The sequence below is a fragment of the Maricaulis sp. MIT060901 genome, from assembly GCF_047123815.1.
GTDB lineage: Bacteria > Pseudomonadota > Alphaproteobacteria > Caulobacterales > Maricaulaceae > Maricaulis.
On sequence record NZ_CP138920.1, the window covers coordinates 2,279,398 to 2,389,741 of the forward strand.

Below are 110,344 nucleotides of genomic sequence, written 5' to 3' on the forward strand. Positions count from 1 at the left end.
ATCAGCCGGGTCTGCCAGCACGGCCGTGACACGCAAGCTGGTCTATGTGGGGCGGCTGTCGGCGGAAAAGGGTGTGGACGTGCTGATTGAGGCCTGGCGCAGGGCCGGGGTCGAGGGCGAGCTCGTCATTGCCGGCGATGGTCCAACCCGTGAGACGCTTCAACAGCAAGCAGCCGACCTGTCCGGTGTGCGTTTCCTGGGCCGCATTCCCAGCCAGGATGCCAGGGCCCTGATGCGTGAGGCGCGCGCCATGGTGATCCCGTCGATCTGGGCCGAACCCTTCCCGCGTACCGGTGTGGAGGCCATGTCAGACGGCACGCCGGTGATCGGGGCATCCACGGGCGGAATTCCCGAACTGTTTCCGGATCGACGCGGCGGCGCGCTCTACGCCGCTACGGATGCTGAGGCGCTGGCAATGGAAATCCGCGAGCTGTTTACGAGCGATGAGAAGGCTGCTCACTGGCGCGCTGACGCCCGTGCCGTGTTCGATGAACATTTCTCGCCGGCCGCAGTTACCCGCCGCACCGAAGAGATCTATGCGGCCGCCATTGCGCGCCGGAAGGCCCGTTCCGCCTAAAGGCGCGCTTCCAGTCCTGCGCTGATAGCGGGCCATTCATCCTTGAGGACAGAGAACCAGACGGTGTCGCGGAAGTCGCCCCGCCAGGTCCTGGTATGGCTGCGAAGCGTGCCTTCATAGGTCGCGCCCATCTTTTTCATCGCATTCTGGGAGTGTTTGTTGAGGCCGTGGGTCTTCAGCTCGACCCGCTGGGCACCACACGCGAAGGCGCGGCCGAGCAGAAGATGTTTGCAGGCCGGATTGATCCGGGTCCCGCGCATCGCCGCCTCATACCAGGTCCAGCCAATCTCCAGGCGTTCATGTTTCGGGCTGATCACCAGGAAGGATGAATGTCCCACATAGCGTTCATCCGCTTTGGACCAGACTGCATGGGAAATCTGATCGCCCTTGTCCTGGCCGGCCAGCATGAGGTCGAACCAGGCGTCAAAGAAGGCACCATCTCCGCGAATGGTTGTCAGCTGCCAGGTCTGCGGATCATTCGCCGGGCCTCGCAGTTGTTCGCGGTGGCGCTCCTCGAGGGGTTCGAGGCGGACAATGTGGTTCTCCAGAGTGATCGGATCGAGGTGCACGCACTAACTCCCTGACAAGGTGAGCACTCCGCGTATCACATAGATCGCGCCGACACCTGTCACGATCCATTTCGTCCAGTTTCTGAACTGCACATCGCTCATCAGGTCCAGCACCCGTGCGCCCAGCGTGGTGCCCAGCATGGACAGCGGGATGGCGATCAGCAGCCAGTGTGTCTGGGGCAGGGCGCCGGCCGCGATGGCGGGCAGGATGTAGTAGCCGATCTTGACGGTATGGGCGATGACCTGGGTGGCGGCCTTGGTGGCAACGATCGCACGCCGGTCGGCTCTCGTTTCGGTGAAGAAGACATCCAGCAAGGGCCCGGAAACACCGGAAATGACGTTGAGCCCGGTCACCACGAAGCCGCACAGCACCGCATGGGCCGGACGTTCGGCATCAAGGTGGACGTATTTGCGCGGTACCCAGATCAGTCCCGGCGTCAGGCCGAGAATGATGAACAGCCAGGCCTTGTCCAGTTCCAGGGTCAGGAAGCGCAGGACGGCCCCCGCCGAGAGCGAGCCTGCGAGATAGATCGCCAGTAGTCGCCACATCACCCATTTGACCAGCAGTACGGCTCGCCAGCCATTGGACACGAACTGGATCACCCCGTGCACCACCATGGCGGCGGAGACGGGCAGTATCAGCGCCAGCACCCCCATCAGGATCAACCCGCCCGCCATGCCAAACACGCCGGAGATAAAGGCGGTAGCAAAGACCGAGATGAGGAGGATCAGGATGGGCATGCTGGAGGCGTAGATCGCGTTGCCCGGTCGAGGCAAGGCTTGCGGAACAAAGAAAGAACAATTATAGGTTGTTCATGCGGCGTTTTCGAAAAGCCATCATCCGCGCGAAGCGGCGCCTGAAAGCGCTGTTGAGTTACAGGTTTCGAGCAAACCTCGCAGTCTGGCGAAGTTGGGAGCAATCATCTCGCGCGGCTGGCCTGGCTCTGGTCGGGCTGTCGATGTATGCAACGGGCGGTAGCGTGAACCCAGCCAGCCTCGCGGTTGGTCTCGCCTTCCTTGTGCTCAATGTTTATATTGCAAGGCGTCTGGGGCAGGCAGAAGAGGAAAGGTCATGACATTATGGAAGTGACACTCTGGCCCGCAGTCGTGCTCCTGGTTGTCGCTTGCGTTGCTGTCGGCATCGCGAGCTGGGCGGAGGACAACCGTCCTGACTGATGCGGTTCCGGAAAAAGCCACGGTGCAGCTGACTCGACGCCTAGCAGTCGCGTGGTTGCGGGGGACGCTAGTGCTCATGGCTATCTACTTGCTCATGGTGCTGGTCGACGAATTCCTCTTTGAGGTGAACATCGCGATTGCCTGGTTCCATGTGCCGGTTCTGACGACCCTTGGCTTCGTCCTACAGCTCTCATTCGTTCTGCTTCTTAATAGGCGCCGCTCCCGGCCCTAGGCCCCCGCATTCTTCGCAAAGCCGAGCGCGGCCTGCGCGAGCGGCGTGACGGCCTTGCCCATTTCCATCGCCTTGGCGTTGGAGGCATTGCCCTGAAGCGCGCGGGCATAGACGCCCTGGACGATCGAGGCGAGCCGGAAAATGTTGTAGGCGAAGTAGAAGTCCAGCTCGGGAATACCGTCGCGCTGGGTCCGCTTGCAGTAGGCCTCGACATAGGTCTGCATGGACGGGATGCCGTGTGCATCCAGGTCGATGCCCAGGAAACCGCCACGCACCTCCGGCGGCATCACCCAGCCCATCAGCTGATAGGTGAAATCGGCCAGCGGATCGCCCAGCGTCGAGAGTTCCCAGTCCAGCACCGCAATCACGCGCGGCTCGGTGGGATGGAAGATCATGTTGTCCAGGCGATAGTCGCCATGGACGACCGAGGTGCGTTCCTGTTCCGGTGCGGCCTGAGGCAGCCAGTCGATCAGCTTGTCCATCTCGGCCACGGTTTCGGTTTCCGCGGCGCGATACTGTTTGGACCAGCGACCAATCTGGCGCTCGAAATAATTGCCCGGCTTGCCGTACTCGCCCAGGCCCGCTGCGGCGTAGTCAATCGAGTGCAGCTGTGCGAGCGTGGCGTTGGACGCGTCATAGATCGCAGCGCGTTCGTCCTTGGGAACGTCGGGCAACAGCCCGTCCCAGAAGATGCGGCCCTCGACGAAATCCATCACGTAGAATTCGGTGCCGATGACATCTCGGTCCATGCACAGGCCGAACATGTGGGGCGCGGGAAAGCCCTGTTCGCCCAGCGCTTTCATCACCTGGTGTTCACGATCAACCGCGTGGGCTGACGGCAACAGCTTGCCCGGCGGCTTGCGGCGCAGGACGTAGGACTTGCCCGGTGTGTCTAGCTTGTAGGTGGGATTGGATTGCCCTCCCTTGAACTGGCTCACGGTGAGCGGACCGGAAAACCCGTCCACATGCGCCTGCATCCATTCGGTCAGCTGGCCTTCGTCAAAAGCCAGCGCATCGGCGACCGCCTTGGTGCCGGAGAAGCTGTCGTTCAGATTGCTCATTGGTTCCTGTGTACCGTTCCACCTTGCATGACAAAATCAACGTCCATCAGTTCGCTGATGTCCTCAAGCGGGTTTCCGTCAACGGCGATGATATCGGCAAACTTGCCGGCCTCGATCGTGCCGATCTGCTCCGCCATTTCGATATGGTCGGCTGCATTTACGGTCGCTGAGACGATGGCTTCCATCTCGGTCATGCCGGCCTCGACCAGTAACTGGAATTCGCGGGCATTGAGGCCGTGGCGGGATACGCCGCTGTCAGTGCCAAACGCGATCATCACACCACCTTCGTGCGCACGTTGCGCCATGGCCAGCATTTGCGGTCCAACCCTGAGTGATTTCTCACGGATCGGCGGGGTCATCCAGTCGGCGGTTTCAGCGATCTCGGAAACGGTCACGCCGGCCAGGATGGTGGGAACCAGATAGGCGCCGTTGCGACGGAAAAGTCGCATGGAATCGCGGTCGAGATAGGTGCCGTGCTCGATCGACGCGCCACCGGCTTCCAGGAAGGAATTGATGCCGCTGACACCGTGGGCATGCGCGGTGACACGGCGTCCCATCATGCGGGCCGCCTCGACAATCGCGACCAGCTCGTCGTCGAAGAATTGCTGTTCTACACCGGCCGCCGTGTTGGACAGGACACCACCGGTTGCGGTGATCTTGATGACGTCAACGCCGGAGCGGACGAGTTCGCGCACGGCTCGGCGACAATCGGCCGGGCCGTTACAGGCGGCGCGGCTGGACAGGAGATCCATTACTTCGGTGGAATAGCCGTTGATATCGCCATGGCCGCCGGTCGGTGTCACCGCCGGGCCGGAGACACGCAGGCGCGGACCGATGACATCGCCATCGCGGATCGCATCACGCAGGGCGATGGAAGCCTCCAGTTGTCCACCCACTTCCTGGGCAGAGGTGAAGCCGGCCATCAGCGTGGTGCGGGCATGGCGCGCCGCGTCCAGGGCATTGTCGGCGCTGGAGAAGGTCACGGTGTTGATGCGGCCATTCGGGCTCAGCTCGCCCTGCAGGTGGACATGACTGTCGATCAGGCCCGGCAGGACAAACTGGTCGGACAGGTCGATGATCTCGGCACCGTCCGGGCTTGCGTAGCCGGCCTGGACACTTTCGATCATGCCGTCGCGAACAAAGATGGATTGTTCACTCAGCGGTGTTTCGCCGGGCACGGCCAGAAGCTGGCCGGCATGGATGACCGTCAGCGGTGCCTCGTTCTGGGCGTGGGCAAAGGACAGGCTGAACGCGGCGGCACCCGCCGCCAGAATAGCTCGGATCATGACTTGCTCCCCTTGTTGCCCAACAAGATGGAGGAGAAAACGCCGCTGTCAAATAGCGCTGTGATTAGTGGCGTTTGAGGGCGCGCCAGGCGATGTCGCGGCGGCAGAAACCCTGCGGCCAGTCCAGCACATCGACAGCAGCATAGGCACGGTCGACGGCATAGTGGAGGTTGTCACCGGTTGTCGTGACATTGAGCACGCGCCCGCCTGCAGCTGTGCGTTCGCCGTCAGCATTGCGTGCAGTGCCGGCCTCGAAGACGGTAACGCCCTGCATCGCATTGGCTTCATCCACGCCCTTGATGACCGTGCCTTTTTTGTAGGAGCCCGGATACCCATTGGCGGCCATGACTACGGTGATGGCCGGGCGGTCAGACCATGCAAGTGGTGGCATGTCTGCCAGCGTGCCTCGGGCGCAGGCGTCGAGATAAGGCACAAGATCGCTGTCGATCCGGCTCATCAGGACCTGGCATTCCGGATCACCGAAACGGATATTGAACTCCACCGTCTTGGGGCCTTCATCCGTGACCATCAGGCCGGCAAAGAGAACGCCCTGGAAAGGTGCGTCTTCGCTGGCCAGGCCCCGGGCGACCGGTTTGATAATGGTGCGCATGGCGGTTTCGATCAGCTCGTCCGTGGCGATCGGGGCCGGGCTGTAGGCGCCCATGCCGCCCGTGTTGAGGCCGGTATCGCCTTCGCCGACACGCTTGTGGTCCTGGGCCGCGCCGCAGAACATCACCGTCTTGCCGTCGCTGAGCGCGAAGATGGAGACTTCCTCGCCCTGCATGAATTCCTCGATCACCAGCGTCTTGGAGGCGTCGCCGAACTTGCCGGAGAGGAATTCATCGATCTCGGCCTCGGCCTCCTCGCGGTCGGTCGGGATGACCACGCCCTTGCCGGCCGCCAGACCGTCAGCCTTGAGCACATAGGGCGGAGTGAACTGATCCAGAAAGGCCTTGGCCTCCGCAGCGTCGGAGAAAATGCCGTAGCGCGCGGTCGGTACGTTGTGGCGGGCATAGAAATCCTTGGCGAAGGCCTTGGAGGTTTCCAGCATGGAGGCCGCCTTGGACGGTCCGAAAACGGCAATGCCGGCGTCGCGCAGCATATCGGCAAGGCCGTCACACAACGGGTTCTCCGGTCCGATGACGACCAGATCGACGGCCTCGGTCTTCGCCAGCTCTGTAAGAGCTGCCAGGTCGGAGACGGGGATGTTATGACAGGTCGCCATTTCTGAAATGGCAGCACTGCCCGGCGCCGCGTGGATCTGTGTGACTGTGGCGCTCTTGGCGATTTTCCAGACCAGGGCGTGTTCACGCCCACCGGAACCGACAACAAGAATCTTCATGGGATGCCTCGCGTGCTTTTTGGCCTGTCACTCTCGGGCCCGTCACTAACTCAAAGCCGGGTCCTTGTTGAGTCTCACTTGCCGTTGCAGATCCGGGCGTTCCAGAATACCAAGATTCCAATGTCTGAACCGAGCCGCAATATCCACGAATTCTCCGTATCCGAACTGGCGGGATCGCTGAAGCGCACCGTCGAGGATGCCTTTGGCCATGTGCGTGTGCGCGGCGAGCTGGGCCGGGTCGTCGTGGCCAAGTCCGGGCATGTCTATTTCGACATCAAGGATGAGCGCGCGGTCATCAATACCATCGCCTGGAAGGGCACGGCGGCGCGCTTCCGTTTCCGCCCCGAAGAGGGCCTGGAAGTGATCATCGAGGGTCGCATGTCGACCTATCCGGGCCGTTCGCAATACCAGCTGATCGTGGAATCGATGGAGCCTGCCGGCGCCGGCGCGCTGATGGCGCTGCTGGAAGAGCGCAAGAAGCAGCTGGCGGCTGAAGGCCTTTTCTCGCCGGATCGCAAGAAGGCCATCCCCTTCCTGCCGCGCACGATCGGCGTGGTGACGTCTCCGACCGGGGCAGTGATCCGCGATATCCTGCATCGACTGGAAGACCGTTTTCCGCGTCATGTCCTGCTCTGGCCGGTGCTGGTGCAGGGCGAGGGGGCTGCGAAACAGGTGTCCGAGGCCATTCGAGGCTTCAACGCCATCGAGCCGGGCGGACCTGTGCCGCGCCCTGATGTTCTCATTGTTGCCCGGGGTGGTGGTTCCATCGAGGACCTGTGGGGGTTCAACGAAGAAGCTGTTGTACGTGCTGCCGCCGACAGCGATATCCCGCTGATCTCGGCCGTGGGCCACGAGACCGATACCACCCTCATTGACTATGCCTCCGACAAGCGCGCGCCGACACCAACGGGGGCTGCCGAGATGGCGGTGCCGGTGCGGGCCGAGCTCAAGGCTCGGTTGGATACGCTCAGTGGTCGCCTGGTTGGTGCGCTCTCTCGCCTGATCGAGCGACGGCGTACTGATCTACGTTCAGCTGCTCGCGCACTGCCCAAACCAAACGCGCTGCTGGAGCTCAAGCGTCAGCGGTTCGACATGGTCGCCGACCAGCTCGACGGCGCGCTGCTCAATGCCACGGCGGAAAAGCGTTCGCGCCTTCTGGTCATCAGCGCGGGGCTGAAGCCCGGCGCCTTGTCACGCGATATCAGCCAGCGCCGGGAACGCATCAATGACCGGGCCCGCCGGCTCGAACCGGCCATGCAGCGGCAATTGCGCGATCAGCGCCAGCGGCTGGACAGCTGGGGTGCACGCCTTAATTCGCTCAGCCACCAGTCAGTGCTCTCGCGCGGCTTTGCGCTGGTCTACAATGCCGATGGGAAGCTGGTGCGCCAGGGAGCGGACCTGAAATCCGGGGAGACGATCGATCTGGAATTCGCCGATGCGCGCCGCCATGCGGTTGTGGATGGCGCGGCCAGTGACACGCCGCCGCCTGCCGCGCCTGCCATCAAAAAGCCGAAACCCAAGCCCAAAAAGGCAAAGCCGACACCGGAAGGCCAGGGCACATTATTCTGATAAGCTCACTCCCGGTTCACTGGGGGCCGTGTTAGAGAGTCGATATGACCGATAATTCCTTTGATGCCGAGTTCCAGGGCGAAGCCGTGCTTGAGTATGGCGACAGCGATTTCATCATCCTCAAGCCGGGTGCGTACGTGAAATGCGCCGTGAGCGGTGACACCATCCCGCTGGGTGAATTGCGCTACTGGAATGTGGACGAGCAGGAAGCCTACAAGGATTCCATTATTGCCACTGCCCGCTGGCGCGAACTGCATGCGGGACCGGGGCAGTGATCGCGCTGGCGCTCTCCCTGGCCCTGTTGGCCCAGGACGCGGATCCGATCGGCGATCTGATCGCGGAGAGTGGTGACAGTTTCGCTGGCGTTTCGGATTTATCGTCTGCCTGTATCGGCGAATTCCGCGAGGGCGGTTTTCTCCTGTGCAATTATGGCCCGATGAGCCGTGTTACGCTGGGGGATGTGAGCGCTGACGCCGATGCAGATGGTTGGGCCGTGATCGCCCTGCCGCGCCAGGCTCCCGAGACGCTGAACTTCCGTGTCGAACTCACGGGGCCGCAGGCACAGGATCCTGTGTTGATCGATGAGCCGCGCACGATTGCCCAGCGCGAATACGATCTTCAGCGCGTAAACGGTGTGCCGCAGTCCACGGTGACGCCGGACCCGTCCACCCTGCCGCGCCGTCAGCGTGAATACGCACAGAAACAGGACGCCTTCAACTCGACCTGGGACGGTCAGGGTTTTCTCGATGGATTCGTGCAACCCGCCGACGGCATCACCACCGGCGTTTATGGCTCTGCCCGCATCTATAATGATGGGTCCGAGCGTGGTGTTCACTGGGGGCTCGACTGGGCCAATGAGACCGGAACCCCGGTTGTTGCACCGGCCAGTGGCCTTGTGACCCTGGCCGAGCCGGACATGTATTACGAAGGTGGTCTGATCTTCATCGATCACGGCCAGGGATTGGTCTCAGCCTTCCTGCACCTCTCCGATGTTGTTGTTGAAGAGGGGCAGTTCGTGGAGCAGGGCCAGCAGATCGGCGCGATCGGTGCGACAGGGCGTTCAACCGGCCCGCACCTGGACTGGCGTGTGAAACTGCGCAACCAGTTCTATGCGGACCCATCGACCCTGCTCGAACTGGACGTGTCCGGCCTGCGCTAGTCATCTGGACTTCAGTCCAAAACTGCCAGATCATCTGCGCATGGATGAACTTGCGCCACCTCGTCTCCTGTCCCAGAGGGCAAAGGCAAATCGCGACCGTATCTATACGGCGGCGATCGAGCTGATCCGCGAGCGCGGCTATGACGAAGTCACCATGACCGATATCGCCAAGGGGGCGGGCGTCGCCCGGGCAAGTGTCTTCAATCACTTCCCGGCGAAGTTGGCTGTTCTCGGCGAGTGGTTCGAGCGTTTTACCCGACAGGTCCTGCGCGAGGCCGGTCAGCAGACCGGTAACAGCGCCTGGGCACGGCTGGTTTTTGTGCTGGAGGCTATGGGGCGCGGTGCGCACGCCAACAAGGACATCATCATCCATGTTGCCTCGCTGGCGATGGGGCATGGCCCGCTGGCCGCGACCGAGGCAGAACTGGATGATGAGCTGCAATTGTTTTTCGCCGACATCATCCGCCACGGCCAGCGCGAGGGCGAGATCGATCCCGGGCTGGATGTGGATTTCCTGGCCGATATGTGGGTGGGTCTTCTGACCGTGACCGCGCATGACTGGGTCAATCGTGGTCAGGTCTCTGATTTGTCTTCGGATCTAAAGTCGCGTTTCCAAACACTTTTTCGTGGAATCGAAAAATAACTGCAGAAATCTGCATCCAAACTTGGACCTGAGTACATCAAAGGGTCAGATCGCAAATTGGACTGGGGTCCATTTTTGCGGTGGCCCGGGTACTGGAAGGAGTTTCGATGTCCCGATTTTTGACCACCAGCGTGCTGGCGCTCGCAATGAGCACTGCCGGTGCGGCTGCAGCGCAGACTGACGACACGCCCTGGCAGGCGGACATGACCGCCTTCCTGGAAGTGCTGCACGCGGAACACGACAATCCCTATTTTCATACGTCGCGCGAAGATTTCGAAGCCGCGGTCGCTGCCTATCGGGCTGAATTGCCGGAAATGAGCCGGGCGGAGCGCGTTACCGGTTTTGCCCGTGTCGTCGCGCTGGTCGGGGATGGCCATACCTGGATGCCGATGTACCGGTTGCCGTTCGATGGCTTGCCGCCGGGACCAGGGTTCTCCTCGTTGCCGGTGCGTTTCGAATTGTTCGATGACGGGCTTTATGTCGCTGGGGCCGGTGAAACACAGAACGCGATGCTCGGTGCACGCGTGACCGCGTTTGGCGATGTTGCTGCCGAGGAAGCGATCGCGCGGGTGATGGAACTTTTGCCCGCCGACGCGACCAATTTCGCCCGCGAGTTTGTCGCTGAATGGCTGATGCAGATCGAAGTGTTACAGGCGCTGGGACTGGCCGATGAGACCGTACAGCTGGAGGTGGCCGACGGCCGCACGGTTTCGCTCGAGGCCCTGCCAGCAGATGCGATCTACAACTGGGTGTTCTCCATGGATGACGGCCCGATGGGGCAGCAGGGCTGGCGCACGGCCAGCGCTGACCAGCCGTACTGGCAGGAGGCTTTCGACGGCGCTTACCGCATCGCGGAGCTGGAAGACGCGACCTATCCCCAGTTCACCGAGATCCGCGACTGGGAGGGGCAGAGTTTTGCAGGGCTCGCCGAGGCGGCTGTCGCCCAGGCCGAGGCCCGTAATGCTCCCGCCCTGATTATTGACCTTCGTCGCTGTCTTGGTGGCGATGGTTCGCGCAATGACGGCTTTATCGATGCCCTGGCTGAAAGCGAGATCCTGAATCGCGACGGCCGGTTGATGGTGCTGACCAGTCGTTCCACCCATTCTGCTGCCGTTATGCTGGTCTCGTCGCTGGAGTAGCGAACGCAAGCGATCTTCATCGGCCAGGGGACAGCGGATCGGCCTAATCACTATGGCGAGACGAATATCTTCGTGACGCCGAATTCCATGCTGCCGATCATTCACGCCAGCGAATACTACCAGACCTCATTTCCGGGCGATGACCGTCGCTTCCGCGCGCCTGATATCGCTATCCCCTACACCTTTGCGGACTACGCCACCGGCTCCGACGCCGTGCTCGACGCCGCCTTCAATACCATCAACGGAGACTGACATGTCCCTCAAGAACATCCTGCTGGGCGCCGCAACCGGTGCCGCCTGTCTGACCGCCTGCGCCCAGGCTGAGAATCCCTGGACCTACGACGCCAGTGATGACCGCATTGGCCGGATCTATTACTACGAGCGCTCCAACACTGATGGCACGCTGGATGAGCGCATCACCATTTTCCGTCGTAGTGCGACCGAGGTTGCGGTGTACAAGGAAAACGGGCTGTGTCGCCGTGCGGCTCTCGTCACCGCGACGCTGGATCTGGACACACTCACCGCTCCGGTAATCACCGGTGGGCAGCTGCAGCCGAATGCCCAGCACTTCGATTTTGCCTTTCTCGAGCGGAACGAGGAAACGGGGCAGGTGGATATGCTGGTGCAATTGCCGGACATGGAGATCCGCAATGAGGCGCAGATCCAACAGCCGAACTGGACGTTGTTCGATTTCGACCTTGCCAGTTTCACCGTCGCAACGCCGCACCTGGATAATCCGCAAGCGGGTTTCGAATTCGGAATGGCCCTGCTTTGGGCCGACCCGTCGGCGCCGGACCCGTTCTACTGGATGGGAGACGTCAGTGCTGAATTCGAGGGTCAGGCCCAGCACCTGGGTGTGACCAGTCTGGAATACCGCCTGACCGGGTCGGCATTTGAGATTGAACTGTCAACAGGCGAAGAGGGGCGTCTCTGGCTCGATGCGGAAGATGGCCATGTGGTCGACGCGGTCATGCCGGTACCCAATCATCCTGGATATACAGACTTCCGCCTGCGTTTGCTCGATATCAGCGATGGTGGCGAAGCCGAGTGGGCGGCTCTTCTTACGGCTCATTTCGAGGGTTGCGAATAATCCCGACCTGGCCGGTCGTCCCTCCCGCACCAGGCCGGCCAGATCAAGCATCCGGGGTCCGCACCCCGGAGGCATTTTTATGTGGCCACAATCTCAGCAACAACCTGTCGATTTGCCGCCCGATCCTGTCACTAGGCTATTGCCTTCGTGGAGAAGGAGGCGCTTTATGGAAAATATTCCTGTTTGCAGAGATTTATCGATGGAATTTCACCGAACAAAGCGCCTTCCTCCCTATGTTTTCGAAGAAGTCAATCGTCTGAAGGCAAAATTGCGGTCAAATGGTGCGGATATCATCGATTTCGGCATGGGAAATCCCGATTTGCCCACGCCACAGCATATTCTCGACAAGCTGAAAGAGACGGCAGAGGCGCCGCGCACCAATCGCTATTCCGCTTCGCGCGGCATTCCCGGCCTGCGCAAGGCGCATTCGCGCTATTATGAACGACGCTTCGGCGTGAAGCTTGATCCGGACACGGAAACGATCGTCACGCTGGGCAGCAAGGAGGGCTTCGCCAATCTGGCGCAGGCCATCACCGCCCCGGGTGACGTTATCCTTGCGCCCAGCCCCTCCTATCCCATCCACACATTCGGTTTTCTGATTGCCGGCGGAACGATCCGTCACGTCGAGGCGCCGAGCCCGGAGGAGTATCTGCGCGGGCTGGAGCATGCGGTGAACCACACCGTGCCCAAGCCGATTGCCGTTGTGATCTGTTATCCCTCCAATCCGACTGCACAGACGGCGAGCCTGGAATTCTACGAGGACGTGGTGGAGTTCGCGCAGAAACACGACCTGCTCATCCTGTCGGATCTGGCCTATTCAGAGATCTATTTCGGTGACGAGCCGAGCCCGTCCATGTTGCAGGTCGAGGGTGCCCGGGAGCGCACGATCGAGTTCACCTCGATGTCCAAGACCTATTCCATGGCCGGTTTCCGGGTCGGTTTTGCAGCGGGTTCGGAACGGCTGGTAGCTGCGCTTGCACGCGTGAAGTCCTATCTCGACTATGGTGCCTATACGCCGGTGCAGGTGGCTGCCTGTGCCGCGCTCGACGGTCCCCAGGATTGTGTCGAAGAGACCTGCGCCATCTACAAACACCGCCGCGATGTTCTGGTGGAGAGTTTTGCCCGCGTGGGCTGGGATATTCCGTCGCCGGAAGCCTCTATGTTTGCCTGGGCGCCATTGCCCAAGGGGTTCGAGGATATGGGCTCACTGGCCTTTTCCAAGGCGCTGATGGAGCATGCCGGGGTCGCCGTGGCGCCGGGCATCGGGTTCGGAGAGCATGGGGAAGGGTATGTGCGCCTGGCGCTGGTCGAGAATGAACAGCGTATTCGACAGGCTGCGCGCGGGGTCGGCGAGTATCTGAAAACCCGCCAACCCCAGCTCAGAGCGGTCTAGATCCTAAAAGTAGCGGATCGCGAAACCGGGGCCGCCACCAAAACCGCCGGACAGGGAGCGGGAACGCTTGCGGCGGCGGTGCATGCGTGACTGCATGACCTTGCGCGCTTCTTCCAGCGTCGGCTTGTCCTCTTCATCGCCACCTTCAGCGAGATCCTCGCGGTGCGCGACAAAGTCGGCATAGGCATCCAGTTCAGGCGCCAGACCTGCGCTGACCAGGTCGATCATGATCGCGTCGTCGATATAGCCGATGCCGGGGATGCCATCGGGTATCAGGTCGTCCGGATCTGCAAAATATGCGAGGGCGTCGAGCACACGCTTGCGGTCCTCACCGGAGAGTTTCCAGTCCTCGTCGCGCACCATGGCGACAAGCGGATCGAGCTTTTCCAGGCGCTCGGTGACAAATTTCGGCGGGTTGGCAGCGATGGCTTCCTTCTTCATCGCGGCAATGCCCTCGATGACCATCTGCTCATCATCCGCACGATTGTCGCGAGCCTTGTCCAGACGCTCCTTGAAAAAGGCCAGGTCGCTCTCGCTCAACTCGAATTCGACTTTCAGTGTATCGCCCGACATAGGTTCCTCGCGATTAGGGTGGATAGCTCCGGGAGCATGAAGAGACTTGAATCGTGCCCAAGGGTCAAATGAACTTGCTAAGTATCCCTTAACCCTTTGCGCACTTCCCGCTCGCATTGCAGCGGGAGCGGTGTCTTACTTATTGTCATGAGCATCGCCTTCAATACCGCCGTTTCCGGCATGTTAGCCGCCGAGGCCCAGTTCAGCGCTGCGGCGAGGAATGTGGTCGAGAAAGCGGCCCAGGGCGAAGACGTTATTCAGGCGAGCATCGCCGTAAAGAAGGCCGAGGCCGCACACGGTGCTGCCACAGCCATGGTTCGAGTTACCAGCGAGATGACGGACACACTTCTCGACATAACCGTCTGATCGCATCCGGTCCGGGTGGCCGGTGGGCATCATCCCCCTTCGTAGTCTCCATTGGCGTGTAGTCCACAGGAGGGGATGATCGCCCCACCCGGGGCCGTCCGGCAAACCTGTATCAGTCCTCGCATTTTTCTCCGAAACATCCTAACTGACGGGCATGAGCAAAACCGTCTCCGTCGACATTGTCGCTGATTTTGTCTGCCCCTGGTGCTGGCTGGGCAAGAGAAACTGGGATGCGGCCCTGAAACAGGTGCCCGACATCAAGGTTGAAACGACCTGGCGTCCCTATCAGCTGGATCCGACCATCGCCCGCGAGGGGCGCCCCTATCGCGATTACATGAAGGCGAAATTCTCCGGCGAGCATGCCGAGCGCTGGAAGCAGATGCGCGAGTATCTGGAAGCTGCCGCGCCGGATGCCGGGATCGCGTTCCGCTTTGACGATATCAAGACCCGTCCGAACACGCTCAACGCCCATCGCCTGATGCGCTGGGCTTCCGGCCAGGGCAAGGCAGAGGCCATGGCCGAGGAATTGTTCGAGGCCTTCTTCAGACGCACCGAGGATATCGGCGATCCGGCAGTGCTGGCGGCCTGTGCCGAGGCGGCAGGTCTGGACCGTCCGATCATCGAGGACCTGTTGTCCTCTGATCGTGACGAGAAAGCGGTCTGGGACGAGGAGATGTTCTACCGCAAGCTCGGTGTCTCGGGCGTTCCCACCTATATTTTCAACGGCCAGTTCGCTGTTTCCGGTGCGCAGGAACCTGCTGCCCTGGCCGATGCCATTCGTGAAGCCCTGAAGAATCCAGTTGAGGAAGAGGACGTATCCCAATGACCGAGATCCAGGCAGTCGGCCTTTATGCCGGCCTGAACCTTCTCCTGATGATTTTCCTTGCTGCGAATGTCGTACGGCATCGCCGCCGCACATCCATCAGCCTCGGTATAGGATCTGATGCCGATCTTGAACAGGCCGTCCGGGCACAGGCGAACTGTCTTGAAAATGCGGTGCCGGGCCTGCTCGCGCTCACCCTTCTGGCGCTGACCGGTGCTTCTGCGCTTGTCCTGCACGGTTTTGGCGTAGCCTTGACCTTTGGTCGACTGACCCACGCCCACGGCCTGCTCACCCAGCCGGGACGTTCCTTCGGGCGTTTCTACGGCACCTTGATCACCTGGCTGAGCCTGTTGGGCATGGCGGTCCTCCTGGTGCTGACGCCCTTCATTCCGGCATTGCAGTAGGCACGGGCAGAGGGCTATAGCCGAGGCATGACCAAATCGATGACTTCACCTGACAAACAACGCCTCCAGGATATCGCTGCCGATCTGATCGAGCGGGCGATGAAGGCCGGCGCCGATGCTGCCGAGGCCTCGGTCAGCGAATCCCGCAATACCGAGCTGTCCGTCCGTGACGGCAATCTCGAGGATATCGAGGGCTCGGAAAGCCTGGATGCCGGCGTACGCGTCTTTATCGGCAAGCAACAGGCCGGTGTTGCTTTCTCTGACCTGTCGTCAGATGGCCGGAATCAGTCCATCGAGCGAGCTGTCGCCATGGCACGTGTGGCGCCGGAGGATCCTTTCTCGGCCCTCGCGGAAGCTGAGCGCCTGTGCGACAACCCGCCGGAAATCCAGCTGTTCGACGACACCGTCTGGTCACCGCAGGATCTGGAAGCCCGCGCCATAGAGGTCGAGACAGCTGCGCGCGGTGTTGACGGTGTCTCCATGACCGACAGTGCCTTTGCCAGTTTTGGTCAGGGGGCGGCTGCCTATGCCACGTCCACCGGTTTCAACCAGGGTTGGCGCAAGAGCGTCTTTTCCTACGGCGCCAGTGTCATCGCCGAAAAGGACGGAGCGATGGAGCGCGACTATTCCGCGACAAGTGCGCGGCGCCCAGCGGATCTTCGCGCAACCGGCGAGATCGGTATCGAGGCCGGCGAGCGCACGGCCCGTCGTGTCGGTCCGCGCAAGATCGATAGCGGCAGCCTGCCGGTGGTGTTTGATCGCCGTGTTGCCTCGACCTTCCTCAGCGCCCTGTGTGGTGCCATTTCCGGGCCGGCAGTGGCGCGCGGCGTTTCCTTCCTGCGCGAGAAAATGGGTGAACAGGTCTTCGCTGACGGTATCACCATTCATGACGAGCCGCACCGCGACTGGGGTCATGGCTCTGCGCCCTTTGATGGCGAGGGCACGGTCAACCGCGCCAGTCGCATCATCGATAATGGTCGTCTGACAACCTGGTTCCTCAATTCCGCTGCTGCGCGCCAGCTCGAGCTGGCGCCGACCGGACACGCGCGGCGCAGCATGGGTGGTCCACCGGGCGCCGGACCAACCAACCTGCATCTGGAAGCCGGTGCCAAGAGCCGGGACGCGCTGATCGGTGGTATTTCCGACGGTATTGTCGTGATGGAGATGTTCGGTCCCTCACTCAATTCCAATACCGGCGACTGGTCTGTCGGTGTCTCCGGTTATCGCATCGAGAACGGCGTCATGACCTATCCGGTGAGCGAGATCACCGTGGCCGGTAATCTGACCGAAATCTTTGCGCGGCTTGTTCCGGCGAGTGACCTAGAATTCCGCGGTTCCATCAATTCTCCCAGTGTGCTGGTCGACGCAATGTCCGTCGGCGGGCTCTAAGCTTCAATCCCAAGAGGGCTGAGATGAAAAAAGACAATGAACTGAACCAACAGCTGCTTCACCTCGTCATCGGTGGCGAGCTGGCGTGTGTGACCCCGGACAATTGCGAGTTCAAGGATCTGGAAGAAGTCGATTTTGTCGGTGCTTTCGGCACGTATGAAGAAGCACGAGCCGCCTGGAAAGGTGCAGCCCAGCGTACGGTCGACAATGCCCACATGCGCTATTTCATCATCCACGCGCACAAGCTGCTCGAACCGCAGACCGGCAAATAGTCTGACACCTTGAGTGACACGGCTCGCACTTCCACTTGGCAGCTGGGGAAACGTCTCTGGCAGGACTGGGTGACGACCAGGCCAGCGCTTCTTGTCGGAGCGCTGGTTCTTGCCGTGGTCACTGCGCTGGCCGCTGCGAGTTACGCCGGTTTGATTGCCTGGACGTTTGATCTGCTTGAACAGCGTGACCCGTCCTTCTTCCCCTCGGCGCCTCTGGTCATTGTCGTGCTGACCACGATCCGGGCGCTCAGCCTGTATGGCCAAACCGTCCTGACCAACCGCATTGCGCTAACCGTGATGCAGGACATGCAGAATGCGATGTTCGCGCGTTTCATGCATGCCGATTTTGCGAGACTGACGTCCGAGCCGGTTGGCGCGCTGGTCTCACGTTTTACCAATGACATCACGTTGCTCCGTGAGACCCTTGTGCGCCTGGCAAATAATCTTGCGCGCGATGTCCTGACTGTTTTCGCGGCGATTGCCTGGATGATCTATCTGGACTGGATGCTGACGGCGATGATCCTGGTGGTCTATCCGATCGCCTTCTACCCGGTCGTTCACATAGGCCAGAAACTGCGCAAGACGTCTGCTGATGCCCAGTCGCAGATGGGCGCTGTTACCAGCCAGCTTGAAGAGAGTTTTTCCGGCGCGCGCATGGTCAAGACCTATGGCCTGGAAGACTACGAGACCGATAGGGCTCGCACGTCGTTCCTGGAACGCCTCAAATTCCTCTTCCGCATTACCGAGAACCGCGCCCGTGTTGACCCCATCCTGGAAGTCGTTGGCGGTCTGGCCCTGGCAGGTCTTGTCGGTTTTGCCGGCTGGCGCCTGATTGATGGTGCGACGTCCATCGGCAATCTGATGGGCATCCTGACCGCGCTGGGCGTGATGTCCCCGGCGATTCGCGCCATTGGAACGCTGAACGCGGTCGTGCAGGAAGGCTTTGCAGTTCTCGAACGGATTTTCGCCGTGCTCGACGAGCCTGACAGCATCAAGCCGGCGCTGGAAGCTCCGGCACTAAGGGTCAGCCAGGGCGGTGTGACGCTGGATGCCGTCAGCTTCAACTACCCCGATGGCACGACTGCTTTGCGGGAGGTGTCGCTCAAGGCCGAGCCTGGCCAAACCATCGCTCTTGTTGGTGCATCGGGTTCAGGCAAATCGACGATCATCAACCTCATCCCAAGGCTTTATGACGTCTCGTCTGGGCTGTTGCAGATTGATGGTCAGGACATTCGCGCGGTATCGCTTGCCAGCCTGCGCCGTGCCATGGCCCTGGTCAGCCAGGATGTGACCCTGTTCGATGACAGCGTACGGGCCAATATTGCGTTTGGCCGTCTGGATGCGAGTGATGAGGAGATCGAGGCCGCGGCCAGGGCTGCTGACGCCCATGACTTCATCATGGAGCTGCCGGAGGGTTATGCCAGCCCGGTTGGTCCGCGTGGTGGCAATCTGTCCGGTGGCCAGCGACAGCGCATCTCGATTGCCCGGGCCATTCTCAAGGACGCGCCCATCCTCTTGCTGGATGAGGCTACCAGCGCACTGGACACACAGTCCGAGAAACGCGTTCAGAACGCGCTGGATCGTCTATCCGAGGGGCGCACCACGATTGTCATCGCGCACCGTCTCTCGACCGTTCGCAATGCGGACTGGATCTATGTGATGCAGGATGGCGAGGTCTGTGAACAGGGTCAGCACGACGCCCTGGTCGACAAGGGCGGGGTCTATGCCCGCCTGAGCCAGATGCAGTTCGGGCAGCAGTACGAGTAGTTACTCGGCTGCGGTCGTCAGGATATCCGTGTTGCGACCCTCGGGCAGTTCCACCGAGAACACCGAACCGGCGCCCGGCGCACTTTCCACCGAGATATCCCCGCCCATCAGCTCAGCCAGTTTCTTGGCAATGGCCAGGCCCAGTCCGGTGCCGCCATTCTTGCGCGCCAGCTCGGATTCCGCCTGGCTGAAGGGCATGAAGATGCGATTGACCAGATCGCCATCCATTCCGATGCCGGTGTCGGCAACTTCCAGCATGATCTTGTGCTCGCCGGTTTCCATCTGGGAGGTCAGGCATTTCACCCGGATCTCGCCGCGTTCGGTGAATTTGACGGCATTGGAGAGGAGATTGGACAGGATCTGTCGTATGCGCGCTGGATCGCCAATGGCCTCACGGTCCGCGCAGGGGTCGATCTCGACATGCATGTTGAGGCCTTTCTCTCTGGCCTTCATGCGATAAGGACCGGTGACGCTTTGCACCAGTTCAGACGGATTATAGGTCGCGTCCTCGACCTCGAACCGGCCATTCTCGATATTGGCCAGGTCCAGAATATCGTTGAGTATATCCAGCAGGGTCTCACCGGAGCGGTGAATGAGGTCGACCATCTCGCCCTGGGATTCGGACAGTTCTGTGCTGGCGAGCAGGCTGGACATGCCCAGCACACCGTTCATGGGTGTGCGGATCTCGTGGCTCATCGTGGCCAGGAATTTCGATTTGGCGCGGCTGGCTTCGGTCGCTTGCTGGCGGGCTTCCACGAGGTCATGGATATCGGTCATCGCGCCGACAAAACGGCTTGGATCGCCATCGGGCGTTCGCACGGCTTCGCCACGCAGGCGGAACCAGCGATAGGTGCCGCCGACAACTTTCATGCGCGCCGTCATGTCGAACGGGCCGCCTGTGTCGAAATGGCGTTGCTGGGCAGCCTGGAAACGGTTGCGGTCGTCGCGATGGAGGAGAGTCTTGAACGCGTCGGAGCCGGCGGTGAATTCGCGGGACTGATAGCCCAGGAGTTCACGTGCCCGCGCCGAGAGATAGACCTGATCCGTTTCCAGGCACCAGTCGATAATCCCGTCCGACGTTCCCTTCATGGCGAGCGCGGCGCGTTCGCCGGACTCGATGGTCAGGATGTCGCCGGTCAAGCGACGCTTGTAATGATTGAAGACTGCCAGCAATTCGGCCGCATGATCGATCGCGCGCTTGAATTGGGCGACGATGATGCCGATCGATTGTGCGCCCTGGAAGAGCGGCATCGCGACATAGCCGCGGATACCCATCTGTTCCAGGATGATGTCTTTGGGAAACAGGGCTGTGACCTGGTCATCATGGATCGCCGCACCAACACGCAGAACTTCCTCGCAGGGGGTGCCAACGATGGGGTAGCAGAAGTTCCCGGCCGGCTTCTTGTTCGTCATCACGTGGAGGGTGCGGATGTAGCGGTGGGCGACATCGGTGCGTCCGACATAGATCCTGTCCGCGTCGAACAGCTCGGCCGTGTGTCTGACAAAGGCTTGCAGAAATCCCTGACAGCTCTCTCGTGAGAGAACAAAGTTCAGCCGCTCCAGCCGTCCGCTTGTTCTTTCACCCTTGATAGCCAGATCACGCATTGCCCGTCTCCCAGTCCCGCACGTCGGGTCAGGGGAAGACGCCAACGTGGTTAACAGGTGTTAATGTGACGGATGCCTGTGGAAAGGTGGCGTCATATCTGATGATTCAGTAGGTTATAAAGAATCAGCGGGGCGTTATTCGCGACGAAGAATACGCTCTGTCAGTAGGTTACCCCACCAGCTCGCCATGAATTCGGACTGCACTGCATCTCGGTCGTAGACATTCTCGACCCAGTCCCAGAATTCGATCGGATTCGATTCGTTGTACAGCCGGTATGTCTCGAAGAAGTGGTCGAGCACCCCGGTCTTCCCGGCCTTAACGTGCAGATACTTAAGGGAGAGATGAGTGATCGCCTCATCATAGGGCATTTTAAGATGAATCAGCCGGAAGAGAACCGACATCAACCCGGCCCGGTCCGCGCCTGACTTGCAGTGAAGGAAGGCGGGATACGCAATCGATTCGAAAATCTTCTTCGCGCGTTGCATGCGATCAAGATAGGGCGCCTCGCGAGAGCCGAACGGCATGTCGATCATTTCCAGGCCGAGCTTTTCGCAGGCTTCCTTCTCCAGATCATAATAGCTTACGCCCGGCTGAGTTCCGCGGATATTGAGAATGGTCGTGAAACCCTGTTCCTTGAGCCATTCCAGGCGTTCGGGCGAGGGCTGGTTGCCGCGCCACATGCCGCCACCGACCTCGTGCATATTGTGAAAGCGCTGGCGCAGGATGCCGTGATCCTTCCAGAGATAATCACTCCAGGCGCGTTTGCGGTCTTCCGGGTTGCTCAGGTCGTAGCTCATGATGGTTCCATTCTCCCTCTGCCGGATTTAGGCTGATGAAGACGCGCATGCAACCGCGCGCTACTCTTGACCTTCGCGCGATTGGGAGCGAGCAAGGTACATCATGTTGAAACGTTTGCTGGCTCAGGCCTGGATGCAAGAAGTCATCGCCTTTCTTGTCTTCCTCTATATTGAAACCGTTCGCCGCTCTATCCGCTGGGAAGTGCGCAATGCCGAGTTCATCGACAAGGTGCATGCCGAGAATATCCCGATTATTGGTGTGATCTGGCATGGTCGCATCCTGATGGCGCTGGAAGGCTGGCATCGGAATTATTCGCGCATGATGGCGGTCGCCTCGCGGTCCCGCGACGCGGAATTTGGGGCACGCCTGGTGAAGTATTACGGCGTCAAGCTGGCACGCGGCTCCTCGCACAATCCGAACAAGCCGGGATCCGACAAGGGGGGCAGCAAGGCCTACCGCGAGGTTCTGCGCCATATTGAAAACGGTGGAAGCGGTGCGGTCACGCCGGACGGGCCGCGCGGCCCGCGCATGCGAGCAAGCTATGGCCCGGTGCGGCTGGCCCGGGACACCGGCGCGCCGATTGTGCCCTTCACCTGGTCCAGCCGTCGCAAGACCATCATCCACAAGTCCTGGGACAAACATTACCTGCCAAGTTTTTTCACCAAGGGTGTGATTGTCTGGGGTGACCCGATCTATGTGGCCAGGGATGCGACCCAGGAAGACCTGGAAGCAGCCCGTGCGGAGATGGAAGAGCAGATGAACCGCCTGTCGCTGGAAGCGGACGAGGCGGCCGGCGGCGAGATCGTGCGACCGGACGAGCAAAGGCGTTCGACCAACCGGCCGGACGAGATCCCTGCATGAGCCTTCCCGCCTCGCTCCGCTGGTATCGGCTGTTGATGCGGGCCCTGACACCGTTCTCCGAATTGGTGCTCAAGCGACGGGTCAGGGCGGGCAAGGAAGATGCTTCGCGCCTGCATGAACGGCTGGGGAAGCCGGTCGAGCGACGACCGGAAGGCCCTCTGATCTGGCTGCACGGGGCGAGCGTGGGCGAGAGCTTGGTCCTGGCCAGCCTGGTGGACGAGCTGTGCGGTCAGCGTCCCGATCTGCGTTTTGTTGTTACCACTGGCACGGTCACCTCGGCTAACATGATGGCAGACCGCTTGCCATCGACCGCTGTCCATCAGTTTGTCCCGCTCGATACGCCATCGGCTGTCGCGGGTTTTCTTGACCACTGGTCGCCGGACCTGGTGGTATTCGCTGAATCCGAGCTCTGGCCGAACCTGATCTCCGCCATCCGCCAGCGCGACATCCCGTTGGCGCTGGTCAATGCGCGGATGAATGAGAAATCGCTCAGGAGCTGGCGTCGCCGTCGCGAGAGTGCGCGTTATCTGTTGGGCTGTTTCTCCTGGATCGGGCCGGCGGATGAGCGCACGCGTGCCGGGCTCTCTGACCTACTGGGGAGAGAACCACTCGACCTTGTCGGCAATATCAAGCTGGAAGCCAAACCCATGCCGCCCGATCCGCATGAGCTTTCGCGGGTGCGTGTTGCGCTTGCGGGCCGTCCGATCTGGCTCGCCGCCTCTACCCATTCCGGTGAGGATGGTATCGCCCTGGCCGCCAATGCCTTGCTCAAGGCGCGACATCCCAACAGCCTGCTGATCCTGGCCCCGCGCCATCCGGAACGGGCCGAGGAGATCGAGAAGCTGATGACGCGTCATGATCACAAATGGGCGCGGCGCTCCCGGGATGAAACCCCGGACACATCCTGTGATGTCTGGCTGGCAGATACGCTGGGAGAGATGGCGCTGTGGTATTCCAGCGCGCCGGCCTCGTTTATTGGCGGCAGCCTGATCCGCGGAATTGGTGGTCATAACCCGATCGAGGCCAGCCAGCTCGGGTCGGCCGTGGTCTCCGGAGAGCATGTGGCCAGTTTCCAGGACGTTTTCGACGCCTACCGTACTGAAAACGCGGTGACCTTTGTGGATGATGCATTGACGCTTTCAGAAGCGGTCGAGAGCATCTGGGAGCATCATAGCCCAACCGCAGAGCAGGGCATGACAGCAGTGCGCCAGCTGTCTGGTGGTGCGCTTGCCCAGACGGTATCGGCCCTGCTGGGTCTGCTTGACGAGGAGGCCGAGGCGTGAGGGAGCCGGCATTCTGGAGAACCGATGGCGGACGCGGGTCCGGTGCCCTGACACGGGCGCTGTTGTCGCCGCTGGGACGGATCTACGCCTGGGCGGTTGCACGCCGGATCCGCCGGACGGAACCCGTCGATCCGGGCGCTCCGGTTATCTGCGTCGGCAACATCACCCTTGGCGGAACGGGCAAGACGCCGGTGGTCCAGAGTATTCTGCGCCGCCTGGAGGAGCTCGACTGCAATCCGTGCGCGCTGAGCCGGGGCTATGGTGGTTCCGAGGCCGGTCCGCTTGAGGTGCTTGACGACCACACGGCAGCCCAGGTTGGTGACGAGCCGCGCCTTCTGGCCCGTGATGCGCGCGTCTGGATCTCTCGCGACCGGGTGGAAGGCGCACACGCCGCTGTGGAAGCCGGAATTGATGTCATCGTCATGGATGATGGTCATCAGAATCCCAGCCTGAAAAAGACACTTTCCATCGTCGTCATCGACAGTGTGGCCGGCTGGGGGGGCAATCTTGTTTTTCCGGCAGGCCCGTTGCGGGAGCCCGTTCCGGTGGGGCTGGCGCGCGCGGATGCGGTCATCGTGATGACCCCGGATCAGGACGCTGTGCCCAATTATGAACGCCTGCAGTTGAGCGATCTGGAAATCCCGGTTCTGCAAGCCTGGCTGGAGCCCCGCGAAGCGCCGCCAAAGGGGCGATTGCTGGCCTTTGCCGGTATCGGTCGCCCGCAGAAATTCTTCGATGCCCTGGAAGCAGCCGGGGCAGAGCTGACGGACGGGCTCGATTTCCCGGACCATCACCCCTATTCGCAGCGGGACCTGGCCTATCTGCGCGAACACGCCGCCAGCCATGAGGCGCAGCTGATCACCACCGAGAAGGACTGGGTGCGCCTGCCACCTGATGCGCGCAAGGACATACGGGCCTGGCCGGTGGAGGCGCGTTTCGCCAATCCGGCCGCGCTGGATGCGTTATTGCTCGACATTGTGGACGCCAGGCCGTCGGCCCGCTAAATCCTGTTCATGAGCGAAGTTATCCCTCAGCCATCCGTGATGACGCGTATCAGCTGGCGCCTGCAGGCGATGGCCTGGGACGCCTATCTGGCCTGGTACAAGGTCAAGGGCATCGACAGGGCGTCGGATGCGGCGGGCGCGCTGTTGCAGCGTATCGGACCGATGACCTCTGTTCACAAGGTGGCACGTGTGAACATGCAGCGCTGTTTCCCCGATGCCGAGCCGATGGAAATCGACCGCCTGCTGCGCGGTATGTGGGATAATTTTGGGCGTCTGGGCGGAGAAATGCCGCATCTGGGCGTGTTCGCCGGACCAGAGTTTGACGAGCGTGTCGAGTTCATCGGCCGCGAGAAGCTGGAAAAGGCACGGGATGAAGGCCGCCCGCTGGTCATCATCTCCATGCACCACTCCAACTGGGAGATCGCGGCCGCGGCGATCAGCCAGACCGGACTGCCCTGCCACATCACTTATCGCGCCGCCAATAATCCGCTGATCGATGAGCGCATAGCCGCGACGCGCAAGGATTACGGCGTCAAGACGCTGACCGCCAAGGGCGGCGATGGTGCCAAGGCGCTGATGAATGCGCTGAAGCGGGGTGAGTCCGTCGCGCTGATGAACGATCAGAAGATGAATGACGGCGTGGAAGCACCGTTTTTCGGGTATCCCTCGATGACGGCACCGGGGCCGACACGTCTGGCCATGCGCTACAATGCACCGCTGACACCGATCTCGGTTCGCCGCACAGGCGGCGCGAACTTCCAGGTCGAGGTCCATGACCCGATCGAACTGTCCGACAATCCCGACAAGGCCGAGGCCATTGTCGAGACTGTCGCGCGCATCAATCAGTGGGTCGAGGCAGAGGTGCGCAAGGCCCCGGAACAATGGTTCTGGGTCCATCGTCGCTGGGCCAAGCCGATCTACAAACAGGCACGCGAGGCCTGACGGCCCCGCGCTGTTCTTCCTAGAGCAGGTTCTTGATATCCGAGGAGAAGCTCGGATAGGCGAAGATTGTTGACTTGATCTCGCTGACACTCACCCTGTGTTTCATGGCAAAGGACAGGATGTGGATGATGTCGTCCGCGTGGTGACCGAGTAGGTGGGCACCGACAATCTGGTCGCTGTCCTCATCGATGAGGATTTTCGACCAGGCCAGGCTTTCCGCATAGGACTTGCCGGAGAGCCAGCCGGTCATGTCATTCACGGCAACGCGCAGATTGCCGATGCTTTCCTGCGCCTGGGTCTCGGTGAGGCCGACACTGGCGAAACTCGGTACGGTGTAGACGGAATTCGGGACCGCGAAATAGTCCGGAGCCTCGGTGCTGCCGGTCAGGATGTTGCGCGCCACGATCTGACCCTCATGGGTCGCGAAGGGGGAAAGCTGGGCCGTGTGGACCAGCGCATCACCAGCCACCCAGATCGCCGGATTGCTGGTGGATTGCAGGTGCGGGTGGATTTCGATGCGGATGCCGTCATGCGTGATGCCGGCCTTGTCCAGATCCAGCGTATCGACATTGGCCATGCGGCCGGCACCATTGATGACCCGTTCCGCAGCCAGCACGATGGTTTCGCCATCCTTTTCAAATACGACTTCCAGACCGTCATCTGCACGGCGGACCTCATTGACACCCACACCGGTGTGAACCTCCACACCCAGGCGCTCGGTCTCGGCCTGCAACATGGCGACGGCGTCCGCGTCCAGCCGCGGCAGAAGCTGCGGAGCGAGTTCCAGGATGGTGACTTGGGTGCCGGCGCGGGCATAGACATGGCTGAACTCCAGCGCAATCACACCACCGCCGATGAAGACAACGCTTTCCGGCTGGTGTGTGTCTGACAGAACGTCATCGGAGGTCATCAGGAGTTCCGCACCCGGGATCGGCAGGGGACGGGTTTTCGATCCGGTCGCGATGATGATGTGTTCAGCCGTCAGCTCGGTGTCGCCGACACGGACCGAATTGCGGCCGGTGAATCTGGCGTGGCCGCGATAGACATCGCCGCGCTTGGCCGCGAGATCCCCCATGGCGCCCGGAATAAAGCTGATCATGTCATTCTTGCGCTCGATCAGTGCTTTCCAGTCCAGCTTCACATCGCCAACCGAAATGCCGTGAGCTGAAGCCTTGGCGATGGTGTCGAGCGAAGCAGCTGCCGCGACCAGGACCTTTTTGGGTGTACAGCCGCGATTGGGGCAGGTGCCGCCAAAGTCCAGCTCTTCGATAAAGGCGATACGCTTGCCGGCTTCTGCCAGCGGTGCCGAGGCGCCGAAACCTGCATTGCCGCCGCCGATGATGATGATGTCGTATTCCCGGGTCATGGATGGGCTCCCTGCGATTGTGGTTCGAGGGGCAGATGGTGAGCCCCAGTATAACGCACAAGATGCCTACCTATCACTAGGTTGTGAGCGTCGCGAGAGGGAGGCGAGGAGCTGGGACTGCGCGTGGCTAGGTTTGCCCCGGCACCGCCCAGGCTTGCCAGGCGGCACCGATCGCTGCGTCGATTTCGGCTTGCGACCAGGTCTTGCCCTGGTTGAACTGTTTGAGCATCGCCATCATGGGCGGGAAAAAGAAGGCGACAAGAACATCACGCGGAAGATCGCGGATTTCTCCGGAGACCTGGCCGTCTTTGATGATGGCGCACAGGTGATCCATGATGCGTTCATGGGCGGTGCCGCCTTCCTGGCTGGACAGGGCACTTTCACCGAAACGCTGGCCGAAGGTGAAGGCGGGCAGGTCGTGGCAATAGGTATTCCACATGCCCAGCCACATGGCACGGGCGCGGTCCCTGATGCTGGCACTGTCACCGGTCTCGGCGGAAACGCGTTCGAACACGTCCGCCTTGAGCTGGCGATAGGCGGCTATCATCAGCTCGTCCTTGCTCTTGAAATGACGGTAAAGCGTGCCTTCCGCCATGCCGGAGCGGTCGGCGATAGCCGCCGTGGTCGCCGCACCAAACCCGTCCGCCGCCACAATATCCATCGCGGCGCGCATGAGTTTTTCTTTGGTATTGGACGGCTGGGTGAGCATGGACTCACATATAGGGTGTTTGCGGGCCGGCTGCCAAACGCGCGGCTGCCAGCCCGGAAAACCTAGTCCTCGAGCGAGGCGAGGTAACGTTCCGCATCAAGCGCGGCCTGGCAGCCCATGCCCGCAGCCGTGACGGCCTGGCGATAGGTGTCGTCGGTGACGTCGCCGGCGGCATAGACACCGGGAATGGAAGTCTTGGGTGTGCCGGGCTCGGTGACGAGATAGCCGCCATCCTTGGTTTCCAGCTGGCCCACAAACAGCTCGGTCGCCGGCGCGTGGCCGATGGCAATGAAGACACCGTGCGTGTTGTGTTCGGAGACTTCGCCCGTCTTGATGTTCTTCAGACGCACACCCGTAACCGCCGGGAAGGGGTCGGTATCGCCGGTGATTTCCTCGACGACACTGTCCCAGATCACTTCGACCTTGGGGTTCTTCAGCAGGCGATCCTGCATGACTTTCTCGGCGCGCAGGCTGTCGCGGCGATGCACCAGCGTGACCTTCGAGGCGATATTGGCCAGGTAGAGCGCTTCCTCGACAGCGGTATTGCCGCCACCGACCACGAAGACTTCCTTTTCGCGATAGAAAAAGCCGTCACAGGTCGCGCAGGCAGAGACGCCGCCGGTGGCAAAGGTCTGCTCGCTCTCCAGGCCCAGCCATTTGGCCTGGGCACCGGTGGCGATGACGACCGAGTCGGCCGTGAAGACCGCGCCGCTGTCCAAGGTCAGGGTGAAGGGCCGCTGGGACAGGTCCGCCTTGACCACGAGGTCATTGACCATCTCGGTGCCGACCTTTTCGGCCTGGTCACGCATCTGTTCCATCAGCCAGGGGCCCTGGATGACGTCGGCAAAGCCGGGATAGTTCTCGACATCGGTGGTGATGGTCAGCTGACCACCCGGCTGTAGGCCGGAGATCAGGACGGGTTCGAGCATGGCGCGCGCAGCATAGATGGCTGCCGTATAACCTGCAGCGCCGGATCCGATGATGACCAGGCGCGAGTGGCGCGTCTCAGACATGATATTTCCTCAAACGAACGGGGTTGGGCGCCCATAGAGGCGCCGATTCGACTGGACCCTATATAATCAATCTTTGCCGCAATGCTCGCGACTGATTGCAGCGTTACTGGTCGTTATCCGGCGTGAGGGCGCGAACCATGCCGTTATCGCGGCCACCGGGCCAGCCAATCGTGTCGAACGGATTGTCGATGGACGGGTCCTGGCTCATCAGGTGAGCGGAGTAGAGATGGGCGGAACGTGTACCGGATCGGCAATGCATGACGATCTCGCCATCCAGCTCCGCCAGCAATTCTCCAAGCGCCACGGTATGATCCGGGTCCGCGCCGTAACGCCCGCCTATCGGCAGTTCCACATACCGCATGCCGCGGCTTTCCACTGCCTCACGCATGTTGAAGCCCAGGCCAGCGGTTTCTTCCGGAGTGCGTGAATTGACGATCGCCTGCACGCCGGCCGCGGCCCAGGCGTCCAGATCCTCCAGCGCGGGCTGGGCAGCGAGAATGACACGTTCGTGCTGAACAACGGTGGCGGGCGTATCGGCTTGGCTCATGGTCAGTCCCAGGCTGGCGAGAAGAGTGGTGAGAAAAGTGATCATGTCGGCATCCTTTGCTCGACGGAGCTAGAGCGCGCCTGCCAGCGTTCAAGCAGAAACGCGGCGATGCGGTCCGTCTCGGCGAAACGAGCATAGGTCCACCGGGCCAGCTGGCCAAGATAGGGGCGAACCGCGCCCCAGCCTTCCAGCCTGGCGTGCAGATAACCGAACTTTCCGGCCTCGCCCGCCATTGGCAGGGCATAGACAGGTTTGCCGGTCGTGGCGGCCTCGACCAGCATGTTGGTCGATTCCTCGGTGACAAAGATCCAGTCTGCTGCGGCGAGGAAAGCGAAGTAGGGGTTCTCCCCAACGCCATCGAACAGCCAGACATCATCGCGCTCGCCAAATTCGGTCTTCAGCCGGGCATGCACCGTTTCGGGTGTACGCCGGGAGGCGGTGATCATCAGCTTGATACCCTGGTCGAGCAGGGTGTGCAGGCGGTGAACGAGATAATCGGCCACCCGGTCATCCAGCTTGAAGCGTTTGGAGTGACCACCGATCAGCACAGCAGCGCGTGCGCCAGGCAAGCTTGCCAGTTCGTCGGAGAACTGGGTCATGGCATTGGAAAACTGCGCCTGGGACAGACGGTTCGGTGATCCGATCATTGCGATGGCGTTGGGCTTGTTTACCCGATCATGATCCGGCGCGATGATCAGGTCGAAACTGCGATATTTGGTGCGCGGGTCCTGGACATAGACGAAATAGCAATCGGGAAAGACCCGGCGATGTTTGCCCGCGAGCGGAACAGCCGCGCGGCCGCAACCGATCCAGATATCGGGCGGTGGGCTGGATGGCAGGGCGACAAATCCCTGTTTTGTCACGTGCACGAGATGGATGGCCAGGCGGGTGTCGGGCAGTTGCCGCGCCAGTGCTTCGGCCAGGCCGAGCGCCTGGTTTTCAATGCCGCGACGGCCGTCAGAGACGACCCAGCAGACTGCCTGTTTTTGCGCAATGCCGGTCATGGGCGCCAATCCCCCTTGCCCTATTGCTGGACCGGACCGCCTGCTCTGGCAAGTGAAAGCCTCAGATTTTCCAGGCCTGGGACCAGGGTGGGACACTTGTAGTAAGCTTCCCCCTAGGCGCCGGCCGGCTTTGGGCCCAGAACTCCATCCACGTCGAGATCTCCGGAATGGTGCTTGACGGGGTGCTATGTTTGTAGCATCATGTGACAAACGTAACGTAAATGTGGTGATCGTCTCATGGCCGACCAGGCTCCTTCCCAGGCAGAACTCGTAGTCCTCAAGCAATTGTGGGCGAGCGGCGAACAGAGCGCACGCGAAGTGCACGACCAGGTCGCGACTGTCACGGACTGGTCCTATTCGACGACCCGCACGCTCCTCGCCCGCATGGTCCAGAAGGGCCTGGTTGAAAAGCGCGACAGCCATGGGCTGGCCCTCTACGCGGCCGGCGAGGCCAAGGTCAGCCTGATCGGCAAGATGGTGAAGAGTTTCTCCCAGAAAGTTCTGGAGCTGGACGGTTCCCTTCCGGTGTCTGCCTTCTCTGACAGCAAGCTGCTAGACGAGGGCGAGCTGGACGAGCTGAGTCGCCTGCTCGAGGAGGACGAAGATGACTAGTCTTCTCGTTTCCCTGTTCATAGCGCTGGGCCTGTCAGCCCTGATCGCCAGCTTGTCCGTGCGGGTCGTTGACCGCTTGGAGAAGGATCGCGAGATCGAGGCGACCAGTCGTATCACGATCTGGCGCATGGCGCGCCTTGCGGCTCTGGCACCGATTGCCATGGCGTTGGTTTTCTCGATCTTCCCGCAACTGTCAGCCAGTTTCACGACTCCTGATTTCCTGCGCCCGGCCGCCGTCACACCGGTTGAACAGGTCGAGCCATTCGCTGTCGACACCGCGCTTGAAATACCTGCGGCCGAGCCGGACGTAGCGGCCCGTCCGCTTCCGGCAGCCGGCGGTGATCTGGATACCGGTCTTCTTGTTTCCAGCGACCAACCCGTTGCTGCGTCTTCCGCATTCGAAATTCCGAGCTGGCTGACGCCGCTCAACGTGTTGATGTCAGCCTATCTGGCCGGGCTGCTGATTGCGCTAGCGCGCTTTGCGCTGCGCCGGATGGCGCTGGCCGGGTTGATCGCGACGAGCGACCGGCCACAGCGCGAGCTGCAGTCCCTGTACGAGCAGTGGACCGGCCGCATGGAGCTGGAAAACAGTGTCAGCCGCCTGGTCGTAGTCGACGCGGCAGTTACTCCCTTTGTCACCGGCTGGCAGCCGACCATCGTCCTGCCGCGCAGCCTGGCAGATGAAAACCAACGACAAGCGGCGGAGATCGCTGTCGTTCACGAGCTGGTTCACGTTCGCAGGGGCGATGAGCGTGACCGGTTTGTCGGTGAGCTTCTCACCGTGGCGCTCTGGTTCAACCCGGCGCTGAAAGCAATCGAGTCTCGGCTCTCCCACGCGAGGGAACTCGCCTGTGACGCCGAGGCACTCCACGAGATTGGGGGGCGAGCGCAAAGACGCGCTTACGCTCGGGCCATGATCGACGCGGCAAAAGCAGGGCTCCGCCCGGCGCCCTGCCTGTCGGCTTTCGGTCCAGAAAACAAAAGGAACAGAGAAATGCGGATCAAAGCGATCTTGTCCCAGTCCACCAACATGTCATCCAAGGGCTTTCTGGCCGCTGCAGGCGGTGCCCTGGCCCTGATGATGGCGCCGACCTATGCGGCCCAGGCCATGGCGACGAACTATCTCAGCGCCGACGCGCCGACCGTTGTCGCAGCAACGGCGACCTCGCTGACGGCTGCTGTGGTTGCCGAGCGCGATGGCGAGACGCCAATCCGCCGGACGCTGAATGCGTCGCCGCTGTCAGCCCTGTCCGCCCTGGAATCGCTTGAGGCCCTGGAAAATCTGGACGAGTCCAGCATCATCGGTAATCCGGCCAACTGGATGGCGATCGGTGCCTTTGCATCCGGTGCGTCCTCGACGCTGAACCTCAATGTTGAAGACGAGAACGGCAATCCGGTCCGCATCAGCATCAATGAGAGCAATGGCGAGCGCGTGGATATCGAGTTCACCGACGAGGAAGGTCGCCGCAACCGTCTGCGCGCCCATGACCGTGGAGGTGATGACGCCGAGGTGACGCTGTATCTCGACGATGCCGATGAGCCGTTCTTCCAGGTTCTGGCGGGCGATGATGAAGCCAACATGCTGTTCCATGACGATGTCGGTCCGGTTCGCATGCAGGTGCGTGACGATGATGACGATGCCACCATCATCGTCACCGACGAGCAGACCGGTCAGTCCAGCGAGCTTTTCTTCCAGGACACGGATGACGGCCGCATCATGGCTCCGGCCGATGCCCGCGTCAGCCATGTTGGTACGGACGCTCCGGGTCCGGACAGTGTTGGCCAGTATGTCGTGCTCGATCACGGTACCGGCTGGTCCACGGTTTATCACGGGCTGGAAAGCGTTGAGGTTCGTGAAGGCCAGCGCATCAGCCGCGGTGACCTGGTCGGTGCCGGTGACCCGGACTATGATCATGACTGGGATCCGATGGACAGCGATAACAGCTTCAATTCCATCGATATCGTCGACAATACCTCGATGTCGATTGTTCGGACCTTCCAGGTCGAACTCTAAGCTTTACAGCGACTTGTAGCGCATCAACGCCTCCGGCTCCGCCGGGGGCGTTTTCGGTTGGGCCAAGATTAACCGCTTTTCATTTGCGCGCGTGCGCTACAGATGTAGAGTGCTGTCGACAACGAGGCAGGACTCCGCATGAACGACATCTCCCCATCACCCGCTGAACTGACGGTTCTCAAGCACCTCTGGGCGGTTGGCCCGCAGAGCGCGCGCGAGACCCACAAGGTTGTTGCCGGTCCTATGGGGTGGTCGCCCTCGACGACACGAACCGTGCTGACGCGCATGGTGCAGAAGGGCTTGGTGACCAAGGCAGACTCCCATGGTCTCGCCGTATTCGAGGCCAAGGTGCGCAAGGTCGACCTGATCGGTCGCATGATCCGCGAGTTTACCGAGGATGTGTTGGAGCTGCGCGGCCCGCTGCCCTCGACGGCCTTCACCAATTCCGATCTGCTTTCCGATGATGAAGCCAATGACCTGATGAAACTTCTCGATGAGGAGCGTTCGGAATGATGGGACTTCTCAACGCGATTGTTCTGGGTGCAGGCCTGTCACTGCTCGGCGGTCTGATCCTGCTTGTCCTGGGGCGTTTCCTGGAGCGGCGTGACCCACTCAGTGGAGTCGAGCTGTGGCGTACGGCGCGGATCGCCGCGATCGTACCGCTGGTGCTGGCCCCGGTTATCTATTTTATCCCTCAGGCGGCGCCCGGGAATGTGATGCTCAATTCCCCGGTAGCCTCGCTTGCCACTCCCGTGGCGTCGTCTACCCCGGTTCAGCTTGAATTGCCGGAAACCAGCCTGATGTTGGTGGCCCTGTATCTGTTCGGGCTGATTGCTTCTGTGGTGTTCGCCGGATTTCGCCATGTGCGCCGGTCCCGGCTGATGCGGGATGGGGAGTATGCGGGCGAGCTGGAGCTTGAAACCCTCACAGGACAGGTGCTGGACACACCCGTCCCGGCGGCACGCCTCTTGATAAGCAATGAAACCCTGACCCCGGTCCTTACCGGCTGGAAGGGTGTTGTGGTTGCGCCGGGACAGATTTTCGACGACCCGGAAGTGGCGCGTTACGCCCTTGTGCACGAGCTGGTGCACCTGCGTCGCGGGGATGAGCGCGACCGTCTGATCGGCGTCGCCCTGACCACGGTCTTCTGGTTCCACTGGCCTCTGCGCCAGATTGAAAAACACCTCGATGCGGCGCGCGAGATCGCCTGCGACGCCGAGGTTCTCGAATTGTTGGGAGGAGGGGCGCGTAAGCCCTATGCGGCGGCATTGATCACGATGATGCGGGGTGGTTTTGCAACCGCCTCTGCCTTCGGATCAAAAGACAGGAGGCACCGCGAAATGCGGATCAAATCAATTCTTTCGGCGAATGAAGGCAAGCGTTCGTCCAAACGGGCCCTGACCAGCGTATTGCTCTTGAGCTGGCTGCCCGTCGCCTGTGCCCAGGCGATGGCCACGGACCGTGTTGAGAACGAGCGGGGCATTCATTTTGTATCCCGGGGTGATCACGAACTGCACGAAGTGCATGAGGAAATCCGGATCAACCGTGTCGAAGGTGAAGACGGCGAGAGCCGCTATGAAATTACGGTCGAGGGCAGCGGCACGCCGGAAGAGCGTGAGGCCCGTCGCCTGGAGCTGCTCGAGCAGTTGGAAAACGGTGAAGACGGTGTCGCGGTATTTGTCACTGACGCCCGCATCGCCGGACATGTGGCGCCGGAAATCGTGGAACGCCTGACCGGCGAGGATGGCGCGCGCGTCGCTGTCCGTGTGCACGAGAACATTGTGTTGCACGAAGTCGATGGCGCCGAGTCCGATGTGAGTGTTTTCGTACGCCGTATCGAGGATCTCGACGGTGTCGAGATGACCGAGGATGTGCTGCGTCTGGAGAGCGCTGGCGGCCATGTTGTACGCCTTGGTGATGCATCCGAGAACGTCGTTATTCTGGACGTCGATGATGTGGACGCTGAAACCGTCCGCTCCTGGACGACAGAGGATGGCGGCCAGTTCGAGGTGATCATCGCTCGCGATGCTGAGGGTGAAGTCCACGAATGGGTCAGCGAAAATGGTCGCCAGGTTGAGGTGATCGTCAATGGCGAGCCGGGTGATGCCCGCGTTCTCGAATGGGAAGGCGAAGATGGCGAAACCGTTGAGCTGCGGGTGATCGGCGATACCGAAGGTGCGCGTCGGGTTTTGCGCCATGTGCGCGTGGAACGCGCGCCGGAAGCGCCTGAAGAGCCGGAAGGTGAGCCTCAGGACGAGCCGAACAAGGCCCCTGCAGTCGAGCCCAAATGATAGTGTCCCGGGGAGTTGCTCAACCGGCACCTCCTCCCAACACCGGGGCATGAAAAAACGGCCGGAGCAACGCTCCGGCCGTTATCTTTTGGTCTGACGGATTGGCGCTAGAGCCACTCTACCGTGACAATTTCATAGGATTTCAGTCCGCCGGGGGCGTTTACCTCGACGACATCGCCGACTTCCTTGTTGATCATGGCGCGGGCGATCGGGGAGGAGATCGAGATCTTGCCTTCCTTCACATCCGCCTCGTCATCACCAACCACCTGGTAGCGGCTTTCTTCCTCGGTATCTTCGTCAAAGACGGTAACCGTGGCGCCGAACTTGACGGTGTCACCACCCAGCTTGGCCACGTCGATGACCTCGGCGCGGGCCAGCTTGTCTTCCAGCTCGGCCAGGCGACCTTCGATATAGCCCTGGCGTTCCTTGGCAGCGTGATATTCGGCGTTCTCGGAGAGATCGCCGTGTTCACGCGCTTCCGCGATGGCTGCAATTACGGCCGGACGTTCAACCGTTTTCAAATGTTTCATCTCTGCGTCGAGGGCTTGATGCCCCGCAGCAGTCATAGGGATCTTGTTCATGAGACCACTTATCTTCAGGAGAGCCGAAGACGCTAGCGCCGAGCGTCCTTGCTATCAAGAGTAGGTTTGCAGTGCCTGCGGTTCAAGAGCCCCTTCATCGATCCGGCGGATTGATGCGATCGCTGCGCGGGCAGCCGATGCGGTGGTGTAACACGGGATCTTCTGGTCCAGCGCCGTACGGCGGATGGAATAGCTGTCCAGGTGCGACTGGCGGCCCTCCGTCGTGTTGAAGATCAGCTGGACTTCACCGTTTTTCATCAGGTCGACAATGTGTGGGCGGCCTTCGAAGACCTTGTTCACACGCGTGACCGGAACGCCGTTCTCCTCCAGCGTCGTGGCGGTGCCACCGGTCGCCAAGATCTTGAAACCCTTCATGACCAGGACGCGGCACGGATCGATCATCGACGCCTTGTCGCCATCACGCAGGGAGATGAAGACACTGCCCGAGGTCGGCAGCTGGATGCCGGCTCCCAGCTCGGCCTTCGCGAAGGAGGCTTCGAACAGGGTGTCGATACCCATGACTTCGCCGGTGGAACGCATTTCCGGTCCCAGCACCGGGTCGACGCCCGGGAAACGGGCGAAGGGCATGACGGCTTCCTTGACGGAGACATGTTTCGGCGCCGGGTCTTCCAGGTTGAACTCGGACAGTTTCGCACCGGCCATGACCTTGGCAGCGATCTTGGCAACCGGTTCGCCAATGGCCTTGGCCACGAAGGGAACCGTACGGGATGCACGCGGATTGACCTCGAGCACGTAGATGGTCTCGCCCTTGATGGCGAACTGGACGTTCATCAGGCCACGCACGCCGATGGCCTTGGCCATTGCAGCCGCTTGGCGTTTCAGCTCGGCAATCATCTCGGCAGAGAGCGAATAGGGCGGCAGGGAACAGGCACTGTCACCGGAGTGTACGCCGGCTTCCTCGATGTGCTGCATGACACCGGCAACCCACACATCCTCGCCGTCACAGATGGCGTCGACATCAACCTCGTCAGCGTCGGTCAGGTAACGATCCAGCAGCAGCGGAGAATTACCGGAGACGTTCACGGCCTCGCGCAGATAGCGTTCGAAACTGTCGGTTTCGCGGACGATTTCCATGGCGCGGCCGCCCAGGACATAGGACGGGCGCAGAACCAGCGGGAATCCGAGTTTCTCGGCCGCCGCGCGGGCCTCGTCTTCCGAGCGCACAATGGCGTTCGGCGGCTGGGTCAGGTTGAGATCATCCAGCAGCTGTTTGAACCGGTCGCGATCCTCGGCCAGGTCGATAGCATCCGGCAGCGTTCCCAGGATCGGCACACCTGCCGCTTCCAGCTCGCCCGCCAGTTTCAGCGGCGTCTGGCCGCCATACTGGACAACAACACCCAGCAGTTCGCCCTTTTCCTGTTCGGTCGCGATCAGTTCGAGTGTGTCTTCGATGGTCAGCGGTTCGAAATACAGACGGTCAGCGGTGTCATAGTCGGTGGAGACGGTTTCCGGATTGCAGTTCACCATGATGGATTCAATGCCCATCTCGGCAAAGGCAAAGGCAGCGTGACAGCAGCAATAGTCGAACTCGATGCCCTGGCCGATACGGTTGGGACCGCCGCCCAGGATAATCGCCTTCTTGCGGCCGGTCGGCTCGCTCTCGCAATCTGCCTTGCCGCCAAAGCTCGGCGTCTCGTAACAGGAATACATGTAGGGCGTCGCGGCGTGGAATTCGGCGGCGCACGTGTCGACTCGCTTGTAGACCGGACGCACGCCCAGGGCGCGGCGGTCGGCGCGGACCTCTGCTTCCGGCTTGCCGGACAGCTTGGCCAGGCGCGCATCGGAGAAGCCCATGGATTTCAGCGCGAGGAATTTCTCGTTCGTGGTCGGCAGTCCCATCGTCGACACGTCTTCCTCGGCGTGAACGATGGCTTCGATCTGGCGCAGGAACCACGGCTCGTAGAGCGATGCGCGCTCGACCTCATCCACGCTCAGACCTTCCCGGAATGCCTGGGCGATGACACGCAGACGGTCCGGCGTCGGGATGGCGAGGGCCGCGCGCACGGCTTCCTTGCGGGCATCCTCTGAGTCCGCGTCTTCGGTGCCGGCGATCTCGATCTCGTCGAAACCATCGAGGCCCGTCTCCATCGAGCGCAGGGCCTTCTGCATGCTTTCCTGGAAGGAGCGGCCCATGGCCATCGCTTCACCGACGGACTTCATGGAGGTCGTCAGGTGGGCGTCAGCGCCCGGATACTTCTCGAACGCGAAACGCGGGATCTTGGTGACGACATAATCAATGGTCGGCTCGAAGGAGGCTGGTGTCGCGCCATCGGTGATGTCGTTGGCAATCTCGTCCAGCGTGTAGCCAACGGCCAGCTTGGCCGCGACCTTGGCGATCGGGAAGCCGGTGGCCTTGGAGGCCAGCGCCGAGGAGCGCGAGACGCGCGGGTTCATCTCGATGACGACCAGGCGGCCATCCTTCGGATTGACCGCGAACTGGACGTTGGATCCGCCGGTCTCGACACCGATCTCGCGCAGGACGGCGATCGAGGCCGAGCGCATGATCTGGTATTCCTTGTCCGTCAGCGTCAGGGCCGGGGCGACGGTGATGCTGTCACCGGTATGCACGCCCATCGGATCGACGTTCTCGATCGAACAGATGATGATGCAGTTGTCGGCGCGGTCGCGGACAACTTCCATCTCGAACTCTTTCCAGCCAACGATGGATTCCTCGACCAGGATTTCCGTGACCGGGGAGGCGTCGAGGCCGGACTGGCAGATCGTCCGGTATTCCTCGACATTATAGGCAATGCCGCCGCCGGTGCCCCCCAGAGTGAAGGAGGGGCGGATGATGGCCGGCAGGCCAATCTCGCTCATCACGGCTTCAGCTTCCGCCATGGTGTGCACAACGCGCGAGCGCGGGCTTTCAAGGCCGATCTTGTCCATGGCCTCGCGGAAACGCTCGCGGTTCTCTGCCTTGTCGATGACGTCCGCCTTGGCGCCGATCATCTCCACACCAAAGAGATCCAGCACACCGCGGTTTTCCAGTTCCAGGGCACAGTTCAGCGCCGTCTGGCCGCCCATCGTCGGCAGGATTGCGTCCGGGCGTTCCTTTTCGATCACCTTGGCGACCATTTCCGGCGTGATCGGCTCGATATAGGTCGCGTCCGCCAGTTCCGGATCGGTCATGATGGTGGCTGGATTGGAGTTCACCAGGATGACGCGATAGCCCTCGGCCTTGAGTGCCTTGACGGCCTGGACGCCTGAATAGTCGAACTCACAGGCCTGACCGATAACGATTGGTCCGGCGCCGATGATCAGTATGGAGTTCAGGTCTGTACGTCTGGGCATGGCTGTCCTGCTCGCGTGCGTGCGCGCGTCCGGGCCCGACCGGATATCCCGGATGGGTCAGTTCGCGCTTGGTTTTGGTGCTGAGAGGGGGTCCTAGCCCGGATTCGATGAGAAGGCGAGAGCCTATCTGCTCACTCGGGTGTTATTGCTTATAACTGTGTCCGTATGCGCTCAGAGTTTTCCTTCTAAAGTGCTGATCTCCCTGCGCATGTTGGCGCGAGCCCGGGCGCCTAGCCGCGTTTCGAATTCATCGGTGACAAAAGTGCGCTGGCGGGCCTGCGCCGTGTCGAGGAATTTGGCTCGACCTTCCCGGTAAAAATCATCGGGCGCCCAGCTGTATTCCTTGCGGATCTGCTCGGCATAGGTGTCGTAGACCTCGTCCGGTGCGCCCAGGATGGAAAAGTCGATATCGAGAAAGAGCGCGTCATCGCGGTCTCGTCCGCCCGACTGGTGGTCGGCGGTGGCAAGGATCAGCCTGCGAACATCGTCGACAAGCGCAGTCGGCGCGCCCAGGCGCGGCAGTTCGCGGGCGGCGCGTTCGGCGCTCAGGGCTTCATTCTCGGCGCCTTTGGGATCATAGATGATGTCGTGATACCAGGCCGCCATCCAGCAGCGTTCCGGTGTTTGGAGCTCTGTGTGCCAGCGATCAAGCTCGTCGAAGATATGGGCCAGGTGGGAAAGGCCGTGATAGCGGCGGTGCGGTTCGCTGTAGGCGGTGATGATGCCATCGATCTGGCTGTCACCAGCCCGCCAGCCGAGCTGGGTCATCTGAAGCGCCCAGCGCTCTCGCAAGGCTGTTTCCGGCTCAGCCATCTGCCAGTCCCAGATAGCGCCAGACCTGTGGCTGTACATCTGCCCGTGTGCCGGTCACCCGCTCGCCTACCAGCCAGTGGGCGCGGTCATGCACCAGGGGGATGATGGCGTGTTCCAGCTGGATATGGGCGTTGGCCTCGCGATAGATCTCTTCACGCTCGATGGGGTCGCTTTCACGGCGGGCGCGGTTCATCAGCTCGGCGAAGGTCTCGTCATGCCAGTTGAAATTGGCGGCAAATCCATCCGGTGCGAACGGGTCGAGCATGAAAAACGGGTCGGACTTCAAGCCGCGATTGAAGCTGGCGATGGCAATGTCGAAATCGCCTGCATCGACAGCCTGGTAAAGATCGGTCGGATAGGTCGCGAAAATCTCTGAATCCACGCCGATCTGGCGCCAGTCATCGGCAAGGGAGACAGCGATGCGCTCGCCCAGCCCGGTGGTCGTGCGGATCTGCAGGGGGCGGTTGATCACCGGCGCAGCACCTTCTGGGCGCAGGCGTACCGGATCGTTCTGGTCCTGGAACATCTGGGGCAGGACGCTGCGTGTCGGTGTCGCCGTGCCGGAAAACAGCTCTCGCACCAGGAAAGCCCGGTCGATCGCATAGTCCAGCTCGGCCCGGACCATCATGTCGTTGAGCGGCTCACGGGCATGATTGACCTTGAGATAGCGCAGGATCGGCGCGTCAAAGCTCTCGAAGCCATCGCCCAGCTGTTCATGCAGGAAGTCCAGCTGGTTGGCCGGCGGGTTGTCGGCGAGGTCAAGCTCGCCGGCCCGGAACATGCGGGCACGAGTCGCATCATCGCGAACCGCTTCGACGCGGATCGTCTGGATGCTCACATTAGTCGCATCATAAAAATGCGGATTGCGGCGCAGCCCGATCTGAACCTGCGAGATGGAGGCGAGGGTGAAGGCCCCGGCAGAGACCCAGTTCGCCGGCGTGATCCAGTCATCGCCGACACGCTCGATGATATGGCGCGGGAAGGGATAGAATTCCCGCATCAACAGCGGAAACAGGCCCAGCGGGCTTTCCAGGTTGAAACGTACGGCCTGGTCGCTGACGACCTCGACGCCCAGGCTTTCCACCGGCGCATCACCGGCCAGGATGGCACGGGCATTCACGACATTCTGGAAATCGCCAAGTGCGGCAAAACTCTGTGCCGGATCAACCAGGCGACGCGCTGACCAGGCGACGTCATGGGCGGTCAGTGGGCGACCATCCGACCAGGCGAGACCCTCGCGCAGGATGAAGGTCCAGGCCAGCCCGTCGGGAGTGACTTCCCAGCGTTCCGCCAGGCCCGGCGCCAGCTGACCGTCCGGACCATATTCGGTCAGCCCGGCATGCACCTGCTTGTGGACCAGCGCCGCCGAGGCGAATTGTCCACGCGCCGGGTCCAGGCTGTCGGGAAGGTTGGATATGCCGACACGCATCGTGTCCGCGTCCGCATCTGTTGACCGGCCGCATCCAGCCAGCGCCGCAGCAGACGTCGTCATCAGAAAAGCTCGCCGATCAATCATGCACGCATGATGGCGCGATTTGTTGATCTGCCAAGGCGTGTCGCCGGATTTCTCGATCCGTGCCGTCAGCGCGGCAGGAAGATGAAATTATTGATATAGGCCGGCGTGTCCTCCACGCCGTTGTGATCGCGGGCGGGATCGAATTCCTCGATGCGGCAGAGCGCACCTGATTTGAGGACAAAGGCGTCATAGCCCATGGCTTCCACACTGGCGACAGCGTCCCGGATCGGGATCTGGGTGTGGCGTTCTTCCAGCTCGATGATCATGCGTGGGCGATCGCGCCGGATCAGCTCCTGCGCGCCATCAAGCACTGCCTTCTCATGGCCTTCGACATCGATCTTGATGAAACCCACGGGTGGCAGGTCCATATCGTCCAGACGCGCGGTTTCCACCTCGACCTTGCCGACATTGCGACCGGTATTGCGCGCCGGGTTGAGCGAGGCGTGCTGGTTGGAGTAACGCGCACCCTGACCGGGGACTTCCAGCTCGGCTGTGCCGGACCGGTCCGAAGCGGCGATCATTCGGGCCTCGGCGCCGTCAGGGATGGCGCCATTGAGGATCTCGAACATTTTCGGATTGGGCTCCAGGGCCAGCGTTCTCACCCCGTGGCGCACGAGAACATGCGTCCAGATGCCCCGATTGGCCCCGATGTCCAGGGCAAGCTTGTCGACAGGGGCGAGGAAGGGCGCGAGCCGCAATTCCGGCTCACCCTTTTTCAGTTCACGACGGACGATGCGCGCGAGTTCCCAGCCTTGCGGAAACAATGCGCGTTTAAAATGCTCTTCAAGCGTACTTGGAGGTACCCAGCTCATGGCCGGACCCTAGGCGAATTTTGACGGGGGTGAAACCACTTAAACGGTGGAAATCAGCAGGTATCTCATTCGGCGTCTGTGTCAGCAAAATCTGGGTTCGACATCGGAGTGACGTTCAACAATTCGGCATACATCTTCAGTCGCTTGCCAAGTGCGTTGGCCTGAAGTGCCAGTGCCGAACAGATCCAAATCGAACCACTCTACCACGCCGGCTCGAACACCGATCCACAAGTGACGTTCGCGTTCATACCGACAACCGCCACCATATGGGCTGCAACGGTCACCACCTGATAGCTTCAGCCCGACAATTTCATAGTCTGCGCCAAGGTCGAAGCGATGAACAAGTTCATTTCGAACTGGGCTGGTTTCATAATAGGCGGGCCAGCTCGGGAGAGGCCCACCGACGGTGAGTGTTTCTTCAATGAAGCTGTAGGAGGTCCATGAGGATAGCGCTGCCTCCGACCAGTGGCGGTCATTCCGAAGTGAGGGCAGAAAGTTTGTCGGCAGGTTGGAATAGACAGATGTTCCTTCAGGCGCAGAGCGATGTGTCACAATATGCGATCGGGTTCGGCGTTCGGACGCTTGCTCATGTGAAGGATACACGAGCCTCGCCAGTCGAACCGGGCCTTCAATGCGCTCCCGTTCCAGGATTGCCATAAGGTGATCGAACGGGGCGGTGTTCTCAGGGGCGGCCGACGCCCACGTGGCTTGGGCGAGCGCATCGATGCTCTCGCTGATCTCCTCGTTCGCGATCCAGGCAAGTGTCCCGTCTATCAGCACGAAGGCGTAAGTTGGCCTGTAGATGCGAAGAAAGTCATGGTGACGTCTGAATGGCGTCTGCAATGGTACATAGTCGGGAAGGTAAGTGCCTCGTCCACGAAAAACCAAGGCGATTTCGACGGTTTGGCCTTGGTGGTAAAACGAGAAAACGGGTTGCAGCGACGTACCGTCGTGTCGCAGTTCCAGGAACTCGCCGAGCTCTTGTCCCGAGTATCCGTACAATTGGGATGGGCTGGCTACCACGATATCGCGGTAACCCAGCCGTTCATCTTCTTCCGCATCGGCTATGGCCATGCGTTCTTGAAGCTCTGTAAGGCGTTCCAGGCGCGCCAGCTCTTCCGCTGACGTGGAGCACGCGCTCAATGTCAGACCCGCACAGCCCAGTACCGCTAACCGGATGGCCCGCAGTAGTTGGGTGTGCCGGGCGGCGATCATGACTTTACGCAGGCGCCTGTGAGTTCAGGCTTCCCACGAAGCGTTCGAACACACCGAAACTGTCCTGCGGACCGGGGCTGGCTTCCGGGTGGTGCTGGACGGCCTGGACCGGCTTGTCAGCGAGGCGGAAACCGCAATTCGTACCGTCAAACAGGGAGACATGGGTCTCGGTCGCACCGGCGGGCAGGGTGGAGCCGTCGACTGCGAAACCATGGTTCATGGAGACGATCTCGACCTGGCCGGTATCGTGGTTCTTGACCGGGTGGTTCGCTCCGTGATGGCCCTGCGGCATCTTGATGGTCTTGGCACCGACGGCCAGGGCCAGCATCTGGTGACCCAGGCAAATGCCCAGCATCGGGATATTGGCGTCGATCAGCTTCTTCAGGGTCGGCAGGGCGTATTCGCCGGTCGCGGACGGATCGCCCGGACCATTGGAGACAACGATGCCGTCCGGAGACATGTTCAGAACATCCTCGGCGGAAGCATTGCCCGGCAGAACCGCGACACGGGCACCGGCGCCGACCAGCAGGCGCAGGATGTTGGCCTTCACGCCATAGTCCAGGACGACCACGCGCGGGCCGTCTTCGGGACCTTCGCAGAAACCGCTGTCCCAGGACCAGTCGCCTTCGGTCCATTCCTCGGCACCGGAGCGGGCGACATCGGCGGCCAGTTCGCGGCCTTCCATCGTGTCGGCACCGGCTGCAGCAGCCCTGAGCGCGTCGATATCGATATTGCCCGAGGCATCGTGGGCGATGGCGCACATCGGCATGCCGCTCTCGCGGATGCGGCGGGTCAGGGCGCGGGTGTCGACACCGGACAGGGAGATGATACCGCGGGCGCGCATCCATTCGTCAAAGCCTTGCTCGGCGCGGTAATTGGCCGGCGGCGTGATCGCCATGCGGCTGACCATGCCCACGGCGGCCTTGCGGGCTGCGTCGCTGGTGGCTTCCTCGTCTTCCGGATTGGCGCCGACATTGCCGACATGCGGGAAGGTGAAGCACACGACCTGGCCGGCATAGGACGGGTCCGCGAGAATTTCCTGGTGGCCGGTCATCGCCGTGTTGAAACAGAGCTCGCCCACCGCGATCCCGGATGCGCCCGTACCCACGCCATAGAAGACAGAGCCATCGGCCAGTGCCAGTGCCCCGGTGGGGCGATCAGCGGAAGTGGTCATGGCGTTCTCCTGTAAAGAGCCGTGTGGGCTGCAGGTGTTATGACCGGGAATCGGTGCAAGGTCGACCGGCAGGTAAACGGGCGCGTAACTAGTCAGAGACATGGGGGCGGTCAATCCCGCTGGACAGATTAATTTCCGCCTTGATATTTTCACGAGAAGGTCATAATGACCCGCACCTTGGTCAGGGGAGGCGCCGGACATACCGCGCGATCAAAATATTTAAGGCCCGACCACACAGGATAGAAGCAACCGCCGCTGGCCTATTGCATCAACGATAATCCAAACCACATCAATCATTGCAAAAGCGGCAATTGCTGAAGGACAAGCGAGTAGAAGCATGGCTCTTAGAGACCGTATTTCGACTGATCTGAAAAATTCCCTCAAGGCAGGTGACAAGCGCCGGACATCGACGCTGCGCCTCGTCTCCGCCGCGATCAAGGATCGCGATATCGCCGCGCGCGCTGAAGACCGCTGCGACGGCTGCGAAGAGCAGGAAATCATGACCATCCTCACCAAGCTGGTAAAACAGCGTGAGGACAGTGCCGACACCTATGAAAAAGCCGGTCGTCTCGACCTGGCCGAGGCCGAGCGCGAGGAAGCGGACATCGTCCGCGAATTCCTGCCCAAGCCGATGGATGAAGGCGAAATCGCCGATGCGGCCGCCGAAGTGGTGACCGAACTGGCGGCCACGGGCCTGAAAGACATGGGTCGCGTAATGGGTGAGCTGAAAAGCCGCTATGCCGGCCGCATGGACTTCGGCAAGGCCGGCGGTCGCGTGAAGGATCTGCTGACCGGCGCTGCGTAGGCGGCGATCTGGTTGGGCCGTTTCCCAACCAGGCTCGAACTAGGAGTCATCCCGGACGCAGGTCGGGCGCCGAGCCCCGCTTTCGCGAAAACGGCTGACGGAGAGCGGATGTCCTCACCCGGCGATTTTTGCCCCTAAACCTCATGCCGAGATGGGGCCGTATAGAGTTTCCCGGGTCAAGGGCGCGCAGCGCCGCTTCGCGGTTCCACCCTTGACCCGGGAAACTCTATGCGGCGAACTGCCTGCATGAGATTTATGCCGCTTATCCTCCCCCTTGGGGAGGTGTCCTTCGTAGCTGTGGCGGAGAAGGACGGAGGGGCCGGAGCGCGCAGCGCGGAGGTTTAGTGCTCACTGGCGTTCGTCTCATTCACCGCCGCCCCCCATCATTGGCATATATTGCCAATAGAGCTCTGGAGGTGAAAATGGCGACCCGAAACGTTGTTCTGACCGACGCCCAGTCCGCCCTGGTGGACCAACTTGTCGAAAGCGGTCGTTTCCAGAACGCGTCGGAAGCCCTTAGGGCCGGGCTGCGCCTGCTCCAGCAAGACGAGGCGGAGCGCAGTGCGCTGCGTGATCGTCTGGTGCTGGGCGTTGAAGAGGCCCGTCAGGAAAACTTCGCGGAGGGCAGTGGCGAGGCGGCCATGAAACGCGCTTTTGCCGCAGCCCACTCGAAGCCGTGACGCAACGACCCTGGCGACTAACCAAACTTGCTACTCAATCGCTTGTCGCCATTTTCCGCTGGACCATTGAAACATTCGGGCCACGCCAGGCGGAGGCCTATGAAGCCGATCTTCTGGATGCGTGCCGGTCGATCGCCTCAGGCGAAGCGGTCTAAGTGTCTTGCCGGACGCTTGTTGAGGATCTTCGTTTTGTGCGGAGCGGGCAGCATTTCATCGTCTTCATCGATTACGAGACGGACGTGGTCATCGTGGATTTCCTGCATGCGCGTAGCAATCTGGATCGGCATCTGGCGGACCTGGCTGGGCGGGGTGAGTGATGGCAAGTGCAAGCAATCCGCTTATGCCTAGCGTGGTCCCAACGCCACCCGCATCCGAACCTGATCTTCCAACGTGACCCGAAACAGAATCCGGCGCACACTGTCGGGCTGGAAAGTGACCGGGACGAAGCGCTGGCTCCATGCGTTTAGGTGAAGACTTCATTGACGAGATCAAGGCGCGGATCCGCCTGTCCGATATTGTCGGGCGGTCGGTTCAGCTCAAGCGCCAGGGCCGCGAGTTTGTCGGCCTGTCTCCGTTCAAGAAGGAGCGCACGCCCTCTTTCTACGTCAATGACGAGAAACGCTTCTATCACTGCTTTGCCTCGGGCAAGCATGGCGATGCGTTTTCCTGGCTGGAAGAGATGGAAGGCCTGTCCTTCATGGAAGCCGCCGAGCGATTGTCCGGCGAGGCGGGGCTGAGCCTGCCGGCGCCGGATCCGCAGGCCGCTGAACGCACCCAGCATCGCAAATCCCTGGTCGAGTGGATGGAGACGGCACACGCCTTCTATCTGCGCGCCTTGAAAAGCCCGGCCGCCGCCCATGCTGTGGAGTATCTCAAGGGGCGCGGGCTAACCGGCCAGGATTGTGTGAAATTCGGCATTGGTTATGCGCCCGACGGGCGCACGGTGCTGAAGGATGAGCTGGTCACGGCCGGTGCACCGATTGGCGACCTGATCGAATGCGGCCTGCTGATCGAGCCGGATAATGGCTCTCCCTATGACCGGTTCCGCGACCGCATCATGTTCCCGATCCATGATCCGCGCGGACGGCTGGTCGGCTTTGGTGGTCGTGCCCTGTCGAAGGAGGCGCGGGCGAAATATCTCAACTCTCCGGAGACCTCGATCTTTCACAAGGGCTCCATGCTCTACAACTTCCCCAATGCCCGCCGCGCGGCATCTGACCCCAAGGCGGGCGTGAAGGGGCTGATCGTGGCGGAGGGTTATCTCGATGTGATCGCGCTGGACCGGGCCGGGATGAGCCAGGGGGTGGCGCCAATGGGTACGGCGATCACCGAGGAGCAGCTGAACCTGCTCTGGCGGGCCGGCGGCGAGCCGGTCATGTGTCTGGATGGCGATAGCGCCGGTCGCGCTGCAGCGCTGAAAGCCGCCGATCGCGCCCTGCCGCACCTGGAACCGGGGCGGACGCTGCGTTTTGCCTTCATGCCCGATGGCAAGGACCCGGACGATGTCCTGCGCGATGAAGGTGCGCGCGCGCTGTCCGAACTGCTGGAGGACACCCGCTCGCTGGTCGACCTTTTGTGGGAGCGGGAGGTGGATCACGAGCCGCTGACCGATCCCGATCGCCGCGCCAGTTTCCGCAAGCGTATCCGGGCGCTGGTCAACCAGATCGCCAATGGTGACGTGAAAGAGGAATACCGCAACGAGTTCGACCGCCGCATGGAAGCCATGTTCGGCACGCCGGCGCGCAAGGGCGGGCGCGGTGAGTGGCAGGGCGGGCGTCGCAAGATCAATCAGGGTGCATCCCTGTCGCTGAAAAAACGCATGGGCAGCCAGATGGACAAGGCGTCGATGCGCCAGGCCATTCCCAATCCGAACGGTCGATCACTGCTGCTGGCACTGATCGAATACCCCGATCTGGTCGATGAATTGATAGAAGAAATTGCGTTAATTTCCTTCGGCGCGCTTGACAATTTACGTGACGCTGTCCTAGACGCGTGCTCTCTCGGACCGGCTGTGTCTTCCAGCGAGCTTCAGGCAGAGCTTCTGTCGCGCGGATTTGCGCAAGATTTAAAACGCTTGGAAGGCAATCGGGGGCCCATGCGGGCGAGTATTGGTGGAGCAGACGCTTCAGTCTCGGTGAAGGTCGGGGCTTGGAGGCGGCTGTGTTCTGTCTATATGAGACAAAGTGGCAGCCAGGAGCAGCGAAACGAACTTCGCGCACTTGCAGAGAGAAAAATTACCGAGAATGATTCCGAAAGCGTTCGAAGCATCAGCGAAGCCTATCGCCGTGAGAACGCCAAGGATGAAACCGAATAGCAATCAAATCGCGCATGGATCCCCATGCGACCAGGGACGATTTAGATGACAAAACCGGCCGAAGCCAACGACGCATCGGAATCACAGGATGGTCCGCTCCTCGACCTGACGGACCAGTCAGTCAAGAACTTCATCAAAGCTGCCAAGAAGCGCGGCTATGTCACGCATGAAGAGCTGAACAATGTTCTGCCTTCGGAAGAGTTCTCTTCCGAGCAGATCGAGGATGTTCTCGCTCAGCTGTCCGAAATGGGCATCAATGTCATCGACAAGGATGAGGACGCCGAAGAAGACAATGGCGACAACAATGCCGAGGGCAGTGACAGCAAGGCTGTTGCCACGACCAGTGGTACCAAGGCTGTCGTTACCGGCCAGAATACCGGCTCGTCTGCAGACCGTACGGATGACCCTGTACGCATGTATCTGCGCGAGATGGGCTCGGTCGAGCTTCTGTCCCGCGAGGGCGAGATCGCCATCGCCAAACGCATCGAGGCCGGTCGCAATGCGATGATCCGTGGCCTCTGCGAAAGCCCGCTGACCTTCGAGGCCATCATGGTCTGGCGTGATGAGCTGCAGGAGGGTCAGGTCCTTCTGCGCGACATCATCGACCTGGATGCCACCTATGGCGGCCAGAACGCTGCTGAAGAAGGTGAGGACGGCGAAGAGGGCGAGACGGCTGAAGGCGAGACACCGGTCCCGGGTGCAGCGCCGGGTGCCAAGCCCGCCTCCGAGGATGAGGAAGAAAAGCCGAAATCCGAAGACGGTGAAGAAGGCGACGAGGGTGAAGAGGGCGAAAGCTCTGATGATGACGATGATGATGATGACGGCGCAGCCCTGTCGCTTTCCGCAATGGAAGCCGAGCTGCGTGACGGCGTCATGGAAACGCTCGATCACATCGCCTCCGACTTTGCCAAGTTCCGCAAGCTGCAGGACAAGCTCGTTGCCGCGCGCATCGAAGGCAAGGACCTGACCAAGCAGAGCCGCGAGAAGTACGAGGAGACCCAGAACTCCATCGTCACCAACCTCAATACGATGCACCTCAACAATGCGCGTATCGAGGCCCTGGTCGAACAGCTTTATGCGATCAACAAGGAACGCATGTCGCTGGAAGGCAAGCTGCTGCGTATGGCCGACGCCCATGGCGTGCCGCGTGCCCAGTTCATGGACAGCTATTTCGGTAACGAGCTGAGCCCGGACTGGCCGCAATCCATGGCTGGCACGTCGAAAGCCTGGGATCGCTTTATCGAGCGTGAACTGGCCGACGCCAATGTCATCCGTGACGACATCGCCGAACTGACCCAGCGCGCCGGCGTTCCGATCGAGGATCTGCGCCGTATCGTTCGCACGGTCCAGAAGGGCGAGCGCGAGGCCCGCGTGGCCAAGAAGGAAATGGTCGAGGCAAACCTGCGTCTCGTGATTTCCATCGCCAAGAAATACACCAATCGCGGCCTGCAATTCCTGGATCTCATCCAGGAGGGCAATATCGGCCTGATGAAGGCCGTCGACAAATTCGAATATCGCCGCGGTTACAAGTTCTCGACCTATGCCACCTGGTGGATCCGCCAGGCCATTACCCGCTCCATTGCGGACCAGGCCCGCACTATCCGTATTCCGGTGCACATGATCGAGACCATCAACAAGATCGTCCGCACCAGCCGTCAGATGCTGCACGAGATCGGTCGCGAGCCGACGCCGGAAGAACTGGCTGAAAAGCTTGCCATGCCGCTCGAGAAGGTGCGCAAGGTGATGAAGATCGCCAAGGAGCCGATCTCGCTGGAAACGCCGATCGGTGACGAGGAAGACAGCCATCTCGGTGATTTCATCGAGGACAAGAACGCTGTCCTGCCGATCGATGCGGCCATCCAGTCCAACCTGCGTGAAACCACGACCCGCGTGCTGGCGTCCCTGACGCCGCGTGAGGAACGTGTCCTGCGCATGCGTTTCGGCATCGGCATGAATACTGACCACACGCTGGAAGAAGTCGGCCAGCAATTCTCGGTCACCCGCGAACGTATCCGCCAGATCGAAGCCAAGGCCCTGCGCAAGCTCAAACACCCGAGCCGTTCGCGCAAGCTGCGGAGCTTCCTGGATAATTGATCCTGTGGGCAATTCGTCGGAACATGCAGATTGGCCGCTCCTTCGAGAAGGGGCGGTCAATGTGTATTCGGATCAAGGCCTTTTCGATGAGGCTCGATCAGGTCTTGAGGCGCTGGACTACTTTCGCCTCGATTTCCAAGTCGCCAGCCGCGAAAGCTTCATAAAGGAGATGAGTGCCGCGCTCGAGTGGGAAGCAAGCTTTGGCTATGCACCCTGGACGGGACATCTCGATGCGTTTGACGAAGGCATAGTGGAGTTTCCGTTCCGGACGCACGATCGGGCTGTAATCACTATCTCAAGGTTTGAACGCTTGGTTGAAGCTGATGGTGGTTGGGCGTTGGGTTTGCTCGATGTGTTTCAGCACGCTGCCTGGTATTATCTTGCGGCCGGCAAGCGGTTGATTGTCCTGCTCCAAACTGACGACAAAAGTTTCAGAACACCGCGTCTTGGGGGGAAGTCGGCTCGCCGGGACATGCGAGAGCAAATGCAATCGTTTCCAAAAATTTGACAATCATTGCCAAAAATCACACGTTTCTCGCCAAGGAGCTCCGCCATGGCGACGATGAATATCTCTCTTCCGCAAGCGCTCAAGGACTGGGTTGAGGCCCAGGCCGATGCCGGGCTTTACGCCAATGCATCCGACTATGTGCGCGACCTGATCCGCCGCGATGTCGAGAAACGCGAGAAAACCGAAGCGCTGCGGGTGATGGTCCAGGAGGCCGAGCAGAGCGGGTTTCGGTCGATGAGCATCGAGGAAATCCAGGCGGAGCTGCGCGCACGCCGGGAGCGGTGAAGGTCGAAATCGCCGAAGCGGCGCTGGATGATCTGGACACGCTCTACCTTGATGGCGCGATGAAGTTCGGAGTGGCGCGAGCCGAACGTTACCAGGTCGAACTCGTGGACAGTTTCCAGAAACTGATCGATTATCCGCGCTCAAGGCCGGAGCATCCGGCCATTGGTTGTGGTGTCAGGCTGTTGCGATTTCGCGCGCACATAATCCTGTACCGCATAGCAGGCGCCCGCATCGAAATCCTGCGCATTCGCCATGCCCATGAAGACTGGAAGGACCCGTAACCATGCTCACTGCCCTGCTGGTCCAGGATACTCCGGTCGTTCAGCCGTTCGAGGTCCAGGGTTTTCGCACGACCCAGACCATCACCATCGAGGCACCGCGTGATGAGGTCTGGGAGGCTGCGACCGGGGATGTATCGCCCTGGTGGGATCACTCCTTCAAGGCTGACCGGGTGGAGCTGATCATCGAGCCGGAGTTTGGCGGGCGGTTCTATGAGCGTTTCCGTGATGGCGAGGATAGTGGCGCCCTGCATGCGGACATCATCTATGTCGATGCGCCGTCCGAGCTGCGCATGCATGGTCCGCTGGGGCTGTCGGGGCGGTCTTATGACTTGGTGATCGGCTGGACGCTGGAAGAGGCCGATGCCGAGACGACAAGTTTCACAGTCGACCTGTCCATGCATGGTGAGATCGATGCGGAACTGGCGGGCGTGGTGCATGGCGTGTGGACGCATTTCATTGCCGGTCGCCTGAAGACCTATGTGGAAGGCGGTCGCCACCTCGTCCCTGAAGAGCCCTGCGCGGCCTTTGACGGCTAGGTCTTGAGCTCGCGCTCCAGGAATTCGACAAAGGCCCGAACCTTGGGCGTGATATGCGCCCGGTGCGGGTAGACGGCCCAGAGCGGGATGGGGTCGCGCTCGTATTCCTCCAGCACCACTTCCAGCTCGCCGGAATGGATGTCCTCGCAGCAGAAGAAATCGGGCAGGCGCGCTGCAGCCTTTCCGGCCCGCACAAAATCCATCGACAGGGCACCGCTATTGCTCTTGACCAGCAGCGGTACGGTGACATCGACCACCCCGTCCTTGCCATCCGGAAAGGGCCAGCGATTGGGGAAGCGCACATTGGAATAGCCCGTACAGGGAATATCCGTCAGGTCGCGCGGGTGCGTCGGGCGGCCATGTCTGTCCCAGAAGGCCGGCGTGCCGACCACGACACCGCGAAACGCGCCCAGCTTGCGCGCAATGAGCGAACTGTCCGGCATTTCGCCAATGCGCAGGGCGAGGTCGAAACCCTCACCGATGACGTCGGAGCGCCGGTCATTGAGGTCGATGTCCAGCTGAACCTCCGGCGCCTGGTCGATGAATTTTGGCAGGATAGGATTGAGGAAGTTGAGCGCATAGCTCATCGGTGCGGCAATTTTCAGCGTACCGTGCGGCTGGTCGTGTGCTCCGGCAGCGGCGGCTTCGGCCTGGGTCGCCATGTCGACAATCTGTTCCGCCGTCTCGAAATAGGCGCGGCCTTCCTCGGTCAGCGTGATGGAGCGTGTCGTACGCTGCAGCAGGCGCATGCCCAGGCGTTCTTCCAGGCGGGTGACTTCCTTGGACACATGCGAGGCGGAGCGGCCCAGCGTTTCGGCGGCCGCGGAAAACCCGCCGCGCCTCACGACTTCCACGAAGACCGGAATCCCGTCGAGCAATTTGTCTTTCTGGTCCATGCACCTCTCCCTTGTTCGACCGGATAGGCCGAAGCGGGGCCGGGCTCAAGCCCTTGACGGGAAAGTCGGCTCAGATCTTTTCGGCGATCTTGATGACGGTGCGGCAGCCGGTCTTGATGAAGGCGGACAGCAGGGGATACCCCGCAGCGTCACGCGCCCCTTCCTCGACGGCGAGATCATGGTGCGCGATCTCTTCCTCGCGGAATTTCGTGAACAGGTCTGCCAGCTCGTCCTCGCCCATCGCGCGCAGTTCGGTGATCTGGCTGGCGTAATGCTGTTCGATGACGCTCTCGACGGCTTCGGTACAGGCATGTGCCGCGCGCTCGCCCATCAGGGCCGTGGCTGCGCCCAGGGCCTGGCCGGCGACATTCCAGATCGGCGCCAGCGCTGTTGGCCGGGCCTTGTGTTTGAAGATCAGATCATCAAACGCATCGAGATGGGCCTGTTCGTCCGCTTCCATCTCTTCAAGCTGGTTGGCGATGCGCGCCTTGTGCGGCAGCTTATCGAAAATCGCGCGCTGGCCGCGATAGATTGCGACTGCGCCATACTCGCCGGCATGATCCACGCGGATCATTTCCTGGATACGGTCCGGATTGCGGCGCTTGCCGGGCAGGGGGATGGCGCGTGTGTCGTTCATGATCAGGCCTGTTTCAGACCGCGATAGCCGACAAAAAACGATACGCCAGCCATCGCCAGGGAGATGATGGCATTGTAACCGGCCATCGAGATGCCGAACAGCGTCCAGCTGGCCTCGTCACACATCGGCACGATGGACCGGCCATTCAGGGCGTCCATGATGGAGCTGACATCGACCGTACCGATCGCGCCGGTGGTACAGGAGGCGGGACCGGCCCACCAGTCGTATTCGATACCTGCATGCCAGCCGGCAAATCCGGCGGAATAAAGCAGGACGGCTGCGACGGCGTAAATCACATAGGGCGCAAACCGCGCCAGGCCCGGGCGCATGATCAGGCCGATACCACTGGCAAGGCCCAGTGCAATCACCGCCATGTGGATATAGCGCTGGTCGTAACACAGGGCACACGGCAGATACTTGCCGATATACTCAAAACCCCACGCGCCAAGCAGCATGGCCAGGGAGAAACCGGCCATGATCAGGGGCCAGCGCGTCAGCGGGAATTGGGACAGAACAGGCGTCATGAAGGACATATTTGCGGACCTTTACTCTACTCGCACCGCGACAAGAGCGCGCACGTCAGGCCTCGGCCTGACCGAGCAGGCCGCGGAAGAAGTCCTTGAGTACGTCGATAGCGGCGTCCCCGAAAAATAAAAAAAGCGTCATCAGGAGCGCAATCCATGCAAGGCCGAGCAGGAGCCCGCCCAGAACCAGCAGCCCGTCGCGGGTCAGCAGCCCCAGAGCTGCAATCGCCAGGGCGATGCCCGGCGTCGTATTGGTGGCCGGCAGCGGCACCAGGATCGATGCGCAGAACAGGATGAAGACGACGCCGACCAGGCGCTCTGCTGTGGGACCGGACAGCCAGGTCAGACGCGGCCGGGCCAGAGCTTCCAGCCAGCCAAACCATTTGCGCCCGCCTTGCGCCATACGCTCCAGCCCGGCCTTGTCCAGGCGGCGGGTCTTGAACTTGGATGGCAGCCACGGCTCTTCCCGTCCCAGCGCCATCTGCGCCGACAACGCCATCATCGGCAGGGCCATGACCTGCGGCACGCCATAGAGAAAGGGAATCGAGATCGGCAAAGCCATCGCGAACAGGATCACCCCGAACGCCCGCTCGCCCAGCGCATCAAAGAAATCACCCAATGTCATGCCCTTATCGGGAGCGGCGGTGGCGATGTCCTCAAGCGCGCTGATAAGGCCAAGTTTTTCTGATGTTTCGGTCAATTGTTCATCCTCGAGATCCGGGCTGACACTAGCTGCGTCCAAACGGTGCGTCGAGCGCATAGAGTCGTTGACTTTTCAGGGCCCAATCGGCAGCTTGCGCCTCCGCTCGTGAAGCGAGCCCCTGTGGCGGAATTGGTAGACGCGACGGATTCAAAATCCGTTTCCGCAAGGAGTGTCAGTTCGAGTCTGACCAGGGGCACCACTTTTTTATCTCACGCCAACTGGCTGCGCTCGCGGCTCCGATGGGGCGGGCTGACCGCCCGACGCGCGGTCGCGCTTGCGACGCCTTTGGCGTCGGGGGAGCCTCACTCTTTTTCCTCCCCCTCCAGGGGGAGGTGCCCCGAAGGGGCGGAGGGGGAAGCACCAAAATCTCCACGATCTCGCGATCTGGAGTGAGAGGCATGCGGAAGGCCGGTGAAACCGGATATAGTCTAGAGCAGGGGTTAAGGGCCTCCCGCACACGGGTCTGCTGTCTGCCATGCCCTTATGACCCCGAAGGGTCGGCAGCCGCGTCCCGCACATCCACGCCCGAAAAGACTGAGCTCTCGCCTCCCACGACATGGATCACGGGAGATTATGCCTGAGGTTTGAGCACTAGGGATATCTTCCCCACACGCGGGGAAGTGGGCTCGCCGTAGCCATCGGCGAAGGCGAGGTCGAAGGGGGTGCGAACGCCAGTGAGCCCTAGACCTCCGCGCTACGCGCTCCGGCCCCTCCGTCCCTTCGGGACACCTCCCCGAGGAAGAGGATAGGCACCGACACACTTGTTTTCCTCCTTTCCCTTGATGGGCTGAGGCACCCGAGAACATGCCGGGGGCATGTTCGAAGTGCCGAAGGTGGCCGTGACGCGGACGGATAGGGTGCGGCCCGGAGGGCCGACTTTAAGCCGCGCCTTCGGCGCGCACCCACTCCACCATTGCTTCGCAATGGTCCGTCTCGCCCATCAATGGCGAGGGTGTGGGCTTCGCTGTGCGGTGGTCCACCTGCCTACTCCACAGCCGGGGCGAGCAGTGCTAGCGTCGTGCGCGTTGCGAGTCTGTCGGGGAGATGATCTTGCTTTCGATCACCAATGCGGTGCTGTTCGCGCGGGCGAGCCTGGCTGTTATCTTCCTGTGGATGGGGGCGATGAGTTTCACCGCCCAGGGCGATCTGGTCATGATGAACTGGATCTCGGGACACGTATTCCTGTCGGGGCTCCTGCCGCAGGCCGCGTCCGCCGCCAAGGCGATTGGTGTCTACCAGGTGATCATGGCGTGCTTGATTGGCGCGCCTCTGCCCAGTGGCAGTTTTCGTCGCATTGGTTTCATCATGCTGGGGATCTACAGCGCCCTGGCGCTGACCGTGTTCCTGACCAATCCGGTCTGGATCGAGGCGGCCGGCGGTTTCCCGGCCATCGGTTCGGGGCAGGGCATCTTGAAATATCTCGGTATTCTGGGGCTCGCGATGTGGGCGGGCAGTTTTGATCGCTCTCGCATGTTCTCAAGCCGTCACAGTGACCTTCGCCGCTGGAGCCGACCGGTGATGATGGGCGGCCTGACAATCGTGCTGTTCTGGATCGGGGCGATGAAATTCACCACCGTCGAGGCGCGGGGCATCGAGCCATTGATCCAGACGAGCATCCTGTTTTCCTGGATGCTGAATTTCATGGAGATCCAGATTGTCTCCTACATTATCGGCGTGATCGAGATCCTGACCGTGCTTTTCCTGCTCGCGGCCAGCTTCAATCGCGGGCTCTATTCGATCGGTCTGATGATGGCGTCGGCAACATTTCTTATTACGCTGTCCTTCCTCATCAGTTTTCCGGGAAGCTGGTCTTCGGATCTGGGCGGATTCCCCTTCCTCAGCGGGTCAGGTATCTTTCTAATCAAGGACTTGGCCCTGCTCGCCATCTGTGTGGCGCTAGCGGCAGAATTTCGCGAGTATCGCTACGGTCGGCGGGCTTGACGCAATTTCCTTCGGAAATCTTTTGAAATGCGCATCACACTTGCCGTGTGTGCGGGCGCGTTTGCTTGACGGAAACCCTGACCCACGTATCGTTTTTCCCAAGCAGAACGGATGAATCCGTCTATCGGGGAGTTGATAATGGGCCTGTTCACCGCGATCGGTCGTGAAGTTGAATACGTTTCCGGGATGCTGCGCGTCCTCAAACAGATCAAGAAGGTCGGGCCCGGCTCCGGTGTCCGCGTGCCGGATCACATCGAAAAGACGGTCGACAAGTTCGCCGATCGACCGATGGCGATCACCGATGAGGGTGAGATCAGCTATGCCGAGTTCGACGCCTATGCGAACCGCGTGGCCAACTGGGCGCTGGCGCAGGGGCTGAAGAAGGGCGAGACGGTTGCGCTTTTCATGCCCAATCGCTGGGAATACATCGCCATCTGGTTCGGTCTGTCCAAGGTCGGCGTCGTTACCTCCTTGCTTAACAACCAGCTGTCCGGGCAGTCGCTGGCACATTGCCTGAATATCGGCGAAACCCGCCATGCCATCATTGCCGACGAGCTGGTGGACGCCTATCGCTCGGCCTGCGAGGTCGCGGAGATCGAGGCCAAGCCCTGGGTCGTCGACGGCGCCTACGACTGGTCCGGTGATTTCAATGCCGCCGTTGCGGAACAGTCCGGTGCGCGTATTCCCGCTGAGAAACGAAAGGATGTGAAAGCGTCCGACCCGGTCCTGAAAATGTTCACCTCGGGCACAACCGGCCTGCCCAAGGCAGCGCTGATGACGCACATCCGTGCGCTCTATTACCTCAACATTTTTGCCATCGCGTCCAAGGCCAAGCCGAGCGACCGGATGATGATGGTCCTGCCGCTCTATCACGCCACGGGCGGATTGTGCGGCGTGGGCTGTGCGCTGTCCTTTGGCGGTTCGGTGATCGTGCGTTCGAAATTCTCTGCCTCGAATTTCTGGCCGGATGTCCAGCGTCACAAGGCCACGCTGTTCATGTATGTCGGCGAACTCTGCCGCTTCCTGGTCAACTCCGATCCGGTCGCCGACGAGCAGGGCCATTCCCTGCGCTGTGCGATCGGCAATGGCATGCGCCGCGATGTCTGGGAGCAATTCCAGGCGCGCTTCGACCTGCCGGACATTATCGAATTCTACGGCTCCACCGAAGGCAATGTCGGTCTGGTCAATGCGATGAACCAGCCGGGCGCGATCGGGCGGGTTCCGAACTATCTCAAACACCGTTTCAACATCGACCTGGTCAAGTTCGACATGGACGAGGAAGCGCCGGTGCGTGGCGCGAACGGTCACTGCGTACGATGTGGTCCGGACCAGGTGGGCGAGGCCATCGGCAGGATCGATCCGAGCGATGCGCGTTTCCGTTTTGATGGATACGGGTCCAAGGAAGACACCGAGAAGAAGATCCTCCGCAATGTGTACGAAGAGGGCGATGCCTGGTTCCGCACCGGCGACTTGATGACGCGAGATGCCCTGGGATATTATTACTTTGTCGACCGTGTGGGTGACACCTTCCGCTGGAAGTCGGAAAATGTGGCAACCGGCGAGGTTGCCGAGGCTCTGAGTTTTGACGGCATCGAACAGGCCAATGTCTATGGCGTCGAGGTCGAGGGGCATTCCGGCCGTGCCGGCATGGCCGCCCTGGTCGCCAAGGCCGGCCAGATCGATCTGGATGCCCTGCGCGAACATATCCATGATGCCCTGCCGACTTTCGCCCGCCCGCTTTTCCTGCGCCTGCAGGAGCAGGGTGATACGACAGGCACGTTCAAGCTGCGCAAGGTGGATCTGGTCAAGGATGGGTTCGACCCGAAAAAGATCACCGATCCGCTCTATTTCGATCACCCGACGATCGGGAAATATGTGCGACTTACACAAGAGCTGTACGAGCAGATTGTGGGCGGTAAACTGCGCGTATGAGCGTGCTGAAACCGACCCCCGACGAGATTATCCATTTCTGGTTCAACGAAGCTGGGCCCAAGAAGTGGTACGCCACGTCCCCGGCCTTTGACGCCACCGTACGCCGACGGTTTGCGCGCACGGTGGATGAACATGCCAAGCAGATGAGGGCGGGCAATCACCCCTGGCTTGGCGGTCCGGACAGTGCGTTTGCGCTGGTTCTGCTGTTCGACCAGTTTCCGCGCAATATCTGGCGCGGCTCTGGTCGGGCCTTCTCCTACGACACCATGGCCCGTTTTGTGGCGCTGGACATGATGGACCGCGGATTTGACTGGGCCATCGATGAGAGCCGACGTGATTTTGTCTATATGCCCTTCATGCATGGCGAGCATATCGACTTCCAGAACCTGTGTGTCGACCTTGCCCGGGACCGCCTTGAAGGCGAAGGCACGCTGACCCACGCCATCAAACACCGTGAGGTGATCGAGCGGTTCGGCCGTTTCCCCTATCGCAACGAGGCGCTGGGGCGGAAAAGCACGCCGGAAGAGATCGAGTACCTTCAGACCGGTGGTTATGCGCCCGGCCGGAAAAAGTCCTGATCGCAACATTCTGTCTGCGATTTAACTCGGACCCGCCAGGCGTTTCGCCCATCCTGTGATCAAAGCAGGGGGCTGTTGGAAACATCTGATTTTTGGACTTTGCCTGTCGGCAAGCAGTCTGGGCCTGTCGGCGAGCGGTCTGGCGATGAATGCCGAGGCCCAGGATCTCGGCGCGATTGAACAGGCGATCTCGGCCGTGCTGGCCGAGTATGGCGCATCGGAACATCCAACCACCTATGTCGGTGCCAGCGTGGCGCTGCGCCTGTCGGACGATCGCACAATCACGGTTGTTGCGGGTGATGCGGACCGCGAGGCCGACATCGAGATGCGTACCGATCACCGCCTGCTGGGTGGTTCGATGGGCAAGACCTTTGTGGCTGCCGCACTGATGGCGCTGGTCGAGGACGGGCGTGTGGCGCTGGATGAGCGCGCGGCGCAGTATCTGGGTGGCCAGGACTGGTTTGATCCGCTGCCCAACGCCGCCGAGGTGACGCTGGAACAATTGCTCAATCATTCCTCGGGCATTCCGATCGATTATTTCGAGACCGAGCCGATCCGCGAGGCGTTGCGCCTGTCCGCGGTTGAAAACCGCGATTTCGCCGGTCATGGGCTGACCCACCAAGACCTGCTGCGCCCACTGGGCGGGCTGGAGCCGCTGTTCGAGCCGGGCGAGGCCTTCCACTATTCCGACGCCAATTACACGATCATCGCTTTCGTGGTGGAACATATCAGCGGCCAGACACTGGAAGCCTTTGTGGACGAGCGTTTCATCCAACCGCTGGGCCTTACCGAAACCGAGCGCCAGCGCCGGGAAATGCCGCGCCTGACCGCGGCGTACATGCATCAGCGTTTCCAGCAAACATTCCCGGGTGTGCCCACCAAGGCCGGAGAGTATGAGCGGCTGACCTATGATCCGGCATTTGAGTGGGGAGGCGGAGGCTGGGTCTTTACGGCGCGCGATCTGGCGCGCTGGGGAGATGCCTGGTTTTCAGGCGAAGCCCTGTCAGACGAGTATCTGGATCTCATGCGCGCCTCGCTCAATCACCACGGAGCGGCGGACAATGACTGGTCCTACGGCATCGGCCTGCAATGGCAGGAAACCGGGGACGGGCTGGAGCGCTGGTATCATGGCGGTTACGATCCGGGCTCTATCGGCAAGGTGGAATACCGTCCCGCCGATGATGTGACCCTGGCCATCATGTTCAACACGGTCGACATCCGTTACGAGCGCATTGGCGACGCGATCTGGAACGCGGTGCTGCCGCTGCTCGAGAGCGACTAGGCCGAAACGACTCGGCAAATCTATCCGGTGGCAGAATTCTCCGAGGCGAGGTTTCTGTCGCCTGGGTTAATTTCTGATATAAAACAACAGTTTATGTTTGTCATGCGTCTGGCCCCGGCCTTGCTCCTGAAAGACCAAATCGTTTTCACTCGGAGCCGGACATGACCCCGCACGTAGCCATCACCGCCCAGGACATGCATCAGATCGCCTGGACCCTCGTCGACCTGCATGGTGCCCAGGCCATAGGCTATGCCGATGATGCCGTCATGGAGCTGGACGAGAAGGGCAGTCCGGAAAGCGCCGATGCCTGGCGCGCCCTGCGTTCGGTGATGGAAGATGCCCTGGCCGGTCGGCTTGGTCGCGAAGAGACCATTACGGTTCACTAGTTTCGCCTGAGACCGTTTGACCGCTTGCCAGTTGTGGCGGGCGTGATACGGCTGGCGCATGGAAACGAAAAACTGGCCCGAGGCCCTCACCAGATTCGGTATCGAAGATCCGCTTGAACCAGCCAAGGCCGCGCCGCGCATGCGCAAATCCCTGCGCCAGGCCGCGCCCTTCCTGGATGCGGCAGCACCGCCACTGCAGTCCGTTCAGGACTTCACCATAACCGGTCCGGCTGGCGCGATCCCGGCGCGCCTCTATATCCCGCAAGGCTCTGAGACGCCCGCCCCGCTCTGTTTCTTCACGCATGGTGGCGGGTATGTGATCGGCGATCTGGAGACGCATGACCGCCTTTGTGCCCGCATGGCTGCCAAGAGTGGCGTGCGAGTTGTCGCGATTGATTACCGGCTCGCACCCGAACACATGTTCCCCGCCGGGGTCGAGGATGCGCTGGCGGCGTTCGACTGGCTGGTGAGCGCTGAAGGTCTTGAGCGCACCGGCGCGGACCCGACACGCATCGCTGTTGCCGGTGACAGTGCGGGCGGTGGTCTGGCGGCCATGTTGGGCCAGCAGCGTCGCGACCAGATCCGCTTCCAGCTGCTGATCTATCCGTTGATGCAGCTGATCGAGCGGCGCAAGCCGAAACTCAAGGCGTTGGAGGGACACATCCTGTCTGTCTACACGCTGGAGCAGATTGTTCGCGCCTACCTGCCGGACGAAAAGGCGGCCCATGATACGCGCGTCTCGCCGCTGCTGGAAAACGACCTGACCGGCCTTCCGCCGACTTTTATCGCCGCCGCGGAACTGGACCCGCTCTATGATGAGGGCACGGCCTATCGGGATCGGTTGGCGGCGGCCGGTATTCCGGTTGAATACGTGCTCGGCAAGGCCATGCCGCATGGGTATTTCAACATGACCGCCGTCCTGCCCGGTGCCAAGGATCTGGTGAATCGCGTCTCTGCTGCGCTGGGTGACGGATTGCGCGGATAGGCATTGCCTCCGGCCGCCGAAACACCTAGCTCAGGACCATGAGCGAAACTGTCGAATACAAAGCCGATCCGCAATTTGTGACCTTGGGCCCGGACTTTTCCGACCCGGTCGCGCCCGCCGCCTTTCCGCAAGCCACCGAGCGCTACTGGAACGCCGACTGGGCGGCCGAGCTGGGGCTGGAGGGGTTAAGCGCCGAGGAGCGGATGAAACATTTCCAGCGTTTCGAGCCGCTGGCGGACAACCAGCCCGAACCGCTGGCCATGCGCTATCACGGCCATCAATTCCGCAGCTATAATCCCGAACTGGGTGACGGGCGGGGTTTTCTCTTTGCCCAGTTACGCGATCGTGAAAACCGCTTGCTGGACCTTGCCACCAAGGGGTCCGGCCAGACACCCTGGTCACGCAGCGGCGATGGCCGCCTGACCCTGAAAGGGGCGGTGCGGGAAATCCTGGCGGCCAACATGCTTGAAGCCCTGGGGGTCTATACATCCAAACCCTTTGCCGTCTTCGAGACGGGGGAGGCGCTTGAGCGCAATGACGAGCCGTCGCCGACACGCTCGGCCGTGCTGACCCGGCTGGGGCATTCGCACATGCGGTTCGGAACGTTCCAGCGCCACGCTTTCGAGAACTCCCCGGCTCGGATCGGCCAGCTGATCGAGCATTGCCTGGAGCTTTATTATCCCGATATAGAGGCGGGCGAGGATCCGTCCGCGGCCCTGCTGAAGGCGGTGATCGAGGCCAATGCGAAACTCGTCGCCAGCTGGATGGCGGCGGGGTTTGTGCACGGCGTGCTCAATACCGACAATCTCAATGTTACCGGCGAGAGTTTCGACTACGGACCCTGGCGGTTCCTGCCCTATTACGAGCCGGGTTTCACAGCGGCCTATTTCGACCAGACCGGGCTGTACGCCTATGGCCGCCAGCCCGAAGCCGTGTTCTGGGCATTGCAGCAGTTTGCCGGCGCTCTCGCCCTGGCCGGGGATCAGAAACAGCTACTGGCCGATCTCAATACCTTTCCCGCCGTCTATCGTGTTGCACTGCTCGACGCCTTCATGGCCCGTTTCGGCGTGACAAGCGCCGGACGTGACGAGGATGAAAAACTGGTGCGTGCCTTCCTGGCCTTCATGCAGGATAGTCTTCTGCCGTGGGAACAGGTGATCTTTGATCACTTCTGCGGCGAGGCGAGTTTTGCCCGCGCTCATGCCCGTGGTTACAAGGGCGATCTCTACAAGGTCTTCCGGGATATGTTGTTCGAACGCGAACCCGTCCTGCCGGCCCGGCTCAAACACGCGATCTTCAAGCAGGACAAACCGGTCAGCATGGTCATCGACGAGGTGGAGCGCGTCTGGGATGCGATCGCCGACGAGGACGACTGGGCGCCGTTGAATGCGCTGCTGGGCGATGTCCGTGCAATTGGTGAGGGCTATGGCCTGGGTGTTGAGCGCGTGGGTTTTATCCAACCGGCTTGACGCTGATCACGGGCACTGGAAGTGTGCAGACATGAGCGAATTATCCCTTGTCCGCTGTGACTTGCTGGACGCCGATGCCATCGCGCACGGTTTCACCACCCGCCCGGGCGGGCTCAGCGAAGGCCTCTATGCCAGCCTCAACATCACCCGGTCCCGCGGGGACAGTCCGGAACATGTGGCGGAAAACCGTGAACGTGTCCGCCGGGCGCTCGGCCTGGACTATCTCGCCTTTGCCACCCAGGTGCATGGCCGCGCTGTAGCCGTGATCGAGGCGGCTCCGCTGGGGGAGCAACCGGTCGGGGAGGCCGATGCGCTGGTGACCAACCGACCCGGCATCGGCCTGGTCTGCCAGACCGCGGATTGTACGCCCATCCTGCTGTTTGACGAGCAGAACGGTGCTGTCGCAGCCATTCATTCCGGCTGGCGTGGCACGGTCCAGAATATTGTCGAGGCGACCCTGAGCCGGATGGCTGACCTCTACGGCACTCGCCCGCAGGCCTTGCGGGCTGCCATTGGCCCATCGATCTCACCCGCCAATTACCGCGTTGGCCCAGAAGTCGTGACCGAGTTCGAGGCCTTTCCCGGCGATCTTGGTATTCTCTCTCCACGTGATGCGGACGGTGGGGCCCAGCTGGACGTGGCGGCTGCCTGCCATCACCAACTGCTTGAGCAGGGTGTACCCAACAACCAGATCTGGCGATCGGAGCTGTGCACCTATGCCGAGGAAGCGCGACTCTTCTCGGCCAGGCGCTCTCATCACCAGGGCCAGAGCGGCGTATTCGGTGGCCAAGGCGGCGTGATCGGTTTGCGCGGTTAGAGCTGGCGACCCCGACAGGATTCGAACCTGTGACCTACAGATTAGGAATCTGTTGCTCTATCCTGCTGAGCTACGGGGCCGTATCGTCGTTTTGGGCGAGATGGCGTGGCGGGGCAAGACCCCAAACGACATTCCCGTGTCGGAATGCGCACGCCGTAGTCCCTGGCACACGAAGTTGTGTTTCCGCCTTCAGTGATTTCACGCGTCAAACGCGATATCCGGACAAGAGCAGGACGCACACCCAGGGAGGGGAAAGATGAAAGCGATTGGATATGTCAGCGCCATGGCGCTTTTGCTGGCCGGCTGTGGCGGTGGCGATGAAACCGCGTCGGTTCCGGCCGATGACATGATGCCTTCGGGCGAGACGACCGAGGCTGGCGAGGCCAGCGGGGCAATGACTGAGGAGATGGACGCGGCAGCTGCACTGGCGGCGGTGATCGACCACGAGCGCCGGGACGAGCGCCGCGCGCGTGATGAATGGCGTCACCCCGTGGAGACGCTGAGCTTCTTCGGTGTCGAGCCGTCCATGACCGTGATCGAAGCCCTGCCGGGCAATGGTGGCTGGTATTCCCAGATCCTGACCCCGCTGCTGGCGGAGGAGGGGCGCCTGATCGGGGTGACGTATCCCGACAGTTTGTGGAGCCGCATGTTCCCGGAGTGGAGCGCGGACAATTATGAGCGCTTTGGCGCCGATATCACCCAGATGGGCCGCTATATGAGCGTTGAGGGGGTCGAGCCCCGGCAGGTGACGCTGGGATATGCGTTCGATGATATCCCGGATGCGGAAAACGGCCAGGTCGATGCCGTGCTGTTCTTCCGCGCCTTGCATCACCTTTTCCGTTTCGAGGAGCCAATGATCGACACCGCCCTCGCAGAGGTTTTCGACGCGCTGGCCCCCGACGGTGTTGTCGGGGTGGTTCAGCACCGCGCACCGGAAGGCGCGGAGGCCAGCTTCGCGACCGGCGATAATGGCTATCTCAAGCAAAGTGATGTTGTGGCCGCGTTCGAGCGGGCCGGTTTCGTGCTGGAAGCCAGCAGCGAGATTAATGCCAACCCCAATGATCCGGCTGACAGTTATGTCTGGCGCCTGCCGCCGACGACCACAAATAATCCGGACACGATGGCGATCGGTGAATCCGATCGCATGACCCTGCGCTTCCGCAAGCCGGAATAGGTTCGGCCCGGCACTCAGCCCATCAAACAAGGCGGCGCGCCAGGGTCTGGCGCGCCGTTTTTCTTTTTAACGGCCGACCGGTCGGGCAAACCCTGCCAATGCTCACGACAAACAAAAAACGGCCCGCCGAGGCGAGCCGTTTGAAACCGGAATGTGCCAGTTGATCAGCGAACGCGTTCGCGCAGGCTGTCGAGCTGGTGGGCGACTTCCTGGGTCGCAGCGGTCATCTGGTCAACGGCTTCCTTGCCGCGCGCCACGGAAACGCCGGAACCGCGTACGCCGTCGAGGATCTCCTTGACTTCATTGTCCAGGGCCGAGATGCGGCTGGCGATGTCCTCGGTCGCCTTGGCGGTCTGACCGGCCAGGGCCTTAACCTCACCGGCAACGACTGCGAAACCGCGACCGGCTTCACCGGCGCGCGCGGCCTCGATCGTGGCGTTCAGGGCCAGGAGATTGGTCTGGCTGGCGATCGCCTCGATGGTGGACAGAATGGCGTTGATGCGCTGGGAGGCGTCCGTCAGGGCCTCTACACGGCGCTCGAGAACCTGGGAGCTCTCCTCGACCTGGTTCATCGCGTCGAACGCGACCTGTGCAGCCTCTGCGCCCTGGGAGGCACGCGCTGCCGTTTCACCAACCGCCTCGGCAATCGCGTGCATGTCGGTGTTGTCTGCGGAAGTTTCCGGGTTGTCGTCGTAAGCGAAGGCGTTCATGGGGCGCGTCCTGATTGGTGAGTCGCGAAAAGATTCGCTGCAAGTATTCGCCGAAAGGTTAAAAGGAAAAGTTAACTGGATTCATTTTTTGTGACGGGCGTCACGGGCAAATACACGTTTTGGTGGTATATTGGTGGCGATGGAGAGAGCCATGACACCGATTATCAAGCCTGCCCTGTTTGTGTTCTGTCTTGTTGTTGCCGCGTGTGGTCAGGCGGGGGCGCGTGATGCGCAGCTCACCCCGGGCCGCATTGTCGAGATTTCTGGTCCGTTGAGTCTTCGCCTCGCAATCGGGGAAGAGGCAGTCGAGATCCGGCTGGCCTCGCTGGTGAGCCCGGTGCCGGAACGCACCCAGGCCTTTCTGACCGATCTGCTGTCCTCGCCTCAGGTGGATGTCGAATTTCTCAATGAGACCACGGATCGTTACCAGCGAAGGCTGGGCACAATCTGGCTGGAGGCGGGCGGAGAGCGTAGGGACCTGCACACGCTTTTGTTGGCGGAGGGCCTGGTCTGGCTTTATCCCTATCCTGACGCGATTGATCACCTGCCGGCCTGGCGCCTGGCTGAAGAGGTGGGCCGAACCAGCGGTGCGGGGATCTGGGGGGAGCCAGAATTCCGGGTGCGTGATGTTGATCCGGACATGCTGATGCAGGATGTCGGAACGATTCAGATCGTTGCAGGGCGGGTGACAGACGCGGCCGTGCTGGGCAATGGCCGGGTCTATCTCAATTTTGGCAGCAACTACCGGACCGACTTTACCATTCGCATTGATGCGGAGCTGGCCGCAGCGTTTACGGCACGCTGGGGCGACCTCGCCGCCTTGGAGCAAAGGCGTATCCGTGTACGCGGCGTCATTCGAGACGAAAATGGCCCAATGATCATTCCTCCCAATTCTGACCGGATGGAAGTTCTCGAGGACTAGGTCGAAGGAATAAGGCCCGCCGCTTCCGGATCGCCGACCGCACTGGTCAGTGCATTCTTGAGTTTGTTCAGGGCCACATTCTCGATCTGGCGAACACGCTCCTTGGAGATGCCCAGTGTCTTGCCGAGGGCTTCCAGCGTGGAGCCTTCCTCGCTCAGGCGGCGTTCCTCAATGATGAATCGTTCGCGATCATTCAGTGTGCCAATGGCATCGCGCAGCCAGCCGGTTCGGCGTTCGCTGTCACGGCTCTGCATGACTTCCTCGTCCGGTGTGGCGCGCTCATCGGGCAACAGGTCTTGCCACTGGCCCACATCGTCCTCGCCGACGGGCGCATTGAGGGAGCGATCATTGGCAGCCAGGCGATTGGCCATCGCATCCACATCCTGCTGGCGCACGCCAAGCTGGTCAGCGATCCAGGTCTTGTGCTCCGGTGTGAGGGTATTGCTGTCCAGCGCACCAATCTGCGCCTTGAGACGCCGCAGGTTGAAGAAGAGTGATTTCTGGGCCGATGTCGTACCGGTCCGGACGATTGACCAGTTGCGCAGGACATAATCCTGGATGCAGGAGCGGATCCACCAGCTGACATAGGTCGAAAAGCGTACATCGCGATCCGGGTCGAAGCGTTCTACCGCTTTCATCAGCCCGATATTGCCTTCCTGGATCAGGTCGGCATAGGGCAGGCCATAACGCCGATACTTGGCCGCCAGGGCGATGACCAGGCGCATGTGTGCCTGGGTCAGCCGATGCATGGCACGTTCATCGCGATTCTCGATCCAGCGTCGGGCGAGGTCGAGTTCCTCCTCCCGGGACAACAGATCATGTTTCATCGCGGTCTTGATGAAACGCTGCTGGCTCAACTCGGGTGAGCTGGAGGCGGAGGTGCGGGGAGAAGACGAAACGGCCATGACACAATCCTTTCACCAAGACATACGTTGCCGGCGTTAGGCTGGATCACTTCAGGACTTCGATTTCAGCAGCAGGAGCAGAAACGAAAAACGCCCGGCAGGGCCGGGCGTTCTCGAAACACATATGTGAAGCCTCAGGCGGCTTTTTTCAGCAGCGACTCGGACAGTTTTTCGCGGGCTGCGTCGTGCTCGATATTCTCGACCGCAGCGAGCTCGCGAACCATGCGGTCCAGGGCACTCTCATAGAGCTGGCGTTCGGAGTAGGATTGCTCCGGCTGGTCCTCAGCACGATGCAGGTCGCGCACGACTTCTGCAATCATGATCAGGTCACCGGAATTGATCTTGGCTTCATACTCCTGAGCGCGGCGGCTCCACATGGTACGCTTGACGCGGGCCTTGCCCTTCAGCGTCTTCATGGCGTCCTTGACGATCTTGTCGCTGGACAGCGGGCGCATGCCCGAAGCGTCCGCCTTGGCGGTCGGAACGCGCAGCGTCATTTTGTCTTGTTCGAAGGTGACGACATAAACCTCGATGTCGAAACCTGCGACGGTATCTTTCTCCACGCCTGTGACCTGGCCGACGCCATGAGCCGGGTACACGATGAAATCACCTTGTTTGAATGATTTGTTGTCGTTGGCGGTTTTCTTCGTCATTGATGCTCTCTCTCCGGGCCTTTTCGGGGCGACGACAAGACGACACTAAGCGTTCATCAAGAGCTGGCTTGGCCGGGGCTCCAGAACGGCAATTTCAGTGCACAGGTCACCACGTAGAAAAGGGGGCCGTGCCACCCGCACAGCCCATCAATGTGTCATGTATAACACATTAACCGGAAAATTTCAAAACTGGATCGATTTCCCGAAGGAAACAGGCTAGTTTCCTTCGCCCGGCTTTTCCGAGAAGTATTTCTCGAACTTGCCGTTCTCCTCAGCCATCGCATCTGCATCAGCCGGCGGATCCTTGCGCAGCGTGATGTTTGGCCAGATCTCCGCGAACTTGGAGTTCACCGCGAGCCACTTGCCGTCCTTGTCATCTTCCGTGTCCGGCTTGATCGCCTCGACCGGACATTCCGGTTCGCACACGCCACAATCGATACATTCATCCGGATGAATGACGAGGAAATTCTCGCCCTCGTAGAAACAATCGACGGGGCAAACCTCGACACAGTCGGTGTATTTGCAGCGGACGCAGGCGTCAGTGACGATATAGGTCATGGTCGGCGGACTTCAGTGGGAATAACAATGCGGGCGCGACATGGGACGTCGCGGACGCTTTGTCAACGGGCGCGTGCTTTGGCTTCTGCACGTGAGCGCGCAAAAACCCGCTCGCGATCATCGATTCCCAGCAGCGGTGCGATACGGCGCACAAACGCGTCCTCGAAGGGAGATTTCTCGCCGTCGGCCAGCGCGACCATCCACAATTCCTCGATCAGGGCCACACGTTCCTGTTCGCTCAGGCAGGTCTTCACGACCTTGGTGAAACGGTGATGGTCGACCGCCGTTTCGGCCAGTTCCTCGGCCTTGTCCAAAATGGCCTTGGCCTCATCACCCTGCAACTTGAAGGCGGCGCCGAGCGTGTCCAGGATCTGTTCCTGTTCGCAATCGGCATAAATGCCATCGGCCAGGGCCGCCTCGACCAGCAGGGCTGTTGCCGCCACATGCGGGTTGATTTCAGGATTGCTGGTCGTCGCCTTGGCGCCGAAGATTTTTTTCAGAAAGCTCATACCGCCCTCACTTGCCGCACGGTTCAGTCCTCGTCGAGTAACTCGTAGAGGGTCTGCGCCTCGCTGGCCGGTCCACGCCGCGTGGACAGGGCCAGAACTCTGATGCGAACAATCTTCCCATTCCTCGGGAAGGTCAATTCATCCTCGACCGTCAGTGTTGCCGAAGCCTTGGAGATCCGCCGGATCTGACCCGTCCGTGCCAACCGTATGCGACCATTGCCCACTTCGCGGGTGGCCAGGGTGCGCGTCTTGTAGAAGCGGGCATGCCACAGCCAGAGGTCAATGCGCTGGGCGTGCGCTTCCGGTTCGCTCATTCCTGGGCGCTGGGCGTATCCGCGACAACAGCTTCGTTCGGCTGTGCCGTGGTGTCAGTGGCTGGCTGAGCCTGTGTTTCCGCGGCTGTCTCGGTCGCGACCTCTGCAGCTGGCGCAGCCTGAACGGTGGCGTCCTCAACCTGTTGAGCCGGTTCTTGCGTTGTTGCCGTTTCGGTCTTCTTCGGCTTGCGGCGCTTTTTCTTCCTGGCTGGCTTTTTCGGTTCCTCGACCGGTTTCAGCGCGGCCAGGGCAGCAAAGGGATTGTCCGGGTCCATCGGTGCCGCTGCCGGGGCCGGCCTCGCCTGCTTCTTGGGCGGAGCACCCGCTGGACGGCGTCCGGGCTTGGACCCCCAGATCTCGCCTTCGGCCTTCTCGGGGTCAGGGCCCTTCTGATAGCGCTTATAGCCTAGGGCAGAGAGCACGCCGCGGGCGTCCTCAACCGAACACCCCATCAACGCCATGATATTGGCGGTCAGCGGGAAACGGCCCTTTTCCAGCGTCTTGCGGGCTTCACGAATCTCGTCTGCCAGGCGTTCGAGCATGTCGAAACGCACGGCGCGCGAACCGCACGGGTAAAAACCGACAGCCGCGTAGTCAGCCCGGGAGTGGGCGCGGTCATTGGCAACGGATGTCAGGCCCGGTGCCGGCAGCCAGCTGAGATCGACCTCGCCATTGAAAACACCGCGCAGCAGCGCAAACAGGCGAGAGGGCGCGGGTTTGACCAGCATCGGCATGTAGATCATGTGCTGGCCGATACGCACGCCCAGCTGGCGCAGGGAACGGCGGGCCTCCTGGTCCAGTGCAGCGATATCGTCGGAGATCTCCGAACGTACGATCGCGCCGCCCGCCTCGTAGAGACGCCAGGCCACACCGCGGGCCGCGCCGGGAATATCGCTGCGGTCAGAGGCGCCGCGCAGATCGAACAGGGGTTTGAGTGTCTCGCGGATCTTCATGTCGACCGCATCACGCAGGGCAGCCTTGGCAGCAGCCTGGTTTTCGGCCGAACCCAGCTCGCCGCCCAGGCTCTTGATGGCCGGCTGCAAGAGGTCGGAACCCGTGATCAGCTTGCCGATGACATCGTCACCGGTTTTCAGGTGGCCGTCTTCCTCGATGGAGAGGTTTACGGCGATGGTATTCGTCAGTTCACTCAATCGTCTGTCCATTTCCGGTCGCAAGGCCCGCAGGACTGCGGAGCGCAAGGCACGTGCGCTGAGGTCTTTTCCCTGCGCGTCGGGCTCGAAGGTTAGTCCCTTTAGCCGACCCACATAGTGTCCCTCAACCGTTACTTCACCGCTGGCTGATACCCCGGCAAGCAGGTGTTTGTCATCCCGTAAACCCTTGACCAGGGCCTGGGTTCGCCGATCCACAAAGCGCTGCATCAACCGTTCGTGCAAGGCATCGGACAGGCGATCCTCCACCTGGCGGGCGCGTTCACGCCAGTATTCCGGCTTTTCCGTCCAGTCCGAACGGTGCGCGGCATAGGCCCATGTGCGCACGAAAGTCAGGCGCGAGGCGAGCACGTCGACATCGCCAGCGCTCTTGTCCAACCGGTCAAACTGCGCCTGCATCCAGCTGTTTGGCAGGCGGCCATTGCCGTCACTGAGGTGCATGTAGATGGATTTTACCAGCCGCGCATGGGCATCAATCGTTGCCTTGCGGAAATCCGGCAGGCGGCAGACATCCCACAAACGTGCCACCAGTCCGGGCGAGCGGGCGCGATCAGATATGTCGCTGTCTTCGGCCAGGATGTTGAGGGCGCGCTCGTCGCTGGCTTCACGAACACGTTCCAGCGCGGGATTATAGGCTGGTTTGTTCAGCGTATAGCGCAGGCGTTCTATGCTGGACGTATCCAGGTCCGGATTGCGCCATTGCAGGCGCTCGACCGGGGCGAAGCCGTGGTTTTCAACGGCGCTGACAAGATCAGGGTCGAACTCCAGGCATTCCGCTGTCTCGCCAAAAGTGCCGTCCGTGCGGAAACGCCCGGCGCGGCCGGCAATCTGCCCCAGCTCGGCGGAGGTCAGCCGGCGGTGTTTGACGCCGTCGAATTTGCGGCTTTCGGCAAAGGCAACATGCTCGATCTCCATGTTCAGCCCCATGCCAATGGCATCGGTGGCGACCATGAAATCAACCTCGCCGGACTGGTAGAGCTCGACCTGGGCGTTGCGGGTGCGGGGCGACAATCCGCCCATGACCACAGCCGCACCACCGCGGCGGCGGCGCATCAGCTCGGCAATGGCGTAAACGGACTCCGAGGAGAAGGCGACGATGGCGGACCGGCGTGGCAGTCGTGTCAGCTTGGACGGGCCGGTATAGGTGAGCTGGGAGAAACGCTCTCGCTCGACATGTTCCGCGTCCGGCACCAGCGAGCGGATCATGCCGCTCATCGTGTCCGAGCCGAGCAGCATGGTTTCCTGCGTGCCGCGGGCGTAGAGCATGCGGTCGGTGAAGACATGGCCGCGCTCACGGTCGGCACCCAGCTGTACCTCGTCGATGGCGACAAAGTCCACCTGGCGGGTCATTGGCATGGATTCGACCGTGCAGATGAAATAGCGCGCCGTGCGCGGAACGATCTTTTCCTCGCCGGTGATCAGTGCTGTCAGGCCTTCGCCTTTGACACTGACGACACGGTCATAGATCTCTCGGGCAAGCAGGCGCAGGGGCAGACCGATCATGCCGGAGCCATAGGCCAGCATGCGTTCGACTGCGAGGTGCGTCTTGCCAGTATTGGTGGGGCCAAGCGCGGCAGTGATATTCTCCGCCGCACCAGATCTCATGGCCATCTCGCCATCCCTTTTTGATCATTGCCTGTTTAGGGCCAATGACCGGTATTTGCGAGGATCAGCTCCAGTCGTCTAATGCGCCTGGATCGAGCGGGCAGTGATGGTCGCGCCGCCAAATCCTGCATTCGTGCGGATGCGCACAGGAACATGGATATTGGTGCCCTCGACCGGCGCGAACCACATCGTGATCGGTTCGGCGATCACGTCATCGGACGGGAATTCGTCTTCCTCATAACCGGAGATCGGCTCGTAATAGGCCTGGCAAACCTGGGCATCGCCTTGCCAGGCACGGGTGCGGACGTAATGCTCGCCGGCATATTCGAAGCGCAGATTATACCGCGCCCGCCCGTCGAACACCGCCAGGGTGCCATCGCAACGACCATTCTCGTCGGCAACAGATCCCAGACCGACGCTGAGCAGGGTGGAGAGCGGGTCGGCTGCGCCGGCGCGTTGCTCTGCACTGGCAGGCGGTTCTCCCATATTGCCAAAGGGCGGGTTGATGTCCGGGGTCGCGACACCCTCGGGAAAGTCGATGCCGACGATTCGATTCTTGGAACTGGCATGGTTCAGGTGGCTGTAGCGCCAGGGCTGCAGACGCGGGCCTTCACGATACCCGCTGACACCGGCCTCGATATCCGCATCGGTGAACAGCGCGGCCAGTCCCGCAGCGGTAAACCGCGCGGAAGCCTGGTAGGTTTCTTCCTGGAACGTGCTGGAAATGACGATATTGGCGACCTGGAAAATCATCACCGAGCCAGCGTATTGCACTGTCACGCCTTGTGAATTCGCGCTCGTGACATTGGCCGCATCGTCAGCGGAGGCTGGCATCGCATTTGTTGCCAGAGCCAGTCCGGTCGCCAGAATCAGTGCTTTTTTCACGCTTTACTCTCCCTAAGTTCGGCCCCGCCGACCCTTTTACACATGTGTTCAACTGCAATAATACTTCAATTCCGACTGCAAGATGAACGCCACAAGCTTGACGCAGCCGGTCCACTCCGTTATTTCGCCCGCTCCCGCTTTGGCCGCAAGGCCTCTGCGCAAAGAATTTATTTGTTTGAAAGGTGCCACCATGGCGCGTCGCTGCGATTTGACCGGTACGGGTGTTATGACGGGAAACAATGTTTCTCACGCCAACAACAGAACCCGCCGCCGTTTTCTGCCGAACCTGTGCGATGTCACGCTGACGTCTGACAAGCTGGGTCGCGGTTTCAAACTGCGTATTGCTGCTAAAGCTCTGCGCAGCGTCGACCATGTCGGCGGACTGGACGCCTTCCTTCTGAAAGCTCGCGACGAGCAGCTTTCCGATCGCGCTCTGAAGATCAAGCGCGAGCTGAAGAAGGCCAACCAGGCTTAACAGCTTTTCCGGTAACGGAATTATCAACGCCCGCTGCAAGCAGCGGGCGTTGTTGTTTGTGCGCGTGAGGGCTAGCCTGCCCCCGACTAAGGGGAGGGAACACCATGCGTCTGTCTTTCTGGCTGGCATCTGCCGCTGCGATTTCACTGGCCGCCTGCGGGCAGGCCCCGACGGAAACACCAGCAGAGCCGGAAAACACCAATCTGCAATCCAGCGAAACAACGGCGGCGCAGACATCTTCTGCCAGCGAGCCGGGAGACATGATTTTCTGGGGCGGCCAGATCTACACCGCCAATGACGACCAGCGCATGGTCGAGGCGGTGGTCACCCGTGATGGCCGTATCGTCTATGTCGGCGACGAGGCCCAGGCCCAGCAGTATTTCGGCGAGAATACCCGCATCATCGACCTCAATGGTGGTGCGATGTATCCCGGCTTCACCGACAGCCATGTGCATGTTCTCGGCGTCGGCTCGCGGGAGCGCACGCTGAACCTGGATGCTGTGACCTCCATCGAGGAACTCGTCCAGCACGTGTCCGAGACGGTTGCTGATGCCGGCGCGGGCGATGTGGTCTTTGGTCGTGGCTGGATCGAGACGCACTGGCCGGAAGGTCGTTTCCCCAATCGCCGGGATCTGGACGCGGTGTCCCCGGACCATCCGGTGATCCTTGTGCGTGCTGACGGTCATGCCCTGGTCGCCAATTCCGCAGCACTGGACGCCGGCGGGATCTCACGGGACAGTGTCGCGCCTGAGGGTGGTGAAATCCTGTTCGACGAGGCCGGCGAGCCGACGGGCATGTTGATCGACACGGCCATGTACCCGGTCAGCAGCCTGGTTTCTGCACCTGCGGGTGATGTGAGGGCGGACATCTATGCCGAAGGCTCACAGCGCCTGGCCAGCCTGGGCTGGGCCGGGGCGCATGACATGTCGGTCCCCTACGCCGATGTCGAGATGATCGAGGGGCTGGCCGAAGCGGACCGCCTGTCCACTCGCGTCTATGTCTCCATCAATCCGGGCGGGTTTGCCGAGCTGGCGCGGGAAGTGCCGCGCATTGCCGATGATGGCATGGTGATTACCCGCGCGGTGAAACTCTACATGGATGGCGCCTTGGGATCGCGTGGCGCAGCGCTGTTGTCGCCTTATAGCGATCGCCCGGAAACCTCCGGTCTCAACATCGCCGAGCCGGATGAGACGGTGGGTGTTTTCATCGAGGCCTTGCGCAACGGCATCCAGATGAATGTCCACGCCATCGGTGACCGCGGCAATCGCCTGCTGCTGGACTGGGTCGAGGAAGCCCAGGCCCAGGTCCCGGCCGATGAACGCGCCCTGTCGGAACATCGCTGGCGTGATGAGCATACCCAGATCGTGCACCCGGATGATTTCGCGCGTTTCGCCGAGCTGGGCGTGATCGCATCCATGCAGCCCTCCCACGCCATTGGTGATCTGCACTTCGCACCGGCCCGCCTGGGCGAGGATCGCCTCGACGGTGCCTATGCCTGGCAGACCCTGCTGGATCATGGGGCCCACCTGACCGGCGGCTCCGACGCACCGGTCGAACAGGGCGATCCGCGCATCGAATTCTATGCCGCTGTGGCCCGGGCCGATCTCTCCGGCTTCCAGGGCGAGAACTGGCGTCCGGACGAGGCGCTGTCACGGGATGACGCGCTCAAACTCTTCACGCTCTGGCCGGCCTATGCCTCCTTCCGCGAGGACGAGCTCGGCTCGATCGAGGAGGGCAAGCGCGCCGACTTCACCATTTTCTCAGGCGATATCATGACCATCGAACACGCTGACATCCTGTCGGTGACACCCTGGATGACGGTCGTGGATGGTGAGGTGGCCTGGGAACATCCCGACAGCTTCCACCATTGTCCGGGGTGTTAGAGTGTCTTTCGCGCGCGCCGCGACGACACACCGCAGGCATAACGCCCATCCGCACCTTTATGGAAATCTTCTCTAGGATCCCGAGCGATCCCGGTTGGAGGTTTCCATGCTCAGTTTGATCGCTGCAGTCCTGCTTATGCTTGTTGGCCTGTTCCATTCCCTGATCGGGGGCAGACGTCTGATCGCGCCGATCGTGGCGCGGGACGACCTGCCGGCCATTCTGGGCAGCCGTGCCATGAGCCGGGTGACGCTGAAGGCGGGCTGGCACTTGCTGACACTGATGTGGTTCGCCCTGGCGGCCATCCTGGTGCTGGACCAGCTGGCTGTTGCAGAGTTCCGTCAGCTGACGCTGGCCGTGTTCGGCGGGACGTTCGTTTTTTGCGGACTGGCGGCGCTGCTGCTGTCGCGCGGGAAACACCTCTCCTGGATGTTTTTCTTTCCGATCGGCGGGATTTTGCTGTGGCAGGCGGTTCTCGCCTAAACGCGCCCGGCGATCGAGGCGAAATCGATCCGTTTCATCGCTGGGCCCGGCCCACCGGACAAGCTGGCGGTCGGTCCGCCATCCTCGTCGAACAGGGCGGCCAGCTGGTCGGTGATGGCGCCGCCGAGCTGGTCGACATCATTGATCGTGACGGCGCGGCGATACCAGCGGGTCACGTCGTGGCCGATGCCGATGGCCAGCAATTCCACTTCGGAGCGTTTCTCGATCATGGCGATCGTCTCGCGCAGGTGTTTTTCCAGATAGCCGGCGGAATTGGCGGACTGGGTGCCGTCGTCGACCGGCGCACCGTCCGAGATCACCATCATGATGCGGCGTTGTTCCGGGCGGGTGGCCAGGCGTTTCCAGGCCCACATCAGGGCCTCGCCATCGATGTTTTCCTTGAGCAGGCCTTCGCGCATCATCAGGCCGAGATTGACGCGGGCCCGTCGCCAGGGTGTGTCGGCGGCCTTGTAGATGATATGGCGCAGATCATTGAGACGACCCGGATGTGGCGGCTTGCCGTCCTTGAGCCATCTCTCCTTGGACTGTCCGCCCTTCCAGGCCTTGGTTGTAAAGCCGAGGATCTCGGTCTTCACACCGCAACGCTCCAGCGTCCGAGCGAGGATATCGGCACAGGCCGCGGCCACCGTGATTGGTCGTCCTCGCATGGAGCCGGAATTGTCGATCAGCAGGGTTACGATAGTGTCGCGGAACTCGGTGTCGCTTTCCTGCTTGTAGGAGAGCGGCAGGGTCGGGTCGGCGATGACGCGCGCCAGGCGTGAGCCATCGAGAACGCCTTCCTCGAGATCAAACTTCCAGGCACGCTCCTGCTGGGCCATCAACCGGCGTTGCAGCCGGTTGGCGAGGCGGCCAACGACCTGGTCGAGCCCTTTCAGCGTATTGTCGAGATAACGGCGCAGGCGTTCCAGCTCTTCCGTCTCGCACATGTCGGTCGCATGGACGACCTCGTCAAATTCCCGCGTGAAGACCTTGTAGGCCTTGGCATTCATGTCATCCGACGGGCGCCAGTTCGGGCGCATCATGGTCTGGGCCGCGCCGTCGTCATCCATGGCTTCGACACGGGTGTCGAGATCATCGGTGTCGGCCGTGATCTCGTCCTCGTCGGCCGCCGTGCCAGAGGCATCAGGCGTATCCGGATCGCCGCCATCATCGCCATCAGGCTGTTCGTCCTCGCCTGTGCGCTGCTCGCGATCGACGCCTTCATCCTCGTCGTCGGGGTTTTCGCTCTCTTCCGGATCACCGCCCAGCTCGTCCGCCAGGTCGAGATCCTGGATCACGGTGCGCAAGGCTTCGGCAAAGGCCGCCTGATCGTTCGCATTGCCGGCAAGGGCGTCGAGCGACAGGCCGGCCAGGTTTTCCAGCTGATCCCGCCAGGTGGTCATCAGGCCGAGGGCCTCGATCGGGGCGGGGCGACCGGAGATGCGCTCGCGGATCAGCATGGCGATGGCTTCTTCCATCGGCGCGCCCTGGCGATCCTCGACCCGCTGCCAGCCTTTTTGCTTGCAACGCTGTACCAGAGAGGCGTCCAGGTTTTCGGCGACCCCTGCCAGTTCACGTGCGCCGATGGCCTCGACACGGGCCTGCTCTGCCGCGTGGAAGATCGCGCGCGCCGTTGCACCCGGTGGCAGGGATTTGACGTGTTCGCTCTCGTTGTGGTGCGCCAGGCGCAGGGCCAGCGCATCGGCACGTCCGCGGACCGCGGCCGCGGCCCGCGGCGAGGGCTCGGTGCCCGGATTCGGCAGAACGATACGGCCCCCGCTCAGCCCGGCGACATCGCCGCCAAAGCGCACATCGATATCCTTCTCCCCCGCGATGGCGCGAGTGGTAATGGAGAGGGCACGTTTGAAGGCGTCGGGATCAGCGGGCGGCTTGCTCATACAGGCAAACTAGCGGTTTCGCGGGCAATTGCGAGGGGGCAGGAACCGTCAATTGCATCAACCTTCTGCTAACCCCGTTTCGGCACACTGAAGGCTGGCACCCGTATAAGCGGGGCCAGACATCTGACCGGAAAACCGGCAGATACCGTAGGTGGCGAGAGTAGGCTGGATGGGCTTTTCGGTTCATTCCATGGCCGAAACGAATGCAGCGTTGCAGCATATCGATCGTCTGACCCGAGACACGCTCGAGGTCCAGACGCGTATTGCAACGGGGCTGAAAGTCGGCAGTGCCAAGGATAATGGCACGATCTGGGCCCTGGCCCAGGGCATGCGTGCGTCCAATGGCGGGCGTGTGACGGCCATGCGCTCGATTGATGCTGCCACCGGCGTTGTTGAAGTCGCTCTCGCTGCGGCCAACGGTATTTCCGACATCATGATTGAAATGAAGAGCAAGCTGGTCGCTGCCACCGATACCAGTCTTGACGAGGCCAGCTGGCGCAATCTGATGGGCGAATATGTGTCGCTGGGCAATGAGATGAACCGCCTGGTCGAGGCGGCAGCCTTCAACGGTATCAACCTGCTGGAAGCCGGCGCGACCGATTTAAGCGTCGTCACCGGGCCCCAGCCGGGCGACACGATGACAATCGCTGCCGAAGACATGACCGATGGTGGTGGCATTGTGGATGTCGCGCTGACCGGCACGTTGCCCTATCCCGATACCGCGCACATCCTGACCCAGCCGGATCAGGCCATGATCAACACGTTCGACAGTTCGATGACGGATGTGAATGCGGCGGTCTCTCGCCTGGGCACATCCCTGCGTACGCTGGAAGTCCAGAAAGTGCTGCTGCAGAAACAGTCTGATGTGACCGAGGCAAGCATTGGCCATCTGGTCGATGCTGATCTGGGCGAGGAGAGTGCCAAGCTGAACGCCCTGATGGTGCGCCAGCAGTTGGGCGTACAGGCGCTGGGCATTGCCAATGAAGCGCCCCGCATGATCCTGGGTTTCTTCCGCTAGCACCCGCGCTAGGTTTATCTGCAGAAAGAATGAGGCAGAGATGACGCTTGCAATCATTGGTGCAGGCATGGCCGGCTTGAGCTGTGCGTCCCAACTTCGCAAAGCCGGCTTAAGCCCGGTGGTATTCGAGAAAAGCCGCGGCACGGGCGGTCGCCTGGCGACGCGCCGCAGCGTCTATGGCGGTTTTGACCACGGCGCCCAGTTCGTCACGGCGCGCGATGCCGGCTTCAAGGCCTATCTGGATCATGCGGCCGGGCTCGGACGCGCGGCGCATTGGGTCGACCCCGCGAGCGGGGATGAGAGCTGGTGGACCGGCACGCCGGGCATGAGCGGGCTGGTCAAGCCGATGCTGGAAGGCCTCGATGTGCGCACCGGGCAGCGGGTCGCCCAGATGCGCCGGGAGGGCCCGGGCTGGGTTCTGTCACTGGAGACGAGCGAGGAGCAGACGTTTGACACTGTCTTGCTGGCTGTGCCCGTGGTCCAGGCCCTGGACCTCCTTGCCGGGCACGCAGCAGCGTTTCCCGGACTTGAGAGCGTGGACATCGCACCGTGCTGGACCGGCATGTTTGTGTTTGATGAGGCTCTGCCAATCTCGCTGTCAGTGATCCAGCGGGCGGGTGATATCGCCTGGGCGGCGCGGGAAACGGCGCGACCGCAGCGCGAAGGTGACGCCGAGCGCTGGGTTGTCCAGGCCAGTGCCGACTGGTCACGCCGATATCTGGAGGAAACGCCCGAGGCGATCCGGCCGCTCTTGCTGAAGCAGTTCCGGGCCGCCGCCGGAGTGATCTTGCCGGAGCCGGCGCATGCGGACGTGCATCGCTGGCGTTATGCCAAGGTCGAGCGTCCGCTGGGTCAGGTCTGTTTGTGGGATGGTGCGCTCAAGCTTGGTCTCGCCGGGGATTGGTGTCTGGCGGCGCGGGTGGAGGCAGCGTTTCTCAGCGGCCGGGCCCTCGCTGACGCTGTCGTCACGGCGAGCGCGTCCTAGAACCCGTAAAGTTCTGCCGCGACGCGGTAGGTGTTGGTATAGGCCTCGACCGAGGCTTCGATCGGGTCTGCATACCCACCGCCAATACCCATGGACACGGGTATCCCGCGCGCCTGGCAGGCGGACAGGACCATGCGATCACGCTGTTTCAGCCCGTCATGTGTGAGGGCAAGGCGGCCGAGCTTGTCCTCTGCCAGGCCATCGACCCCGGTCTGATAGAGCACAATGTCCGGCGCAAAGGCGAACACCGCTGGCAAGTGTTCCGCAAGCGTCGCCAGGAAGTCCGCATCTTCCATTCCGTCCGCCAGCGGCACGTCCAGATCACTGTCATGCTTGCGGAAGGGGAAGTTCTTCTCTCCATGCATCGAGAAGACGAATGTGCGCTCGTGTCCGGCCAGGATGGCGGCATTGCCATCACCCTGGTGCACGTCGAGATCGATGATCGCGACACGTGCGGCCGCGCCCGTCTCGACCAGGTTCAGGGCGGCGATGGCAAAGTCGTTATAGATGCAATAGCCCGACCCGAAATCGCGGTGCGCATGATGTGTCCCGCCAGCCAGCTGCCCGGCGATACCGTCGTCCAGGGCTGCACGGGCGGCTGCCACGGCACCGCCAGCGGTGGCCTGCGTGCGGGTGACCAATTGTTCTGACCAGGGAAAGCCGATGCGGCGAATGGCCTTCTCGTCCAGCGCCCCGCGCTCGAAGGCGTCGACATAGGCCACGTCATGCGCGCGCAGCACATCCGCCCGCTCGACCAGCGGTGACAGCTCCAGCATGTGCTCGGACACCACCGCTTCGCGGATCAGCGTCTCCCGCAACATCGCATACTTGGTGTTGGGAAAGCGGTGCCGGTCCGGCAGGGGCAGGTTGAAGGTGTCGGAGTAAAAAATGCGCATGGCGATAAACTAGGCGCGCGGGGCCCGGTGTCACGCCTAGAGGCGATAGTGTTTGGCAAGCAGCTCGATCAGCTCGTTCATCTTCTCGTGCTGATCGGCCGCATTTCCGCTGTCGATGGCGTGCGCCACGCAGTGCCGGGAATGGTCCTTTAGAATTTCCCGCTCAACGGCACCCAGAGCCGATTTGATCGCCGAGAGCTGGGTCAGAATGTCAATGCAGTAACGGTCTTCCTCCAGCATGCGGGCAACGCCGCGCACCTGCCCTTCTATCCGCTTGAGGCGGGCGAGGGATTTCTTGCGGTCTTCAGCGGGTGGGGCGGTTGTAATACTCATGTCTGTTGTATACCCCTGGGGGGTATGATAGGGCAAGGGCATGATGAACAGAAATTCCTTGTCGGCTTTGGTTCTGGTTGCATCAGCGCTGGCCGGTTGCGCCACCGTGGAGCCCGCTTCGGTTGCGCCAGCCGTGATAGCGCAGGCTTCCGAGCGGTCCGTGCTTGATCTTTCTGCGAGCGGATCGCTGGAGACGCCGCAGGCCGCGGTTGCGCTGGCCATGGCGCATAATCGCGATATCGCGGGCGATCTGCTGGAGGTCGGTATTGCGGCGGCAGAGCTGAACACACGATCCCGCCCGCTTAATCCGGTCATGGAAGTGGTCAGCCTGCCCGGCGGCGATCATGGCCGTGTTTATGATGTGGACCTGCGCGCCTCGGTGATGGGCGTGATCGCGACACCCTGGCGCGCGCGACAGGCGCGCGCGGTCTATGAGGCCGAGCGCAGCGATGCGGTCTTGCGCCTGATCGATTTCAGCGCCGACGTCCAGCGGGCCTGGGTCTCGGCCGTCGCCGCAAAACAGCGCCAGGATCTCTATGTCCGCATTATCAGCGCCGCCGAAGCCGCTCTGGTTGTCGCCGAGGAATTGGATGCGGCCGGGAACCGGGCGCCGATCGCGCTGGTGCGTGAACAGAACATGCTGGTGACTATCCAGCTCGAGGAGGGCGCGGCCCGGCTTGCGGCGGAGAACGCCCGCGCAGTGCTTGAGCAAGTCCTCGGTATGCCGGTCGCGCTGGAGGATTTGCCGGACCAGCTGCCAGCTCAGGCGATGCCCGCCGCCGTCTCCACCGAGAACATTCTGGAAGCCAGCCTTTTGCTTGCCCGGTCTCGCGCCGAGGTCGAAGCGGCGGCGCGCGCTGCGGGTCTGGAAAACTGGGGCAGCCTGCTGGACCACGCCGAGATCGGCCTGGCCGCAGAGCGGGAGGATCGGGAATGGGCGCGCGGCTGGATGGCCGAGCTTTCCTTTCCGGTCTTCGACCAGGGCCAGCACCGGCGCGCCGCAGCGCGCCTGCGCGCAGAACAGGCGCTGGAACGCTATGCCGCCCTGGTCACGCGCATCGAGCTTGCCTGGTCGACGGCCAGCAATGTGCACAATCTCGCCTCGGAACAGGCCAGTCGTTTCGAACAGGACTTGTTGCCGGCCAGTGAGGCGATGCTGGATCAGACCCTGCTGCACTACAATGCGATGCAGGTTGGCGTGTTCGATCTCCTGGCCGCTTTCCAGACCCGTACGCGGGCCGGGTTGAGTTGGGTTGATGCACGCGAAGCGGCAGACCTGGCCCGGATCAGCCTGGACCAGCTGGCAGCGGGTGGCTCGCCTGCCGCGGCCGGCGACGCGGCGATATCGATGGCATCCCAGAGCGAGGCGGGAGGACACTGATGCCCATTTCCAGACGAGATGCCCTTCTGGTTGGCAGTGCCGGCCTGGCTGCAGCGGGACTGAGTGGCGGTCGCGCCAGCGCCCAGCCCGCTCCGCGAGCTGCCCATTCCGTGACCGTCGATCCGGCTGGTGACTATGCCCCGGGTCGACCTGGTCAGGAGTATCGCCCCGTGGTGACGCCGGATGGTGCCACCTTGCCGTGGCGGATTGTTGACGGGGTGAAAGTCTTCCACCTGATCGCCGAAGAGGTGGAGCATGAGTTTGCACCGGGTCTGCGCGCCAGGACCTGGGGCTATAACGGACGCACGCATGGCCCCACGATCGAGGCGGTCGAGGGCGACCGGGTCCGGGTCTATGTGACCAATCGTCTGCCGGCCTCCACCACGGTGCACTGGCACGGCGTTATCCTGCCCTCGGGCATGGATGGGGTAGGCGGACTCAACCAGCGTGCCATCCATCCCGGCGAGACCTTCATCTATGAATGGACTTTCCGCCAGCACGGCACCTTCATGTACCACTCCCATCATGACGAAATGACCCAGATGGCGATGGGGCTGATGGGCATGATGGTTGTGCATCCGCGCCGTCCGGAAGGCCCGTTGCCGGACCGGGACTACGCCATCATGCTGTCGGAATGGTCATTGCCGGCCGGTGCTTCGCGACCTGATCCCAATGCGATGGCAGATTTCAATATCCTGACCATGAATGCGAAATGTTATCCCGGCACATCGCCGCTTGTGGCGGCACAGGGTGAGCGCGTGCGACTACGCTTTGGCAATCTCTCGGCCATGGACCACCACCCGATCCACCTGCACGGTTATGCCTTCACCATCACCGAGACCGATGGCGGGGTCATCCCTGAGACTGCGCGCCATCCAGACACGACGGTACTGGTCGCAACCGGCTCGACGCGGACAGTGGAGTTTGTCGCTGACAATCCGGGCGATTGGGCCATGCACTGTCACATGACCCACCACGTGATGAACCAGATGGGCCACGACCTGCCCAACATGACCGGCGTTGATGCGCGCCGCATTGACCGCGCTGTCGGTGGCCTTTTGCCCAGCTATATGACGATGGGTCATGACGGTATGGGCGAGATGGGCGCGCATCTGGAGATGGGTCATATGCCCATTCCGGAAAACGCCCTGCCCATGATCGGTGCGCGTGGGCCGCGCGATTACATCACCATGGGCGGCATGTTCACCATTCTCAAAGTGCGCCCGGGACTGACAGGCGATGCGGATCCGGGCTGGTATTCCAATCCGGAAGGCGAGGCGCGACTGGCCTCCGCATCCGAGCTCACACGTGACGGTATTTCAGAAGGATAGTTTCGATGATTGTTTCAGCCCTTGCGGTTGCCCTGGCGAGCACCACGCTCACCAGCGACCATGAGCCCGGCCACGGTCATGCTCACCACGCCCAGGGCCAGTCGATGGTCTCGGCGGATGTTCGCACGGTCGATATCGCCAACCGCACCACGCTCTTGCGTCACGAAGCCATGCGTGAGCTTTCCATGCCGGCCATGGTAATGGAGTTTCGTATTGCCGATGATGTCGACATCACGCTATTCGAGCCGGGCGCAGCCTTGGTCATTACCGCCATCAATGGCGAAAACGGCCTGGAAGTCATCGCTGCCGCACCCGAGGAAGCAGAGAGTCACCACCACTAGATGATTATCCAGCGCTGGGCCGTTCGCATTCACAAATGGGTTGCCCTGATCGTGGGTATCCAGATCGTTCTCTGGATCGCCGGCGGTCTGGTGATGAGCGCGCTGTCGCTGGAGATTGTGCGGGGTGAGCACAATATCGAGGAGGCAGGCGAACCTGCGCCGCTGCCAGTGGGCGAGGTGCTGGAGATAGGCGAAGCCGCCCGGATCGCCGAGCTGGACACCTCGGGCATGGAGAGTGTCGTGCTGGGGCGCTGGCTGGACCGGCCGGTCTATCGCTTCCATCCGGCCGAGGGGCATGTCGCCCTTGTCGATGCCGTGACCGGCGAGCAGCTCTCACCGCTCAGCGAGGAGATGGCCATTGCCGTTGCCCGAGCCGATTATGCCGGGGACGAGATCATCGCGGTTGTGGAGTATTTCGAAGAGCCCACCTGGGAGTATCGCCGCGCCCATCCGGCCTGGCGGGTGTCCATCGATGACGGCGAGGGCACGCGTCTCTATGTGGCTGCCCATTCCGGCCGTGTCGACGCTCGCCGCAATGATGTCTGGCGCTTCTATGACTTCTTCTGGATGTTGCACATCATGGATTACGAGGCACGCGAGAACAGCCACCACCCGTTGATCATCACCGCCTCAGGCGCTGCCCTGTTGACCGTGCTGGCGGGCTTCCTCCTCTTGATCATCAAGATGACCCGCGCGGCACGAACGGTAATGGCGCGGCGGGATTAAGCCACCTCGGCCTTGATCGGGGCTTCGGGCAGGTCTTCTGCGAAGACGCGCTGGTACATTTCCGCGATGACCGGGCGTTCCAGCTCGTCACACTTGTTCAGGAAGGTGAGGCGGAAGGCGTGGCCGAGATCGTTGAAGATCTCGTAGTTCTCCGCCCAGGTCAGAACCGTACGCGGGCTCATCACGGTGGAGATATCGCCATTGATGAAAGCTTCGCGGGAAAGATCCGCGACCTTGACCATGTTGGCGACCATGTCCTCGCCGCCATCGGCCGCTGCAATCTTTTTCATCTTGGCCAGGACGATCTTGTTCTCGGTCTCGAACGGCAGGTAGTTCAGCGTCGAGACGATGGACCAGCGGTCCATCTGGCCCTGGTTGATCTGTTGCGTGCCGTGATAGAGGCCGGTGGTATCACCCAGACCGATCGTGTTCGTGGTGGCGAACAGGCGGAAATGCGGGTGCGGGCGGATGACCTTGGTCTGGTCCAGCAGGGTCAGAGAGCCGGAGGCTTCCAGCACGCGCTGGATCACGAACATCACGTCCGGACGACCGGCATCATATTCATCAAACAGGAGGGCGACCGGGCGCTGCAGGGCCCACGGCAGGATGCCTTCCTGGAATTCGGTGATCTGCTTGCCGTCTTTAAGGACGATGGCGTCCTTGCCGACCATGTCGATACGGCTGACATGGCTGTCCAGGTTTACGCGCACCATCGGCCAGTTGAGGCGGGCGGCGACCTGTTCCACATGGGTGGATTTACCGGTGCCGTGATAGCCCTGGATCATGACGCGGCGATTATAGGCAAAACCCGCCAGGATGGAGCGCGTGGTCGCCGGGTCGAAGACATAGTCCTCGTCAATGATCGGCGTGTGATCGTCACGCTGCGAGAACATCGGCACCTCGAAGCCGGCATCGAAACCGAACAGCGCTTTGGTGTCTGCAATGGCGTCAGGCGCCTGGAGGGGGAAACTATCGCTCATGGAACCGGTCTTCTTGGGGAGGTGGCTGGGCCAACGAATAAGATGACTAGATCTATAGCACGCTGCCGATGCGGGGGAAGGCCAGTGCCAAAACGCTCGGCAGTTGGAGGCTAGGCCATGCCGCAATTCTTGAGGATCTGGTAGGCCGCGATGACGCGTCCCAGCTGTTCCTCGGAGGAGCGGTCGCCGCCATTGGAATCCGGGTGGAACTGGCGCACCAGTTCCGCATAACGCTTGCGAACCGCCGAGGGTTTCACATCCGGATCAAGCGACATGGTCTCCAGCGCCTTGGTCTGCAGACGGCCCATGCGGGGACCGGTATCCGCCTCGCGTTCGGGCTCCTTGCGATCGCCGAACATGCCATAGGGGTCGGAGAAACCATCCTGGAAATTCTTCGACGCCTTGGAGGCCTTGGCCGAGGCCGAGTGCGTATTGCGCCAGCTCCAGGTCGGGCGATGGCCATAGGCCGCGCTCTCGCGGAAGGACTGGGCGGCGCTTTCGCTCATGCCCTCGAAGAAATTCCACGACTTGTTGTATTCAGCTGCATGGCTCTGACAGAACCAGTAGAAGTCGTTGAGCTGGTCATTGGACTTGGGCGCACGGCTGTCGCCATGTTTGTTACAGCCGGGCCATTCGCACACACGTTCCTCCGGCGCCGGCTCGTCCTTGGGCGGCTTGATCCGGATGTCCTTGAAACGCGGTTTATAGTTGAATGCTTCAGCCATGTTTCTAAGTATGGGGGCTCGCTGGTAAAGCGGCAATGAAAGCGACGAGAAAAGAGATCAAAAATGTCTGATGTCCGCGCCCTGATCGAATCCAAGCTGCAAGCCGCCTTCACGCCGGCCGAGCTGGATGTGATCGATGACAGCCATCTCCACGCCGGACATGCCGGTGCCCGCCCGGGTGGTCAAAGCCATTTCACAGTGAAAATTGTCGCTGACCGTTTCAAGGGCCAGACCCGTGTCGCCATTCACCGCATGATCAACGAGGCCCTGGCCGAGGAACTGGCCGGCCCGGTGCATGCCCTGGCGATCAAGGCGAGTGCGCCGTGACGACCAGGAGCAGGCTGGCTCTGTTTCGCATCTTTGCCGCCCTGCTTGGTGTGTTTGGCCTGCTCCATCTGATGGGGCTCGGGCGAGATTATTCGTTCATATCGATCGGGTTTTTCACGCTGGTTGTCGCGGTGGCCGGTTATCTGGCCCGGGCAGTGGTTAAAGGGCGTCATGCCAGCCCACATTTACGCTGGCGGCGCATGTTGTTTGCGACAGCTGTTGCGCTCGCCGTGCTCTTCGCGGTTGCGGTTGGCGTCAATCTCTTGGTCTATTGAGCGAGGAGCCAGATGGGGCTGGCTCGCCTTCGCCACGGCTACGGCGAGCCCACTTCTCCGGAGGCGAAGATAAACTACCCCCAGCCCGGGCCTGTCAGGACTTCCAGCGCTGATGCCACGGCGATCGGCTGGTCCAGGATCAGGTGATGCTGCGCGTCCGGGATCGAGATCATCGAGGTCTCAGGCCCGAACGTCTCGCGCATGAAGGCCCAGATCTCGTCATTGACCAGGATGCTGTCGCCGCCGCGGAAAAGCGCGACACGGGTTTTCAGCGATGCCGCCAGCTCGGCCGGCGGCTTGCGGTCATATTCCAGCTTTTCCCAGAGATGGGGATCAAATTTCCACGTCCAGCCGGTCGTGCCATCTGGCCGTGTCGCCTGTTTCAGGGACTGACGGGCGATGTGGTCGAGCAGGAAAGCGTTCTCGCACGGCTGTTCCGGCAGAAGGCGGAAGCGTTCCAGCGCGGCCTCGAAAGTCGCATATGTATTGCCGCCGCGGCTGGGCGGGCTGGAGCGGCGCTGTTCCTCCAGCGGGCGGATCGGGCTGTCGAGAATGGCGACGCCGCGCAATTTCTCGCCATATTCCATGGCCGTGGCCAGGCTGACAAACCCGCCAAATGAGTGACCGACCACATAGGGTGCACCTGCGTCAAAGGCACCGCCGTCACGGGCGACGGTCATGACTTCCTTGGCATAAAGATCCATGCGGTAGGTGTCGCGGTGATCACTGTCGCCCATGCCGGACAGGTCCAGCGCCACCACACGTCGGGTCGGCGCCAGGAAGGGCGCGATACTGTCCCACCAGTCCTTGTGGGCGACACCGCCATGCACCAGCACCAGGCCGGGCTGACCACGCTCGCCCCAGGCTTTCCAGTGAATGTTGGCTTCCTCGACTACGGATATGCCGGTGTCGACGGAAGTTTCAAGGGCTTTTTCGAACCATGCCGGAGCCGGCGGTTTGGCGCCGGCAAACTCCTTCAGCGGAGCAGGCGGACGCTTCATCGGGGAGACTTTTGTTTTTGTCATGCCCTAGCGCTAGACCCGCCCGGGCAGGGCGTCAATCTCAACCCGGCTGCAAACCGAGCAATTGGGGGACGACGAATACGGCCCATGCATTATTGGCCATATGTCCGAGTACGGGGGCGGCAACGCGTCCGGTGACGACGCGGGCGATGCCCAGGCCAACGCCGAGGAAGAAGGTCGTCGTCATGACGAGCAGGCCCTGGGGTGTGTGGATCAGGCCGAAGGCGACGGACGAGATCAGGATGGCGAAGATGGTCGGCACGCCGCGCGCCATCAGCATGGGCAGCATCCAGCCGCGAAAGAGGATCTCCTCCACGATGGGGGCGGCAATGACCGACAGGAGGACAACGGCCCACAGGGCCGCGCCGGACTGGGTGACGTCATCCACATTGGTCAGGTCTTCCGGTGCCGCGCCACCGGACAGGGTCAGGCTGGCATCGACCATGGCAAATTCGTGGAACATCACCGATAGGCGACCCCCGATCGTGATGACGAACAGCAGAACCAGAATGGCGAGGGCAATCTCGGAGAACTTGACCGGCATGATCGAGAAGGCCGACCGCGCGGCGCCGTAACTGGAAAAGCGGACCCACATGATCAGGGCGAGCGTTGCGTAAGCCGCAGCAGATGCCGTGAAGATCACCGTGTTCAGCAATTGTGCGTCCGGTGACAGCGAGAACATCTGCCAGGTCGAGGCGACAACCATCGAGAAAGCAATGAAGAGTACAAACAGCAGGATCGGCCAGACGATCATGCCCGGCAGGCTGTGGATGATCGCCAGGCGGTGTTCCGGCGCAATGCGCGAGAACCCGTCTTTTTCCGGAAATCTCCAGGCCGGTTCGTGTGTCGACATGTTCAGCGGGCTCCGGCCTGTGGCTAGCTGAGGTGAGCATATCACAACAACGCCCTGAGTCTTATGCTTAACCCTTCGTTGCCGACGCTTTCACGCGATTTTTAGACAAGTGTCCCATAACGGTTCGCATAGACGCCCCGTCAGCGATGGCGGTGAGGCCAAAGGCCCGGCGAGAATATAAGCGACCGAAAAGGCGTGGGTGATGGTGAAATCTGTTCTGATCGTCGATGACGATCCGACACAACGCCGCCTGTTACAGGCGGTGATCGAAAAGCAGGGTTTCAGGGCCGAGACCGCTGAAAGCGGCGAGGATGCCCTGGACCGCATCGCATCCGGGGGAGTTGATGTGATGCTGCTCGATCTGATCATGCCGGGAATGGACGGCATGGAGACGCTCGAGGCTGTTCAGCACAAACAACCGGATCTCCCTGTTATTGTCCTGACTGCTTCCGGCGGTATCGAGACAGTTGTTGCGGCCATGCGCGGCGGCGCGGCAGACTTCTTCGTCAAGCCGGCCAGCCCCGAACGGATCACGGTATCCATCCGTAATGCACTGAAGGTCCAGAACCTGTCCGGTGAGGTGAAACGCCTGACCAAGAAGGTCGAGGGTCGTCTCGGTTTCTCCGACATGATTGCCGGTGCACCGGCCATGCAACAGGTTGTGCGCCTGGGCGAGCGTGCAGCACAGTCGGACATTCCGATCCTCATCACCGGTGAGAGTGGTGTGGGCAAGGAGCTGGTTGCGCAATCGATCATGGCGGCAAGCAAACGGGCCGGAGAGCCCTTTGTTGCGGTGAACTGCGGTGCGATCCCGGAGAATCTGGTGGAGTCGACGCTTTTCGGTCACGAAAAGGGCGCGTTCACAGGGGCTGTGGGCAAACACGCAGGCAAATTCCAGGAAGCCGATGGTGGCACGTTATTCCTGGACGAGATCGGCGAACTGCCGCTGGACATGCAGGTCAAGCTGTTGCGGGCCCTGCAGGAAGGCGAGGTCGACCCGGTCGGTTCCAAACGCCCTGTAAAGGTCAATGTGCGGATCATCTCTGCAACCAACCGGGACCTGGCCGAACAGGTCGCCGCGGGCCAGTTCCGTGAAGATCTCTTCTATCGTCTGAATGTGTTCCCGATCGAGGTGCCCTCGCTGCAGGAACGCAAGGAAGATGTACCGGCCCTGGTTCGGCATTTCATCGGTCGTTTCAATGCCCAGGAGGACAAGTCGATCCTGGATGCGGCGCCGGAAACGCACGCGCTTCTGTCCAGCTATGACTGGCCCGGCAATGTGCGCCAGCTGGAGAATTCGGTGTTCCGGGCGGTCGTGCTCGCGGACAGTGATTATCTCAAGCCGGAGGACTTCCCGCAGATTTCCGGACTGACGCCGTCTATCGAGGCAGACGGTCCGGTCGGCGCGGTAGATGTGCTCGCTGAAGTGGTCGCAGGGGGCTCAGCGCCGGTGGAGATCATGGATGATGGCGGTCATCTGCGATCACTGGAAGACATCGAGCGCGATCTCATCGAGTTCGCTATCGAGAATTATGCCGGTCGAATGAGCGAGGTTGCCCGCCGGCTGGGTGTGGGACGCTCGACGCTTTATCGCAAGGTTCGCGAATACGACCTGGACGTGGATGGCGTTCGCGCCACGGGTTGATCCACGACGCACATCGGGGGATGTGAAGGCCGGTGATCGGGGGATCGCCGGCCTTTGTCGTTTGCTGTGTCAGCGCTCGGGGACCCAGGCCAGCTCGAACCGCTCATAGACCGCGTCCATGTCGGTGGAGAAGGTGAAACCCTCGCGCTCGGCCTCGCGCTGCCAGAAGGCGCAATGGCCCTGCATCCAGTCTTCCAGCGTTCGATCACCTTCACCCTCGTCCCAGGCGAATTGGGCATCGGTGTCACGGACCGGCTTGATCTCGACCGATGTGATCCGCAGCACACAGCGCGGCTCATCTCTGCCATCGAGCACGATCGCCAGATTGCCCACGCGCGGCAGCTCGCTGTCGGCATCCGGGCCGAGATACCAGCGGGCGAGGGAACAGGTGGCGCGTTTCTGGCCGATAAGTATCAGGCCCAACAGCTCGTCCGCCATTTCAGGGCTGTCGCCAAAGGCGGAGATGTCCTGCGGCCGGTCGGCGGTTTCGCCCGTCGCTGCCTTGAAACTCTCCCAGAATGTGCGCTGTCCAGGTGTCATGTCTGCCCCTTGCCCAAACGTGCATATACCCATGATAGTAGCGGCATGAACAAGGATGAATACCGCGCTCATCTGCATGACTTGCAGATCGAGCTGGTGGCCATGCAGCGCCATCTCATCGCTGGTAATCACCGCTTGCTGATCCTGCTGGAGGGGCGTGATGCGGCCGGCAAGGGCGGCTTGATCAAGCGCATCACCGAACATCTCAGCCCGCGCGAAACCCGGGTGATTGCCCTGGGTAAGCCGAACGCACGGGATCGTGGCAGCTGGTATTTCCAGCGTTACGTCCCGCATTCGCCCAGCGCCGGAGAGTGCGTGATTTTCAACCGCTCCTGGTACAACCGGGCAGGCGTGGAGCCGGTGATGGGGTTCTGCACACGCGAGGAGCGTGACAGTTTCCTCGATCAGGTCGTGCCTTTCGAGCGCATGCAGGTCGAGGCCGGAACGACGCTTCTGAAATACTATCTCGACATTTCGCGCGAGGAGCAGGCAGCGAGGCTGGAAGCACGCCAGAGTGATCCGCTGAAGACCTGGAAGACCAGCCCGATCGATGCCGTCGCGCTGCAGAAATACGACGCCTATACCGTTGCGCGTGACCACATGCTTCAGTGCAGTGACCACGAACACGGGCGCTGGGGCATTGTCCGGGCTGACAACAAACACGAAGCGCGGATCAATGTGATCCGGGATATTCTGCGATCCGTTCCACACCCCGGACCGATCCGTGAGGACCAGGCATCGGACCGCGATATCGTCTTCCGCTTCCGTCCGAACATGCTGACGAACGGCTCTCTGGCGCGCTAGTGGATGGCGGTGGGCGCGTGATCGAGGCGCGCCGTGTCGCCAGCTGTCGGTGCGTGACGGTCCACCCAACTCGAATAAACCGGGCGCAGGGCTGATTCCTTCTTGAACAGGACCAGAAGGCGGCGGCGTAGGCGGTGAACCGTCAGCTCTATCATGTCGGCATCAGGCGTGTCCGCCTGCATGCTGAGCTCGAGATAAGAGCGCAACACCTCGATGCGCTCGATCAGGCCATAGAGCTTGAAATCGAGATGGCGGATATAGTCGCGTGTCGCCGGATCTTCCAGCAGGGGCGAATAGATCAGCTCGCTCTTCAGCTCGGCCGTCGTGTTGAGTTCACGCATGGCTGACTGCAGCGCGTCGCGCCCGCCCTGCGTGCCCAGACCGTGATCCAGAGCCTCGTCGAGCCGGTCGATAATTCCGGTTTCGAGGCTTTGCAGCATCGCAATTTGTTTCAGCATCTGCGGGTCTCCGATGGGCACTTCGCCTTACCAGCTGTGCCGATCCCTCGCGCTCACAAAACGGTGACAAGTTTAATAGAAATTGAAACCTGAGTCATGTCGCATACCTGATGGCAGCTAAGAGTAGTATTGTCTGCGCGTACACGTGTTTTTGCGTCAGTCCTTCAACTTCCCGCCTTCGATTATGACGGGCTTGAAGCCGGTCGCGGGTGGTGGAGAATTTTTGACGTGGGCGTCCGAAGCAGGCAGGTCCTCTACAGGCGCATCCTCATTGATATCGCGATCGCGTGAGGAATGCGTCGGCGTCTTGCGCTTGAAACCATTGCCGCGGGACATGGGTTTGCGGCCCTTGCCCTTGGCCTTCTTCTCGATTTCGCGGAGTTTTACCGACTGGCGGCCGGACAGCGCATCGTCGAGATTGCCCTTGTCCGGATCATTGAAGGCGGAGCCGAATTTCTCGAGGCGCTCTTCCAGCGATCCGAGAAACTCGTCTTCCCACTCGGATAATTGCGTATCGTCGGCATCGGACTCCGCGGCCGCGCGCTTGGCGCGGGCCAGGCGCCGGAGCGCCTTGCGGGTCTTCTTGTCGTCGATCTCGCGGGGCATACCGCCTCTAGTGCCAAGCAAAAGCCTTGGCGATGATCTTCCACTGGCCATCGATCTTGTAAAGCAGGAACATGTCGTCGACGAAACGACCATCTGCCCAGTCGATGGTGATGTGCGCGTAGGCGACTGAGCCCTCGGCGACATTGATGTCGTGGAAAGTGACCGTCCGCTCTGGCATGGCTCGACCGAAGCGGGCAGCGAAATCGCCCAGATTCATCGTGTCGACCCGCTCGCCTTCGTCATCATTGCGATAGATGAACATCTTGCCGGTTTCCGTATGGAAAGCCTCGCGAGCCAGGTCGGAACTGCCAGTATTGCCGGCATTGAAATAGGCCATGACCGCGGCGCGCACGCCTTCGATATCGGCGTCATCCTGCGCGAAGGCCACCGAAGTGGTCGCGACCATGAGTGTGAGTGCAGCCAGTAGCTGTCGCATGATTATCTCCTATCCCGTTAGCCCCGGTGGGCAAACTAGAGGTCAAGGAGCCGCGGCTGAACTCACTTTCGCGTCAGAGCGTCTAGCTCTCCACAGCGCCGAGATAGAGTTCCAGCAGGGCTTCGGTTTCCTGGCGCTCGCGGGCATCAACCTTGCGCAGGGTGATCACCTTGCGCAGGATCTTGGTGTCGAACCCCATGGATTTGGCTTCCGCATAGACTTCCTTCATGTCGGCCATGACATTGGCCTTGTCTTCTTCCAGACGTTCGATACGCGCCACGAAAGCCTTGATCTGCTCGCGAGCTGCGCCGCCAATGCTGTCAGACTGGTCGATGGAGCCGGTTTCGGGTACGGAATCGGTGAAAGCCATGTCGGAACCTCGTTAGGAATGGGTTCGCGAAACTAGGCGCTGGCGCGGCCGTTCTCAAGCCGTCGCGGCACAAGAATCAGCAGGCCTGTCAGCCCGCCCGCACATCGGCAATGGCGGCGGCCACGGCATCTTGTTGATGATGGTGCAGATTATGACCCGCGCCCTTGATCCAGCGCAGCTCGGCATTCTTCATCCGGCTGGCCGTCAGGCCGGAATGGCGATGGCTCCACAGGACCGTATCGCCTTTGCCCGCGAGGAAAATCGTGCGGTGTTCGACCTTGTGATAGTGCGGCTCCTGCTGTTCCAGATGCCGGTTCACATCCGCCATGTCGCGGGCATTGGCGAGCCAGTTCGGCTTGCGCAGGAGGAGGGCAAGACTCGTTGTCTCGGCATAGCCCTCCGGAACCGGTTCGGGATGGAAGGCGTTCACGGCGCCCGAGCGCAATTGCGGCTTGCCGGTTAGGGGAACGAGCAGGCGGGTGAAAAGCGGTCCGATGACGGGCCAGAAACTCGCCTTGTTGAACCAGGCCGCGTCACCGATCCACGCACCCAGAGCCGGGGCGATGAGCACCAGGCCGCTGATCCGTTCGGGATGGTCCAGCGCGAGGCGCATCGAGATTGCTCCACCCCAGGAATGGCCGATGACCAGCGCCCGGTCGATTTCCAGTGTGTCCAGCAGGCGGGTGATCAGGGCAGCTTCCGCGCGCGGAGACCATTCAGCATCGGGACGATCACTCCAGCCCAGCCCCGGACGGTCCAGCCACAGGACATGCTCGTCCTTCAGCGTGTCCGCGAGGGCGAGGAAGGGTTCCTCCATGTTCGACGCAGCGCCATGCAGGACCAGGATCGGCTCCCTGTCGCTCGCTCCGGTCTGGCGCATATGCAGACGTGTGCCGTCGACCTCGACAAATTCGCCGGCGGGCGGATGGTCGGCCTCAATTCTGGTCTGGATGGAATTGGCGATGATTAAGCCGGCGATCAGGGCCAGCAAAAATCCGCCTGCCAGGACTGCACCCAGCACGGTCTAGAGTGCCCGTCCGGACAGCGCCGCCGCCAGGCGGTCGCGGGCTTCTACAGCCGGGGTGAAGGCCGGGAAGATGGCGAGAGTTTCCTCATAAGCTTCCAGCGCGGCATCCCATTCCTCGGCCTGTTCAAGGACCTGGCCGATGGAGAAATAGGCGTCATACCGGCGTGGCTCGATGGTCAGCGCGGTGTTGACCGTTTCCAGCGCAAAGGCCCAGTCCTCGAAGGCGATCGCCACACGGCCGGAGGCGAGCCAGCCTTCGGCATAGTCCGGAGCCAGGCGATTGACGTGGTCATACATGCGCGCGGCGATGTCATCATTTCCGGCGACCTCAGCCGCAAAACCACGGTCCATCAACAGCTGGATGGTGTCGGAACCGGAATGCGCCCACAGCGCATGGATTTCGTCGATGAGTGGCGCGGCGGCGCGTTCATCCGCTGATGCCAGCGCGTCCAGGCGTTCTCCGAGGCGTTCATCCGCCGTCTGGAAGGGCACACTGGGCTCGATCTGAACCGTGTCGACATCCTGCCAGAGCAGGGCCAGGCTGGCTAAAAGCGGAATCATGCGAGTGAGGATAGCCGAGCAAGCCCTGACGTCCAGTCATCCTCCCAGAAGATTGAAGAGATTTAAGGGGGCGGCGCGTTTGGCGATTTGAACCGCCCGACATTGAAAGCGACACGCCAGACCCGGTTTTACGAACACAGCCAATGCCACGGGTGGTGTTGCGCCATTAAATGAACGGTGTTTATATAATGCCATGACAGGTCGCATCATCAATGAAAAACACGAGGCTAGGGCGTTGACGCCTGAGGTCGCCTGGCCAACGCTCGGGTTCCTGGCTGTGCTGGTCACAGTGCACTGGAGCATGATCTGGTTGGTCCTGTCCGGCGCCGTCGTGCTGGGTTGGCTGATCCTGCCGCTCGGATTCACAAGTTATGCTCACTACACGCTGGTGCATGAATGTGTGCACGGGAATATCGTCCGCGACCGGCGGTTTGCCTGGGTGCATACTCTGATCGGCTGGTACGGCTCGCTGATGCTGTTTTCAACCTGGCCCCTGCTGGAGCGCACGCATAAACATCACCATTCCTTTGTGAATACCGAGCGCGATCCCGACCTTTATGTAAAGCTCAGTTTCCCACGCCTGTTGCTGCGCAATCTGATCTCTACCCTGCTTCAGCCAATACCGATCCTGATCCTGAAGCTGGTCTTCCGGGACCGTTCGCTGGCGCGCGGTTATGTCAATGCAGACCAGATCATGACGCGTTCTGAGAAGACCCAGCACCACATCGCCAACTGGCTGATGTGTATCGCAGTCTGGTGGCTGGCAGTTGGCGGCTTTGGCTGGGTTTTTGTCGGGTTGGTCTATGGCATGGTCTTCATCGCCATGAACATGCTGATCATCATGTTCCAGTGGTTGCCACATCACCCGTTCAGCGAAACGGGCCGCTATTCAGCGACCCGCAATATCGGCTTCACCAGCTGGAACTATCTATTCCTCTGGCAGAACTGGCACCTGATGCATCATCTCTGGCCGTCCGTGCCCTTCTACAACTATCAGCGCCTGTACAATCGCCTCCAGCCCGTGCTGGAAGAAAAGGGCGCGCGTCATCATGAAGGCCTGGTCCCGGCACACGGTCCCATCGTGACTGAGAGCGAGACGGCGGCGGAGTAGCCTCCGCCGGCCCGCGGCTGCCTAGGCGCTTTCCAGCTCCATAACCGCACGCAACTGGTCTTCTGCGTCGCCCAGCTGGGCGTCCAGCATCGTCAGACGCTTGGCGTAGTGTGAGGCAGCGTATTCCCAGGTCATGCCGATACCGCCATGCATCTGGATGGCCTCTTCCGCGACCAGTTTGCCGGCGCGTCCGATGAGGTTCTTGGCGCGGGCGATGTGCAGCGCGCGGTCTTCGGCGTCGAGCCGGGCGCTGGCCAGGATGACGATGGAGCGGGCCTGTTCGATCTCGATCGAGAAATCGACCAACCGGTGTTGCAGAGCCTGGAACATGGCAATCGGGCGTCCGAATTGCTGGCGCTGCATCAGGTAGTCCTTCACCGTGTCGCGCAGCACATCCATGATGCCGACGGCCTCGGCGCACAGGGCCAGGCGACCTGCGTCGAGTGCCGCGTTGATTGCGTCCGCAGCGTCGTCGGAGATCAGCTTTGCCGACGTATTGTCGAGCACGATCTCGGCCGCGCCGCCGCCATCGATCATAGCGTAGGAGAGGATCTCCGCGTCCGCTGCTGCGACCTCATAGAGACCGAACTTGCCTGCGGCGGTCCTCGCGACCACAAGCAGGTGATCGGCGCTGTTACCGCCATAGACCACCGTCTTGCGGCCGGACAGCTTGTCACCGCCCGTCATCGCGATGTCGTCCAGCGTCGAGAAGGCATCGGTTTCCCAGACGGCCAGCGCAGCGCGTTCACTGCCGCCAATGATGGCATCAACCCGCTCCGACTGTCCAAAGGCTGCATAGAGGCGCAGGGCCATCAGATTGGCCAGCATGGGCTCCGCGCACAGGCCGCGGCCCAGTTCCTCGAACACAACGGCGATGTCGAAGCCGTCGCCGCCGAACCCGCCATCGGCTTCGGAAACGAGTGCGCCGAGAATGCCCAGTTCCGCCAGCTCGGCCCATTTGGACGCATCGTGATAGGGCGCCTCATAAGCAATCTTGTTGCGGAATTCGTTGTCGTATTGTTCAGCGAGATAGCGGCGCAGGCTATCGGAGATCATGCGCCGGTCTTCGGTGTGATTGAAATCCATTGCCCTAACCCATGAACAGTTCTTTGGTGATGATATTGCGCTGGATCTCGTTGGACCCACCGAAGATGGAAAGCTTGCGGTTGTTGAAATAGCTTGCCGCATTGTTCGCCGCTTCCGGCGGGGCGACGGCCAGATTGCCCAGTACTTCCTCGGACGGGAAGGGGCAGGCAGCCGGGCCCAGCGCGCGTCGAGCCAGGTCATTGATGGCCTGTCGGATCACCGTGCCCTTAACCTTCAACATTGATGACACCGTGCCCATGGCACCACCACCGGACAGCATACGCAGATTGGTGATGCGCATGGCTTCCAGATCGATTTCGATCTCGGCAACGCGGGACATGAAGATGGGATCCTCGGCCAGCGGTTTGCCGCGACGCTTGAGCTTTTTGGCCAGGGCTCTCAGCTCGATCAGCGCCTGGGTGGAATAGCCGACGCCGGCGATGCCCGTGCGCTCATGGGTGAGCAGGTATTTGGCGATCGTCCAGCCCTGGTTTTCCTCACCCACCATGTTTGAGGCGGGCACGCGTACGTCGGTGAAGAAGACCTCATTGACCTCGTAACCACCCTCGAGCAGGCGGATCGGGCGCATTTCAATGCCGGGCGTATCGATGTCGACGAGGATAAAGGAAATGCCTTCCTGCGGCTTGCCCTCGGTCGAGGTGCGCACCAGGCAGAAGATCTTGTCCGCGTGTTGGCCCAACGTGGTCCAGGTTTTCTGGCCATTGATGATGTAGTCATCACCGTCACGGATGGCGCGGGTCTTCAGGCTGGCGAGGTCCGAACCGGCACCCGGCTCGGAATAGCCCTGACACCACCAGTCCGTGCCATCCAGAATACGCGGCAGGATCGTGGCCTTTTGCTCTTCCGTACCGAATTTCAGCAGGACAGGGCCCAGCATGCCGACACCAAAGGGCACGACTGTGGGGGCATTGGCGAGCGAGCGTTCCTCATCAAAGATGTGCCGCTGAGTGGCATTCCATCCCGGGCCACCGTGTTCAACCGGCCAGGTCGCTGCCAGCCAGTTGCGGCTCTGCAGGATGGCGTGCCACTGCTCGATATCTTCCTTGGTGAACTCGAGCCCGTTACGCACCTTGGTGGTCAGCTCTTCCGGCAGGTTATCCTTCAGGAATTGCCGGACTTCCGCGCGGAAAGCCTCTTCTTCCGGGGTGAAGTTGAGATCCATCGTCTCCTCCTTATCGACAGCACTGTTTGTGCCGGGCTGCAGGGGTTGGGTCCACCGGTCAGCCTGTATGAAGGGGATAATGGGGCAAAATCAGAGAAAGTGAACCGGAAACTTACCTTGACGTCCACGTCAATTTGCACGGGTCAGAGCAGGCCGTGGGTGCGGAGGTCGTTGTGCAGCTTGTCGCCATCGATGAACTGTTCGGCCAGGAAGCCGTGCGCGCGTGCCGCCTCGACGTTTTTCATCCGATCATCAAAGAACAGAACTTCGCCGGGTTCATGCGGCAGGCGCTCTGCCGTGACGGTGTAGATCCTCGGGTCCGGTTTCACCACGCCTTCGTGGGCAGAGACGACAACGTCTCGCATGCGGGACATGGAGGGGAAGCTCTCCACCACCCAGTCGATCCATTCCGCCGGCATATTGGTCAGCGCATATTGCGGGACGTCACGGGCATGAAGCGCTTCGATGGCTTCCGGCGTGCCGGGCAGGGTGCCGGTGACCATGTCAGCAAGGCCGGTTTCCCAGAGGCGGATCTGTTCTTCGTAGTGGGGATATTGCTCGATCAGGCCGATGCGATTCTCGGCCATGGGCACGCCGCGATCATGGTGCACGTGCCACTCCATATTGCAGACATTGTCGAGGAAGTGCCGGAGCTCGGCCTCATCGTCGAAATGCTGCCGGTAAAGCTGGGCGGGTTGCCAGTCGATCAGCACATTGCCCAGGTCCCACAATACGGCTTTGACGGTCATCGCCTGCTCCAGAAACAACAATCCCGCGCACTTGAAGTGCACGGGTTTGTGTTCGTCAACCGCCGCGAGGCGGAATTCGATAATCGCTGGACTAGCCTGCGCGAGCCTTGAAGCGCGGATCGGTCTTGTTGATTACATAGACACGGCCGCGGCGCTTCACGACCTGGCAATCGCGGTGACGGTTTTTCAGCGACTTGATCGAGCTGCGGACTTTCATCGTTCGGCCTTGGACTTCACTTCAAGTTAATAAGGAGCGAGGTGGATACAGGCCTGCCGGTGTGGTGTCAATGGGCCAGATGCGCTTGATCCAGGCCGAACGCGGTCAACACACGCCGCATCCCGCTTTCATACTCGGCATGGTCCTGCGCCTTGTAGAGAAGACCGTAGGACGCCGCAAAGAGTGCGTAGGTCACATCGGCGGCAGCCAGCTCCGGCTTTTCAGCTTCGAGGCGCAGCTCGAAGGCCTTGCGCAGACTGGCTTCCAGCGTCTTGATCGGGCTGTCAGCAGAGTGGTCTGTCATCGCAAGGACCTCGCCGGAATGCGGCGATGATCGCATCGGCTCGACATGCTGTCCTACCCACTGGTCAAGCGCCTGATAAAGCCGCTCGCCCAGCGTCATGCCATCGGCTGTCAGGGCCGCGAGGGCGGCGTGCGTGGATGCCTCCACCAGTGACTTGGTCACGCGTTCGAGAATCGCTTCCTTCGAGCCATACTTCTTGTAGAGCGCCTGGCGTGACACGCCCATGGCCCGGGCGAGATCCTCCATGGAGGTTTTCTTGAAGCCGTAGCGCAGGAATGTCTGGAAGGCTGGGATGAGTTGTTCGTTATCAAACATGGTTCAATATTGACAAAATAGATCTATTTTGTAAACCTTGTCTCTTCGGGCGCTGCTTCAGCTGCGTCCCTCCGAAACGCTTTTGCGGAGTCCGGCACAGATTCAACGCGATTTGCGGCAAACGCAAACCGCCCCGATTTGAGGAGCCTTCCATGGCTAAACATATTTCCGATCTTGGAGTTCGTGACTGGCGACCCGAGCGGCTTCCAGACCTGACCGGGAAAATCCATTTCATCACGGGTGGCAATTCGGGTCTGGGGCTCGAGACCGCCAAGATGCTGGCTGAGAAAAACGCCGATATCATCTTTGCAGCGCGCAATCCGGACAAGGCAGAGCAAGCCGCCGAGATCGTCCGTCCTCTGGGCACGGGCTTTGTTGAAACCGCTGAGCTGGATCTGGCCAGTCTCGACTCGGTCCGTGCCTGTGCAGAGGACATGCGGACTCGGTTTCCCGAGCTGGACAGCATTATCAACAATGCGGGGATCATGCAGACGCCGCAATCGGAGACTGCCGAGGGGTTCGAGCTGCAGTTCGGCACCAATCATCTTGGCCATTTCCTGCTCAATGCCCTGATGGTCGATATGCTGGAGGCGCGTTCTGGGCGGATTGTTGTCGTCAGCTCCATCGCCCACAAATACGGTCAGCTGAATTTCGATGACCTCATGCATCGCGACGGATACACGCCGACCAAGGCCTATACCCAGAGCAAGCTGGCCAATCTGGTGTACGCCTTCGAGCTGGATCGTACCCTGGCGGCTTCGGACAGCAAGGTGACCGCCTATGCCTGTCACCCCGGCTATTCCAATACCAATCTGCAATCGACCGGGCCGCGCAGTTTCTGGCGCCCGCTCTACAAGATCCTCAACCCACTGCTGGCCCAGGACGCCGCCCAGGGTGCCATACCGACCGTTCTGGCCGCGGCTGGAGAAGAAGCCAAACGCGGTGCCTATTACGGCCCGCAGAGCATGAGCGAGGCCCGCGGCCGTGTCAGCGATGCCCTGGTGGCAGATCAGGCACTGGACGAAAACGCAGCCGCCCGATTGTCGCGCGAAAGCGAGACGTTGACCGGTATGCGCTGGCTGCAGCCGGCGCCGGCTTAGATTTCATCCGCGCCATCGAATGAGCGTCGTAAACCGCCTAGCGAAACACGTCGCGTCCAAGTCGGAAGCCGTTGCGGTCGCGCGGCAGCTGCGGGGCCTTGGCCGGGTCGATTTTCTCGCCGTCTTCGGCGTTGAACATCGACACAATCAGGAAGGGTTCGTCCTTGGGTGGCGGTTGGCAGATGCCGTAACAGGCGTCCGGCATGTTGGTGCGCACCTTGAGGCCGAAGCCCTTCGCCTCGTCCGGCAGGATCGGATAGTCGTGATTGCGGCCACCTCCGATCAGATCGTCGGTCAGCGAGCAGGTACCGTCCTGCTTGTGGGCGTCATTGACGTACTCGCAGGCAAAACGCCGCGCTTCCTTCATCGCCTGTTTGGCCATCTTGGACAGAACCAGCATCTCGTCTGAGATGCGATCGGCCGACTTGTCGCTCGGCAGTTCAGCGAGATAGTGCGCCGGCAGCCAGCTGTATTGCGGATCAATCGGTCCCAGCACGGCGCTCGGCCCCATCACGATCTCGTCACAGGCCAGAGCAATCATGGTTCCGGCCGACTTGGCGCGATAGGGAACATAGGCTGTTTTCGGGCCCTTGTGGTTTAGCAGGGCGTGCAGGATCTGCTGGGTCGCGGAGCTGATGCCGCCCGGCGTATGCAGAACCACATCAATCTTGGCGTCAGGTCCCGCCTTGCGCAGCGTGTCGATGACCTCGACGGCCGTGTCGTGGTCAACGTATTCGTCCGGATCGTGGTGAACAATCTTGATCACGGTGCTCTGGCGGGCAGTGGAAAACTCCGCGACCTTGCGTTCGACCCCCAGCTTGTAGGCCTCGTAGGGCGAGATGTCCGCCGCGGGGCCACCGGGAGGTATGCCGGCATCATTGCGCACGACGCCGTCCTGCTGGCCATCCTTTGCGCGGCCATCACGCATGCGTTGCTGCAGCGCCAGAGCGCCAGCCACAAGACCGCCGATCGAGGCGATGCCGCCCCAGCCAACCAGGCCAATGCCTGTTACCAAACCCACCATCGGGTACCCCTTACACACAAGACACGCACCCTTCTTCGAGGGCAATTTGAGGTCAGGTTAGCGAAGGGTTAACGCGGAAGCGAGTCTCAAGCGTCAAGGAATCTGGCGGAGTGGCTCATTTACCACGCTGGCGTTGCAGAAACGAAATGTGCCCGTCCGGGCAAAGGACGGGCACAATCTGGACCGGGCGTTGATCACCCAAATCTCAAAGCGGGGTAAGACCGCCCGATTTTACTAGCAGGGCAAACCCAACCGCTACCTCTCTTGGGGGTTACACTTTTGTTGGAATCTTGGCGGAAATGTTAGCTTACAACATGGTCAGTTGCCCCGGAGCGGGCATGTGCCTAATTTTCGCCACATGATGTGTTCGGTCAAAAATTTCGCGGTCGCGACAGCGGCCGTTTTGCTTGCAGGGTCCGGGGGGGCGTTTGCGGCTCAGGAGGCGCGTACCGAGGTCGATGTTGAACTCGTGCTCGCCGTGGATATTTCCTACTCCGTCGACGAGGAAGAGGCACGCCGTCAGCGCGAGGGCTATGTTGCTGCGCTCGCTTCGGAAGACGTGATCAACATGATCCAGGGCGGGCCCTATGGCCGCATCGCCGTGACCTATGTCGAGTGGGCGGACAGTGGTTTCCAGCGCGCAGCAGCGGATTGGATGGTGATTTCCAGTGAAGCCGATGCCCTGGCCTTCGCCTCGCAAGTGGCCGCCGCGCCATTGGAGCGGGGGCATTACACCGCGATCGGTGCGGCAATTGCAGATGGTGTCGCCCGTATTCGGGACAATGATTACGACGCACCGCGGCGCATTATCGACATTTCCGGTGACGGTCCCCAGAACCAGGGTATGTCGCTGGAGGCGGCCCACGCGCTTGCGGAAGAAGGGCATGTCGTGGTCAACGGACTGCCGGTTATCTCCGAGCGTGACGGTCGCTGGGTGCGCCCGGTCGAGGTCAATCTCGATGCCTATTTCGAAGACAACGTGATCACCGGTCCGGGCGCCTTTGTGCTGCCGGCCCGTACGGAAGATGAGTTCGCCGAGGCGATCCTGCGCAAGCTGGTACTGGAAATCGCCGGCGCCGCGCCGGCTCCTGTCGAACTGGGGCGCGCGCCGTGATCATCACCAGCTTCCTGGCCGCAACCCTCCTGCTGTTTTCTCAGGACCCGGGTTATGAACCGCGTCCGGTCGAGTTCACCGAGGACGGCCGGGAGATGGTCGATCTGGAACTGGTTCTGGCTGTCGATGTATCCTCCTCGATTGACGAGTATGAGGCGCGGCGCCAGCGCAATGGCCATGTTGCAGCCCTGGCTGATCCGGAAGTCATTTCCGCGATCCAGAGCGGTGGCTATGGCCGGATCGCCGTGGTGTATCTGGAGTGGGCGGATGCGGATTTTCAGCGTGTTGTCGCACCCTGGACGGTGATCGAGACCGAGGAAGACGCGCTCGCCTTTGCCGCACTACTGGCGACTTCGCCCTTCATCTCCGGACGGCGCACGGCAATCGGCGCGGCGATCAACAGCTCGGTCGAGCTGGTCGACACCAATGCCTATGAAGGTGTGCGCCATGTCATCGACCTGTCCGGCGACGGGCCGCAGAATTCCGGTCCAAGCCTGGTCCAGGCACGGGCCGATGCGGAAGTTCGCAATATCACCATCAACGGCCTGCCCATCCAGACGGAACGCCAGAGCCCGTTCCGCCCCACGGTGAGCATCGATGTGGCCTCCTATTTTGAAAATAATGTGATCGCCGGCCCCGGTGCCTTTATTTCGCCCAGTAATGAGCATGAGGATTTCGTGGACGCGCTGCGTCGCAAGCTTATTATCGAAATCGCCGGACTGGATCCGGCCTTGCTCCTGGGGAAGGGATGAAAGCGTTCAAGTTTCTGGCTGCTGCAACAGTAGCGATTGTTTCCGCGTCCACGGCTCAGGCCCAGGACGAGAGTTTCGACACCTGGCGTGCCGGGTTCCATGACCGGTTGCTGGCGGCCGGCGCTGAGCCGGCCACGGCTGCATCGATGCTGGACGGTCTGACGCCCGACAGCCGCATTATCGACCGTGACCGCAGCCAGCCGGAATTCGTGCGTCCGATCTGGTCCTATCTGGGTATTGCCGCTTCGGATCTGCGGATCAGCAATGGCCGGGAGGCACATGCCGATACCCGCGCCGAGCTGGATGCGATCTCGGAACGTTTCGGTGTTCCGGCGGAGATCCTGGTAGCAATCTGGGGGCTTGAGAGTTCCTATGGCGCCATTCCCGGCAATAACGATACCATCCGGTCTCTGGCCACGCTGGCCTGGGAAGGCCGCCGCCGCAACTGGGCCGAGGCCCAGCTGATCGCCGTCGCCGAGATGATCGATGAAGGTTATGCCACGCGCGAGCAGCTCACCGGATCCTGGGCTGGGGCCATGGGGCAGATGCAATTCATCCCCACCACCTATCTCGAGCGCGCCTATGACTGGGATGGGGATGGCCAGCGCAATATCTGGACGAATAATGGCGACGCCCTCGCATCGGCGGCGAACCTGCTCTCCAGTGAAGGCTGGCAGCGCGGTGCGCCGATCGTTGTGGAAGTTCAACTCGGCGATGATTTCGACCTGATGAGCTGGGAGCCGAGTCAGAGCCGTCCGGTCAGTGAATGGGCGATGCGCGGTCTTTCTCCGGCGGGTGACGGAGAATGGGCAGCGGATCACCTGATGCAGTCCGCGCGTCTGGAATTGCCAGCGGGTCGCGGAGGTCCGGGCTTTCTGACTTTCCGGAATTTCCGCGTCATCAAGCGCTACAACAACTCCACTGCTTATGCGCTGGGCGTCGCCCATCTGGCAGACCGTATCGCCGGTGGGGAGCCTTTTGTGGGCGGCTGGCCCGAGAATGACGTTCCACTGACCCGCAGCCAGACCCGTGAGGTCCAGGCTGCTCTCAATGAGCTCGGTCACAATCCCGGCACGCCGGACGGAATCGCCGGGCCCAACACACGCCGGGCATTGCGGGCTTTCCAGCGTGCCAATGGCCATGATCCCGACGGGTATCTGGGCACCCAGATGTATGAAGTCGTCGTGGGGTCGGACGGGGAATGATCAGGCGCTTTCGCGGTGCTTGTGCTCGACGCGGATCAGGGTCAGCAGCTCCACCAGGTCTTCGCGCCGAACCGGCTTGGCCAGATTTTCATCCAGTCCAGCGGCTTGATAGGCGGCGACCTGCTCCGGCAGAACGTTCGCAGTGACAGCAATGACGGGCGTCGGCTGACTTCCGTCCCGCTGTTCGCGAAGGCGCAATTGCTGGGTAGCCTCGACGCCGTTCATTTCGGGCATCTGGATGTCCATCAGCACAATGTCAAAATGTTCTCGGTCGAGAATGTCGAGGGCTTCCTGTCCGCTGCCCGCGCATGTCACGTCGACTTCCAGAGGGGCGAGCAGGGTTTGAAGCACCAGTCTGTTGGTTGCGATGTCGTCAACGACCAGGGCCCGTAATCGCGAAGCCAGTGCGTCGGAGGGCTGGGTGTCGAGGTCAATTTGTGGCTTCGGGGGCTCACCGGGTTCAAGCGCCAGCGTGACCGTGAAGCGGCTACCTTGTCCCGGGGTTGATTCCACACGGATGTGCCCGCCCATGAGCTCGGCTAGACGCATGCTGATCGCCAGGCCGAGCCCGGTTCCCCCGAATTTGCGTGTCGTGGAGACATCAGCCTGTTCGAACTGGTTGAAGATGGCTCCGATACGGTCTTCAGGGATGCCGACGCCGGTATCCCTGACGCATATCTCGATATGTGCGTCTGTTGTTGCCGGGGCAGGCAGGCGCCGGATTTCCGCGTGGACCTCACCATCCGGTGTGAACTTGATGGCATTGGACACCAGTTTGGAGAGGATTTGACGGATCCGTGTGGCGTCGCCCCGATACCAGCCCTTGGCATCATCTGCGAGCCGCGTTTCCCATCGCAATCCCTTGGCAGCACTCGCCGGACGATAGGTCGAGTCGATCCAGTTCAGGATTTGCTCCAGCGAAATATCCGCCTGCTCTAGTTCAACTTGTCCCGCTTCGACCTTGGAAATGTCGAGAATGTCGTTGACCACCGTCAGCAACAATTCGCCGGACGACTGCAGTGTGGTCACCATCGTGCGCTGTTCCTGGTCCAGTTTTGTGGTGCCCAGGCCTGTGGCCATCCCGATGACGCCATTGAGTGGTGTCCGGATTTCATGGCTCATCTGGGCCAGGAAGCTGGTCTTGGCAGCGCTTGCCCGCTCGGCATCGTGACGTGCTGTTTCCAGTTCCCGCATGGATTTCGAGATGGACAGGACCGCGGGTCTGAAGACGAACCAGCCTTCCAGAAGGAGAACAAACAAGGTGATGGTGAACGCTGTCAGTTCCAGCCGATCCATGAAGTGGACGCGGCGCTCTGCTTCGAGCGTGAAAGCATTGGTGGCCGCGTCAAGCACGGGCAGTATGATTTCAGCGCGTTCGGCCAGTTCACGCATGTTTGTTGGTGTTGCGTCGCCAGCTTTGATGCGGTCAGCCAGCTCAACGAATTGCAAGGACAGTGCATCCAGATTCGTTCCGGGTTCCAGATAGATGTCGAGAATGCGGTCGCTCATACTGGCTGCGAGTACCAGATCATCATGCGATCGCGCGAACAATCGAATGCTGTTTTCAAGCCGCTGTGCCGGTGTGGCGAAATCGACCTCGTTCTGCATTTCCAGCGTCAGCATGACGATGCGCTGGCTCAACATTCGCTGTCGTCCCGACATGTTGACCAGGCTGGCATCCTCGGATGCAGCTCGTCCAGCGATAAGCGAAATGCCAAGCACGCTCGCCGCCATCAGCGCGATCAGGCTGAGTGCCAGGACATACCGAATTGTCAGGCCACGAGCTGTCATCATCCCTCCGAATGAGTGCTCGATACAGCAAGTGCCTTTAGAAAACGAAAATGCCCGGGGCGTTTTATATCCGTTGCACCTATAGTGGCGCCTTTGGCTCGGGTTTGATGCGAACGGCTTCGGTCGCTCGGGCCACTCCGGGGTGGAACCACGCCACCGCTGCGGCAACCACGCTGAGCGCTGCCGCGACGATATAAGGCGCGAACATGCCTAGCTCGGTAAACAGGTAGAGGCCGCCCACCGGCCCGACGATAAAGCCCAGGCCGGCCGTGGCCGTGGTAAGGCCCGCCGCTTGTCCCTGTTCTTCGGGCGTCACCGAGACTGAAGCGCCACCGACGAAGCCGGAGCGTGCGAGGCCAAAGGCAAAACTCGTCATCAGATAACCAAAGACCATGCCGCCATAATTGGGCGCGACCAGCATGAAGAGACTGCCGGCAATGGTGATGATCGCGCCCTGCGTCATCAATGTGCGCGGGCTGGCCTTGAGCGCCGGAATGACCACCAGCTGTGCAACGATCAGCGCACCGGCTCCCACCGCCAGGGCGATCGAGGAGAGTTGTAAGCCCTGTGCTTCATCCAGAACCAGCCGGTCCATCAGGAAAAAGGCGAGGGTAGACAGGCTCAAAGATTGGGTGATCCAGATGATCGCGCCATAGATCACGAAGGGCAGGATGCGCGGGTCGGCGCCGAAGGCAAACTGGCTGAGCGGGTTGATCGGCCGGCTCTGGACCCGGGGCGGTGTGCGTTCCGGAAGTCGCAGCCAGATACCTGCGGCGCCCGCACCGACAATCACCGATATCATGACCATGAAGGTCGCCACGCCGACCCATTCCACAAAGGTGGCTGCGAGTGTTGGTCCAATGACCGCACCCAACCCGAACGCCGCGGTCAGTCCAGCCAAGGCTTCCGTACGCTCTTCCGGCGAGGTGCGGTCTGCGACATAAGCCTGGGAGGCCGGATTGGTGGCCGAGCCGAGGCTGCCAAACAGGGTGCGCGCGAGCGCCATCGCGAAAATCGCCCCGAGCGGCGGGATCCAGCCGTTTTCCCCGGCCAGCGCCGCGGCCGCGAATATCAGGGTGGAACAGGCAAAGGCGCTGAGACCGAAAACGATGTAGGGCTTGCGGCCATGACGGTCCGACAGCGCTCCCCAGATCGGCGTCATCATCATGAACAGCGTCGCTGAAAGCGTGTAGATCGCGCCCACCCAGTACTCCTCGACGCCCAGCCCCCTCGCCAGGGGGGCAGGATGGCAAACAGCATGTTGTTGCCGATCCCGGTCGCCATCAGGCACAGGAATAACAGCCGGAAAGCAGCTCTGCGTTCAGGATCAGAAGACGGGTTGGAAGGATCAAACTGGGGTGGCACGTGGCTGGACGCTCTCTTTGTGACGAATGCCCGAGCTGGCGGGATGAAGGCCCGTTGGGCCGCTAGCCAGGCGAAGTTATACCCACACTCATAACGAGATGGGGATCGCACGTGAAATACGTAATTGCATGTCTTGCATTTTTCGGCCTCGCCCTGACGCCCGCCCGGGCCCAGTTCGACTATACACCCGGTTTTGAGCCGGGCGCTCCTGAAGAGCTCTCAGTGTATGCAGCGCTGGAGGGCCAATGGACCATCCAGCTTTATTACCCCGCGGCCGATGCCGACGCAGCGGAAGGCTGGCGATGGGCCGAGTGGGCCGAGGCCTCTTCCATTTTTGAACCGCGACTGGACGGAGCGGTTATGCTGGAGAGAAATTCCGGCTTCCCGATTTCACCCGGCTCCACCGGGGCGGAGGGCTATGACCGCTGGCGCTATGATGTCTGGTGGTCCTGGGACCGTTTCTCCAACGTCTACCGCGCCAGTATTGTCGACAATCTCTGGGGGTTTGTGGACATCTATGAGGGCACGAACGCCTTTGATGTGTCCAATCTGGATACCTCCACCTTTAATCGTGGAGGTCCGGGTGGCCGGGCCCAGAAAAGCCGGCTGCGGATCACGGAACGTGGCGATAACCGTTTTGTGCTGGAATGGTGGACGCTCGATATGGACGTTCGCGTCGAAGGCGCGGACCGGGACGCCCAGCCGTGGCAACCTTCGGTGCGAATGGTGTATTTTCAGGCCGAGTAAACCCTTCGCTAACCCTTATTCAACCGGACATTAAGCTTACCCGTTCATAGTGCGCTTCAATCGGGCCGTAAAAAACAGGTCCGGAGCTGTACAAGGTGGACGGGTAAATGTTCCAGATTATCGGCATTGTGGTCGTGTTCGTCATGGTGTTCGGCGGGTTTGCACTCGCGGGCGGCCATTTCGACGTGATCATCAAGGCGCTGCCCTTCGAGATGATGATGATTGGCGGTGCCGCGGTTGGTGCTTTCCTGATCGGTAACAAGCCGAAGACGGTGACCAAGACGCTGGGCGATTTCGCCAAGATCTTCGCTGGCGCCAAGTGGAAGGCACAAGACTATACAGACCTTTTGTCATTGTTGTTCCTGCTAACAAAGACAATGAAGACAAAGGGGGTGATCGCGCTTGAAAGCCATATCGAGAACCCGTCCGAGAGCGCCATTTTCTCGCGCTATCCGCGCATCCTGAAGGATCATTTCGCCGTCGATTTCATCTGCGACACGCTGCGCATGATGACGATGAACCTGGAAGATCCGCACCAGGTCGA

118 protein-coding genes and 2 tRNA genes (2 of these 120 running past the window's edge) are annotated in these 110,344 nt (G+C 61.3%); 65 read left to right on the plus strand and 55 right to left on the minus strand.

The features are described from left to right. Nucleotides 1-577, plus strand: the end of a protein-coding gene (locus SIC17_RS11160; RefSeq protein ID WP_412545399.1) for a glycosyltransferase family 4 protein. It extends 605 nt beyond the left edge of the window; 577 of the gene's 1,182 nt are visible here — the last part of the coding sequence; the start codon falls outside the window, past its left edge; its stop codon occupies nucleotides 575-577. Here the strand turns inward: SIC17_RS11160 and SIC17_RS11165 are convergent. Together SIC17_RS11165 and SIC17_RS11170 are read right to left on the minus strand one after the other, a co-directional pair. Then, a complete protein-coding gene (locus SIC17_RS11165; RefSeq protein WP_412545400.1) occupies nucleotides 574-1,146 on the minus strand; it encodes a GNAT family N-acetyltransferase in 573 nt (190 codons plus the stop codon). The two genes, SIC17_RS11160 and SIC17_RS11165, sit on opposite strands and share 4 nt — an antisense overlap. A gap of 3 nt (nucleotides 1,147-1,149) precedes the next feature. Next, a complete protein-coding gene (locus SIC17_RS11170) occupies nucleotides 1,150-1,887 on the minus strand; it encodes a TSUP family transporter (RefSeq protein ID WP_412545401.1) in 738 nt (245 codons plus the stop codon). Nucleotides 1,888-2,398: 511 nt separating this feature from the next. Here SIC17_RS11170 and SIC17_RS11175 point away from each other — a divergent pair. Then, nucleotides 2,399-2,554: a hypothetical protein gene (locus SIC17_RS11175; RefSeq protein ID WP_412545402.1), complete on the plus strand. Its 156-nt coding sequence runs from the start codon at nucleotides 2,399-2,401 to the stop codon at nucleotides 2,552-2,554. Here the strand turns inward: SIC17_RS11175 and SIC17_RS11180 are convergent. From SIC17_RS11180 to purD, 3 genes are all read right to left on the minus strand, one after another. Next, the gene (locus SIC17_RS11180; RefSeq protein ID WP_291891762.1) at nucleotides 2,551-3,615 is read right to left on the minus strand and encodes a phosphotransferase; all 1,065 of its coding nucleotides are present in this window, start codon (nucleotides 3,613-3,615) and stop codon (nucleotides 2,551-2,553) included. The genes SIC17_RS11175 and SIC17_RS11180 overlap by 4 nt on opposite strands. After that, the gene (locus tag SIC17_RS11185) at nucleotides 3,612-4,901 is read right to left on the minus strand and encodes a metal-dependent hydrolase family protein (RefSeq protein ID WP_291891764.1); all 1,290 of its coding nucleotides are present in this window, start codon (nucleotides 4,899-4,901) and stop codon (nucleotides 3,612-3,614) included. The genes SIC17_RS11180 and SIC17_RS11185 overlap by 4 nt, the downstream gene beginning before the upstream one ends. 64 nt (nucleotides 4,902-4,965) lie before the next feature. Further along, the gene (purD, locus tag SIC17_RS11190; protein ID WP_291891765.1) at nucleotides 4,966-6,243 is read right to left on the minus strand and encodes a phosphoribosylamine--glycine ligase; all 1,278 of its coding nucleotides are present in this window, start codon (nucleotides 6,241-6,243) and stop codon (nucleotides 4,966-4,968) included. Between the two features lie 120 nt (nucleotides 6,244-6,363). Between purD and xseA the strand changes: the two genes are divergently transcribed. The 8 genes from xseA (at nucleotide 6,364) to SIC17_RS11230 (ending at nucleotide 13,236) form a co-directional block, all read left to right on the plus strand. Next, on the plus strand, nucleotides 6,364-7,812 hold the full coding sequence (gene xseA / locus SIC17_RS11195) for an exodeoxyribonuclease VII large subunit (RefSeq protein ID WP_291891768.1): 1,449 nt from the start codon (nucleotides 6,364-6,366) through the stop codon (nucleotides 7,810-7,812). Between the two features lie 44 nt (nucleotides 7,813-7,856). Continuing rightward, nucleotides 7,857-8,087, plus strand: a complete 231-nt coding sequence (locus SIC17_RS11200) for a DUF2093 domain-containing protein (RefSeq protein ID WP_291891770.1) — start codon at nucleotides 7,857-7,859, stop codon at nucleotides 8,085-8,087. Continuing rightward, on the plus strand, nucleotides 8,084-8,971 hold the full coding sequence (locus SIC17_RS11205; protein ID WP_291891772.1) for a M23 family metallopeptidase: 888 nt from the start codon (nucleotides 8,084-8,086) through the stop codon (nucleotides 8,969-8,971). Before SIC17_RS11200 ends, SIC17_RS11205 begins: the two co-directional genes overlap by 4 nt. 40 nt (nucleotides 8,972-9,011) lie before the next feature. Further along, nucleotides 9,012-9,614: a TetR/AcrR family transcriptional regulator gene (locus SIC17_RS11210; protein ID WP_412545403.1), complete on the plus strand. Its 603-nt coding sequence runs from the start codon at nucleotides 9,012-9,014 to the stop codon at nucleotides 9,612-9,614. A 107-nt stretch (nucleotides 9,615-9,721) separates the two neighbouring features. Further along, nucleotides 9,722-10,753: a hypothetical protein gene (locus SIC17_RS11215; protein ID WP_412545404.1), complete on the plus strand. Its 1,032-nt coding sequence runs from the start codon at nucleotides 9,722-9,724 to the stop codon at nucleotides 10,751-10,753. An 87-nt stretch (nucleotides 10,754-10,840) separates the two neighbouring features. Then, a complete protein-coding gene (locus SIC17_RS11220) occupies nucleotides 10,841-11,005 on the plus strand; it encodes a hypothetical protein (protein WP_412545405.1) in 165 nt (54 codons plus the stop codon). A 1-nt stretch (nucleotide 11,006) separates the two neighbouring features. Continuing rightward, complete coding sequence (locus tag SIC17_RS11225; protein WP_412545406.1) at nucleotides 11,007-11,843, plus strand: hypothetical protein; 837 nt, start codon at nucleotides 11,007-11,009, stop codon at nucleotides 11,841-11,843. Between the two features lie 166 nt (nucleotides 11,844-12,009). Next, complete coding sequence (locus SIC17_RS11230) at nucleotides 12,010-13,236, plus strand: LL-diaminopimelate aminotransferase (RefSeq protein ID WP_412545407.1); 1,227 nt, start codon at nucleotides 12,010-12,012, stop codon at nucleotides 13,234-13,236. A gap of 3 nt (nucleotides 13,237-13,239) precedes the next feature. Here the strand turns inward: SIC17_RS11230 and SIC17_RS11235 are convergent, their stop codons facing one another. Beyond that, nucleotides 13,240-13,809 (minus strand): YkvA family protein, encoded by a 570-nt coding sequence (locus SIC17_RS11235; RefSeq protein WP_291891783.1) that lies wholly within the window; start codon nucleotides 13,807-13,809, stop codon nucleotides 13,240-13,242. Nucleotides 13,810-13,956: 147 nt separating this feature from the next. On the opposite strand from SIC17_RS11235, the gene SIC17_RS11240 reads away from it, so the two are divergent. From SIC17_RS11240 to SIC17_RS11265, 6 genes are all read left to right on the plus strand, one after another. Beyond that, entirely contained in the window at nucleotides 13,957-14,175 is a 219-nt protein-coding gene (locus tag SIC17_RS11240) for a hypothetical protein (RefSeq protein WP_412545408.1), read from the plus strand. 154 nt (nucleotides 14,176-14,329) lie between these two features. Then, entirely contained in the window at nucleotides 14,330-15,001 is a 672-nt protein-coding gene (locus SIC17_RS11245; protein WP_412545409.1) for a DsbA family protein, read from the plus strand. Beyond that, the gene (locus SIC17_RS11250) at nucleotides 14,998-15,402 is read left to right on the plus strand and encodes an MAPEG family protein (protein WP_412545410.1); all 405 of its coding nucleotides are present in this window, start codon (nucleotides 14,998-15,000) and stop codon (nucleotides 15,400-15,402) included. The genes SIC17_RS11245 and SIC17_RS11250 overlap by 4 nt, the downstream gene beginning before the upstream one ends. A gap of 39 nt (nucleotides 15,403-15,441) precedes the next feature. Continuing rightward, a complete protein-coding gene (locus tag SIC17_RS11255; RefSeq protein ID WP_412545411.1) occupies nucleotides 15,442-16,791 on the plus strand; it encodes a TldD/PmbA family protein in 1,350 nt (449 codons plus the stop codon). Nucleotides 16,792-16,814: 23 nt separating this feature from the next. Continuing rightward, a complete protein-coding gene (locus SIC17_RS11260; RefSeq protein ID WP_291891794.1) occupies nucleotides 16,815-17,063 on the plus strand; it encodes a DUF4170 domain-containing protein in 249 nt (82 codons plus the stop codon). Nucleotides 17,064-17,072: 9 nt separating this feature from the next. After that, the gene (locus SIC17_RS11265) at nucleotides 17,073-18,830 is read left to right on the plus strand and encodes an ABC transporter ATP-binding protein (RefSeq protein WP_412545412.1); all 1,758 of its coding nucleotides are present in this window, start codon (nucleotides 17,073-17,075) and stop codon (nucleotides 18,828-18,830) included. Here SIC17_RS11265 and SIC17_RS11270 read toward each other — a convergent pair whose 3' ends face one another. Continuing rightward, the gene (locus SIC17_RS11270) at nucleotides 18,831-20,435 is read right to left on the minus strand and encodes an ATP-binding protein (RefSeq protein ID WP_412545413.1); all 1,605 of its coding nucleotides are present in this window, start codon (nucleotides 20,433-20,435) and stop codon (nucleotides 18,831-18,833) included. It abuts the gene before it with no gap. Between the two features lie 135 nt (nucleotides 20,436-20,570). Next, on the minus strand, nucleotides 20,571-21,233 hold the full coding sequence (locus SIC17_RS11275; RefSeq protein WP_412545414.1) for a fused DSP-PTPase phosphatase/NAD kinase-like protein: 663 nt from the start codon (nucleotides 21,231-21,233) through the stop codon (nucleotides 20,571-20,573). 103 nt (nucleotides 21,234-21,336) lie between these two features. Between SIC17_RS11275 and SIC17_RS11280 the strand changes: the two genes are divergently transcribed. Genes SIC17_RS11280 through SIC17_RS11295 form a run of 4 tightly spaced genes read left to right on the plus strand, consistent with a single transcriptional unit; the run spans nucleotide 21,337 to nucleotide 25,324 of the window. Beyond that, nucleotides 21,337-22,095 carry a lysophospholipid acyltransferase family protein gene (locus SIC17_RS11280; RefSeq protein WP_291891803.1) on the plus strand — a complete coding sequence of 253 codons (759 nt, stop codon included), beginning with the start codon at nucleotides 21,337-21,339 and terminating at the stop codon, nucleotides 22,093-22,095. Beyond that, on the plus strand, nucleotides 22,092-23,378 hold the full coding sequence (locus SIC17_RS11285) for a 3-deoxy-D-manno-octulosonic acid transferase (RefSeq protein ID WP_291891806.1): 1,287 nt from the start codon (nucleotides 22,092-22,094) through the stop codon (nucleotides 23,376-23,378). The genes SIC17_RS11280 and SIC17_RS11285 overlap by 4 nt, the downstream gene beginning before the upstream one ends. Beyond that, nucleotides 23,375-24,382, plus strand: coding sequence for a tetraacyldisaccharide 4'-kinase (lpxK, locus tag SIC17_RS11290; RefSeq protein WP_412545415.1), 1,008 nt, complete (start codon nucleotides 23,375-23,377; stop codon nucleotides 24,380-24,382). Before SIC17_RS11285 ends, lpxK begins: the two co-directional genes overlap by 4 nt. Nucleotides 24,383-24,391: 9 nt before the next feature. Beyond that, nucleotides 24,392-25,324 (plus strand): lysophospholipid acyltransferase family protein, encoded by a 933-nt coding sequence (locus tag SIC17_RS11295; RefSeq protein WP_291891813.1) that lies wholly within the window; start codon nucleotides 24,392-24,394, stop codon nucleotides 25,322-25,324. A gap of 19 nt (nucleotides 25,325-25,343) precedes the next feature. On the opposite strand, the gene SIC17_RS11300 is transcribed toward SIC17_RS11295, so the two are convergent. From SIC17_RS11300 to SIC17_RS11320, 5 genes are all read right to left on the minus strand, one after another. Then, complete coding sequence (locus SIC17_RS11300; RefSeq protein ID WP_412545416.1) at nucleotides 25,344-26,690, minus strand: dihydrolipoyl dehydrogenase family protein; 1,347 nt, start codon at nucleotides 26,688-26,690, stop codon at nucleotides 25,344-25,346. 127 nt (nucleotides 26,691-26,817) lie between these two features. Beyond that, complete coding sequence (locus SIC17_RS11305; protein ID WP_412545418.1) at nucleotides 26,818-27,363, minus strand: TetR/AcrR family transcriptional regulator; 546 nt, start codon at nucleotides 27,361-27,363, stop codon at nucleotides 26,818-26,820. Between the two features lie 98 nt (nucleotides 27,364-27,461). After that, nucleotides 27,462-28,412 carry a thioredoxin-disulfide reductase gene (gene trxB / locus SIC17_RS11310; RefSeq protein WP_291891822.1) on the minus strand — a complete coding sequence of 317 codons (951 nt, stop codon included), beginning with the start codon at nucleotides 28,410-28,412 and terminating at the stop codon, nucleotides 27,462-27,464. 103 nt (nucleotides 28,413-28,515) lie between these two features. Beyond that, nucleotides 28,516-29,004, minus strand: a complete 489-nt coding sequence (locus SIC17_RS11315; RefSeq protein ID WP_412545419.1) for a beta-lactamase hydrolase domain-containing protein — start codon at nucleotides 29,002-29,004, stop codon at nucleotides 28,516-28,518. Further along, on the minus strand, nucleotides 29,001-29,963 hold the full coding sequence (locus SIC17_RS11320; protein WP_412545420.1) for a mitochondrial fission ELM1 family protein: 963 nt from the start codon (nucleotides 29,961-29,963) through the stop codon (nucleotides 29,001-29,003). Before SIC17_RS11320 ends, SIC17_RS11315 begins: the two co-directional genes overlap by 4 nt. Nucleotides 29,964-30,200: 237 nt before the next feature. Between SIC17_RS11320 and SIC17_RS11325 the strand changes: the two genes are divergently transcribed. From SIC17_RS11325 to SIC17_RS11340, 4 genes are all read left to right on the plus strand, one after another. Further along, nucleotides 30,201-30,575 (plus strand): BlaI/MecI/CopY family transcriptional regulator, encoded by a 375-nt coding sequence (locus tag SIC17_RS11325; RefSeq protein ID WP_291891830.1) that lies wholly within the window; start codon nucleotides 30,201-30,203, stop codon nucleotides 30,573-30,575. Further along, complete coding sequence (locus tag SIC17_RS11330; protein WP_412545421.1) at nucleotides 30,568-32,589, plus strand: M56 family metallopeptidase; 2,022 nt, start codon at nucleotides 30,568-30,570, stop codon at nucleotides 32,587-32,589. Before SIC17_RS11325 ends, SIC17_RS11330 begins: the two co-directional genes overlap by 8 nt. Nucleotides 32,590-32,727: 138 nt before the next feature. Continuing rightward, on the plus strand, nucleotides 32,728-33,102 hold the full coding sequence (locus tag SIC17_RS11335) for a BlaI/MecI/CopY family transcriptional regulator (RefSeq protein WP_412545422.1): 375 nt from the start codon (nucleotides 32,728-32,730) through the stop codon (nucleotides 33,100-33,102). Then, nucleotides 33,099-34,880, plus strand: a complete 1,782-nt coding sequence (locus tag SIC17_RS11340) for a M56 family metallopeptidase (protein ID WP_412545423.1) — start codon at nucleotides 33,099-33,101, stop codon at nucleotides 34,878-34,880. The genes SIC17_RS11335 and SIC17_RS11340 overlap by 4 nt, the downstream gene beginning before the upstream one ends. Before the next feature lie 107 nt (nucleotides 34,881-34,987). On the opposite strand, the gene greA is transcribed toward SIC17_RS11340, so the two are convergent. The 7 genes from greA to carA form a co-directional block, all read right to left on the minus strand. Next, nucleotides 34,988-35,461 carry a transcription elongation factor GreA gene (gene greA / locus SIC17_RS11345; RefSeq protein WP_291891844.1) on the minus strand — a complete coding sequence of 158 codons (474 nt, stop codon included), beginning with the start codon at nucleotides 35,459-35,461 and terminating at the stop codon, nucleotides 34,988-34,990. Nucleotides 35,462-35,515: 54 nt separating this feature from the next. Next, nucleotides 35,516-38,773, minus strand: coding sequence for a carbamoyl-phosphate synthase large subunit (gene carB / locus SIC17_RS11350; RefSeq protein WP_291891846.1), 3,258 nt, complete (start codon nucleotides 38,771-38,773; stop codon nucleotides 35,516-35,518). Nucleotides 38,774-38,944: 171 nt separating this feature from the next. Beyond that, nucleotides 38,945-39,586 carry a hypothetical protein gene (locus SIC17_RS11355; RefSeq protein ID WP_291891850.1) on the minus strand — a complete coding sequence of 214 codons (642 nt, stop codon included), beginning with the start codon at nucleotides 39,584-39,586 and terminating at the stop codon, nucleotides 38,945-38,947. Next, on the minus strand, nucleotides 39,579-41,078 hold the full coding sequence (locus tag SIC17_RS11360; protein WP_412545424.1) for a peptide ABC transporter substrate-binding protein: 1,500 nt from the start codon (nucleotides 41,076-41,078) through the stop codon (nucleotides 39,579-39,581). Before SIC17_RS11360 ends, SIC17_RS11355 begins: the two co-directional genes overlap by 8 nt. An 89-nt stretch (nucleotides 41,079-41,167) precedes the next feature. After that, nucleotides 41,168-41,914 (minus strand): FkbM family methyltransferase, encoded by a 747-nt coding sequence (locus tag SIC17_RS11365; RefSeq protein WP_412545425.1) that lies wholly within the window; start codon nucleotides 41,912-41,914, stop codon nucleotides 41,168-41,170. An 81-nt stretch (nucleotides 41,915-41,995) separates the two neighbouring features. After that, nucleotides 41,996-43,129 (minus strand): hypothetical protein, encoded by a 1,134-nt coding sequence (locus SIC17_RS11370; protein WP_412545426.1) that lies wholly within the window; start codon nucleotides 43,127-43,129, stop codon nucleotides 41,996-41,998. A gap of 4 nt (nucleotides 43,130-43,133) precedes the next feature. Continuing rightward, the gene (carA, locus tag SIC17_RS11375; RefSeq protein ID WP_412545427.1) at nucleotides 43,134-44,303 is read right to left on the minus strand and encodes a glutamine-hydrolyzing carbamoyl-phosphate synthase small subunit; all 1,170 of its coding nucleotides are present in this window, start codon (nucleotides 44,301-44,303) and stop codon (nucleotides 43,134-43,136) included. A 337-nt stretch (nucleotides 44,304-44,640) separates the two neighbouring features. Here carA and SIC17_RS11380 point away from each other — a divergent pair, with 337 nt between their 5' ends. From SIC17_RS11380 to SIC17_RS11425, 10 genes are all read left to right on the plus strand, one after another. Further along, a complete protein-coding gene (locus SIC17_RS11380; RefSeq protein ID WP_291898986.1) occupies nucleotides 44,641-45,108 on the plus strand; it encodes a GatB/YqeY domain-containing protein in 468 nt (155 codons plus the stop codon). Nucleotides 45,109-45,530: 422 nt separating this feature from the next. After that, nucleotides 45,531-45,788, plus strand: a complete 258-nt coding sequence (locus SIC17_RS11385; protein WP_412545428.1) for a type II toxin-antitoxin system ParD family antitoxin — start codon at nucleotides 45,531-45,533, stop codon at nucleotides 45,786-45,788. Continuing rightward, the gene (locus tag SIC17_RS11390; protein ID WP_412545429.1) at nucleotides 45,785-45,943 is read left to right on the plus strand and encodes a type II toxin-antitoxin system RelE/ParE family toxin; all 159 of its coding nucleotides are present in this window, start codon (nucleotides 45,785-45,787) and stop codon (nucleotides 45,941-45,943) included. The genes SIC17_RS11385 and SIC17_RS11390 overlap by 4 nt, the downstream gene beginning before the upstream one ends. Then, the gene (locus SIC17_RS11395) at nucleotides 45,944-46,105 is read left to right on the plus strand and encodes a hypothetical protein (RefSeq protein WP_412545430.1); all 162 of its coding nucleotides are present in this window, start codon (nucleotides 45,944-45,946) and stop codon (nucleotides 46,103-46,105) included. It begins immediately after the preceding gene. 140 nt (nucleotides 46,106-46,245) lie between these two features. After that, on the plus strand, nucleotides 46,246-48,102 hold the full coding sequence (gene dnaG, locus SIC17_RS11400) for a DNA primase (protein ID WP_412545431.1): 1,857 nt from the start codon (nucleotides 46,246-46,248) through the stop codon (nucleotides 48,100-48,102). A gap of 45 nt (nucleotides 48,103-48,147) precedes the next feature. Then, entirely contained in the window at nucleotides 48,148-50,196 is a 2,049-nt protein-coding gene (gene rpoD / locus SIC17_RS11405; RefSeq protein WP_412545432.1) for an RNA polymerase sigma factor RpoD, read from the plus strand. A gap of 61 nt (nucleotides 50,197-50,257) precedes the next feature. Beyond that, nucleotides 50,258-50,704, plus strand: a complete 447-nt coding sequence (locus tag SIC17_RS11410) for a hypothetical protein (protein WP_412545433.1) — start codon at nucleotides 50,258-50,260, stop codon at nucleotides 50,702-50,704. A gap of 45 nt (nucleotides 50,705-50,749) precedes the next feature. Next, nucleotides 50,750-50,989, plus strand: coding sequence for a type II toxin-antitoxin system ParD family antitoxin (locus tag SIC17_RS11415; protein WP_412545434.1), 240 nt, complete (start codon nucleotides 50,750-50,752; stop codon nucleotides 50,987-50,989). Next, entirely contained in the window at nucleotides 50,986-51,270 is a 285-nt protein-coding gene (locus SIC17_RS11420; protein WP_412545435.1) for a type II toxin-antitoxin system RelE/ParE family toxin, read from the plus strand. Before SIC17_RS11415 ends, SIC17_RS11420 begins: the two co-directional genes overlap by 4 nt. A gap of 2 nt (nucleotides 51,271-51,272) precedes the next feature. Continuing rightward, a complete protein-coding gene (locus SIC17_RS11425; RefSeq protein ID WP_412545436.1) occupies nucleotides 51,273-51,806 on the plus strand; it encodes an SRPBCC family protein in 534 nt (177 codons plus the stop codon). Here SIC17_RS11425 and SIC17_RS11430 read toward each other — a convergent pair. The 4 genes from SIC17_RS11430 to SIC17_RS11445 form a co-directional block, all read right to left on the minus strand. Further along, nucleotides 51,803-52,702 carry a LysR family transcriptional regulator gene (locus SIC17_RS11430; protein ID WP_412545437.1) on the minus strand — a complete coding sequence of 300 codons (900 nt, stop codon included), beginning with the start codon at nucleotides 52,700-52,702 and terminating at the stop codon, nucleotides 51,803-51,805. The genes SIC17_RS11425 and SIC17_RS11430 overlap by 4 nt on opposite strands. 70 nt (nucleotides 52,703-52,772) lie before the next feature. Beyond that, entirely contained in the window at nucleotides 52,773-53,339 is a 567-nt protein-coding gene (locus tag SIC17_RS11435; RefSeq protein ID WP_291891887.1) for a demethoxyubiquinone hydroxylase family protein, read from the minus strand. A 2-nt stretch (nucleotides 53,340-53,341) separates the two neighbouring features. Continuing rightward, nucleotides 53,342-53,863 carry a disulfide bond formation protein B gene (locus tag SIC17_RS11440; protein WP_412545438.1) on the minus strand — a complete coding sequence of 174 codons (522 nt, stop codon included), beginning with the start codon at nucleotides 53,861-53,863 and terminating at the stop codon, nucleotides 53,342-53,344. A 55-nt stretch (nucleotides 53,864-53,918) separates the two neighbouring features. Further along, a complete protein-coding gene (locus SIC17_RS11445; protein ID WP_412545439.1) occupies nucleotides 53,919-54,623 on the minus strand; it encodes an exopolysaccharide biosynthesis protein in 705 nt (234 codons plus the stop codon). A 57-nt stretch (nucleotides 54,624-54,680) separates the two neighbouring features. On the opposite strand from SIC17_RS11445, the gene SIC17_RS11450 reads away from it, so the two are divergent. From SIC17_RS11450 to pgeF, 9 genes are all read left to right on the plus strand, one after another. Continuing rightward, nucleotides 54,681-54,765, plus strand: a tRNA-Leu gene (locus SIC17_RS11450). Between the two features lie 845 nt (nucleotides 54,766-55,610). After that, nucleotides 55,611-56,507 carry a YkgB family protein gene (locus SIC17_RS11455; RefSeq protein WP_412545440.1) on the plus strand — a complete coding sequence of 299 codons (897 nt, stop codon included), beginning with the start codon at nucleotides 55,611-55,613 and terminating at the stop codon, nucleotides 56,505-56,507. A 138-nt stretch (nucleotides 56,508-56,645) separates the two neighbouring features. Then, nucleotides 56,646-58,439, plus strand: a complete 1,794-nt coding sequence (locus SIC17_RS11460; protein ID WP_412545441.1) for a long-chain-acyl-CoA synthetase — start codon at nucleotides 56,646-56,648, stop codon at nucleotides 58,437-58,439. After that, nucleotides 58,436-59,017 carry a DUF924 family protein gene (locus SIC17_RS11465; protein WP_412545442.1) on the plus strand — a complete coding sequence of 194 codons (582 nt, stop codon included), beginning with the start codon at nucleotides 58,436-58,438 and terminating at the stop codon, nucleotides 59,015-59,017. The genes SIC17_RS11460 and SIC17_RS11465 overlap by 4 nt, the downstream gene beginning before the upstream one ends. 55 nt (nucleotides 59,018-59,072) lie before the next feature. Then, nucleotides 59,073-60,299, plus strand: coding sequence for a serine hydrolase domain-containing protein (locus SIC17_RS11470; protein ID WP_412545443.1), 1,227 nt, complete (start codon nucleotides 59,073-59,075; stop codon nucleotides 60,297-60,299). Nucleotides 60,300-60,460: 161 nt separating this feature from the next. Continuing rightward, nucleotides 60,461-60,685, plus strand: a complete 225-nt coding sequence (locus SIC17_RS11475) for a hypothetical protein (RefSeq protein WP_291891910.1) — start codon at nucleotides 60,461-60,463, stop codon at nucleotides 60,683-60,685. Between the two features lie 58 nt (nucleotides 60,686-60,743). Continuing rightward, nucleotides 60,744-61,670, plus strand: coding sequence for an alpha/beta hydrolase (locus SIC17_RS11480; protein ID WP_291891913.1), 927 nt, complete (start codon nucleotides 60,744-60,746; stop codon nucleotides 61,668-61,670). Nucleotides 61,671-61,708: 38 nt separating this feature from the next. Further along, on the plus strand, nucleotides 61,709-63,139 hold the full coding sequence (locus tag SIC17_RS11485) for a protein adenylyltransferase SelO family protein (protein ID WP_412545444.1): 1,431 nt from the start codon (nucleotides 61,709-61,711) through the stop codon (nucleotides 63,137-63,139). A 31-nt stretch (nucleotides 63,140-63,170) separates the two neighbouring features. Further along, nucleotides 63,171-63,956 carry a peptidoglycan editing factor PgeF gene (gene pgeF / locus SIC17_RS11490; protein ID WP_291891918.1) on the plus strand — a complete coding sequence of 262 codons (786 nt, stop codon included), beginning with the start codon at nucleotides 63,171-63,173 and terminating at the stop codon, nucleotides 63,954-63,956. A gap of 3 nt (nucleotides 63,957-63,959) precedes the next feature. On the opposite strand, the gene SIC17_RS11495 is transcribed toward pgeF, so the two are convergent. Then, nucleotides 63,960-64,036: transfer RNA gene (locus SIC17_RS11495), tRNA-Arg, on the minus strand. A gap of 176 nt (nucleotides 64,037-64,212) precedes the next feature. On the opposite strand from SIC17_RS11495, the gene SIC17_RS11500 reads away from it, so the two are divergent. Then, nucleotides 64,213-65,130 carry a class I SAM-dependent methyltransferase gene (locus SIC17_RS11500; RefSeq protein WP_291891921.1) on the plus strand — a complete coding sequence of 306 codons (918 nt, stop codon included), beginning with the start codon at nucleotides 64,213-64,215 and terminating at the stop codon, nucleotides 65,128-65,130. Nucleotides 65,131-65,294: 164 nt separating this feature from the next. Here SIC17_RS11500 and SIC17_RS11505 read toward each other — a convergent pair whose 3' ends face one another. After that, nucleotides 65,295-65,840 (minus strand): methyl-accepting chemotaxis protein, encoded by a 546-nt coding sequence (locus SIC17_RS11505; RefSeq protein ID WP_291891924.1) that lies wholly within the window; start codon nucleotides 65,838-65,840, stop codon nucleotides 65,295-65,297. Nucleotides 65,841-65,991: 151 nt separating this feature from the next. On the opposite strand from SIC17_RS11505, the gene SIC17_RS11510 reads away from it, so the two are divergent. Further along, on the plus strand, nucleotides 65,992-66,762 hold the full coding sequence (locus SIC17_RS11510; protein ID WP_412545445.1) for a thermonuclease family protein: 771 nt from the start codon (nucleotides 65,992-65,994) through the stop codon (nucleotides 66,760-66,762). Here the strand turns inward: SIC17_RS11510 and SIC17_RS11515 are convergent. The 7 genes from SIC17_RS11515 to SIC17_RS11545 all read right to left on the minus strand — a co-directional run bounded on the left by SIC17_RS11515 (nucleotide 66,759) and on the right by SIC17_RS11545 (nucleotide 73,360). Then, nucleotides 66,759-67,667 (minus strand): RNA polymerase factor sigma-32, encoded by a 909-nt coding sequence (locus SIC17_RS11515; protein ID WP_291891930.1) that lies wholly within the window; start codon nucleotides 67,665-67,667, stop codon nucleotides 66,759-66,761. The two genes, SIC17_RS11510 and SIC17_RS11515, sit on opposite strands and share 4 nt — an antisense overlap. A gap of 134 nt (nucleotides 67,668-67,801) precedes the next feature. Continuing rightward, the gene (locus SIC17_RS11520) at nucleotides 67,802-68,320 is read right to left on the minus strand and encodes a CarD family transcriptional regulator (protein WP_291891933.1); all 519 of its coding nucleotides are present in this window, start codon (nucleotides 68,318-68,320) and stop codon (nucleotides 67,802-67,804) included. Between the two features lie 216 nt (nucleotides 68,321-68,536). After that, complete coding sequence (gene fdxA, locus SIC17_RS11525; RefSeq protein ID WP_291891936.1) at nucleotides 68,537-68,878, minus strand: ferredoxin FdxA; 342 nt, start codon at nucleotides 68,876-68,878, stop codon at nucleotides 68,537-68,539. Between the two features lie 62 nt (nucleotides 68,879-68,940). Then, entirely contained in the window at nucleotides 68,941-69,387 is a 447-nt protein-coding gene (locus tag SIC17_RS11530; RefSeq protein ID WP_291891939.1) for a TerB family tellurite resistance protein, read from the minus strand. A 23-nt stretch (nucleotides 69,388-69,410) separates the two neighbouring features. After that, complete coding sequence (locus SIC17_RS11535; RefSeq protein WP_291891942.1) at nucleotides 69,411-69,701, minus strand: RNA-binding S4 domain-containing protein; 291 nt, start codon at nucleotides 69,699-69,701, stop codon at nucleotides 69,411-69,413. Then, nucleotides 69,698-72,481 carry a helicase-related protein gene (locus SIC17_RS11540; RefSeq protein ID WP_412545446.1) on the minus strand — a complete coding sequence of 928 codons (2,784 nt, stop codon included), beginning with the start codon at nucleotides 72,479-72,481 and terminating at the stop codon, nucleotides 69,698-69,700. Before SIC17_RS11540 ends, SIC17_RS11535 begins: the two co-directional genes overlap by 4 nt. Before the next feature lie 72 nt (nucleotides 72,482-72,553). Then, nucleotides 72,554-73,360, minus strand: a complete 807-nt coding sequence (locus tag SIC17_RS11545; protein ID WP_291891947.1) for a DUF3108 domain-containing protein — start codon at nucleotides 73,358-73,360, stop codon at nucleotides 72,554-72,556. A 190-nt stretch (nucleotides 73,361-73,550) separates the two neighbouring features. On the opposite strand from SIC17_RS11545, the gene rpmB reads away from it, so the two are divergent. The 3 genes from rpmB (at nucleotide 73,551) to SIC17_RS11560 (ending at nucleotide 76,199) form a co-directional block, all read left to right on the plus strand. After that, nucleotides 73,551-73,835, plus strand: a complete 285-nt coding sequence (gene rpmB / locus SIC17_RS11550; RefSeq protein ID WP_291893164.1) for a 50S ribosomal protein L28 — start codon at nucleotides 73,551-73,553, stop codon at nucleotides 73,833-73,835. A 104-nt stretch (nucleotides 73,836-73,939) separates the two neighbouring features. Beyond that, nucleotides 73,940-75,718, plus strand: coding sequence for an amidohydrolase (locus SIC17_RS11555; protein ID WP_412545447.1), 1,779 nt, complete (start codon nucleotides 73,940-73,942; stop codon nucleotides 75,716-75,718). Nucleotides 75,719-75,824: 106 nt separating this feature from the next. Then, nucleotides 75,825-76,199: a hypothetical protein gene (locus tag SIC17_RS11560; protein WP_291891951.1), complete on the plus strand. Its 375-nt coding sequence runs from the start codon at nucleotides 75,825-75,827 to the stop codon at nucleotides 76,197-76,199. Here the strand turns inward: SIC17_RS11560 and cobT are convergent. After that, nucleotides 76,196-78,097, minus strand: coding sequence for a cobaltochelatase subunit CobT (cobT, locus tag SIC17_RS11565; protein ID WP_291891954.1), 1,902 nt, complete (start codon nucleotides 78,095-78,097; stop codon nucleotides 76,196-76,198). The two genes, SIC17_RS11560 and cobT, sit on opposite strands and share 4 nt — an antisense overlap. A 151-nt stretch (nucleotides 78,098-78,248) precedes the next feature. On the opposite strand from cobT, the gene SIC17_RS11570 reads away from it, so the two are divergent. Together SIC17_RS11570 and SIC17_RS11575 are read left to right on the plus strand one after the other, a co-directional pair. Continuing rightward, on the plus strand, nucleotides 78,249-79,115 hold the full coding sequence (locus SIC17_RS11570) for a flagellin (RefSeq protein WP_412545448.1): 867 nt from the start codon (nucleotides 78,249-78,251) through the stop codon (nucleotides 79,113-79,115). Between the two features lie 40 nt (nucleotides 79,116-79,155). After that, nucleotides 79,156-80,100, plus strand: coding sequence for an NAD(P)/FAD-dependent oxidoreductase (locus tag SIC17_RS11575; RefSeq protein WP_412545449.1), 945 nt, complete (start codon nucleotides 79,156-79,158; stop codon nucleotides 80,098-80,100). Here SIC17_RS11575 and SIC17_RS11580 read toward each other — a convergent pair. Further along, nucleotides 80,097-80,996 (minus strand): histone deacetylase, encoded by a 900-nt coding sequence (locus SIC17_RS11580; RefSeq protein ID WP_412545450.1) that lies wholly within the window; start codon nucleotides 80,994-80,996, stop codon nucleotides 80,097-80,099. The two genes, SIC17_RS11575 and SIC17_RS11580, sit on opposite strands and share 4 nt — an antisense overlap. 36 nt (nucleotides 80,997-81,032) lie before the next feature. Next, on the minus strand, nucleotides 81,033-81,329 hold the full coding sequence (locus SIC17_RS11585; protein ID WP_412545451.1) for a metal-sensitive transcriptional regulator: 297 nt from the start codon (nucleotides 81,327-81,329) through the stop codon (nucleotides 81,033-81,035). 58 nt (nucleotides 81,330-81,387) lie between these two features. Between SIC17_RS11585 and SIC17_RS11590 the strand changes: the two genes are divergently transcribed. The 4 genes from SIC17_RS11590 to SIC17_RS11605 are packed head-to-tail and all read left to right on the plus strand — an operon-like array spanning nucleotide 81,388 to nucleotide 85,108. Then, nucleotides 81,388-82,710: a TolC family protein gene (locus SIC17_RS11590; RefSeq protein WP_412545452.1), complete on the plus strand. Its 1,323-nt coding sequence runs from the start codon at nucleotides 81,388-81,390 to the stop codon at nucleotides 82,708-82,710. Continuing rightward, entirely contained in the window at nucleotides 82,710-84,041 is a 1,332-nt protein-coding gene (locus SIC17_RS11595; protein ID WP_412545453.1) for a multicopper oxidase domain-containing protein, read from the plus strand. The genes SIC17_RS11590 and SIC17_RS11595 overlap by 1 nt, the downstream gene beginning before the upstream one ends. Before the next feature lie 5 nt (nucleotides 84,042-84,046). After that, on the plus strand, nucleotides 84,047-84,382 hold the full coding sequence (locus SIC17_RS11600; RefSeq protein WP_412545454.1) for a copper-binding protein: 336 nt from the start codon (nucleotides 84,047-84,049) through the stop codon (nucleotides 84,380-84,382). Beyond that, nucleotides 84,383-85,108: a PepSY domain-containing protein gene (locus SIC17_RS11605; RefSeq protein WP_412545455.1), complete on the plus strand. Its 726-nt coding sequence runs from the start codon at nucleotides 84,383-84,385 to the stop codon at nucleotides 85,106-85,108. Here the strand turns inward: SIC17_RS11605 and cobS are convergent. Further along, entirely contained in the window at nucleotides 85,105-86,088 is a 984-nt protein-coding gene (gene cobS / locus SIC17_RS11610; RefSeq protein ID WP_412545456.1) for a cobaltochelatase subunit CobS, read from the minus strand. The genes SIC17_RS11605 and cobS overlap by 4 nt on opposite strands. A gap of 110 nt (nucleotides 86,089-86,198) precedes the next feature. Further along, nucleotides 86,199-86,813, minus strand: a complete 615-nt coding sequence (locus tag SIC17_RS11615; protein ID WP_291891977.1) for a J domain-containing protein — start codon at nucleotides 86,811-86,813, stop codon at nucleotides 86,199-86,201. A 63-nt stretch (nucleotides 86,814-86,876) separates the two neighbouring features. On the opposite strand from SIC17_RS11615, the gene SIC17_RS11620 reads away from it, so the two are divergent. Together SIC17_RS11620 and SIC17_RS11625 are read left to right on the plus strand one after the other, a co-directional pair. After that, complete coding sequence (locus SIC17_RS11620; protein WP_412545457.1) at nucleotides 86,877-87,140, plus strand: BolA family protein; 264 nt, start codon at nucleotides 86,877-86,879, stop codon at nucleotides 87,138-87,140. Beyond that, nucleotides 87,137-87,415, plus strand: coding sequence for a hypothetical protein (locus SIC17_RS11625; protein ID WP_412545458.1), 279 nt, complete (start codon nucleotides 87,137-87,139; stop codon nucleotides 87,413-87,415). Before SIC17_RS11620 ends, SIC17_RS11625 begins: the two co-directional genes overlap by 4 nt. Before the next feature lie 74 nt (nucleotides 87,416-87,489). Here SIC17_RS11625 and SIC17_RS11630 read toward each other — a convergent pair whose 3' ends face one another. Together SIC17_RS11630 and SIC17_RS11635 are read right to left on the minus strand one after the other, a co-directional pair. Further along, complete coding sequence (locus tag SIC17_RS11630) at nucleotides 87,490-88,440, minus strand: alpha/beta fold hydrolase (RefSeq protein WP_412545459.1); 951 nt, start codon at nucleotides 88,438-88,440, stop codon at nucleotides 87,490-87,492. A 37-nt stretch (nucleotides 88,441-88,477) separates the two neighbouring features. Beyond that, on the minus strand, nucleotides 88,478-89,290 hold the full coding sequence (locus SIC17_RS11635) for a CPBP family intramembrane glutamic endopeptidase (RefSeq protein WP_412545460.1): 813 nt from the start codon (nucleotides 89,288-89,290) through the stop codon (nucleotides 88,478-88,480). A gap of 202 nt (nucleotides 89,291-89,492) precedes the next feature. Between SIC17_RS11635 and SIC17_RS11640 the strand changes: the two genes are divergently transcribed. Further along, nucleotides 89,493-90,935, plus strand: a complete 1,443-nt coding sequence (locus tag SIC17_RS11640; RefSeq protein WP_412545461.1) for a sigma-54-dependent transcriptional regulator — start codon at nucleotides 89,493-89,495, stop codon at nucleotides 90,933-90,935. Nucleotides 90,936-91,004: 69 nt separating this feature from the next. Here the strand turns inward: SIC17_RS11640 and SIC17_RS11645 are convergent, their stop codons facing one another. Further along, a complete protein-coding gene (locus tag SIC17_RS11645) occupies nucleotides 91,005-91,475 on the minus strand; it encodes an ASCH domain-containing protein (protein WP_412545462.1) in 471 nt (156 codons plus the stop codon). A 9-nt stretch (nucleotides 91,476-91,484) separates the two neighbouring features. Between SIC17_RS11645 and ppk2 the strand changes: the two genes are divergently transcribed. Next, the gene (gene ppk2, locus SIC17_RS11650; RefSeq protein ID WP_412545463.1) at nucleotides 91,485-92,279 is read left to right on the plus strand and encodes a polyphosphate kinase 2; all 795 of its coding nucleotides are present in this window, start codon (nucleotides 91,485-91,487) and stop codon (nucleotides 92,277-92,279) included. On the opposite strand, the gene SIC17_RS11655 is transcribed toward ppk2, so the two are convergent. The 6 genes from SIC17_RS11655 to SIC17_RS11680 form a co-directional block, all read right to left on the minus strand. Next, complete coding sequence (locus SIC17_RS11655; protein ID WP_291891998.1) at nucleotides 92,276-92,737, minus strand: hypothetical protein; 462 nt, start codon at nucleotides 92,735-92,737, stop codon at nucleotides 92,276-92,278. The genes ppk2 and SIC17_RS11655 overlap by 4 nt on opposite strands. A gap of 156 nt (nucleotides 92,738-92,893) precedes the next feature. Further along, nucleotides 92,894-93,343, minus strand: coding sequence for a hypothetical protein (locus tag SIC17_RS11660; protein WP_291892000.1), 450 nt, complete (start codon nucleotides 93,341-93,343; stop codon nucleotides 92,894-92,896). A gap of 7 nt (nucleotides 93,344-93,350) precedes the next feature. After that, the gene (locus SIC17_RS11665; RefSeq protein WP_291892003.1) at nucleotides 93,351-93,779 is read right to left on the minus strand and encodes a nuclear transport factor 2 family protein; all 429 of its coding nucleotides are present in this window, start codon (nucleotides 93,777-93,779) and stop codon (nucleotides 93,351-93,353) included. Nucleotides 93,780-93,861: 82 nt separating this feature from the next. Beyond that, nucleotides 93,862-94,149 carry a DUF2312 domain-containing protein gene (locus SIC17_RS11670; RefSeq protein WP_412545464.1) on the minus strand — a complete coding sequence of 96 codons (288 nt, stop codon included), beginning with the start codon at nucleotides 94,147-94,149 and terminating at the stop codon, nucleotides 93,862-93,864. 88 nt (nucleotides 94,150-94,237) lie between these two features. Then, nucleotides 94,238-95,170: an alpha/beta fold hydrolase gene (locus SIC17_RS11675; RefSeq protein WP_412545465.1), complete on the minus strand. Its 933-nt coding sequence runs from the start codon at nucleotides 95,168-95,170 to the stop codon at nucleotides 94,238-94,240. Between the two features lie 3 nt (nucleotides 95,171-95,173). Continuing rightward, nucleotides 95,174-95,737, minus strand: a complete 564-nt coding sequence (locus SIC17_RS11680; RefSeq protein ID WP_291892010.1) for a hypothetical protein — start codon at nucleotides 95,735-95,737, stop codon at nucleotides 95,174-95,176. A 193-nt stretch (nucleotides 95,738-95,930) separates the two neighbouring features. On the opposite strand from SIC17_RS11680, the gene SIC17_RS11685 reads away from it, so the two are divergent. Further along, complete coding sequence (locus SIC17_RS11685; protein WP_291892013.1) at nucleotides 95,931-96,848, plus strand: fatty acid desaturase family protein; 918 nt, start codon at nucleotides 95,931-95,933, stop codon at nucleotides 96,846-96,848. 21 nt (nucleotides 96,849-96,869) lie between these two features. Here SIC17_RS11685 and SIC17_RS11690 read toward each other — a convergent pair whose 3' ends face one another. From SIC17_RS11690 to SIC17_RS11710, 5 genes are all read right to left on the minus strand, one after another. Next, nucleotides 96,870-97,934 (minus strand): acyl-CoA dehydrogenase family protein, encoded by a 1,065-nt coding sequence (locus SIC17_RS11690; protein ID WP_291892015.1) that lies wholly within the window; start codon nucleotides 97,932-97,934, stop codon nucleotides 96,870-96,872. Nucleotides 97,935-97,938: 4 nt separating this feature from the next. Then, entirely contained in the window at nucleotides 97,939-99,117 is a 1,179-nt protein-coding gene (locus SIC17_RS11695; RefSeq protein ID WP_412545466.1) for an acyl-CoA dehydrogenase family protein, read from the minus strand. Nucleotides 99,118-99,260: 143 nt separating this feature from the next. Continuing rightward, nucleotides 99,261-99,866 carry an HAD family hydrolase gene (locus SIC17_RS11700; RefSeq protein ID WP_291892019.1) on the minus strand — a complete coding sequence of 202 codons (606 nt, stop codon included), beginning with the start codon at nucleotides 99,864-99,866 and terminating at the stop codon, nucleotides 99,261-99,263. 91 nt (nucleotides 99,867-99,957) lie between these two features. Next, nucleotides 99,958-100,083 carry a type B 50S ribosomal protein L36 gene (gene ykgO, locus SIC17_RS11705; protein WP_011644457.1) on the minus strand — a complete coding sequence of 42 codons (126 nt, stop codon included), beginning with the start codon at nucleotides 100,081-100,083 and terminating at the stop codon, nucleotides 99,958-99,960. Between the two features lie 67 nt (nucleotides 100,084-100,150). After that, nucleotides 100,151-100,702 (minus strand): TetR/AcrR family transcriptional regulator, encoded by a 552-nt coding sequence (locus SIC17_RS11710; protein ID WP_291892021.1) that lies wholly within the window; start codon nucleotides 100,700-100,702, stop codon nucleotides 100,151-100,153. A gap of 152 nt (nucleotides 100,703-100,854) precedes the next feature. Between SIC17_RS11710 and SIC17_RS11715 the strand changes: the two genes are divergently transcribed. Continuing rightward, nucleotides 100,855-101,802 (plus strand): oxidoreductase, encoded by a 948-nt coding sequence (locus SIC17_RS11715; protein WP_412545467.1) that lies wholly within the window; start codon nucleotides 100,855-100,857, stop codon nucleotides 101,800-101,802. A gap of 37 nt (nucleotides 101,803-101,839) precedes the next feature. Here the strand turns inward: SIC17_RS11715 and SIC17_RS11720 are convergent, their stop codons facing one another. Then, nucleotides 101,840-102,826 carry an SDH family Clp fold serine proteinase gene (locus SIC17_RS11720; RefSeq protein ID WP_412545468.1) on the minus strand — a complete coding sequence of 329 codons (987 nt, stop codon included), beginning with the start codon at nucleotides 102,824-102,826 and terminating at the stop codon, nucleotides 101,840-101,842. A 340-nt stretch (nucleotides 102,827-103,166) separates the two neighbouring features. Between SIC17_RS11720 and SIC17_RS11725 the strand changes: the two genes are divergently transcribed. Genes SIC17_RS11725 through SIC17_RS11735 form a run of 3 tightly spaced genes read left to right on the plus strand, consistent with a single transcriptional unit; the run spans nucleotide 103,167 to nucleotide 105,897 of the window. Further along, nucleotides 103,167-103,940 carry a DUF1194 domain-containing protein gene (locus SIC17_RS11725; RefSeq protein ID WP_412545469.1) on the plus strand — a complete coding sequence of 258 codons (774 nt, stop codon included), beginning with the start codon at nucleotides 103,167-103,169 and terminating at the stop codon, nucleotides 103,938-103,940. Next, nucleotides 103,937-104,692, plus strand: coding sequence for a DUF1194 domain-containing protein (locus SIC17_RS11730; RefSeq protein ID WP_291892031.1), 756 nt, complete (start codon nucleotides 103,937-103,939; stop codon nucleotides 104,690-104,692). The genes SIC17_RS11725 and SIC17_RS11730 overlap by 4 nt, the downstream gene beginning before the upstream one ends. Further along, complete coding sequence (locus tag SIC17_RS11735; protein WP_412545470.1) at nucleotides 104,689-105,897, plus strand: lytic murein transglycosylase; 1,209 nt, start codon at nucleotides 104,689-104,691, stop codon at nucleotides 105,895-105,897. The genes SIC17_RS11730 and SIC17_RS11735 overlap by 4 nt, the downstream gene beginning before the upstream one ends. Here the strand turns inward: SIC17_RS11735 and SIC17_RS11740 are convergent, their stop codons facing one another. Continuing rightward, complete coding sequence (locus SIC17_RS11740) at nucleotides 105,898-107,688, minus strand: ATP-binding protein (RefSeq protein WP_412545471.1); 1,791 nt, start codon at nucleotides 107,686-107,688, stop codon at nucleotides 105,898-105,900. A gap of 79 nt (nucleotides 107,689-107,767) precedes the next feature. Further along, entirely contained in the window at nucleotides 107,768-108,892 is a 1,125-nt protein-coding gene (locus SIC17_RS11745) for an MFS transporter (protein WP_412545472.1), read from the minus strand. Nucleotides 108,893-109,164: 272 nt separating this feature from the next. On the opposite strand from SIC17_RS11745, the gene SIC17_RS11750 reads away from it, so the two are divergent. Then, complete coding sequence (locus SIC17_RS11750; protein ID WP_412545473.1) at nucleotides 109,165-109,800, plus strand: hypothetical protein; 636 nt, start codon at nucleotides 109,165-109,167, stop codon at nucleotides 109,798-109,800. 107 nt (nucleotides 109,801-109,907) lie between these two features. Next, nucleotides 109,908-110,344, plus strand: partial view of a flagellar motor stator protein MotA gene (motA, locus tag SIC17_RS11755; RefSeq protein ID WP_291892046.1) — the 5' portion only. The gene runs 436 nt beyond the window's last position; the window shows 437 of its 873 coding nt (coding positions 1-437); its start codon is at nucleotides 109,908-109,910; its stop codon lies off the right edge, out of view.

Excerpts from the sequence above, each read along its gene's own strand:
- SIC17_RS11335 (WP_412545422.1), top strand. The coding sequence starts at position 32,728 with ATGAACGACATCTCCCCATCACCCGCTGAACTGACGGTTCTCAAGCAC.
- xseA (WP_291891768.1), top strand. The coding sequence starts at position 6,364 with ATGTCTGAACCGAGCCGCAATATCCACGAATTCTCCGTATCCGAACTG.
- dnaG (WP_412545431.1), top strand. The coding sequence starts at position 46,246 with ATGCGTTTAGGTGAAGACTTCATTGACGAGATCAAGGCGCGGATCCGC.
- SIC17_RS11640 (WP_412545461.1), top strand. The coding sequence starts at position 89,493 with ATGGTGAAATCTGTTCTGATCGTCGATGACGATCCGACACAACGCCGC.
- SIC17_RS11460 (WP_412545441.1), top strand. The coding sequence starts at position 56,646 with ATGGGCCTGTTCACCGCGATCGGTCGTGAAGTTGAATACGTTTCCGGG.
- SIC17_RS11380 (WP_291898986.1), top strand. The coding sequence starts at position 44,641 with ATGGCTCTTAGAGACCGTATTTCGACTGATCTGAAAAATTCCCTCAAG.
- carA (WP_412545427.1), bottom strand. The coding sequence starts at position 44,303 with ATGACCACTTCCGCTGATCGCCCCACCGGGGCACTGGCACTGGCCGAT.
- SIC17_RS11435 (WP_291891887.1), bottom strand. The coding sequence starts at position 53,339 with ATGAACGACACACGCGCCATCCCCCTGCCCGGCAAGCGCCGCAATCCG.
- SIC17_RS11465 (WP_412545442.1), top strand. The coding sequence starts at position 58,436 with ATGAGCGTGCTGAAACCGACCCCCGACGAGATTATCCATTTCTGGTTC.
- SIC17_RS11515 (WP_291891930.1), bottom strand. The coding sequence starts at position 67,667 with ATGGCCGTTTCGTCTTCTCCCCGCACCTCCGCCTCCAGCTCACCCGAG.
- SIC17_RS11270 (WP_412545413.1), bottom strand. The coding sequence starts at position 20,435 with ATGCGTGATCTGGCTATCAAGGGTGAAAGAACAAGCGGACGGCTGGAG.
- SIC17_RS11600 (WP_412545454.1), top strand. The coding sequence starts at position 84,047 with ATGATTGTTTCAGCCCTTGCGGTTGCCCTGGCGAGCACCACGCTCACC.
- SIC17_RS11305 (WP_412545418.1), bottom strand. The coding sequence starts at position 27,363 with ATGCGCGCCGCGATGGATATTGTGGCGGCGGACGGGTTTGGTGCGGCG.
- SIC17_RS11540 (WP_412545446.1), bottom strand. The coding sequence starts at position 72,481 with ATGGCCATGAGATCTGGTGCGGCGGAGAATATCACTGCCGCGCTTGGC.
- SIC17_RS11255 (WP_412545411.1), top strand. The coding sequence starts at position 15,442 with ATGACTTCACCTGACAAACAACGCCTCCAGGATATCGCTGCCGATCTG.
- SIC17_RS11615 (WP_291891977.1), bottom strand. The coding sequence starts at position 86,813 with ATGGCTGAAGCATTCAACTATAAACCGCGTTTCAAGGACATCCGGATC.
- SIC17_RS11560 (WP_291891951.1), top strand. The coding sequence starts at position 75,825 with ATGCTCAGTTTGATCGCTGCAGTCCTGCTTATGCTTGTTGGCCTGTTC.
- SIC17_RS11655 (WP_291891998.1), bottom strand. The coding sequence starts at position 92,737 with ATGCTGAAACAAATTGCGATGCTGCAAAGCCTCGAAACCGGAATTATC.
- SIC17_RS11235 (WP_291891783.1), bottom strand. The coding sequence starts at position 13,809 with ATGTCGGGCGATACACTGAAAGTCGAATTCGAGTTGAGCGAGAGCGAC.
- SIC17_RS11530 (WP_291891939.1), bottom strand. The coding sequence starts at position 69,387 with ATGAGCTTTCTGAAAAAAATCTTCGGCGCCAAGGCGACGACCAGCAAT.
- SIC17_RS11260 (WP_291891794.1), top strand. The coding sequence starts at position 16,815 with ATGAAAAAAGACAATGAACTGAACCAACAGCTGCTTCACCTCGTCATC.
- SIC17_RS11230 (WP_412545407.1), top strand. The coding sequence starts at position 12,010 with ATGGAAAATATTCCTGTTTGCAGAGATTTATCGATGGAATTTCACCGA.
- SIC17_RS11510 (WP_412545445.1), top strand. The coding sequence starts at position 65,992 with ATGACACCGATTATCAAGCCTGCCCTGTTTGTGTTCTGTCTTGTTGTT.
- SIC17_RS11215 (WP_412545404.1), top strand. The coding sequence starts at position 9,722 with ATGTCCCGATTTTTGACCACCAGCGTGCTGGCGCTCGCAATGAGCACT.
- SIC17_RS11665 (WP_291892003.1), bottom strand. The coding sequence starts at position 93,779 with ATGCGACAGCTACTGGCTGCACTCACACTCATGGTCGCGACCACTTCG.
- SIC17_RS11580 (WP_412545450.1), bottom strand. The coding sequence starts at position 80,996 with ATGCGCATTTTTTACTCCGACACCTTCAACCTGCCCCTGCCGGACCGG.
- SIC17_RS11300 (WP_412545416.1), bottom strand. The coding sequence starts at position 26,690 with ATGACCCGGGAATACGACATCATCATCATCGGCGGCGGCAATGCAGGT.
- SIC17_RS11245 (WP_412545409.1), top strand. The coding sequence starts at position 14,330 with ATGAGCAAAACCGTCTCCGTCGACATTGTCGCTGATTTTGTCTGCCCC.
- SIC17_RS11250 (WP_412545410.1), top strand. The coding sequence starts at position 14,998 with ATGACCGAGATCCAGGCAGTCGGCCTTTATGCCGGCCTGAACCTTCTC.
- SIC17_RS11440 (WP_412545438.1), bottom strand. The coding sequence starts at position 53,863 with ATGACGCCTGTTCTGTCCCAATTCCCGCTGACGCGCTGGCCCCTGATC.
- SIC17_RS11595 (WP_412545453.1), top strand. The coding sequence starts at position 82,710 with ATGCCCATTTCCAGACGAGATGCCCTTCTGGTTGGCAGTGCCGGCCTG.
- SIC17_RS11365 (WP_412545425.1), bottom strand. The coding sequence starts at position 41,914 with ATGAGCTGGGTACCTCCAAGTACGCTTGAAGAGCATTTTAAACGCGCA.
- SIC17_RS11710 (WP_291892021.1), bottom strand. The coding sequence starts at position 100,702 with ATGTTTGATAACGAACAACTCATCCCAGCCTTCCAGACATTCCTGCGC.
- SIC17_RS11535 (WP_291891942.1), bottom strand. The coding sequence starts at position 69,701 with ATGAGCGAACCGGAAGCGCACGCCCAGCGCATTGACCTCTGGCTGTGG.
- SIC17_RS11275 (WP_412545414.1), bottom strand. The coding sequence starts at position 21,233 with ATGAGCTACGACCTGAGCAACCCGGAAGACCGCAAACGCGCCTGGAGT.
- SIC17_RS11455 (WP_412545440.1), top strand. The coding sequence starts at position 55,611 with ATGATCTTGCTTTCGATCACCAATGCGGTGCTGTTCGCGCGGGCGAGC.
- SIC17_RS11690 (WP_291892015.1), bottom strand. The coding sequence starts at position 97,934 with ATGGATTTCAATCACACCGAAGACCGGCGCATGATCTCCGATAGCCTG.
- SIC17_RS11185 (WP_291891764.1), bottom strand. The coding sequence starts at position 4,901 with ATGATCCGAGCTATTCTGGCGGCGGGTGCCGCCGCGTTCAGCCTGTCC.
- SIC17_RS11425 (WP_412545436.1), top strand. The coding sequence starts at position 51,273 with ATGCTCACTGCCCTGCTGGTCCAGGATACTCCGGTCGTTCAGCCGTTC.
- SIC17_RS11695 (WP_412545466.1), bottom strand. The coding sequence starts at position 99,117 with ATGGATCTCAACTTCACCCCGGAAGAAGAGGCTTTCCGCGCGGAAGTC.
- SIC17_RS11360 (WP_412545424.1), bottom strand. The coding sequence starts at position 41,078 with ATGACGACGTCTGCTGCGGCGCTGGCTGGATGCGGCCGGTCAACAGAT.
- SIC17_RS11635 (WP_412545460.1), bottom strand. The coding sequence starts at position 89,290 with ATGTCGACACACGAACCGGCCTGGAGATTTCCGGAAAAAGACGGGTTC.
- SIC17_RS11720 (WP_412545468.1), bottom strand. The coding sequence starts at position 102,826 with ATGGTGGGTTTGGTAACAGGCATTGGCCTGGTTGGCTGGGGCGGCATC.
- SIC17_RS11295 (WP_291891813.1), top strand. The coding sequence starts at position 24,392 with ATGAGCGAAGTTATCCCTCAGCCATCCGTGATGACGCGTATCAGCTGG.
- ykgO (WP_011644457.1), bottom strand. The coding sequence starts at position 100,083 with ATGAAAGTCCGCAGCTCGATCAAGTCGCTGAAAAACCGTCACCGCGAT.
- SIC17_RS11520 (WP_291891933.1), bottom strand. The coding sequence starts at position 68,320 with ATGACGAAGAAAACCGCCAACGACAACAAATCATTCAAACAAGGTGAT.
- SIC17_RS11680 (WP_291892010.1), bottom strand. The coding sequence starts at position 95,737 with ATGATTCCGCTTTTAGCCAGCCTGGCCCTGCTCTGGCAGGATGTCGAC.
- trxB (WP_291891822.1), bottom strand. The coding sequence starts at position 28,412 with ATGTCTGAGACGCGCCACTCGCGCCTGGTCATCATCGGATCCGGCGCT.
- SIC17_RS11740 (WP_412545471.1), bottom strand. The coding sequence starts at position 107,688 with ATGACAGCTCGTGGCCTGACAATTCGGTATGTCCTGGCACTCAGCCTG.
- SIC17_RS11370 (WP_412545426.1), bottom strand. The coding sequence starts at position 43,129 with ATGATCGCCGCCCGGCACACCCAACTACTGCGGGCCATCCGGTTAGCG.
- SIC17_RS11385 (WP_412545428.1), top strand. The coding sequence starts at position 45,531 with ATGGCGACCCGAAACGTTGTTCTGACCGACGCCCAGTCCGCCCTGGTG.
- SIC17_RS11700 (WP_291892019.1), bottom strand. The coding sequence starts at position 99,866 with ATGACCGTCAAAGCCGTATTGTGGGACCTGGGCAATGTGCTGATCGAC.
- SIC17_RS11505 (WP_291891924.1), bottom strand. The coding sequence starts at position 65,840 with ATGAACGCCTTCGCTTACGACGACAACCCGGAAACTTCCGCAGACAAC.
- SIC17_RS11605 (WP_412545455.1), top strand. The coding sequence starts at position 84,383 with ATGATTATCCAGCGCTGGGCCGTTCGCATTCACAAATGGGTTGCCCTG.
- SIC17_RS11480 (WP_291891913.1), top strand. The coding sequence starts at position 60,744 with ATGGAAACGAAAAACTGGCCCGAGGCCCTCACCAGATTCGGTATCGAA.
- SIC17_RS11225 (WP_412545406.1), top strand. The coding sequence starts at position 11,007 with ATGTCCCTCAAGAACATCCTGCTGGGCGCCGCAACCGGTGCCGCCTGT.
- SIC17_RS11320 (WP_412545420.1), bottom strand. The coding sequence starts at position 29,963 with ATGACCGGCATTGCGCAAAAACAGGCAGTCTGCTGGGTCGTCTCTGAC.
- SIC17_RS11555 (WP_412545447.1), top strand. The coding sequence starts at position 73,940 with ATGCGTCTGTCTTTCTGGCTGGCATCTGCCGCTGCGATTTCACTGGCC.
- SIC17_RS11355 (WP_291891850.1), bottom strand. The coding sequence starts at position 39,586 with ATGGCTGAGCCGGAAACAGCCTTGCGAGAGCGCTGGGCGCTTCAGATG.
- pgeF (WP_291891918.1), top strand. The coding sequence starts at position 63,171 with ATGAGCGAATTATCCCTTGTCCGCTGTGACTTGCTGGACGCCGATGCC.
- SIC17_RS11240 (WP_412545408.1), top strand. The coding sequence starts at position 13,957 with ATGAGCATCGCCTTCAATACCGCCGTTTCCGGCATGTTAGCCGCCGAG.
- SIC17_RS11315 (WP_412545419.1), bottom strand. The coding sequence starts at position 29,004 with ATGATCACTTTTCTCACCACTCTTCTCGCCAGCCTGGGACTGACCATG.
- SIC17_RS11620 (WP_412545457.1), top strand. The coding sequence starts at position 86,877 with ATGTCTGATGTCCGCGCCCTGATCGAATCCAAGCTGCAAGCCGCCTTC.
- SIC17_RS11430 (WP_412545437.1), bottom strand. The coding sequence starts at position 52,702 with ATGGACCAGAAAGACAAATTGCTCGACGGGATTCCGGTCTTCGTGGAA.
- SIC17_RS11500 (WP_291891921.1), top strand. The coding sequence starts at position 64,213 with ATGAAAGCGATTGGATATGTCAGCGCCATGGCGCTTTTGCTGGCCGGC.
- SIC17_RS11340 (WP_412545423.1), top strand. The coding sequence starts at position 33,099 with ATGATGGGACTTCTCAACGCGATTGTTCTGGGTGCAGGCCTGTCACTG.
- SIC17_RS11735 (WP_412545470.1), top strand. The coding sequence starts at position 104,689 with ATGAAAGCGTTCAAGTTTCTGGCTGCTGCAACAGTAGCGATTGTTTCC.
- SIC17_RS11220 (WP_412545405.1), top strand. The coding sequence starts at position 10,841 with ATGCTGCCGATCATTCACGCCAGCGAATACTACCAGACCTCATTTCCG.
- SIC17_RS11585 (WP_412545451.1), bottom strand. The coding sequence starts at position 81,329 with ATGAGTATTACAACCGCCCCACCCGCTGAAGACCGCAAGAAATCCCTC.
- fdxA (WP_291891936.1), bottom strand. The coding sequence starts at position 68,878 with ATGACCTATATCGTCACTGACGCCTGCGTCCGCTGCAAATACACCGAC.
- SIC17_RS11170 (WP_412545401.1), bottom strand. The coding sequence starts at position 1,887 with ATGCCCATCCTGATCCTCCTCATCTCGGTCTTTGCTACCGCCTTTATC.
- SIC17_RS11660 (WP_291892000.1), bottom strand. The coding sequence starts at position 93,343 with ATGCCCCGCGAGATCGACGACAAGAAGACCCGCAAGGCGCTCCGGCGC.
- SIC17_RS11575 (WP_412545449.1), top strand. The coding sequence starts at position 79,156 with ATGACGCTTGCAATCATTGGTGCAGGCATGGCCGGCTTGAGCTGTGCG.
- SIC17_RS11175 (WP_412545402.1), top strand. The coding sequence starts at position 2,399 with ATGGCTATCTACTTGCTCATGGTGCTGGTCGACGAATTCCTCTTTGAG.
- cobS (WP_412545456.1), bottom strand. The coding sequence starts at position 86,088 with ATGAGCGATAGTTTCCCCCTCCAGGCGCCTGACGCCATTGCAGACACC.
- SIC17_RS11485 (WP_412545444.1), top strand. The coding sequence starts at position 61,709 with ATGAGCGAAACTGTCGAATACAAAGCCGATCCGCAATTTGTGACCTTG.
- rpmB (WP_291893164.1), top strand. The coding sequence starts at position 73,551 with ATGGCGCGTCGCTGCGATTTGACCGGTACGGGTGTTATGACGGGAAAC.
- SIC17_RS11645 (WP_412545462.1), bottom strand. The coding sequence starts at position 91,475 with ATGACACCTGGACAGCGCACATTCTGGGAGAGTTTCAAGGCAGCGACG.
- SIC17_RS11445 (WP_412545439.1), bottom strand. The coding sequence starts at position 54,623 with ATGCGCTCGACGCACCGTTTGGACGCAGCTAGTGTCAGCCCGGATCTC.
- cobT (WP_291891954.1), bottom strand. The coding sequence starts at position 78,097 with ATGAGCAAGCCGCCCGCTGATCCCGACGCCTTCAAACGTGCCCTCTCC.
- SIC17_RS11285 (WP_291891806.1), top strand. The coding sequence starts at position 22,092 with ATGAGCCTTCCCGCCTCGCTCCGCTGGTATCGGCTGTTGATGCGGGCC.
- SIC17_RS11630 (WP_412545459.1), bottom strand. The coding sequence starts at position 88,440 with ATGACAAAAACAAAAGTCTCCCCGATGAAGCGTCCGCCTGCTCCGCTG.
- SIC17_RS11180 (WP_291891762.1), bottom strand. The coding sequence starts at position 3,615 with ATGAGCAATCTGAACGACAGCTTCTCCGGCACCAAGGCGGTCGCCGAT.
- SIC17_RS11475 (WP_291891910.1), top strand. The coding sequence starts at position 60,461 with ATGACCCCGCACGTAGCCATCACCGCCCAGGACATGCATCAGATCGCC.
- SIC17_RS11325 (WP_291891830.1), top strand. The coding sequence starts at position 30,201 with ATGGCCGACCAGGCTCCTTCCCAGGCAGAACTCGTAGTCCTCAAGCAA.
- purD (WP_291891765.1), bottom strand. The coding sequence starts at position 6,243 with ATGAAGATTCTTGTTGTCGGTTCCGGTGGGCGTGAACACGCCCTGGTC.
- SIC17_RS11715 (WP_412545467.1), top strand. The coding sequence starts at position 100,855 with ATGGCTAAACATATTTCCGATCTTGGAGTTCGTGACTGGCGACCCGAG.
- SIC17_RS11280 (WP_291891803.1), top strand. The coding sequence starts at position 21,337 with ATGTTGAAACGTTTGCTGGCTCAGGCCTGGATGCAAGAAGTCATCGCC.
- SIC17_RS11200 (WP_291891770.1), top strand. The coding sequence starts at position 7,857 with ATGACCGATAATTCCTTTGATGCCGAGTTCCAGGGCGAAGCCGTGCTT.
- carB (WP_291891846.1), bottom strand. The coding sequence starts at position 38,773 with ATGCCCAGACGTACAGACCTGAACTCCATACTGATCATCGGCGCCGGA.
- greA (WP_291891844.1), bottom strand. The coding sequence starts at position 35,461 with ATGAACAAGATCCCTATGACTGCTGCGGGGCATCAAGCCCTCGACGCA.
- rpoD (WP_412545432.1), top strand. The coding sequence starts at position 48,148 with ATGACAAAACCGGCCGAAGCCAACGACGCATCGGAATCACAGGATGGT.
- SIC17_RS11210 (WP_412545403.1), top strand. The coding sequence starts at position 9,012 with ATGGATGAACTTGCGCCACCTCGTCTCCTGTCCCAGAGGGCAAAGGCA.
- SIC17_RS11670 (WP_412545464.1), bottom strand. The coding sequence starts at position 94,149 with ATGGCTTTCACCGATTCCGTACCCGAAACCGGCTCCATCGACCAGTCT.
- SIC17_RS11330 (WP_412545421.1), top strand. The coding sequence starts at position 30,568 with ATGACTAGTCTTCTCGTTTCCCTGTTCATAGCGCTGGGCCTGTCAGCC.
- SIC17_RS11415 (WP_412545434.1), top strand. The coding sequence starts at position 50,750 with ATGGCGACGATGAATATCTCTCTTCCGCAAGCGCTCAAGGACTGGGTT.
- SIC17_RS11685 (WP_291892013.1), top strand. The coding sequence starts at position 95,931 with ATGACAGGTCGCATCATCAATGAAAAACACGAGGCTAGGGCGTTGACG.